The sequence below is a fragment of the Aquirhabdus parva genome, from assembly GCF_003351745.1.
GTDB classification, from domain to species: Bacteria; Pseudomonadota; Gammaproteobacteria; order Pseudomonadales; family Moraxellaceae; genus Aquirhabdus; species Aquirhabdus parva.
Genome location: NZ_CP031222.1, coordinates 3,572,889 through 3,688,231 on the forward strand (window position 1 = coordinate 3,572,889; position 115,343 = coordinate 3,688,231).

Annotated in this window: 97 protein-coding genes, 4 pseudogenes and 1 riboswitch (2 of these 102 cut by a window edge); of the genes and pseudogenes, 46 read left to right on the forward strand and 55 right to left on the reverse strand. The window is 45.4% G+C overall.

Translation table 11 applies throughout. The features are described from left to right. Positions 1–201: the 3' end of a poly-beta-1,6-N-acetyl-D-glucosamine biosynthesis protein PgaD gene (gene pgaD / locus HYN46_RS16145; protein ID WP_162818270.1), read on the forward strand. The gene continues 222 nt to the left of window position 1, outside the view; the window shows 201 of its 423 coding nt (coding positions 223–423); the start codon falls outside the window, past its left edge; it ends in the stop codon at positions 199–201. 248 nt (positions 202–449) lie between these two features. After that, positions 450–1,079 carry a CC0125/CC1285 family lipoprotein gene (locus HYN46_RS16150; protein WP_114900340.1) on the forward strand — a complete coding sequence of 210 codons (630 nt, stop codon included), beginning with the start codon at positions 450–452 and terminating at the stop codon, positions 1,077–1,079. Between the two features lie 394 nt (positions 1,080–1,473). Here HYN46_RS16150 and HYN46_RS16160 read toward each other — a convergent pair whose 3' ends face one another. From HYN46_RS16160 to HYN46_RS16185, 6 genes are all read right to left on the reverse strand, one after another. Continuing rightward, complete coding sequence (locus HYN46_RS16160; protein WP_114900342.1) at positions 1,474–3,144, reverse strand: long-chain-fatty-acid--CoA ligase; 1,671 nt, start codon at positions 3,142–3,144, stop codon at positions 1,474–1,476. 300 nt (positions 3,145–3,444) lie between these two features. Beyond that, on the reverse strand, positions 3,445–5,661 hold the full coding sequence (gene parC, locus HYN46_RS16165; RefSeq protein ID WP_114900343.1) for a DNA topoisomerase IV subunit A: 2,217 nt from the start codon (positions 5,659–5,661) through the stop codon (positions 3,445–3,447). A gap of 259 nt (positions 5,662–5,920) precedes the next feature. Next, positions 5,921–6,796 (reverse strand): metal-dependent hydrolase, encoded by an 876-nt coding sequence (locus HYN46_RS16170; RefSeq protein WP_114900344.1) that lies wholly within the window; start codon positions 6,794–6,796, stop codon positions 5,921–5,923. Positions 6,797–7,020: 224 nt separating this feature from the next. Further along, a complete protein-coding gene (locus HYN46_RS16175) occupies positions 7,021–7,569 on the reverse strand; it encodes an ankyrin repeat domain-containing protein (RefSeq protein ID WP_114900820.1) in 549 nt (182 codons plus the stop codon). 135 nt (positions 7,570–7,704) lie between these two features. Next, positions 7,705–9,582, reverse strand: a complete 1,878-nt coding sequence (gene parE, locus HYN46_RS16180) for a DNA topoisomerase IV subunit B (protein ID WP_114900345.1) — start codon at positions 9,580–9,582, stop codon at positions 7,705–7,707. A 132-nt stretch (positions 9,583–9,714) separates the two neighbouring features. Next, on the reverse strand, positions 9,715–10,296 hold the full coding sequence (locus tag HYN46_RS16185; protein ID WP_228254839.1) for a YqiA/YcfP family alpha/beta fold hydrolase: 582 nt from the start codon (positions 10,294–10,296) through the stop codon (positions 9,715–9,717). A gap of 368 nt (positions 10,297–10,664) precedes the next feature. On the opposite strand from HYN46_RS16185, the gene HYN46_RS16190 reads away from it, so the two are divergent. Then, positions 10,665–11,972, forward strand: coding sequence for an alpha/beta fold hydrolase (locus HYN46_RS16190; RefSeq protein WP_114900346.1), 1,308 nt, complete (start codon positions 10,665–10,667; stop codon positions 11,970–11,972). An 83-nt stretch (positions 11,973–12,055) separates the two neighbouring features. Here the strand turns inward: HYN46_RS16190 and HYN46_RS16195 are convergent, their stop codons facing one another. From HYN46_RS16195 to HYN46_RS16240, 10 genes and pseudogenes are all read right to left on the reverse strand, one after another. After that, positions 12,056–12,478, reverse strand: a complete 423-nt coding sequence (locus HYN46_RS16195) for a F0F1 ATP synthase subunit epsilon (RefSeq protein ID WP_114900347.1) — start codon at positions 12,476–12,478, stop codon at positions 12,056–12,058. Between the two features lie 39 nt (positions 12,479–12,517). Beyond that, positions 12,518–13,921: a F0F1 ATP synthase subunit beta gene (atpD, locus tag HYN46_RS16200; RefSeq protein WP_114900348.1), complete on the reverse strand. Its 1,404-nt coding sequence runs from the start codon at positions 13,919–13,921 to the stop codon at positions 12,518–12,520. Between the two features lie 136 nt (positions 13,922–14,057). Further along, entirely contained in the window at positions 14,058–14,930 is an 873-nt protein-coding gene (gene atpG / locus HYN46_RS16205; protein WP_114900349.1) for a F0F1 ATP synthase subunit gamma, read from the reverse strand. A gap of 88 nt (positions 14,931–15,018) precedes the next feature. Beyond that, on the reverse strand, positions 15,019–16,563 hold the full coding sequence (atpA, locus tag HYN46_RS16210; protein WP_114900350.1) for a F0F1 ATP synthase subunit alpha: 1,545 nt from the start codon (positions 16,561–16,563) through the stop codon (positions 15,019–15,021). A gap of 82 nt (positions 16,564–16,645) precedes the next feature. Continuing rightward, on the reverse strand, positions 16,646–17,197 hold the full coding sequence (locus HYN46_RS16215) for a F0F1 ATP synthase subunit delta (RefSeq protein ID WP_114900351.1): 552 nt from the start codon (positions 17,195–17,197) through the stop codon (positions 16,646–16,648). A 12-nt stretch (positions 17,198–17,209) separates the two neighbouring features. After that, positions 17,210–17,680: a F0F1 ATP synthase subunit B gene (locus tag HYN46_RS16220; protein WP_114900352.1), complete on the reverse strand. Its 471-nt coding sequence runs from the start codon at positions 17,678–17,680 to the stop codon at positions 17,210–17,212. 94 nt (positions 17,681–17,774) lie between these two features. After that, positions 17,775–18,017 (reverse strand): annotated as a pseudogene (atpE, locus tag HYN46_RS16225) (F0F1 ATP synthase subunit C); the annotation flags it as partial. A 118-nt stretch (positions 18,018–18,135) separates the two neighbouring features. Next, the gene (gene atpB, locus HYN46_RS16230) at positions 18,136–19,011 is read right to left on the reverse strand and encodes a F0F1 ATP synthase subunit A (RefSeq protein WP_114900354.1); all 876 of its coding nucleotides are present in this window, start codon (positions 19,009–19,011) and stop codon (positions 18,136–18,138) included. 295 nt (positions 19,012–19,306) lie between these two features. Next, positions 19,307–19,696: an ATP synthase subunit I gene (locus HYN46_RS16235; protein ID WP_114900355.1), complete on the reverse strand. Its 390-nt coding sequence runs from the start codon at positions 19,694–19,696 to the stop codon at positions 19,307–19,309. A 174-nt stretch (positions 19,697–19,870) separates the two neighbouring features. Next, positions 19,871–20,716 (reverse strand): metal ABC transporter solute-binding protein, Zn/Mn family, encoded by an 846-nt coding sequence (locus HYN46_RS16240; RefSeq protein ID WP_114900356.1) that lies wholly within the window; start codon positions 20,714–20,716, stop codon positions 19,871–19,873. A gap of 180 nt (positions 20,717–20,896) precedes the next feature. On the opposite strand from HYN46_RS16240, the pseudogene HYN46_RS16245 reads away from it, so the two are divergent. The 3 genes and pseudogenes from HYN46_RS16245 to HYN46_RS16255 all read left to right on the forward strand — a co-directional run. Next, positions 20,897–21,373, forward strand: a pseudogene (locus tag HYN46_RS16245) (transcriptional repressor); the annotation flags it as partial. 125 nt (positions 21,374–21,498) lie between these two features. Then, positions 21,499–22,368: a metal ABC transporter ATP-binding protein gene (locus tag HYN46_RS16250; protein WP_407640762.1), complete on the forward strand. Its 870-nt coding sequence runs from the start codon at positions 21,499–21,501 to the stop codon at positions 22,366–22,368. Then, the gene (locus tag HYN46_RS16255; protein ID WP_114900358.1) at positions 22,368–23,168 is read left to right on the forward strand and encodes a metal ABC transporter permease; all 801 of its coding nucleotides are present in this window, start codon (positions 22,368–22,370) and stop codon (positions 23,166–23,168) included. Before HYN46_RS16250 ends, HYN46_RS16255 begins: the two co-directional genes overlap by 1 nt. Before the next feature lie 38 nt (positions 23,169–23,206). On the opposite strand, the gene HYN46_RS16260 is transcribed toward HYN46_RS16255, so the two are convergent. After that, on the reverse strand, positions 23,207–23,674 hold the full coding sequence (locus HYN46_RS16260; RefSeq protein WP_114900359.1) for a thioredoxin family protein: 468 nt from the start codon (positions 23,672–23,674) through the stop codon (positions 23,207–23,209). 317 nt (positions 23,675–23,991) lie between these two features. On the opposite strand from HYN46_RS16260, the gene argS reads away from it, so the two are divergent. Continuing rightward, positions 23,992–25,782, forward strand: a complete 1,791-nt coding sequence (gene argS / locus HYN46_RS16265; RefSeq protein ID WP_114900360.1) for an arginine--tRNA ligase — start codon at positions 23,992–23,994, stop codon at positions 25,780–25,782. Between the two features lie 93 nt (positions 25,783–25,875). Further along, complete coding sequence (locus HYN46_RS16270) at positions 25,876–26,496, forward strand: SPOR domain-containing protein (protein ID WP_114900361.1); 621 nt, start codon at positions 25,876–25,878, stop codon at positions 26,494–26,496. Between the two features lie 58 nt (positions 26,497–26,554). On the opposite strand, the pseudogene HYN46_RS16275 reads toward HYN46_RS16270, so the two are convergent. From HYN46_RS16275 to thiC, 5 genes and pseudogenes are all read right to left on the reverse strand, one after another. Then, positions 26,555–27,615 (reverse strand): annotated as a pseudogene (locus HYN46_RS16275) (NAD-dependent epimerase/dehydratase family protein). Between the two features lie 88 nt (positions 27,616–27,703). Then, the gene (locus HYN46_RS16280) at positions 27,704–28,279 is read right to left on the reverse strand and encodes a DUF2239 family protein (protein WP_114900362.1); all 576 of its coding nucleotides are present in this window, start codon (positions 28,277–28,279) and stop codon (positions 27,704–27,706) included. Between the two features lie 86 nt (positions 28,280–28,365). Next, positions 28,366–29,202, reverse strand: coding sequence for an SDR family NAD(P)-dependent oxidoreductase (locus HYN46_RS16285; RefSeq protein ID WP_114900363.1), 837 nt, complete (start codon positions 29,200–29,202; stop codon positions 28,366–28,368). A gap of 295 nt (positions 29,203–29,497) precedes the next feature. After that, complete coding sequence (eco, locus tag HYN46_RS16290; RefSeq protein WP_114900364.1) at positions 29,498–30,016, reverse strand: serine protease inhibitor ecotin; 519 nt, start codon at positions 30,014–30,016, stop codon at positions 29,498–29,500. Between the two features lie 116 nt (positions 30,017–30,132). Then, the gene (thiC, locus tag HYN46_RS16295) at positions 30,133–32,013 is read right to left on the reverse strand and encodes a phosphomethylpyrimidine synthase ThiC (RefSeq protein ID WP_114900365.1); all 1,881 of its coding nucleotides are present in this window, start codon (positions 32,011–32,013) and stop codon (positions 30,133–30,135) included. A gap of 112 nt (positions 32,014–32,125) precedes the next feature. Here thiC and mutY point away from each other — a divergent pair, with 112 nt between their 5' ends. The 7 genes from mutY to rfbC all read left to right on the forward strand — a co-directional run bounded on the left by mutY (position 32,126) and on the right by rfbC (position 39,312). Continuing rightward, complete coding sequence (gene mutY / locus HYN46_RS16300) at positions 32,126–33,196, forward strand: A/G-specific adenine glycosylase (protein WP_114900366.1); 1,071 nt, start codon at positions 32,126–32,128, stop codon at positions 33,194–33,196. 195 nt (positions 33,197–33,391) lie between these two features. Further along, entirely contained in the window at positions 33,392–34,780 is a 1,389-nt protein-coding gene (locus tag HYN46_RS16305; protein WP_114900367.1) for a phosphohexomutase domain-containing protein, read from the forward strand. 61 nt (positions 34,781–34,841) lie between these two features. Further along, the gene (locus tag HYN46_RS16310; RefSeq protein ID WP_114900368.1) at positions 34,842–35,795 is read left to right on the forward strand and encodes a glycosyltransferase family 2 protein; all 954 of its coding nucleotides are present in this window, start codon (positions 34,842–34,844) and stop codon (positions 35,793–35,795) included. 36 nt (positions 35,796–35,831) lie between these two features. Next, a complete protein-coding gene (rfbB, locus tag HYN46_RS16315) occupies positions 35,832–36,893 on the forward strand; it encodes a dTDP-glucose 4,6-dehydratase (protein WP_114900369.1) in 1,062 nt (353 codons plus the stop codon). A gap of 11 nt (positions 36,894–36,904) precedes the next feature. Beyond that, complete coding sequence (rfbD, locus tag HYN46_RS16320) at positions 36,905–37,801, forward strand: dTDP-4-dehydrorhamnose reductase (RefSeq protein ID WP_228254952.1); 897 nt, start codon at positions 36,905–36,907, stop codon at positions 37,799–37,801. Between the two features lie 84 nt (positions 37,802–37,885). Beyond that, on the forward strand, positions 37,886–38,767 hold the full coding sequence (rfbA, locus tag HYN46_RS16325) for a glucose-1-phosphate thymidylyltransferase RfbA (protein ID WP_114900370.1): 882 nt from the start codon (positions 37,886–37,888) through the stop codon (positions 38,765–38,767). After that, entirely contained in the window at positions 38,767–39,312 is a 546-nt protein-coding gene (gene rfbC, locus HYN46_RS16330; protein WP_114900371.1) for a dTDP-4-dehydrorhamnose 3,5-epimerase, read from the forward strand. The genes rfbA and rfbC overlap by 1 nt, the downstream gene beginning before the upstream one ends. Before the next feature lie 90 nt (positions 39,313–39,402). On the opposite strand, the gene HYN46_RS16335 is transcribed toward rfbC, so the two are convergent. Both HYN46_RS16335 and HYN46_RS16340 read right to left on the reverse strand, forming a co-directional pair. Continuing rightward, on the reverse strand, positions 39,403–40,347 hold the full coding sequence (locus HYN46_RS16335; protein WP_114900372.1) for a glycosyltransferase family 2 protein: 945 nt from the start codon (positions 40,345–40,347) through the stop codon (positions 39,403–39,405). Between the two features lie 22 nt (positions 40,348–40,369). Then, positions 40,370–41,695: a lipopolysaccharide biosynthesis protein gene (locus HYN46_RS16340; RefSeq protein WP_114900373.1), complete on the reverse strand. Its 1,326-nt coding sequence runs from the start codon at positions 41,693–41,695 to the stop codon at positions 40,370–40,372. A gap of 507 nt (positions 41,696–42,202) precedes the next feature. Here HYN46_RS16340 and pgi point away from each other — a divergent pair. The 15 genes from pgi to HYN46_RS16415 all read left to right on the forward strand — a co-directional run bounded on the left by pgi (position 42,203) and on the right by HYN46_RS16415 (position 60,523). After that, complete coding sequence (gene pgi / locus HYN46_RS16345; RefSeq protein WP_114900374.1) at positions 42,203–43,822, forward strand: glucose-6-phosphate isomerase; 1,620 nt, start codon at positions 42,203–42,205, stop codon at positions 43,820–43,822. 380 nt (positions 43,823–44,202) lie between these two features. Next, the gene (locus HYN46_RS16350; protein ID WP_114900375.1) at positions 44,203–45,267 is read left to right on the forward strand and encodes an EpsG family protein; all 1,065 of its coding nucleotides are present in this window, start codon (positions 44,203–44,205) and stop codon (positions 45,265–45,267) included. A 277-nt stretch (positions 45,268–45,544) separates the two neighbouring features. Continuing rightward, the gene (gene galE, locus HYN46_RS16355; RefSeq protein WP_114900376.1) at positions 45,545–46,561 is read left to right on the forward strand and encodes a UDP-glucose 4-epimerase GalE; all 1,017 of its coding nucleotides are present in this window, start codon (positions 45,545–45,547) and stop codon (positions 46,559–46,561) included. Between the two features lie 3 nt (positions 46,562–46,564). After that, on the forward strand, positions 46,565–47,692 hold the full coding sequence (locus HYN46_RS16360; protein ID WP_114900377.1) for a glycosyltransferase family 4 protein: 1,128 nt from the start codon (positions 46,565–46,567) through the stop codon (positions 47,690–47,692). Between the two features lie 106 nt (positions 47,693–47,798). Continuing rightward, positions 47,799–48,677, forward strand: coding sequence for a UTP--glucose-1-phosphate uridylyltransferase (locus HYN46_RS16365; RefSeq protein WP_210009259.1), 879 nt, complete (start codon positions 47,799–47,801; stop codon positions 48,675–48,677). Positions 48,678–48,877: 200 nt separating this feature from the next. After that, positions 48,878–49,576: a sugar transferase gene (locus HYN46_RS16370; RefSeq protein WP_114900379.1), complete on the forward strand. Its 699-nt coding sequence runs from the start codon at positions 48,878–48,880 to the stop codon at positions 49,574–49,576. Positions 49,577–49,672: 96 nt separating this feature from the next. Continuing rightward, on the forward strand, positions 49,673–50,545 hold the full coding sequence (locus HYN46_RS16375) for a GumC domain-containing protein (RefSeq protein WP_162818271.1): 873 nt from the start codon (positions 49,673–49,675) through the stop codon (positions 50,543–50,545). A 982-nt stretch (positions 50,546–51,527) separates the two neighbouring features. Next, positions 51,528–52,985: a UbiA family prenyltransferase gene (locus HYN46_RS16380; RefSeq protein WP_114900381.1), complete on the forward strand. Its 1,458-nt coding sequence runs from the start codon at positions 51,528–51,530 to the stop codon at positions 52,983–52,985. Then, positions 52,978–54,309, forward strand: coding sequence for an FAD-binding oxidoreductase (locus tag HYN46_RS16385; protein WP_114900382.1), 1,332 nt, complete (start codon positions 52,978–52,980; stop codon positions 54,307–54,309). Before HYN46_RS16380 ends, HYN46_RS16385 begins: the two co-directional genes overlap by 8 nt. After that, the gene (locus tag HYN46_RS16390; RefSeq protein ID WP_114900383.1) at positions 54,306–55,064 is read left to right on the forward strand and encodes an SDR family oxidoreductase; all 759 of its coding nucleotides are present in this window, start codon (positions 54,306–54,308) and stop codon (positions 55,062–55,064) included. Before HYN46_RS16385 ends, HYN46_RS16390 begins: the two co-directional genes overlap by 4 nt. A gap of 62 nt (positions 55,065–55,126) precedes the next feature. Then, a complete protein-coding gene (locus HYN46_RS16395) occupies positions 55,127–56,638 on the forward strand; it encodes a hypothetical protein (RefSeq protein WP_114900384.1) in 1,512 nt (503 codons plus the stop codon). A 7-nt stretch (positions 56,639–56,645) separates the two neighbouring features. Continuing rightward, on the forward strand, positions 56,646–57,581 hold the full coding sequence (locus tag HYN46_RS16400) for an NAD-dependent epimerase/dehydratase family protein (RefSeq protein WP_114900385.1): 936 nt from the start codon (positions 56,646–56,648) through the stop codon (positions 57,579–57,581). A 1-nt stretch (position 57,582) separates the two neighbouring features. After that, positions 57,583–58,884, forward strand: coding sequence for an NAD(P)/FAD-dependent oxidoreductase (locus HYN46_RS16405; protein ID WP_114900386.1), 1,302 nt, complete (start codon positions 57,583–57,585; stop codon positions 58,882–58,884). Then, the gene (locus HYN46_RS16410; protein ID WP_114900387.1) at positions 58,881–59,291 is read left to right on the forward strand and encodes a GtrA family protein; all 411 of its coding nucleotides are present in this window, start codon (positions 58,881–58,883) and stop codon (positions 59,289–59,291) included. Before HYN46_RS16405 ends, HYN46_RS16410 begins: the two co-directional genes overlap by 4 nt. A gap of 317 nt (positions 59,292–59,608) precedes the next feature. After that, complete coding sequence (locus HYN46_RS16415) at positions 59,609–60,523, forward strand: metal-dependent hydrolase (protein ID WP_114900388.1); 915 nt, start codon at positions 59,609–59,611, stop codon at positions 60,521–60,523. Between the two features lie 64 nt (positions 60,524–60,587). Here HYN46_RS16415 and HYN46_RS16420 read toward each other — a convergent pair whose 3' ends face one another. Continuing rightward, on the reverse strand, positions 60,588–61,133 hold the full coding sequence (locus HYN46_RS16420; RefSeq protein ID WP_162818272.1) for a hypothetical protein: 546 nt from the start codon (positions 61,131–61,133) through the stop codon (positions 60,588–60,590). 206 nt (positions 61,134–61,339) lie between these two features. Between HYN46_RS16420 and HYN46_RS16425 the strand changes: the two genes are divergently transcribed. Beyond that, positions 61,340–61,690, forward strand: a complete 351-nt coding sequence (locus tag HYN46_RS16425; protein ID WP_114900390.1) for a lysozyme inhibitor LprI family protein — start codon at positions 61,340–61,342, stop codon at positions 61,688–61,690. A gap of 432 nt (positions 61,691–62,122) precedes the next feature. On the opposite strand, the gene fadA is transcribed toward HYN46_RS16425, so the two are convergent. Both fadA and fadB read right to left on the reverse strand, forming a co-directional pair. After that, entirely contained in the window at positions 62,123–63,295 is a 1,173-nt protein-coding gene (gene fadA / locus HYN46_RS16430; protein ID WP_114900391.1) for an acetyl-CoA C-acyltransferase FadA, read from the reverse strand. A 12-nt stretch (positions 63,296–63,307) separates the two neighbouring features. Beyond that, positions 63,308–65,458 (reverse strand): fatty acid oxidation complex subunit alpha FadB, encoded by a 2,151-nt coding sequence (fadB, locus tag HYN46_RS16435; protein ID WP_114900392.1) that lies wholly within the window; start codon positions 65,456–65,458, stop codon positions 63,308–63,310. 569 nt (positions 65,459–66,027) lie between these two features. Between fadB and HYN46_RS16440 the strand changes: the two genes are divergently transcribed. Both HYN46_RS16440 and lpxO read left to right on the forward strand, forming a co-directional pair. Continuing rightward, complete coding sequence (locus HYN46_RS16440; RefSeq protein WP_114900393.1) at positions 66,028–66,819, forward strand: SDR family NAD(P)-dependent oxidoreductase; 792 nt, start codon at positions 66,028–66,030, stop codon at positions 66,817–66,819. Positions 66,820–66,986: 167 nt separating this feature from the next. Next, positions 66,987–67,901 carry a lipid A hydroxylase LpxO gene (lpxO, locus tag HYN46_RS16445; protein ID WP_114900394.1) on the forward strand — a complete coding sequence of 305 codons (915 nt, stop codon included), beginning with the start codon at positions 66,987–66,989 and terminating at the stop codon, positions 67,899–67,901. A 61-nt stretch (positions 67,902–67,962) separates the two neighbouring features. On the opposite strand, the gene HYN46_RS16450 is transcribed toward lpxO, so the two are convergent. From HYN46_RS16450 to HYN46_RS16460, 3 genes are all read right to left on the reverse strand, one after another. Beyond that, positions 67,963–69,441 (reverse strand): peptide MFS transporter, encoded by a 1,479-nt coding sequence (locus HYN46_RS16450; RefSeq protein WP_407640808.1) that lies wholly within the window; start codon positions 69,439–69,441, stop codon positions 67,963–67,965. Positions 69,442–69,543: 102 nt separating this feature from the next. Beyond that, positions 69,544–71,502 carry an Lnb N-terminal periplasmic domain-containing protein gene (locus HYN46_RS16455; RefSeq protein ID WP_162818273.1) on the reverse strand — a complete coding sequence of 653 codons (1,959 nt, stop codon included), beginning with the start codon at positions 71,500–71,502 and terminating at the stop codon, positions 69,544–69,546. Between the two features lie 172 nt (positions 71,503–71,674). After that, positions 71,675–72,157 (reverse strand): DUF3015 family protein, encoded by a 483-nt coding sequence (locus HYN46_RS16460; protein ID WP_114900824.1) that lies wholly within the window; start codon positions 72,155–72,157, stop codon positions 71,675–71,677. 154 nt (positions 72,158–72,311) lie between these two features. Here HYN46_RS16460 and HYN46_RS16465 point away from each other — a divergent pair, with 154 nt between their 5' ends. Then, positions 72,312–73,271, forward strand: coding sequence for an alpha/beta fold hydrolase (locus HYN46_RS16465; protein WP_114900397.1), 960 nt, complete (start codon positions 72,312–72,314; stop codon positions 73,269–73,271). A gap of 98 nt (positions 73,272–73,369) precedes the next feature. On the opposite strand, the gene HYN46_RS16470 is transcribed toward HYN46_RS16465, so the two are convergent. Next, on the reverse strand, positions 73,370–74,302 hold the full coding sequence (locus tag HYN46_RS16470; protein ID WP_114900825.1) for a Dyp-type peroxidase: 933 nt from the start codon (positions 74,300–74,302) through the stop codon (positions 73,370–73,372). Positions 74,303–74,585: 283 nt separating this feature from the next. Here HYN46_RS16470 and uvrC point away from each other — a divergent pair, with 283 nt between their 5' ends. Together uvrC and HYN46_RS16480 are read left to right on the forward strand one after the other, a co-directional pair. Further along, positions 74,586–76,388 (forward strand): excinuclease ABC subunit UvrC, encoded by a 1,803-nt coding sequence (gene uvrC, locus HYN46_RS16475; RefSeq protein ID WP_114900826.1) that lies wholly within the window; start codon positions 74,586–74,588, stop codon positions 76,386–76,388. A 138-nt stretch (positions 76,389–76,526) separates the two neighbouring features. Beyond that, on the forward strand, positions 76,527–77,324 hold the full coding sequence (locus HYN46_RS16480; protein ID WP_162818274.1) for a thioesterase family protein: 798 nt from the start codon (positions 76,527–76,529) through the stop codon (positions 77,322–77,324). Positions 77,325–77,380: 56 nt separating this feature from the next. Here the strand turns inward: HYN46_RS16480 and HYN46_RS16485 are convergent, their stop codons facing one another. Beyond that, a complete protein-coding gene (locus tag HYN46_RS16485) occupies positions 77,381–78,607 on the reverse strand; it encodes a class I SAM-dependent methyltransferase (RefSeq protein WP_114900399.1) in 1,227 nt (408 codons plus the stop codon). A 250-nt stretch (positions 78,608–78,857) separates the two neighbouring features. Here HYN46_RS16485 and sodC point away from each other — a divergent pair, with 250 nt between their 5' ends. Beyond that, positions 78,858–79,364: a superoxide dismutase family protein gene (sodC, locus tag HYN46_RS16490; RefSeq protein WP_114900400.1), complete on the forward strand. Its 507-nt coding sequence runs from the start codon at positions 78,858–78,860 to the stop codon at positions 79,362–79,364. Between the two features lie 59 nt (positions 79,365–79,423). Here sodC and tyrS read toward each other — a convergent pair whose 3' ends face one another. Next, positions 79,424–80,632 carry a tyrosine--tRNA ligase gene (gene tyrS / locus HYN46_RS16495; RefSeq protein ID WP_114900401.1) on the reverse strand — a complete coding sequence of 403 codons (1,209 nt, stop codon included), beginning with the start codon at positions 80,630–80,632 and terminating at the stop codon, positions 79,424–79,426. Positions 80,633–80,772: 140 nt separating this feature from the next. Between tyrS and HYN46_RS16500 the strand changes: the two genes are divergently transcribed. Continuing rightward, positions 80,773–81,921, forward strand: a complete 1,149-nt coding sequence (locus tag HYN46_RS16500) for an anhydro-N-acetylmuramic acid kinase (protein WP_228254840.1) — start codon at positions 80,773–80,775, stop codon at positions 81,919–81,921. Between the two features lie 25 nt (positions 81,922–81,946). Here the strand turns inward: HYN46_RS16500 and HYN46_RS16505 are convergent, their stop codons facing one another. The 7 genes from HYN46_RS16505 to HYN46_RS16535 form a co-directional block, all read right to left on the reverse strand. After that, the gene (locus HYN46_RS16505) at positions 81,947–82,381 is read right to left on the reverse strand and encodes a roadblock/LC7 domain-containing protein (RefSeq protein WP_114900403.1); all 435 of its coding nucleotides are present in this window, start codon (positions 82,379–82,381) and stop codon (positions 81,947–81,949) included. 46 nt (positions 82,382–82,427) lie between these two features. After that, complete coding sequence (locus HYN46_RS16510; protein ID WP_114900404.1) at positions 82,428–82,961, reverse strand: GTP-binding protein; 534 nt, start codon at positions 82,959–82,961, stop codon at positions 82,428–82,430. Between the two features lie 35 nt (positions 82,962–82,996). Continuing rightward, positions 82,997–83,959, reverse strand: coding sequence for a hypothetical protein (locus HYN46_RS16515; protein ID WP_114900405.1), 963 nt, complete (start codon positions 83,957–83,959; stop codon positions 82,997–82,999). Positions 83,960–84,083: 124 nt separating this feature from the next. Further along, entirely contained in the window at positions 84,084–84,440 is a 357-nt protein-coding gene (locus HYN46_RS16520) for a roadblock/LC7 domain-containing protein (RefSeq protein ID WP_114900406.1), read from the reverse strand. Positions 84,441–84,772: 332 nt separating this feature from the next. Continuing rightward, positions 84,773–85,108 (reverse strand): iron-sulfur cluster insertion protein ErpA, encoded by a 336-nt coding sequence (erpA, locus tag HYN46_RS16525; protein ID WP_114900407.1) that lies wholly within the window; start codon positions 85,106–85,108, stop codon positions 84,773–84,775. 274 nt (positions 85,109–85,382) lie between these two features. Next, a complete protein-coding gene (locus tag HYN46_RS16530) occupies positions 85,383–86,369 on the reverse strand; it encodes a putative solute-binding protein (protein ID WP_210009660.1) in 987 nt (328 codons plus the stop codon). Positions 86,370–86,629: 260 nt separating this feature from the next. After that, on the reverse strand, positions 86,630–87,622 hold the full coding sequence (locus HYN46_RS16535; protein WP_114900408.1) for a putative solute-binding protein: 993 nt from the start codon (positions 87,620–87,622) through the stop codon (positions 86,630–86,632). A gap of 341 nt (positions 87,623–87,963) precedes the next feature. Here HYN46_RS16535 and HYN46_RS16540 point away from each other — a divergent pair, with 341 nt between their 5' ends. Next, positions 87,964–89,934, forward strand: coding sequence for an ATP-binding cassette domain-containing protein (locus tag HYN46_RS16540; protein ID WP_114900409.1), 1,971 nt, complete (start codon positions 87,964–87,966; stop codon positions 89,932–89,934). A gap of 76 nt (positions 89,935–90,010) precedes the next feature. On the opposite strand, the gene HYN46_RS16545 is transcribed toward HYN46_RS16540, so the two are convergent. From HYN46_RS16545 to dnaA, 6 genes are all read right to left on the reverse strand, one after another. Next, on the reverse strand, positions 90,011–92,677 hold the full coding sequence (locus HYN46_RS16545) for a TonB-dependent receptor (protein ID WP_114900410.1): 2,667 nt from the start codon (positions 92,675–92,677) through the stop codon (positions 90,011–90,013). Between the two features lie 311 nt (positions 92,678–92,988). Next, complete coding sequence (locus HYN46_RS16550; RefSeq protein ID WP_114900411.1) at positions 92,989–93,810, reverse strand: MBL fold metallo-hydrolase; 822 nt, start codon at positions 93,808–93,810, stop codon at positions 92,989–92,991. Between the two features lie 132 nt (positions 93,811–93,942). Beyond that, a complete protein-coding gene (gene gyrB / locus HYN46_RS16555) occupies positions 93,943–96,444 on the reverse strand; it encodes a DNA topoisomerase (ATP-hydrolyzing) subunit B (protein WP_114900412.1) in 2,502 nt (833 codons plus the stop codon). 181 nt (positions 96,445–96,625) lie between these two features. Then, positions 96,626–97,699, reverse strand: coding sequence for a DNA replication/repair protein RecF (gene recF / locus HYN46_RS16560; RefSeq protein WP_114900413.1), 1,074 nt, complete (start codon positions 97,697–97,699; stop codon positions 96,626–96,628). A 72-nt stretch (positions 97,700–97,771) separates the two neighbouring features. Beyond that, the gene (gene dnaN, locus HYN46_RS16565; protein WP_114900414.1) at positions 97,772–98,941 is read right to left on the reverse strand and encodes a DNA polymerase III subunit beta; all 1,170 of its coding nucleotides are present in this window, start codon (positions 98,939–98,941) and stop codon (positions 97,772–97,774) included. A 148-nt stretch (positions 98,942–99,089) separates the two neighbouring features. Then, entirely contained in the window at positions 99,090–100,472 is a 1,383-nt protein-coding gene (gene dnaA / locus HYN46_RS16570) for a chromosomal replication initiator protein DnaA (RefSeq protein WP_114900415.1), read from the reverse strand. A 742-nt stretch (positions 100,473–101,214) separates the two neighbouring features. On the opposite strand from dnaA, the gene rpmH reads away from it, so the two are divergent. The 6 genes and pseudogenes from rpmH (at position 101,215) to HYN46_RS16600 (ending at position 106,122) form a co-directional block, all read left to right on the forward strand. Continuing rightward, positions 101,215–101,349 carry a 50S ribosomal protein L34 gene (rpmH, locus tag HYN46_RS16575; RefSeq protein ID WP_114900416.1) on the forward strand — a complete coding sequence of 45 codons (135 nt, stop codon included), beginning with the start codon at positions 101,215–101,217 and terminating at the stop codon, positions 101,347–101,349. Positions 101,350–101,565: 216 nt separating this feature from the next. Further along, positions 101,566–101,922 (forward strand): annotated as a pseudogene (gene rnpA / locus HYN46_RS16580) (ribonuclease P protein component); the annotation flags it as partial. Positions 101,923–102,074: 152 nt separating this feature from the next. Beyond that, positions 102,075–102,563 carry a membrane protein insertion efficiency factor YidD gene (gene yidD, locus HYN46_RS16585; RefSeq protein WP_114900417.1) on the forward strand — a complete coding sequence of 163 codons (489 nt, stop codon included), beginning with the start codon at positions 102,075–102,077 and terminating at the stop codon, positions 102,561–102,563. A gap of 35 nt (positions 102,564–102,598) precedes the next feature. After that, positions 102,599–104,314: a membrane protein insertase YidC gene (gene yidC, locus HYN46_RS16590; RefSeq protein ID WP_114900418.1), complete on the forward strand. Its 1,716-nt coding sequence runs from the start codon at positions 102,599–102,601 to the stop codon at positions 104,312–104,314. A gap of 138 nt (positions 104,315–104,452) precedes the next feature. After that, positions 104,453–105,829 carry a tRNA uridine-5-carboxymethylaminomethyl(34) synthesis GTPase MnmE gene (gene mnmE / locus HYN46_RS16595; protein WP_114900419.1) on the forward strand — a complete coding sequence of 459 codons (1,377 nt, stop codon included), beginning with the start codon at positions 104,453–104,455 and terminating at the stop codon, positions 105,827–105,829. 2 nt (positions 105,830–105,831) lie between these two features. After that, the gene (locus tag HYN46_RS16600) at positions 105,832–106,122 is read left to right on the forward strand and encodes a DUF6881 domain-containing protein (protein WP_114900420.1); all 291 of its coding nucleotides are present in this window, start codon (positions 105,832–105,834) and stop codon (positions 106,120–106,122) included. 136 nt (positions 106,123–106,258) lie between these two features. Here HYN46_RS16600 and HYN46_RS16605 read toward each other — a convergent pair whose 3' ends face one another. Continuing rightward, the gene (locus HYN46_RS16605) at positions 106,259–108,403 is read right to left on the reverse strand and encodes an LVIVD repeat-containing protein (protein ID WP_114900421.1); all 2,145 of its coding nucleotides are present in this window, start codon (positions 108,401–108,403) and stop codon (positions 106,259–106,261) included. Positions 108,404–108,663: 260 nt separating this feature from the next. Then, a riboswitch (glycine riboswitch) is annotated at positions 108,664–108,762 on the forward strand. After that, positions 108,763–108,915: a hypothetical protein gene (locus HYN46_RS17390; protein ID WP_162818275.1), complete on the reverse strand. Its 153-nt coding sequence runs from the start codon at positions 108,913–108,915 to the stop codon at positions 108,763–108,765. Between HYN46_RS17390 and HYN46_RS16610 the strand changes: the two genes are divergently transcribed. Then, on the forward strand, positions 108,914–110,167 hold the full coding sequence (locus tag HYN46_RS16610; protein WP_114900829.1) for a D-amino acid dehydrogenase: 1,254 nt from the start codon (positions 108,914–108,916) through the stop codon (positions 110,165–110,167). The two genes, HYN46_RS17390 and HYN46_RS16610, sit on opposite strands and share 2 nt — an antisense overlap. A 54-nt stretch (positions 110,168–110,221) precedes the next feature. Here HYN46_RS16610 and HYN46_RS16615 read toward each other — a convergent pair whose 3' ends face one another. The 7 genes from HYN46_RS16615 to HYN46_RS16645 all read right to left on the reverse strand — a co-directional run. Then, a complete protein-coding gene (locus HYN46_RS16615) occupies positions 110,222–110,497 on the reverse strand; it encodes a DUF971 domain-containing protein (protein ID WP_114900422.1) in 276 nt (91 codons plus the stop codon). Continuing rightward, positions 110,494–111,501 (reverse strand): HEAT repeat domain-containing protein, encoded by a 1,008-nt coding sequence (locus HYN46_RS16620; RefSeq protein WP_114900423.1) that lies wholly within the window; start codon positions 111,499–111,501, stop codon positions 110,494–110,496. The genes HYN46_RS16615 and HYN46_RS16620 overlap by 4 nt, the downstream gene beginning before the upstream one ends. Before the next feature lie 55 nt (positions 111,502–111,556). Continuing rightward, the gene (locus tag HYN46_RS16625) at positions 111,557–112,408 is read right to left on the reverse strand and encodes an ABC transporter ATP-binding protein (protein WP_114900424.1); all 852 of its coding nucleotides are present in this window, start codon (positions 112,406–112,408) and stop codon (positions 111,557–111,559) included. Between the two features lie 20 nt (positions 112,409–112,428). After that, positions 112,429–113,259, reverse strand: coding sequence for an ABC transporter permease (locus HYN46_RS16630; RefSeq protein ID WP_114900425.1), 831 nt, complete (start codon positions 113,257–113,259; stop codon positions 112,429–112,431). 126 nt (positions 113,260–113,385) lie between these two features. Beyond that, entirely contained in the window at positions 113,386–114,777 is a 1,392-nt protein-coding gene (locus HYN46_RS16635) for an ABC transporter substrate-binding protein (RefSeq protein WP_114900426.1), read from the reverse strand. A 57-nt stretch (positions 114,778–114,834) separates the two neighbouring features. Beyond that, positions 114,835–115,080, reverse strand: coding sequence for a 4Fe-4S dicluster domain-containing protein (locus tag HYN46_RS16640; protein ID WP_114900427.1), 246 nt, complete (start codon positions 115,078–115,080; stop codon positions 114,835–114,837). A 43-nt stretch (positions 115,081–115,123) separates the two neighbouring features. Continuing rightward, on the reverse strand, positions 115,124–115,343 hold the end of the coding sequence (locus tag HYN46_RS16645; RefSeq protein ID WP_228254954.1) for a fumarate reductase/succinate dehydrogenase flavoprotein subunit. 1,514 nt of this gene lie beyond the right edge of the window; 220 of the gene's 1,734 nt are visible here — the last part of the coding sequence; its start codon lies off the right edge, out of view; its stop codon occupies positions 115,124–115,126.

Below are 115,343 nucleotides of genomic sequence, written 5' to 3' on the forward strand. Positions count from 1 at the left end.
TGTGGCGCATTGGCACTCTTGCTGTGGACACTTTTGCCAGCACGTCGCATCACGCCATCACCACAAAAAGATCTTGCTGATTATGCTGCGCATTTCCAGTTGCCAGAACAAGAGATCACAGCGGGTCGTGCGGCCAATATTTGTACGGTTCACCATGACGCGTATGGACGTGTGATCGGTATCCAACCGCAACAAGCTTAAAATCAATATTCGTCCACAGCATCATCATAGGATGGTGCTTTAAGACAATCTAATCCATCATAAAAATCTCCGCGTCACCCCCTCCCTGTTCTGATGATAGATCATCATATTTTCTCCATAATCTGCCCATTGATTTCACTAAAAAGTCATCGCTGATCACAGATTTACGACATTATTTCAACGCATTCGCGCATAGACTCAAGGCATATCCTATCGTTCCACCGCACCTCATGCTTAGGTGAGCCGTCATGTCTAAATTTCTATCGCTATCGACCCTACAGTTGAAACGTGCTGCTGTGCTTTCATTCATGCTCATCGGCTCAGCAGCCCTACTTTCATCATGCGCCACGACGCCAAGCAGCTTTGCTGAACTAGGCAAATACGACCAATTTAAGCTCAACACCAATATCTTCCGTGTAACCTATCAAGCGCGCAATGAAAGTACGGCCGCACGGGCAGAAGAAATTGCGCTGCTAAAAGCCGCACAAGTGACGGTGCAGAATGGCTACCGCTATTTCGAGATTACCGATAAGCTGCTCCCGAGTGACCAACCCAATGTGATTGTCGCAGCAAATCCAATGTTTAATTACTATGGATCGTTTGGCTACTATGGTGGCTATGGACGTTACCCATTCCGCCATAGTATTGGGTATATCGGCTACGACTACCCACTCTACCCGCAAGCCTATTACGGCGTGCCACAGAAGGTTATCGTCAGCTATACCATTCACTGCAGCAACACGGCTAAACCCGATGAGAACGGCCAGTATGATGCCACAATCATCCTGACCTCATTGGGCCCCCGCTATGGGTTAAATCCTGATGGTAGTCCCATACTGCCGCCACCTCCATCTGCCTCTCTAAAAACAGCCTCATAAGACATAATAAAGCATATCTTCCTAGGAGAAATGGTAGTGCTACATCGATTTTGGTTTACGTTGGATCGATCTCTATCACCATCAGTTCTTAATCTGGGCTGTGGCATATCTGCTTACAGCTTGGACGATGCAAAGCACATACTAGCTGAGCAAGTTTTTAATATTTTTGGTGTTAGAGATATTCTTGATGTTATAGAGGATGTTGATGTCTCAACGCTCGAAGAGAATCATGTGAGGTCAAATATGGGGATACCAACCATTAGAGGTGTCTGGTTCCCATTGCTTTAGTTTAATGGTGCTCTGAACGGTTAATTCAAAGTACTAAAACAGCAGACATAAAAAACAGCCTTTAATCAGGCTGTTTTTATTTGGACTTGTTTACTACTGGGGAGAATTACTTACGCAGTTCTTTACGCAGGATTTTACCCACATTACTCTTCGGCAGTTCCGCCAAGAATTCAATGTACTTCGGACGCTTATAACCGGTCAGATTTTCATTGATATAAATCTTGAGTTCCGCTTCGGTCAAGCTTGGGTCTTTCTTGACGACAAACAACTTCGGTACTTCACCGCTCTTGTCATCAGGCACGCCTATCGCAGCTGCTTCCAGCACTTTCGGATGGTTGGTGATGACTTCTTCGATTTCTGCTGGGTATACGTTAAAGCCGGATACCAGAATCATGTCTTTTTTACGATCAACGATTTTGGTATAGCCGCGCTCATCCATAATCCCGATATCACCCGTACGGAAGTAGCCATCAGCAGTCATGACTTTTGCGGTTTCGTCAGGACGCTGCCAATAGCCTTTCATGACCTGTGGACCACGGATTGAAATCTCACCGCGCTCACCCAAAGCCACTTCTTTGCCATCATCATCCAAAATCGCCACTTCAGTAGACGGTAGTGGAATACCAATGGTGCCTGAGTATGCCGTGATATTCACCGGATTTGCGGTGGCAATCGGTGAAGTCTCTGACAAACCATAGCCCTCAAGAATCGGGGTTTTGGTGATCTTCTGCCACAGTGCTGCAGTAGCTGGCAATACGGCCATGCCGCCGCCCATGCTGAGCTTAAGCTTGGAGAAATCCAGTTTTTGGAAGTCTTCGTTGTGTGCCAGAGCATTAAACAAGGTATTTACAGCTGGGAAGAAGCTTGGTTTGTATTTATCAATTTCCTTGATCAGTCCAGGAATATCGCGTGGATTTGGGATCAGAATGATCAATTGACCGCGCTGTAAACCATACAGAGCACAGACCATCAAGGCGAAAATATGATACAGCGGCAGAGCACACAAAATACTTTCTTCCGCGCCCTTTGCACTCTCGCCCAATACACTACTGAAGAAAGCATTGGTTTGCAGCAGATTAGAAACCAGATTCGAATGCGTCAGTTCCGCACCTTTAGACACACCCGTTGTACCGCCGGTGTACTGCAAAATTGCCGTATCGGACAAACCGACAACAGGGCGCTGGTATTTGCGGGCGCTGACTTTATTTAATGCATGATTAAAATTGACACTGCCTGGCAGAACCCAGCTTGGCACTTGCTTGCGTACGCGGCGTACGACCAAATCCACCACAAAGCCTTTAACCAAGCCCAACAGCTCACCAGCACTGGTGACGATCGTATGTTTGACTGGGGTATTGGCAATCACTTCTTGCAGGACATGTGCAAAATTCTCAAGCACAACGATCACTTCCGCGCCTGAATCTTTTAATTGGTGTTCAAGTTCACGTGCCGTGTAGAGCGGATTAACGTTAACAAGCACATAGCCTGCACGCAAGATACCGATCAGTGCGATCGGGTATTGCAGGACGTTCGGCAGCATGACCGCAACTTTAGCGCCTTTTTTAAGACCTAATGATTGTAAATAGGCTGCGAATTGACGGCTTTTTTGATCCAGTTCTTTATAAGTCAGTCGTTTATCCATACAGACGAACGCATCGCGATCGCCAAACTGCTGGAAAGTACGTTCAAATACATCAACTAAAGAGGTATTGCTGGCTGGTAATACGATCTCATGTGGCGTCCCTGCTGGATACGCATCAAACCAAGGCTTATTCATACCACTTCTTCTCCGTTTTGATTCCTTCCCCCACCGAAGGAAAGGTTAAATATGATGCAAAGATAAGGGCTTGTCGCTTGCCTCAAGCTTATCACTGCTTTTTGTACATAATCTGTGCATTTGCTGTTGTTCTGATCAGTCATACATGACCCATCAATGCGTTTAAAAGACTACTTTTTGGCTGGCGTAACATTATCACGACTGACCCTAAAGCGGAAACTATTCTCTAATGCCTAAAACGTGCACCCAATCACAATTTAAGCATTATCCACGCCTTCTCATTGTGAATGACTGCACAGTTCAACCAATCTGCATACTTTCCGCCTTCTGATAACCACGCGGCAGTAAATGGCCGCGCTGACCGCGCTTACCAGAATAATGGCTAATGTCCGCCTCTTTTAATGTGAGCGGACGCGAACCCGACATCAGTACCAGTGAACATCCTGCAACCAAACCGACCATGGCACGCACCACCTCATGACTTTCTAGCGCAATCAGTTTATTGCCCTTACCACGATTCATCACCGGTAAATCAGCCAGTGGATAGATCAGCAGACGTCCGCTGGATGACAACACGGCAATCCGATCCGCATCTTTCGGCAAGTACAACACCGGCATCAGCTCACTGCCCTCAACCAAGCTCACCAGTGTTTTCCCGGCTTTCACCGTACTGTCTAGCGCAGACAAGGTACTAACAAATCCATAGCCGTTATTCCCTGCTAGCAGGATCGGCTGAGCATCGTCCCCCATCAGCACTTCCACAAAACGTGTGCCGGCAGGCGGCGCCAGTTTGGTGGTAACCGGTTCGCCTTGCCCACGTGCAGAAGGCAAATTAGCGGCGGCAAGCGCATAACTCCGTCCAGTATTATCCAGCAGATAGACCCGCTGATTACTCTTGCCTGTGCAGTGGCTCAGGTAAGCATCGCCAGCCTTATAACTTAAAGTTTGCACATCAATGTCGGTACCTTTCGCCGCACGAATCCAACCCGAATGCGATAGCACGACCGTAATCGCCTCCGCAGGGGTCAGATCAGACTCTTTAAGCTCTGTCGCTTCAGCACGTTGTACAATCGGTGAACGACGATCATCGCCATGCTTTTTGGCATCTTCCTGTAGCTCTTCAATAATCAACGCTTTAAGCGACTCTGGATTATTCAATTGCTCACGAATCTTGGCCGCTTGCAGCTCCAGCTCTTCCTGCTCACGGCGAATCTCCATTTCTTCAAGTTTTGCCAAGTGGCGCAATTTCAGGTCTAGGATCGCATCGGCCTGAATTTCGGTCAGAGCAAAATGCGCCATCAACTCCGCGCGTGGGTGATCTTCCTCGCGGATGATACGAATCACGGTATCGATATCTAAGTACGCAATCAACAAACCCGCCAAAATATGCAGGCGCTTCTCAATTTTCTCTAAAGCATAGCTCAGACGACGGCGCACCGTGTCTTGGCGATAAGTCAGCCACTCAAGCAAAATGGTACGAATCGACTTGACTTGCGGACGACCATCCAACCCAATCATATTCAGATTGACGCTATAGCTGCTTTCCAGCTTGGTCGTAGCAAACAAATGGCTCATCAAGGCATCGGCATCAACCCGATTCGAGCGCATCACGATCACAATACGCGTCGGGTTCTCATGGTCCGACTCATCTCGTAGATCCGTGACCAGTGGCAGCTTCTTAGCCTGCATCTGCTCGGCGATTTGGGTAATAACTTTGGCACCAGAGACTTGGTACGGCAGATCGGTAATCACGATCTCGCCTTTTTCGACATGATAGACCGCACGGGCGCGATAGCTGCCGCGTCCAGTCATTTGAATCTTGAGCAGATCTTCAGGACTGCTGATGATCTCTGCACGGGTGGGTAGATCGGGGGCTGGGATATAGCTGGCCAGCTTCTCATCCGACAGATTCGGATTTTTCAGCAAGGCGATGGTGCCTTTGACCACTTCACGCAGATTGTGCGGTGGAATATCCGTCGCCATACCCACGGCAATCCCCATCGTGCCATTGAGTAGAATGTTAGGCAGGCGCGCAGGGAGCGTCACGGGTTCTTGCAGAGAACCATCAAAATTATCTTGCCACTCTGTCGTGCCTTGACCGAGCTCATTAAGCAAGAGCTCGCTGTACGCAGAGAGTTTGGCTTCGGTATAACGCATCGCCGCGAAAGACTTGGGATCATCCGGCGAACCCCAGTTCCCTTGTCCTTCGACCAAGGGATAACGATAGCTAAACGGCTGCGCCATCAATACCATCGCTTCATAACAAGCACTGTCACCATGGGGGTGGTATTTACCCAGCACGTCACCGACGGTACGGGCTGATTTCTTTGGCTTGCCCGAGTTCTTGAGGCCAAGCTCGCTCATCGCATAGACAATACGGCGCTGTACCGGTTTTAAACCATCCGCAACATGCGGCAATGCACGATCCATGATCACATACATTGCATAGTTAAGATAAGCCTGTTCCGTGAACTCTGCGACGGAACGACTTTCTGTGGCGGGATTAAGACTGCTCATGCGCTACCTAAATGAATGATGATCTATCATATTGACGACAGGTGACCCTGCTGCATATGCGCAGCGACCATGGACTGGGCATGGTTCAAGGTCAAAAATTGCATTTGATATTACACCAAAAAAAAGCGCTTCGTCATAGATAACCTTGCAGACGTCTGCGAATGCATCAAAAAACACATAAAAAAACGACTTGGCATTGATCCAAATCGTTTTTTAACAAGGTATTCAGAACGTTAAAAAACACCATGCCCACATCACATTAATGAACTTCAAAATTCAGCAATTTCTTATATTTCGCCAATAACGCTGTCGTATCATGCTGTTCTGGATGAAAATTGGGCCGAAAATAATCAAAGAGATCCGGTACGATTCGCGACATGAGTCCTTTACGACCACCGTACATCATTTTCATCGCAGGCACCCAATCGCTGGGGCGCATCTTGCCGCGCTGTGCCATCAAACGCGCCATAAAGGTGGTATGGACCAAGAACAGCAAGACCATCGCCAGCGCCATCGTAGACGCGCGCGTTGCATAGGCGCGTACGCCTTTGCCATATAGTTTTTCATAGACGTTATAAGCCACCGATTTATGCTCGGTTTCTTCTACCGCATGCCACAGCCACATCTTATACATCACAGGACTATGCATAAGCTCATGGAGGTCTTCCCGGCGCATCAGCTCAGAGGCGATGGTGGCAGTGAAGTGCTCAAGCGCACAGGTGATCCCCAACTGCAACTTGTTACTCAGATGAAAACGATCTGCCAGCCCTAGCACCGAATCGGTCCAGCGCTCTAAGGTATCGACATCATGACCATAGGCTTTACCTGCGGCATTGAACTGGTGATGCTCTTTGGAATGCATCGCTTCTTGTCCGATAAAAGCACTGATCTCTTTTTGCATCGCCAAATCATCTTTCAATACGCCTTCATAGCGTACCGAACGTACTGCATCAACAAAGAACTGCTCGCCAGCAGGGAATAAGGCTGACATCGCCGTTAAGAAAAACGTCACGCCCGCATCATCCGCAGCCCAAAACTCGGGCACGTCTGTGAACTCAAAATCCATACGTCTGACCGGAAAGCTGGCCTTATATGCCGATGATGAATGACCACTGGTTTTGACTTGTGCGTTCATGATGTCTTCCTCAAAGTGTATGGAAGCCTCATAGATCAACAGCCCCACGATTAAACGCCTGTGTGGTCACTGGATCGACTTCTCACTTGAGTATAAAAAGCCCATGCTTTAAATCACATGGCGAATAGTGACAATGAATATTTTCTAAAAGTAAGTTTTGGGCACTCAAAAAAATGCCGGAAAACAAGTTTCCGGCATGGATTGATCGAGTACGCGAGAAAAGCTTAGTGAGCAAGAAACTCTGCGGTGGTTTGCGCGCCATGCTTGCGCAGCAGTTCCAGCGTCTCTTTTTCTTCAGGCAGTGCCTGCTCCCAGTCAATCAGGTCAAAATCAACATCAAAGAACAGGTCACAGATTGAGGACAGAATTGTCATGCCTTCGTCATCACGCTTATTCGGGTCTACTTTATGATCTAATAAGGTTTGTACGATTGGCACACAAGCCGCGCTTGCCGCATCCCACAGCGGGCCAAAGAACTCTTCCGCATCCCAGAGGTGGAGATTGGCTTTGGCATCGATTAATGCGTTTAAAATCGCTTGATACGGCGCAAGCAGCTTTGCTTTCTCTGCTTCATCTAAGGGTTCACCAGATTCGTAGCCATCCATGACCGTTTCCCACCAGTCAAACAAGCGATCACAAATCTGAGTTGCCGGAGGGCCGTATTCTTCATCGATAAAATTGGGGTCTACTCCACCCGCCAAGAGCGCTTTGACTTGCTCAACATCAAGTGCTTGGATGGCTGCCGTTAATGCAACTTGGGATTCAGTCATAATCTTTCTCAGTGTAGGGAATGGGGAAAACCTCGCCATGCTCGATCATGCCGCATGACGATGACGATTCATCGATTTAAAGCGCTTTCTTACTCAATATTAAAGACCATGCATTGCCGTGCCCATGCGACCATGGTCTTAAAGTAAAACATCAGCCAAATTACCCTTCTCTTCCAGCCAGATCTTACGATCACCAGAACGCTTCTTGGCCAAGAGCTTATCCAGTAGGCCATTGGTCAGATGGGTATCATCCATATCCAGTTGCACCAAGCGACGCGTATCTGGATCCATGGTTGTCTCACGCAGTTGCAATGGATTCATCTCACCCAATCCTTTAAATCGGGTAATCTGAGGAGCTTTGCCTTTGATCTTGGACAAGATGGCTTGCAGCTCTTCATCATCCAGTGCGTAGTGCACATCCTTACCCGCGTCAATCCGATAGAGCGGCGGCATCGCAACAAACAAATGTCCATTTTCGATCAAAGCCGGGAAATGCTTCACAAACAAGGCGCAAAGTAAGGTCGCAATATGCAATCCATCCGAGTCCGCATCGGCAAGGATACACACCTTACCGTAACGCAGCTCAGAGAGATCATCACTGCCAGGATCGACCCCTATCGCAATCGCGATATCATGCACCTCTTGCGAACCCAACACTTCATCCGCAGAGACTTCCCAGGTATTTAAAATCTTACCGCGCAGCGGCATGATGGCTTGGAAAATCCGATTGCGTGCTTGTTTGGCACTACCACCCGCAGAGTCCCCTTCCACCAAAAATAGTTCAGTATCTTCACGAGTCGCGCCTGAGCAGTCAGCAAGTTTGCCCGGTAATGCGGGCCCTGAAACAATCTTCTTACGCTCAACCTTCTTCGCTGCTTTTAAACGACGTCCCGCACGCTCAATCGCCATTTCCGCTAAGCGGGTGCCCACTTCTGGATTTTTGTTCAGCCACAGTGAGAAAGCATCTTTGGCAATGTTCTGCACAATCGGTGCCGCTTCACGGCTCGACAAACGCTCTTTGGTCTGCCCGGAAAACTGAGGTTCTTGAAACTTCAGTGACAGGATGAAATTTACCCCATCCCAGACGTCATCGGCTGATAGCTTCATATTCCGTGGCAACAAGTTGCGCATTTCACAGAATTCACGCAGCGCATCGGTGGTGCCCGTGCGCAGTCCATTGACATGCGTCCCGCCTTGCGCGGTCGGGATTAAATTGACATAGCTCTCTTGTACACTATCGCCACTTTCTTCCGACCAACATAGCACAAACTCACACGCCGCACGCTCTGCCTTGCCACTTGCCGCAAATGGCTCCACAGGCACGGTCTCACGACCTTGCAGTTCATCCTTCAGATAATCCACTAGCCCGTTTTCAAACTGCCAAGTGAGTTTCTCACCACTTTCTTCATCGGTAAAAATGACTTTCAGACCTGCGGACAAGACCGCCTTGGCTTTAAGATTATGCTTAAGTGCCCGCACCGAAAACTTGGCACTATCAAAATACTTGCCATCCGGCCAGAAGTGGACGGTAGTACCGCTCTGGCGTTTTGGAAAACCTTCAGTAGTAATCAAATCCGTGACGCGCTCGCCATGCTCAAAACTCATTCGATACTGACTGCCACCCCGTAGCACGCTGACATTAACGCGGGTCGACAGCGCATTCACAACCGAAATCCCCACCCCATGCAAGCCACCCGAAAACTGGTAGTTATCCGTAGAAAACTTACCGCCAGCATGGAGCTTGGTCATGATGATCTCTATACCACTTTGACCATACTCCGGATGGATATCGACTGGCATACCCCGTCCATTGTCTTGCACGGATAAGGAGCCATCTTTATACAGGATCACTTCAACCTGATTCGCATGACCCGCAAGTGCCTCATCGACTGCGTTATCGATCACCTCTTGCGCCAAATGATTCGGGCGAGTGGTATCGGTGTACATCCCGGGACGGCGACGAACAGGATCTAAACCTGAAAGAACTTCAAGCGATTCGGCAGTATATTGAGTCACTAAACACTTATTCCTAATGTAATCATGTCGATCAAATGATGACTAGAGATGTAGCAATACACCCCTCACTGACATGAATCGTACTGTAAATGCGACTTTAAAACAAACGCAACAAACTACTCCAGTGAGTAGTTAAGCAAATAAAAAATCAATCATCAGCGGGATCTTGTCCGCCATATCATGCATAAAATGGTCACCACCGGCTTCAATGATCATCGGTGACTGTGCGCCATCTTGGCTATAGTAGGCCTCTGCCACGCGGTAATCGAGCACTTCATCGCCTTGTTTAAGCAACACCAAGATGCGTTCTGGATGGATTGGCACAGGCTGATATAAAGCGGCCAGATCAGCCAGATCACTTTCTGTAATTGTCCAGCCGCCGTCTGTTGTAAACCCTTGATGGCCATGGGTAAAATAACGCTGGAAGCGCTCAAAGGGACGTGTTGCAGGATTTACTAATACCGCTTTTAAGCCGTACTTGGCCACACAAACTGTTGAAAAAAAGCCCCCCAGAGAACTGCCTACCAATCCCGTATCAGGATCACGCGCAATAATCTCACTTAGAATCTGCATCACCTGCAATGGCGGCACATTCAGATCTGGACGAAAAACTTGAATTTCAGGACGATGGATTGCGCACCAATCTGTCAGCATTTGACCTTTGATCGAGTTCGCATCGCTGTTTAGACCATGGATATAAATCAGTTGCATCATTCACCTCTCATTGCGTATCAGTATGCCCGATCCAGATCTGAATGATCGATAAAAATCTGCGGCATAATATGAAAACTCCTTGTATCTTAACGAATCAACACTCAGGAATCCTGCTAAAACAGATGTTTTTTCACTATCATTAGTTTAAAAATAACAATACATGACAAATAGTTAAACAATACCAACTGGTCCATATACATAAAATTGGTTACATTTTGCAATATGTGGTTTAGTATTGCTACTATTCAAAGTGCGTCCATGTATACATATCCTTGGCAAGCCACCTGAGCTGCCAAGGATGCGTGATTACCTTAACCCATAGAGTCAAGCCGTATCTATAAAAATACGAACCAGTCATAGAGAGTCTTATGCCTAGCCCAACACCTCTGCATGAACCATTTTGCAGTCTACGCAAAGCGCCCATTACACAGGGAGATTTAATCGAAGGACTGGCACAACTGACAACAACTGGCGTGTCACGGACAACTGAGTTTGTACAAGCGATTTATCGTGAAACTTTACTACGCTCTTTGGGTCTATACGACGAAACCAACCAAACCCCACTGCAAAAAAGCATTTCTAATCAGATTCTCTGGCTGATCCGCTATGGGGTTAAGCATGCTGGGCGTTATTCTGCACACGGTCTGCGTACATTTGGTCGTTTAAGTCCCGTACAAGCTGAAAAGCCTCTCAATGTCCCCTTACATATGTTGGTCAGCGCTTTAAATGGCATTATGGGCGATCATCTGGTCTATGACCGTAATCCGCTGGCACTCCCCATGCTCACCTATGACCGTCACGGCAAAGTGTTTAATGGCGAACTCCGCGGCCGCGTTGTGATCTTTGTGCATGGCTTATGTATGGATATCCACAGCTGGTACCCGAGCAAATATCAGAGCATGGGTGAACAAGTCTATCGTCAACAAGACTGCACCGTTCTCTATCTCAGCTATAACACGGGTCGCCGTATCTCTTTAAATGGCCGCTCTTTCTCAAATTTGCTGAATGATCTATATATCCGTAATCCGGATATCAGCCATATCGATATCATCGGGCATAGCATGGGTGGTCTGGTGTCACGCAGTGCGCTGTTTTACGGCAAGCAAATGGGTCTCAACTGGATTTTACTGGTCGATCACCTAATCTGCTTAGGATCGCCGCATCAAGGGGCCCTACTTGAGCGTTTGAGCTACATGGTGCAGGACAAAGTCGGTAAGATCCCATTCGCTGGGGCGCTTGCGCGTCTAGGCGATTTACGCAGTGCGGGCATCATTGACCTGCGCTGGGGCAGTATCCGTGATGATGACTGGGAACACTTAAAATCCGGTCGGCGCGGCGACTTCGCGGATAATCGTAGACCTGCCCCTCTGCCCTCAAATATCAAAGCCTATTTCATGGCGGGCACCATCGAACACGAAAATGCACCCTCTAAAACCCGCGAAGCACTCGGTGATTATCTGGTCAGCGTCAAGAGCGCTCTCGGTGAACACTCAAACCCTGAGTATCAATTGAATGTCCCGCAAGAACGTAAAGCCGTGTTTTATGGTGTGGATCATATGCAATTGCAATATAGCCAACGCGCGATCGACCAAGTGCTGATCTGGCTTGCACCGCCTGAACGTACCCCTAAACCAGTCGTCATCCCACAAAAAGATGCGATTCCGATCTCGGCTTAATGATTATTCTTACTAATAATTAAAAAACTGGAAAACGATCATAAAAAAAGCAGCCCTGAGGCTGCTTTTTTATTCACGATTTCTTAAACTTGAGCACGATACTTATAACGTTGGAGCGTCTGCAATTGTGCAGCCGTTTCTGCCAATACGCTTAATGCTGCTGCTGCATCAAAATCACCTTTTTGATTTGCAAGCAAGCTTTCTGCGTGTTGACGCGCTTCCAAAATTTTCGCTTCGTCCAAATTCGCGGCATGAATCGCGGTGTCCGCCAAAACAGTCACAACGTGTGGCTGCACTTCTAACACACCACCAGAGACATAGATCTGCTCTTCGTGGCCATCAGAATGCTGCACACGCAGTGCGCTAGGCTTGAGCAAAGTCACCAAAGGCGCATGGCCCGGCAAAATACCCATTTGTCCGGCGATACCGTCAGCGATCAACATATTAATGTCACCGCTGAAGATTGAACCGCCAACACTAACGACATCACAATGCAAGGTTGCCATGAGGCGTTCTCCTGCTTAAATTACGCGTTTAAATGACCGTTATTTGGCTGCGAGCTTTTCAGCTTTAGCAACAGCTTCTTCGATGCCACCGACCATGTAGAACGCTTGTTCTGGCATATGGTCGTAGTCACCAGCAATAATGCCTTTAAAGCCTGCAATCGTATCTTTAGAAGATACCAACTTACCAGGTGAACCGGTGAATACTTCAGCAACGTGGAACGGCTGTGACAAGAAGCGTTGGATTTTACGCGCACGGAAAACAACCAGCTTGTCTTCTTCAGCCAATTCGTCCATACCCAGAATCGCGATGATGTCTTTGAGTTCTTTATAACGTTGCAGAATGGTTTGTACGCCACGTGCAACAGTATAGTGCTCTTCACCAACAATCGCTGGATCCAGCTGACGTGATGTAGAGTCCAAAGGATCAACCGCAGGGTAAATACCCAATGACGCGATATCACGTGACAGAACAACAGTCGCATCCAAGTGGGCGAAAGTGGTTGCTGGTGATGGATCGGTCAAGTCGTCGGCTGGTACATAAACCGCTTGAATAGACGTAATCGAACCCGCTTGTGTCGAAGTAATACGTTCTTGTAGAACACCCATTTCTTCAGCCAGAGTTGGTTGGTAACCCACCGCAGAAGGCATACGACCAAGCAACGCAGATACTTCAGTACCCGCCAAGGTGTAACGATAGATGTTATCAACGAACAACAAAACGTCACGGCCTTTGCCGTTTTCGTCTTTTTCGTCACGGAAGTATTCAGCCATGGTCAAACCAGTCAACGCGACGCGTAAACGGTTGCCCGGTGGCTCATTCATCTGACCATAAACCATGGCAACTTTATCAAGAACGCCAGAGTCTTTCATTTCGTGATAGAAGTCGTTCCCTTCGCGAGTACGCTCACCCACTCCCGCGAACACAGACAAACCACTGTGTGCTTTCGCGATGTTGTTGATGAGTTCCATCATGTTAACGGTTTTACCTACACCCGCACCACCGAACAGACCAACCTTACCACCCTTTGCAAACGGGCAAAGCAAGTCGATAACTTTGATACCGGTTTCAAGGATTTCGGTTGAACCCGCTTGTTCAGCGTAGCTCGGTGCTGGACGATGGATTGCCCAGTGATCTTTAGTCACAACTGGACCGGCTTCGTCGATTGGGCGACCCAATACGTCCATGATACGACCCAGAGTCGCATCACCCACTGGCACAGTGATTGGGCCATTGGTGTTAGTAACAGGCAAACCGCGTTTTAGACCTTCGGTTGAACCCATCGCAATCGTACGAACGATACCGTCGCCTAATTGCTGTTGTACTTCTAATGTCGTTTCGGTGTTATCCACCGTCAGAGCATCATAGATCTTTGGAACGCTAGTGCGATCGAATGAAACGTCGATAACTGCGCCAATGATCTGAACGATATGACCGCTACTCATGGCTGTCTCCTCAATTCAAAATAAAATCTAGTATCAAACCTGATGTTGATCAGATATTCAGATCATGATCGACATCAGTTTCGGTTAATGCTGCTAACTGCTGTGACACAGTTAATTCAAATTCAAACGTTTTGCGTTAAACCGCAGCAGCACCACCAACGATTTCGGAAATTTCCCGAGTAATCGCAGCTTGACGCAGCTTGTTGTAAACCAGTTGCAGGCTCTTAATCAAATCACCAGCATTATCAGTCGCTGCTTTCATCGCAACCATACGAGCGGCTTGCTCGGAGGCGACGTTTTCAACAACACCTTGATATACCATCGATTCGATATAACGAAGCAACAATCCATTCAATACTTTTTCTGGATCAGGCTCGTAGATGTAATCCCATGCGTGGTCGCGATGTAGACGCCAATCATTGACTTCAGCTTCTGCCAAAGGCACCAGCTGGGCAATCGTTGGTTTCTGAACCATTGCATTCACAAAGTGATTGGAGACCAAATAAATTCGGTCGAGCTCACCATTGTCAAACGCACTCATCATGGCATGCACTGCACCAGTCAGTTGTTCCATCGACGGCGCATCACCCAATTGGGTCGTTGCCGAAATGACTTTTCCGCCAAAGCTCTTGAAGAAAGCTACCGCTTTCGATCCAATCACTGCAAACTGAACTTCAACAGATTGCTCTTGTTGTGCTTTCACATGCTGAATGACGCGTTTGAACAAGTTGATGTTCAAACCACCTGCGAGTCCACGATCAGACGACACCACAATATAACCAACACGCTTAACAGGGCGTTCGACCATATAGCGATGCTTAAACTCAGGATGTGCTTGCACTAAGTGCGCAATCACGCGGCGCATGCTTTCGGCATACGGACGTCCTGCAACCATGCGTTCTTGAGCGCGACGCATCTTACTGGCAGCAACCAATTGCATCGCACGCGTAATTTTCTGCGTACTTTTGATGCTGACCACTTTGGCGCGAATTTCTTTTAGACTTGCCATACGCTTACCATGCTTTTGTAAAAATCAGTATGTGAAGCCAGATCAGCCTTAACACCGTGATGAAGATCACAGGCTAAGGCTCAACTGATTAATAGGCCTGAGTCGCTTTAAAGGCTTTGATACCTTTATGCAATTCAGCTTCGATGTCTTTATCGTAGTTTGCTGTTTCATCAATATTGGTCATTAAAGCACCATGTTGTGAACGCATAAATGCCAGCAAACCTGACTCGAAATCACCAATTTTATTCACTGGTACGTCAGTCAGATAATTTTCATTCGATGCAAAAATTGACACAGCTTGATCAGCCAATGAGAACGGTGCGTATTGCTTTTGCTTCATCAGCTCGGTAACGCGCTGACCATGCTCAAGTTGCTTACGGGTTGTCTCATCAAGGTCAGATGCAAACTGAGCAAATGCTGCCAATTCACGATACTGCGCCAAAGCTGTACGGATACCGCCTGACAATTTTTTGATAATCTTGGTCTGAGCTGCACCACCCACACGCGATACCGAAATACCCGCGTTAACCGCAGGACGGATGCCTGAGTTAAACAGTGATGATTCCAAGAAGATCTGACCATCGGTGATCGAAATCACGTTGGTTGGAACGAATGCAGAGACGTCACCCGCTTGGGTTTCAATGATTGGCAATGCAGTCAATGAACCAGTCTTGCCGGTTACCGCACCGTTGGTGAACTTCTCAACATAATCAGCAGAAACGCGCGCAGCACGCTCAAGCAGACGGGAATGGAGATAGAACACGTCACCTGGGTACGCTTCACGACCTGGTGGACGACGTAACAAGAGGGAGATTTGACGATAAGCAACCGCTTGTTTTGACAAGTCATCATAGATGATCAATGCATCTTCACCACGATCACGGAAGTATTCACCCATGGTACAGCCAGAGTATGGCGCGAGGAACAATAGTGATGCTGGATCAGAAGCACTAGCCGCCACAACAGTGGTGTACGCCAATGCGCCAGTTTCTTCGAGTTTGCGTACAACGTTAGCAATGGTCGATTGTTTCTGACCGATCGCAACATAGATACATTTAATGCCAGAATGCTTTTGAGCAATGATCGCGTCAATTGCCAAAGCAGTTTTACCAGTTTGACGGTCACCAATGATCAACTCACGTTGACCGCGACCCACTGGAATCATGGTATCAACCGCTTTATAACCAGTTTGTACTGGCTCATCAACGGATTGACGCCAGATCACGCCTGGAGCAACTTTTTCGACTTTATCAGTCAGTTTTGCATTGATCGGACCTTTGCCGTCGATCGGGTTACCCAGCGCGTCTACAACGCGGCCAAGCAGCTCAGGACCTACTGGAACTTCAAGAATACGACCTGTACAACGGGCTTTTTGACCTTCTTGTAAGTTCAAGAAGTCACCCAGAACGACCGCGCCGACTGAATCCTGTTCTAGATTCAGTGCCATGCCATAGAGGCCGCCGTCAAATTCGATCATCTCACCATACATTGCATCAGCCAGACCGTGAATCCGCACGATACCGTCAGATACCATGACGATAGTACCTTCGTTGCGGGCTTCGGCGCTGGTGTCCAGATCGCTGATACGCTGTTTAATGAGCGCACTGATCTCAGATGGATTCAGTTGTTGCATTGCGCTTTCCTCAATTTGTTTTTGAAAAATCAAAAAATACTTTTAAAAAAATAGCTTTCGTACTGCTGGCGACGATGTTAAATCATCCAGCCAGCAGGCTTGTGCGTAGTTTTTCCAATTTGCCAAGGACAGAATCGTCGATGACTTGATCACCCGCGCGGATTACAACACCGGCGATCAATTCAGGTTTGACTTCAACCTGACTATTAATCTTTGTACCAAAACGAGTTGCCAAGCGATCGCTTAATGCTTGTTGTTGCTCAGCGGTCAGCGGAAACGCTGACTCAATGATCACATCAGTCTCATTCAGGCCATGAGCCTTCTGCAATTCAAACTCTGCAGAAACTTCAGGCAACAGCGATAGACGATCATGTTCAGCGAGTTGGGTGAGAAAATTACGCACACCCTCGGTGATCTGACCTTCTAAAACTGTTGTCAAGGCTTGAACGCGTTGCTGATAGCCCAAAGTTGGGCGTTTCAAATAGTCAGCAAATGTCTGATCCTGAACAACCGCACTTGCGCTCGCAAGCGCCTTTGACCATGCCTCGATGCCATTTGCTGCATCGCGCTGTTCTTGCGCGAAAGCAAAGGCCGCTTTGGCATAAGGGCGCGCTAGCGTTGATAGTTCAGCCATGATTCGCCTCGATTACAGTTCAGCAGCTAGCTGAGTAAGCATAGCGGCATGGGCATTTTGATCCACTTGGGCTTTCAGGATTTTTTCAGCACCTGAAACGGCCAAAGCAGCAACTTGACTACGCAACGCTTCACGCGCTTGGTTAATCTCTTGATCAATCGACTCACGGGCTTGTTGACGAATACGCTCACCTTCAGCAATCGCTTGCGTACGAGCATCTTCGATCAATTGAGCAGCGCGACGGTTTGCTTGATCAATCAACTGTGCTGTTTGCGCTTTAGACGCATTCAGTTCTTCCTGTACTTGGTTCTGGGCAGTTGCCAGTTCGGCTTTCGCAGCTTCAGCCGCATTCAGACCGTCAGCGATTTTGCCTTGACGTTCTTGAATAGCGTTGATCAGCGGTGGCCAGACAAATTTCAAGCAGAATGCAACAAACAGTGCAAACGCTATAATTTGTCCCAACAGGGTTAAATTAATATCCATGGTATTTCCCTCAAATCATATTACGGGGGGAAAATTAGTGAGCAGCAGGAGCAACAACAGCAACTGGGGCAGCAGCGGCAGCTTCTTTAGCTTGACCAACGAATGGGTTACTGAAAATGATGAACAAGCCCAGACCAACAGCAATCATTGGTACAGCGTCAACAAGACCCATGACCACGAAGAATTTGGTTTGCAATTGTGGGCCGAGTTCTGGTTGGCGTGCAATCGCTTCGATGAAACGACCACCGAGGATACCAATACCAATCGCTGCACCAAGTGCACCAAAAGCCAGAAGAAGCGCGCCAGCAATAGCTGATAAACCGATTAAACTTTCCATTTAGAGTGACCTCAAGGTTGGTTAAAACAAAAAAACAAAATTGTTGTAAAGCAAAAAACATAAAATCAAAACAATAACAAAACAGGTACCGCAAGCGATGCACAGCAAGGAAGCACGCTTAGTGCTTCTCGCTCGCCATCGACAAGTAAACAATCGTCAGCATCATGAAGATAAACGCTTGCAAACTGATAATCAGAATATGGAAGATCGCCCAAGGCACAGACAACGACCACTGCAACCACCAAGGCAACAAGCAGATCAGAATAAAGATCAACTCACCGGCGTACATATTACCGAACAGTCGCAGTGCCAAAGAGATTGGGCGTGCGATAAAAACAACGATTTCCAAGAAGAAATTGATTGGAATCAAGATCAATTGAAGTAACTTGTTTTTTGCAGAGAACGGTTGCAATGTCAGTTCACCGATAAAGCCGCCTACACCTTTTTCTTTAATGCTAAAGAAAATGATCAGGACAAACACGGACAAGGACATCCCCATGGTGATGTTCGGATCGGTGGTTGGCACAACTTTAAAGAAAACTGAGTGCGCATCAGCACCAAAGAAGTTCACACCAACCCACTGTGCTGCTCTTGGAATAAAATCAACAGGGATCAAATCCATGAAGTTCATGAGGAAAATCCACACAAAAATCGTTAAGGCAAGCGGGGCAATCAATTTTGATTTGCCATGGTAAGTATCACGTACACTGGTATCCACAAACTCAACGATCATTTCAATCGCAGCTTGCAGTCCACCTGGTACACCCGCTGTTACGCGGCGAGCAACCAACCAAAACAATGCACAAAAAACGATCCCTAAACCAATGGACCAACCCAACGAATCCAGATTGACGGAATTAAATCCCATCGCTTTGGCTTCCGCTGCGTCATGCGCAATGGTCCAACTGCCTGTTTCTGGATTTTTTCCATAGGTCAGGTGAGTCAGGTGGTGGGAAATATACTCGGAGGAGGTGAGTGTCTGCTGTTCAGCCATTGGGCACACCTAATAAGACTAAGTTAATATGAAAACTAAAAAGAGACATTAAACACCTGATTGTCAATCGGACAGATCAGCACATTCAAAGCTCAAAATTCCAAACCACAAAATTCTATAAATTTTTCGTTCAGCGCGTATTTCTCAATACGTTGAACCTCTTCTCTTTCCTAAAATCGCGTACTTTTTATAAAGACATTTATTTCGAAAAAAGACCACACCACCCAAAAACTTCAACGTCGCGCTACAACATTCTATCCAACCAACAAGACATTTCGATGAAATGTCACACCGCTCAGGTCTTAGACCGCTCACCATAGACCATGGGATATAACCAAGCCATGGCCTGTACTGCCGCAAAACCCAATAACAGCGAACCGCCTGACAAGGGATTTACTGTCCGAAAGACGATAAAAAAACCCATGATCACAATGACAAACTTACCAATCAATCCTTGGTAAAAACTTGCCAGCATCAATTGACCGTTACCACCCAGTCGGAACGCTTTCCACGTCGCATAACCGCTACCTAGCCAGCTAATAAACGCGCCAATAGCTGCACTTTTTGCAGCCAATGAATTAAAAAGCATATAACCAACGATGGCAGCGAGCGGAATTATACAAGCCTGAACAATAACCAAACCCGTAGGAAATTCACGTTGAATCAAAGGACTGGGCTTACTCATCTCGTAACCACACTCACACTGAACTCAACTAATCGCTTAACGATGACGGCGCAGTGGTCGAAAAATCGCCACTTTGCAGCGCGCTCATTATAGTTATGTGACGACTTTGTTGCAAGCGTACGCAAGAAAATGATTGATTTTTTATTTAAACGCGCGGTCATTTTGAGTCACTCTTTAGGGTGTACATTTTTTGAATTGCTGCGCGATTGCCTGCCAGCCATCGACAAAATTCGTTGCACCCGCCATGACCTCGTCAATCGGATACGACTGTACAGGACTGAGCTTTTGAATCAATGAAGCCGCAGGAGTACGTTCTGCAAACAAACACACCGCTGTGCTTGAAGGCCGATGTTGGCTAAGCCATATGAGTTGACCGCCACTCGGCGGTAACTCGGCATCCGCGGTCAGTGCGCCAGCAAATTTTAAATTTAAGGCATGCTCTAGATACTGATAGGCATCGTGATATGCCCAATAGTGACGCGGAGGATTGGCTTGCTCAACATGGACAACGGCAAGCAAATGTTCACTGAACTTTTGCGCGTTTTGCAAATAGAGCCGTGATTTCGCCGGGAACTGCTTCGCACGTACGGTCGCAATCGCATAGGCAATGCCAATGGCATTGGCAGGATCCAACCAAATATGCGGATCAAACGAATCTTTAATTGGCTGACCCTGAACATCCCGCAAGGGCAAGCGGTGAAAAGCTTTGAGATCATAGAGCGCAACTGCATTGCGCTGATGTTCAAGAATATCTTTAAGAGATGCCTCATAGTCACGCCCAAACCAGACCACAAAATCGGACTGTTTCAGCAAGAGACGATCAGAGGGGCGCAGATTCACATCATGACCACTGGAAGCTGGCGGCAGTAAAGCAACTGGCTGTTCAATGCCCTGCGTCACCGCTTGAGCAATCAGGTATAAAGGATGCGTTGTCGCAACTAAAGTCCCCGCCTGCGCATACGGTAAGCCAACCAGCAGAGTCGCCACAATACCCAAAAACAGGCGATGAAAAAGTTGCATGGCGACGGGGTTCTCAATACTTAAATAGTGCAATTATGTTACACTATTACATTATGTTTGCGTAAGTGGCAATCCAACTTATTGTCCCGCGAGGCGATCACTATGACTAAACCTTTTATCGAATCCACAGCGCACGATGCTGCAAGCTGCGGTTACTCACATCACAACCATGATCATACTATAAAAAATCACAATCATAATAACAGCCTACATGATACTCATACGCACTCGATCACCACTCGTATCGCAGACGCAGAGCAAGAATGTCAAATTCGTGGCGTGCGCTGGACACCACTACGCAGTGAGGTGTTAAAGTTGATTTTAGAGGCCGGCAAACCCATCGGTGCTTATGATCTACTCGCACAAATGGCTCATCAAGGCCGTCCACCCGCACCGCCGACGGTTTATCGCACCCTTGACTTCCTATTGGAACAAGGCTTTATTCATCGTCTGACTTCCATCAACTCGTTTGTGCCGTGCTGCCATCCGCGGCAAGGCCATGAAGCCGCATTCCTCATTTGCCAGAACTGTCATCGCGTAGATGAAGCGGAATCCAGTGACTTACAAAGCATCCTTAAAAGCCTTGCCAATCAAGGCGGCTTCGTGCCTAAGCAAGCAACGATTGAAATCGCGGGCTTATGTATTGCCTGCCAAACCGATCAAACTGAACCACTTGTAACAACATCCGAAGTAAACAGCGGTGATCATATTGGCGCACCAGAGGCGATAGAACCGATAAACAAAGCATCCAAAAAATCCAAAACAATACCTAAGGCGCACTTATGAGCAGCGCCCTTCTGGATAAACAAGCAATGCCATCAAGCAGTCCACCGTTGGTGGTGATTCACAATGCATCTGTGAAATTCGACCAGAAGTCTGCCTTAAATCAAGTCTCACTGACCTTGCTGCCTCGGGAAATTGTCAGTCTGATTGGCCCCAACGGTGCTGGAAAATCCACCTTGGTCAAAGTCGTTTTGGGGCTGCAAAAGCTATCCAGTGGCTCGCGAGACGTCCAAAAGAATCTCAAGATCGGCTACGTGCCCCAACGCTTTCACTTGTCCAAGAGCCTGCCGCTTCGTGTACGGGATCTCTTCGCCCTCACCAAGATTATCCCAAGCCTGTTTCATCAGATTCTGGAGGAGACTGGTGCGACCCCCTTACTGGATCGCGATGTACAAGATTTATCTGGTGGCGAACGGCAGCGGGTTCTATTAGCGCGGGCTTTACTCACGCAGCCAGACTTACTGGTGTTGGACGAACCCATGCAGGGCTTAGACATCCACTCCGAAGCAGAGTTATATGCTTATGTCCGAACCCTGCCGGAGCGCTATGGTTGCGCCATTCTCATGGTGTCTCATGATTTACAATGGGTGATGCAAGGCACGCAACGGGTAATCTGCCTCAATCACCATATCTGTTGTAGTGGTACACCGGCAAATGTCCTAAAAGATCCGGCCTATCAAGCAATTTTTGGTACCGAGCGTGTTCCCTATGAGCATCATCATGACCATTGCCGCCATGAAGACCTACATCACGAACGCCATGATCATATCCCCGTCCAGCCGCATCTACACCCGGAAGTCTCTGCTGACCTGATTGAAATCGACTTAAGACAAGCGCCAAAAAAAACTCAGCATGAGAGTCAACACTAATGGATTATATCAATCTACTCGCTCCGGCCTGGAGTATGGGTGCACTGTTGGTTTTGCTGACCGCGCCATTGGGCTGTCTCATGCTATGGCGGAGAATGGCGTTCTTTGCAGATACCCTTGCTCATGGCACCTTGTTGGGTGTTGCCATTGCAGGATTACTGGCGCTACCCTTTTGGGTCGGCGTTCTGTCCGTCTCCGGACTTTTAGTGCTGATTCTGTGGGGTTTTCAAGATCGCAGACTGCCTATGGATGCTCTGCTCGCACTCTGCTCATCCGCACTCCTCTGTAGTGGGCTGCTGTTGGTCAATCAACTGCCTGCGCTGCGCCCTGAACTGATTGGTTATTTGTTTGGTGATCTACTCGCGCTCAACTGGACAGACCTGCCAGCATTATTAGTGGCGATTTTGCTCGGTGTCGGTATCTTGGCATGGAACTGGCGCGCTCAGCTTCGGCTTGCCATTGATCCCGATATGGCCGCCAGCGAAGGCATTCACCCGAGCCGTCAGCGATTAATCTTTATGCTGGTACTGGCCCTGTTTACCGTCTTGGCGTTAAAAGCGGTAGGAACACTATTGATGGGTGCATTACTAATTATCCCTGCATTGACCGCGCGACTATGGGCACGCTCACCACGACAAATGGTGTTATGGGCTTTTATTTTTGCCCAAATCGGTATCGCAGGGGGACTATGGGGCAGCGTCTGGCTGAATGTCGCAACAGGTGCGACCATCGTACTGACCATGACCCTGTTATTTATGTTGACCTTTGTCTGGCAACGCATGACCCAACTTCGGAGTTAAACCGTTCGGATGGCCTGACTCCAATCTATCCTCATTCCTTATTTTTTCAGCGTCGTCACTTGATTGGCAGCCTGTTTAAAAAACTCATAGATGCCGTCATCACTCATTTTTCGCGCATTGGCCAGTTCACCGGCTTTGGTAGTGTACAAGACTTGATTATCCGGAGACAGGATCACGGCTGCGGGAATGCCTTTCTTAATCGGACTGCCATAACGATCCGACAAATCCACGTTATGATCAAAGTTACCCACATCAATCTTCACCAATTGAAAGGACTTGGCGATGAGCTTGGCATTTTTGCCCGTTTTTAACGCTTTATCCAGTGCACGGCAGTCTGGGCACCAATCGGCACCAAAAACCAGCAGGACGGGCTTTTTGCTTTTCTGTGCGGTCGTTAGCGCTTGCTGTACATCCGCTTTTGCATTGGCATTGACGTCATAAGCCTGCGCTGTAGTCGATAATAAAACAACTGCCAACAGCCCTGCCCACCATAAACTTCTCTGCATAACCATTACTCCACCACCGCGCAAGATGCCTGCACAGCAGGATTCACTTAAAAAATTAATAAAAATTCTATAAAAATAAAGGATATCGTATGTTAGATATTGATCTAACGACGTCCATACCCATCAACTGACTACTGAGAGATAGGCAAATAGTATGCCGAATGCTCCAATTTCCACATCTAAAGAATGTTGCAAATTTGCAATGTCTAGACTGTATAAATTCTGAGCACTGTGGAAAAAATCATCATCTAGCCATTTGTTGTCAGCCGCAGCTCTGCTATATTGTTTGTTTTTGCCGTTATTGTTAAGCCGAAACCATGAATTCCGCCATCCAGTCCGCTATTGCTGTTGCTATTTCTTCCCTTCAAACCCAAGGTCTGTTGCCATCTGACTGGCAGGACAAAAGCGGTCTTTCTCGCACCAAAGACCGAAGCCACGGAGATTTTGCATCCAATATCGCCATGCTTGCCGCAAAGCCAGCAGGTATGAAGCCGCGGGATCTGGCGGAAAAAATAGTCGCAGCCCTGCCGAGCAGTGATGTGATCGCCAAAGTTGAGATCGCAGGTCCCGGTTTTATCAACTTCTTTTTGAATGATGATCAGCGCTTTGCGATTCTGGATCAGATCAAAAATGAAGGTGATGTGTTTGGTGAGAACAAAAGCAATGCCGGCAAGAAAGTCCAAGTTGAATTTGTTTCTGCCAATCCGACCAGCTCCCTGCATGTAGGTCATGGCCGCGGCGCCGCTTATGGCATGACCGTCGCTCGTTTGCTTGAAGCCACTGGTGTTGATGTGCAACGTGAATATTATGTCAATGATGCGGGCCGTCAGATGGATATTCTGGCCACCAGCACCTATTTGCGTTATCTAGAGCGATGTGGACAACAGCTCACCTTCCCGAAAAATGCCTATAAAGGTGAATACGTTTTCGATATCGCCCAGCATATTCTTGATCGAGACGGTAAAATTTTTGAACGTCCTGTCAGCGATGTTTTTCAAGATGTTCCAGAAGATGTAGTCTATGGTCCCGATGATGCCGAAGGCAATCCAACCGTGTTGTCTGGAGACAAAGAAAAGCATATCGATGGCTTGATTGCCAATGCACAGCGTTTATTGGGTGACGCAGGCTATGCCGTTTTCCATAGCCAAGCCTTGAATGAAATTTTAGACGACATCAAAGATGACCTTGGTGAGTTTGGCGTCCGTTTTGATCAATGGTTTAGCGAAGAAACCTTAAAAGATAAGATCACCGAAGCACTGGAGACCTTACAAAACAAAGGCTTCCTTTATGAGAAAGACGGTAATATCTGGTTCCGCTCTACAGACTTTGGCGATGAAAAAGACCGTGTCGTACAGCGCAAAAACGGCTTAACCACCTATTTTGCGGCGGATATTGCTTATCACTTGAATAAGTTTCAGCGTGGTTTCGATCAAATCATTGATATCTGGGGTGCAGATCACCACGGCTATATTTCCCGGGTGAAAGCGGCGATCAGTGCACTGGGCTTTGATCCTGAAAAGCTGACCGTACTGCTCGTTCAATTTGTCAGCCTATGGCGCAGTGGCCAGCCAGTACAGATGTCTTCGCGCTCTGGTTCCTTCGTGACCTTGCGTGAGCTTCGCTCCGAAGTCGGCAATGATGCCGCGCGCTTTTATTACGTCATGCGTAAGAGTGCACAACATATCGACTTTGACTTGGACCTCGCGGTTTCACAGAGTAAAGATAATGCCGTGTATTACATCCAATATGCACATGCGCGCGTGCACCGGATGCTTGAAAAGGTCACCAGTCTCGGTCAAAGCTTTGATCCTGCGGCAGGGCGTGCAGCAGCAGGGCGTCTGATTGAAACAGTTGAAGCTGAACTCTTGGCTAAACTGGCTGCTTATCCTGATGTGCTGAATAATGCCGCACAGCAGTATGAGCCACATCAACTCGGCAATTACTTAAAAGAGTTGGCATCCCTGTTTCATGGCTGGTATAACGAACATAAAGTGATTAGTGATGATCATGAACTGATGCAGGCGCGCCTACTGCTGAGTGTGTCAGTGCGTCAGGTGATTCATAACGGTTTACTGCTGCTCGGTGTATCCGCGCCAGAGTCCATGTAAGACGGGACACCGACTATGCAAAAACAGCACAATAATCCTGTGCGGTTTGTTTAAAACCCATTACATTCAACCATTCAAAAGAAGGAAACTCTCGTGTTTGGCTCAAAACCCCGAGGAGCGACGCAACGTCCAGCCGCGACAGCGGCGACGAGCAAAGGTCCACTGGTCCCCGCTTGGTTATGGACTATATTTGGGATTCTATTTGGACTGTCTTGTTTAGCGCTGCTTTACTTGTGGCAGCCATGGCAACCTGCTAATCGTGGCGCAGCCCCAGTAACAGCGGCTTCTGCACCTGCTGCAACCACAGACTCTGGCAAGCCTGCTGATTTCCAGTTTTATGATCTGTTGCCCAAGCAGCAAGTGACACCGATTCCGACGCAAACCGTGCCGGATGTGGTTCCTGATGATCCGACGCCAGTCGTGGTGGGCAGTGGCAATGATGCTGCACCGACAAGTACGAGCGCAAAACCAGGGCAAGCACACTACATTCTGCAAGTGAATAGCTTCCAGACTGCTGATGAAGCTGATAAACAGCGTGCAGCAGTGCTCCTTGCGGGTCTTCCTGCGGATGTACGTCATACCACAAGCAATGATGGCTCTGAATGGTATCGCGTGGTCTCAGGCCCATTTGATAGTAAGAATGAAGCCCTCAAAGCCCAGCGCCAATTGCAAGACAGCGGCATTGATGCCCTAGTGGTTGAACAATCTGAATAAAGTGGGTGAACCATAAAAAAGACGAGCCATGGCTCGTCTTTTTTTATGTGCAGATGACTTAGCGCTTTTTCACCAAACCATCATCAATCAACTGCTGAAAGTGTTCGCACACTGCGGTTCGAACATCTCGATATTCAATATGCAGGTCCCGGCGGCTACGGCTGTTATCAAAACCAATTTTATAATTCATATTACGCGCTACGAAATCCCGGGTAAACCCATACAGCGGTGCAATGGCCCAAAATCCGATCTTCGGTGCAGGCAACAAAGGGAAAGGATATTTAGACCCAAATTGCTTACGCAGAGCAGCACCCATTTGTAACAAACTCAATGTCTCCCCGCACAAAATATAACGCCCATTCGCTTCAGGCGTAAATCCCGCACGGATATGCGCATCCGCCACATCTCGGACATCGACCAAACCATTCCACATCTTCGGTGCGCCTAAACGCATCGTGCCGTCACCAAATTGCTGCAACGTACTGATGCTGGTCGAGATACTGTTAGTCGTCAGTGCAGGACCGACTACCAGTGCTGGGTTCACACAGACCAAATCCCATCGATTCGCCTCACTTTGCTCAGCTTGTAACTTCCACGCTTCACGTTCAGCAATGGTTTTAGAGTAGAGATAAGGCTGATGATCCACACTACTGGTGGTATTCCAATGACTTTCATTAAAATGCCATTCGGAACGTTCAAGGCATCTTGTGCATCGCCATAGGTCGCGGCAACACTTGAGGTCAACACGACACGTTTTACGCTCGGTGTATGTTCAACGGTACGCAGTACATTGCGCGTGCCTTCCAGCGCAGGGCGAACCAGCGCCTCATAGGCATCGACAAATCCCGTAATGATAAAAGGGGATGCGGTATGGATGACCAATTCACAGCCCGTCATGGGATCGACAAATTCACATTGATTCAACAGATCTGCTTTAAAAAGTTTTAGCGTTCCCGGGCTATTGGCCGCAATTTTTTGCAGATGTCCGACACTACTGGCCTTGCTCGGATCACGTACTGTGGCATGAACAGTATGCCCCGCTTCCAGCAAGCCTTTAACGATCCAGCCGGCCACATAGCCGCTGGCGCCCGTCACCAATATCGGCGCTTTAGGATCAATGATTGTCATTTTGTTTTCCTTTATTTTTATCTGCATCGCTAAACGTTTAACCCCCATGGATCAGGATTTCACCTCAATTATCGAGGTGCTATCCTGCAAAAACATTGACCGCCAATTGATTCAAGTACGTCTGGATATCCACTGGCCAAGCCTGCACGATTTGCTTAAATTGCACTTGATTGCCGGCATACAATGCCCGTAGTGCCTCTTCAAATCCCACTTCATTACCCGCCATCGCGGTCATCACTCGATACGTTGCTTCTTGCGCGCGTTTGATCCGATCCTTGCCTTCATTGGCACGCCGTGCATCTTCAACTAACTTACGCAGCGCTACCGAAGCGCCACCCGATTGTTGATTCAGCCACTCCCAATGTCTGGGCAGCAGCGTGATCTCACGCGCTACTACACCCAGCTTAGGACGCCCAGCCTTACGCGGCGGCTCCGCTTCAGATACTTGAGCGACTGCACTGGGTTCAAGAGGCTTTGGAACATCAAACCAGTTCACATCAGTCTGTATGCCAGTGTCATCTGCAAAAGCAAGGATTTGCGCCTGCGGATCAGTAGTCATCACGTGCTGTACTTGGCTGGCAATCTGCACGAGTTCACCCGTGGCAATTCGGCGCTGATGGTTAAAAACGGTATAACTGGACTGTTCAACTGACATCTTATCTTTTCCATCAAAGCAATGATGGGACCATATTACCCGGATAGAATATAATTTTCAATATTACCCGGGTAATATGTGTGGTTTTATAAATAAGCTTTCACCATTTCTAAAGACTGCTGATAAAGCTGATCTGCCAGCGCAGCATCTTTAGCACGGCTCGATTGCCAATTCGGCATATGTGCGCTAACGTATTCTCCGTTACGCCCAGCCCACTCGACACCCACAGCCATCTGCGCAATCAGCTCCGCAGGACGCCGCGTTGGGATCAAAAAGTGACGCATCACCGCATATTGATACTTAGGCAGATCACGGTAGATTTCAGAATCGACCCCACCTGGATGCAAGGCATTACTGGTTACGCTAGTCCCTACCAATTGACGTGCTAAGGCATGACTAAACAGTAGATTCGCCAGTTTCGATTGACCATAAGCCGCAACAGCACGATAAGAACCCGAAGTCATACGAAAGCTTTCCGGTTTGATATTCCCAAGCCAGTGCATGATCGAAGACAGATGCACAATCCGCCCCGCTTTGGCACGTTTCAGTGCAGGCAGTAAAAGTTGAGTGAGCAAGAATGGCCCGACATAGTTCACGCCAAATTGCTGCTCATAGCCATCTTCAGTAAAACGCAGTGCATCACCAAAAATCCCAGCATTATTAATCAACACATCCAACGAGTCGTAGCGCTTATTGATCAGCTCCGCTGCGGCTTTTACCGAATCAAGGCTATTGAGATCAAGCGGAATAACATCGACCGTGCCCTTGCCCCCTAATTTCTGCAATTCAGCCTGCGCCTCAGCCGCTTTATCGGGATTACGACAGGCCAGAATCACATCTGCCCCACCCTGCACCAGCACTTTGGCCGTGGCAAAGCCGATTCCGGTATTTGCACCGGTGATAAGTACGCGTGTATTAGACATATCGTGTTGCTCCAATAGGAGAGATCGGAAAAAGAATTGCGCCAGTTATACATGCTGACAACAAATATTGTCAAATTAAATCATAAATATCGATGAATCAAAAATTTCAATCAGAGCTTTGGATTAAATATTTAAATATATTCACATTATTTAAGAGTATTTTTGCTTTTCTGATGATCATCAGGGATGACATTACACTTTTCCGTTTCCTTATATGGAAAGCCTGACCAAGCTAGCCATCACATACACGTTGACGAGCAATGCCTATGTCCAAGACATTGCCCATCCTTACACTTTAGTTGACAGGTGCAGCAACGATCTCCTGCGCTTTCCATAAGCGATATTTCAGCTCATAGCCATTGGGCACAAAGACCACAACCGGCAAACGACTGTTATAGCGCACAAGCTTGGTGGCACCCGTGACAAATTTCTCTGTCTCGGCCTGATGAGGACAAGCCATCATGGTCGAACTCATCTGACCTTGGGTCGTAAACTCATAATAGGTATAACCCCATCCACTTAGATCTTTTTCAGCAATATTGCCATTTAGACGATGGATATTACAGTCAACTTTTGCCGTTTTCCCTGCGATCAATTCGACCTGATAGTTGTCATCGTTACCCGTTGCAGGGACGTGAATAACATAGCGCTGAAAGCCGGCTTGGGCTTTAGGAAAGGGAGCTAAGTTTTTCAAGCTCTCAGGATTAATAGATGGTGCATTAACAGTCACGGCATCCTGAGGCTGAGCGGATGTGGCATGCACGGCACAAGCAGTCGATAGGATGGACAACAGGACTACAGGTAGAGATTTCATCAAAGTATCCTAATGTTATAAATGACTATGGTTAAAATTTATTTTTAATAATAAAAAAATCGCATAACAATCTGTCATGCGATTCTAAAGTAACAAACAAGCTCAATAACAAATACTTAAACTTCTTTATACAACTGGCTACCTTGTTCATGGTAGACATCTGACATTTCTTTCATGCCGACCTCTACAGCCTCTTGCTCACTCAGTCCTTGCTTCGCCGCATAGTCACGCACGTTCTGAGTGATTTTCATCGAACAGAACTTCGGACCACACATCGAGCAGAAGTGAGCGGATTTATGCGCATCTTTCGGCAAGGTCTCATCGTGATACTCACGCGCCGTGTCTGGATCAAGTGCCAGATTGAACTGATCATCCCAGCGGAATTCAAAGCGGGCTTTAGATAAGGCGTTATCACGCACTTGTGCACCCGGATGACCTTTGGCCAAATCCGCTGCATGTGCTGCGATCTTGTAGGTGATGATGCCGTCTTTCACGTCTTTCTTGTTCGGTAGACCCAAATGTTCCTTTGGGGTCACGTAACACAGCATCGCCGTGCCGTACCAACCAATCATTGCCGCGCCAATCGCACTGGTGATGTGGTCATAACCCGGTGCGATATCTGTGGTCAGCGGCCCCAAGGTATAGAATGGCGCTTCACCGCAGACTTCCAGTTGCAGATCCATATTTTCCTTAATCATATGCATCGGCACATGGCCCGGTCCTTCGATCATGACTTGGACATCATGCTTCCACGCAATCTGGGTCAGCTCACCCAAAGTGCGTAGTTCGCCGAATTGCGCTTCATCATTGGCATCTTGAATACAGCCTGGACGCAAACCATCGCCGAGACTGAAAGACACATCATAGGCCTTCATGATTTCGCAGATGTCTTCGAAATGGGTATAAAGGAAGTTCTCCTGATGATGCGCCAAACACCACTGCGCCATGATCGACCCACCACGGGACACGATCCCGGTTAAACGCTGTGCGGTCAGAGGAACATAACGCAGTAATACACCCGCATGGATGGTAAAATAATCCACACCTTGCTCGGCTTGCTCAATCAGGGTGTCACGAAAAATTTCCCAGGTCAGATCTTCGGCAACGCCATCAACTTTTTCAAGCGCCTGATAGATCGGTACGGTACCAATCGGCACTGGCGAATTACGGATAATCCATTCGCGGGTCTCATGAATGTGTTTGCCAGTAGACAAATCCATGATCGTGTCAGCACCCCAACGGGTCGACCACGTCATTTTAGCCACTTCCTCATCAATCGATGAACCCAATGCACTGTTACCAATGTTGGCGTTAATCTTGACCAAGAAATTGCGCCCAATGATCATCGGCTCAAGTTCAGGATGATTGATATTGGCAGGAATAATCGCACGGCCCGCCGCAACTTCGCTGCGTACAAATTCAGGGGTAATCTCGCGTGGGAGATTAGCGCCGAAGTTATGCCCCGCGTGCTGACGCGTATCGGTGCCTTCATATTGACGCTGATTCTCACGAATCGCGATGAACTCCATCTCAGGTGTGATGATGCCTTGCTTGGCATAGTGCATCTGACTAACATTTTTACCCGCTTTAGCCCGGCGTGGATTTTGAATATGGGCAAAGCGCAGCTCCGCCGTAGCGATATCACGGGCACGCTGACGACCAAACTCAGAAGATAAACCTTCCAATTTTTCAGTATCTTGACGGGCTTCGATCCATTGGCTACGTAGATCAGGTAAACCTTTGGTCAAATCAATCGCAACATTCGGATCGCTATACACACCTGAGGTATCATAGACCAGCACAGGTGGATTTTTCTCACCGCCGAGACCAGTCGGCGTATCTGTCAGACTAATTTCACGCATGGGCACTTGGATGTCTGGCGTTGAACCTTGGATGTAAACCTTGCGCGAAGCAGGTAAAATACGTGTTAAATCCTGAGCTTCGATATCGTGAGCAGAAGGGATAGACTTCGATGGAGGGTTCGTTAGGCTATTCATGACAGCAATCCAGATCACACAAAATAATTAGAGTGAACTATAGCCTTTAAGCGGCTCAAGGGCTATGGTTGCATGACATTACTGACACTTTTAACACGATGATTAACGTTTGATGATTGTAAAAACAGCAACAGCGCAAAAGATCCAAGGTGAACAGACGGCTCAGCATTTTTCTCAGCAATTACTGACCTGGTTTGATCAGCACGGTCGCCATGACCTCCCGTGGCAGGTCGTGGATGATCCCTACAAAGTCTGGGTTTCCGAAATTATGCTGCAGCAGACTCAAGTCAAAACCGTACTGACCTACTTTGAGCGCTTTATGCAGCGCTTTCCCACAGTGGCGGATTTAGGCCAAGCCGACTGGAATGACGTTGCGCCTTACTGGGCGGGGCTGGGCTACTATGCCCGCGCCAGAAACCTGCACAAAGCAGCCGGAATCGTGGCGGCGCAGGGCACGTTTCCCCAAACGCTTGAACAATGGATAGAATTACCAGGAATTGGTCCCTCAACCGCAGGTGCGTTGATGTCTTTAGGCCTGCGCAAGTACGGCGTGATTATGGACGGCAACGTCAAACGCGTACTCAGCCGCTATTTGGCGCTTGAGGGCGACAGCACAAGCTCAGCATTCCTCAAAAATATCTGGCAAATCGCTGCCGATTTTACCCCACAAGATCGCACCCATGACTACAATCAGGCGATCATGGATTTAGGGGCAACCATCTGCACGCCCAAAAAACCACTCTGTCTGTACTGCCCGATGCAAAGTGATTGCACGGCATTTCAGCACAATCGTGTACTCACCCTGCCGGAGAAACCAGCACGCAAAACGATGCCCACTCGCCACGCCAATGTGCTGCTACTCGAAGACCATCACCAACTACTCTGGCAACAACGACCGCCTGAAGGGCTTTGGGGCGGTCTATGGTGCCTACCCATCATTGATGACGTGGACAGCAGCCTAGCGGATCAACTGGTGACTTTAAATTTAAAAAACAGCGAAAAAGGCAAACAAATCCGCCATACCTTTACGCACTTTCATTGGGAATTGCAGGCGATTCATGTCGTTGTACATAAGGCTCAAAAAGAACACCTTGAACAGATTTTCACACCAACGCGCTGGATGAGCCGCACTGAAGCTTTTGCAGCGGGCGTGCCGGAAGCCATGCGCAAACTATTAAGTTAACTCGTTCACATTTTTATTTTCTTAAAATAGATATGGCGCATCAAAAATTTGCGCCATATATCCCCAACAACATGCCATTAATGGCATAAGCAGATGATCTTTGATATCTGCTATGGCATACTCCACACAACCAATTTACGACGAAAATAACTGTCGTTTTTCATTATCCTACTCGAAATTTATAACTGAGCACGAATTATGAAGCTGACTTGTTTTAAAGCCTACGATATTCGAGGCAAACTGGGCACTGAACTAAATGAATCTATTGCCTATAATATCGGTCGCGCTTATGGACAACTATTACAGCCAAAAAAAATTGTGGTCGGCGCAGATATCCGCCCTACCAGTCACACACTGAAGATGGCGATTGCGCAAGGCCTTATGGACAGCGGCGTCGATGTCATTGATATTGGGATGACCGGAACTGAAGAAGTCTACTTCGCTTCATTTCATCTAGATGTCGATGGCGGCATCGAAGTCACTGCCAGCCATAATCCCATGGATTATAACGGCATGAAACTGGTCAAGAAAAATGCCCAGCCGATTAGTGGTGATACTGGCCTGCTCGACATTAAGGCATTGGCTGAAACCGAAGCGTTCACACCGATTACTCACAAAGGGACACTCACTGAAGTGTCTATTTTAGAAGACTACGTCACCCACCTACTCACCTATCTCGATATTCCCAACATTAAACCGCTTAAAATTGTAGTCAACGCGGGTAACGGAGCGGCAGGTCATGTGATTGACGCTTTAGAAAGCCGTTTTGCTATCCTCAACATCCCAATTTCGTTCATTAAAATTCACCATGAAGCCGATGGCAGCTTCCCCAATGGCATTCCTAACCCGATCCTGCTGGAAAATCGTGCGGCCACGATTGAGGCCGTGAAAACCCATCATGCCGACTTTGGTGTCGCTTGGGATGGTGACTTCGATCGTTGTTTCTTGTTTGATGAGCACGGCGTGTTTATTGAGGGATATTATATCGTAGGTTTATTGGCTCAGGCCTTCCTACTCAAAAATCCTGGTGAGAAAATTATCCATGATCCTCGTCTGACTTGGAATACTATCGATATCGCTCAGCAGTCCGGAGGCGAAGCCATCCAGTGCAAAACGGGTCATGCCTTTATTAAAGAGCGGATGCGCAAAGAAAATGCCATCTACGGTGGAGAAATGAGTGCACATCACTATTTCCGTGATTTCGCTTATTGTGACAGCGGCATGATTCCATGGCTTTTAGCCGTTAACCTCGTCAGCAATACTGGTAAAGGTCTGTCCACACTGGTAAAAGAGCGGATGGCGGCTTATCCATGTAGCGGTGAAATCAACTTCCGCGTTGATAATAGTGCGGCGATCATTGACAAAATCCTACAGCACTACAGCACGGGCAATCCTGAATTGGATAAAACTGATGGCTTAAGCTTGTCTTTTGCAGATTGGCGCTTTAACCTGCGCACCTCAAATACCGAGCCGTTATTGCGACTCAATGTTGAAGCACGTGGTCCTGATGCACAGGCCATCATGACAGCACGCACTGCAGAGCTACAAGCGCTCATTGGTGCAGAGCCGCAAAATAGCTATTAACGCTATACTAAAGCTTTGCCCATGCATATGAAATCACTCAGTTTTTAGAGATATATGAATAATGTTCGATTCAGATTATGAAACTTCAAGCATCGCTATTTTGATGTGTACTTACAATGGGGAAAAATATCTTGAGGAACAGCTTCAGTCTTTTGAAAAACAATCTTTTAAAAACTGGACTCTTTATATTTCTGACGATGGTTCAAAAGATGCTACCTTTGACATTTTAAACAGTTACAAGACTAAGTGGCAGGGACTGTATGGAAGAGAAAAACTGATTATTTCCCATGGTCCTCGTCAAGGCTTTGCACAAAATTTCCTGTCCATTACATCGGACTCTACTATTCAAGCAAACTATTATGCTTATTCTGATCAAGATGATATTTGGTTAGAGGATAAATTGGCTCGAGCAGTCAATAATTTGGCCAAATTGGATAACAATATACCCTTACTTTATTCTAGCCGCACAAAACTCATTAATGAAAATCATGAAGACTTAGGACTTTCTCCTTTGTATACAAAACCACCATCATTCAAAAATGCACTTGTGCAAAATATTGCTGGAGGTAATACAATGGTCTTCAATGAAAATCTTCGATCAATAATCGTGGCCGGGCATAGTAACTCAACAATACATTTTCACGATTGGTGGCTTTACCTTGTTGCAACTGCGAGTGGTGGCGAAGTTATTTATGACCAGCAGCCGTCATTACTATATCGACAACACTCAAACAATCTCATAGGCTCAAAAAGTGGCATCCGTGAAAATTTCAATCGACTAAAGCGTATATTTTTTGGCAAATTTAAGAGTAATACTGATCAGAATATTGCTGCATTATCAGATATTAAAATATATTTAACCCCTAGTAACTTTCAAATTCTTGAGAATTATAAAGAGGCTCGTAAGGCTCTGCTCTTCAAAAAAATTTACTTATTAATCAGACTCGGAATTTATCGACAAACACATATCGGTCAATTAAGTTTAATGATTGCAGCAATTTTTAATCGTATTTAAGAAATCAATAGCTATTAAATATAGTGGACGTTCATTATGGCAATTTTGGTAACAGGCGCAGCAGGCTTTATTGGCAGTAACTTTGTTTTGGATTGGATTGCTCATCACGATGAGCTCGTAATCAGCTTGGACAAATTAACCTATGCAGGGAATCTTGCAAATTTAGCCTCGGTGGCATCCAACCCACAGCATCTTTTTGTGCAAGCAGATATCGCAGATACGGACATCATTAGCGAATTACTCTCCAAGCATGACGTCAGAGCCGTCCTCAATTTTGCAGCAGAAAGCCATGTTGATCGCTCCATTACTGGTCCTGAAGAATTTATCCAAACCAATATTGTCGGCACCTTCAAACTGCTTGAAACTGTGCGTACGTATTGGTCTGCGCTTGATGAAAAGCCTAAAGCAGAATTCCGCTTCCTGCATGTCTCCACGGATGAAGTCTACGGATCCTTAAGTAAAACTGATCCAGCATTCAGCGAGACCAACCGCTATGAACCCAATAGCCCGTACTCTGCAAGTAAGGCGGCATCAGATCACTTGGTTCGCGCATATCACCATACCTACGGTCTACCTGTACTAACGACTAACTGTTCAAACAATTATGGTCCATATCACTTCCCTGAAAAACTGATTCCATTGTGCATCTTAAACGCACTCAGCGGTAAAAACCTACCGATATACGGAGACGGACAACAAATTCGTGACTGGCTATACGTCACCGACCACTGCAGCGCAATCCGTCGTGTTTTAGAAGCCGGCACCTTGGGTGAAACATACAACGTAGGCGGCTGGAATGAAAAAGCCAACCTAGATGTCGTCAATACCTTATGCAGCATCCTAGATGAATTAAAGCCTCGCGCAGATGGCCAACCTTATAAAACCCAAATCGTCTTTGTCAAAGACCGTGCGGGACATGATCGTCGCTATGCCATAGATGCCACCAAACTTGAGCGTGAACTCGGCTGGAAACCGGCGGAGACCTTTGAAACAGGTATTCGTAAAACGGTTGAATGGTATCTCGCCAATCAAGCATGGGTGAGCAATGTCACCAGTGGTGCATATCGTGACTGGGTTAGTCAGCAATACCAAGCATGAGTGCCACTATCTTGAAAATCCTTTTACTGGGTAAAAATGGGCAGGTCGGCTGGGAGCTTCAACGCGCCTTAAGCCCACTTGGAGAGCTACGTGCTTATGATCGTTCAGTTGCTAATTTGGATGATCCAGAATCGTTGCGTGAGCTCATTCGTGAATATGCACCGCATGTCATCGTCAATGCCGCCGCCTATACCGCGGTTGATAAAGCGGAAAGTGATGTGGACAGCGCGAAGCGGATTAATGCCCTTTCAGTTGCAGTCCTTGCTGAAGAAAGCAAACGCTTAGACGGTTTACTCATTCACTACTCGACAGACTATGTCTTTGATGGTCACAAAGAAAGTCCTTATGTTGAAACTGATACAACCGCACCATTAAGTGTTTATGGTCAAACGAAGCGCGATGGTGAAATTGCCATCGCAACCTCGGGTTGCAAGCACCTCATTTTTAGAACCAGTTGGGTCTTTGCTAGTCGCGGTGGCAATTTTGCCAAGACCATGCTTCGGCTCGCGGCGGAACGTGAAAGTCTGAATGTGGTGGCTGATCAATTTGGCGCTCCCACCAGTGCTGAACTCATTGCGGATGTCACAGCACTGGCGATTTATCGTCTGCACCATGATGCGGCATTGGCGGAGAAAGCCTCCGGCATCTACCATTTGGTCGCCTCTGGTGAGACCAGTTGGCATGGCTATGCACAATTCGTTATAGCAGAAGCTATTAAATTGGGACGCTCACTGAAAACAACACCAACAGAGGTGCATCCGATCCCCGCATCGGCCTATCCCGTACCGGCTGCACGCCCACACAACTCACGGCTACAAACTCAAAAACTACAAAACTTATTGGGCATCAAACTACCCAACTGGCAATATCATGTACAACGTTTGATCCATGAACTTGTTCAATCATAATTTGTGATTGGGATGGATTATTTTATGATGTGTAACAACCGATAACTCAATATTGAGATCTCAACAAATTCGAGTAAAACGACTATGAAACGTAAAGGTATTATTTTAGCGGGTGGTTCAGGTACACGCCTTCATCCTGCAACCTTGGCAATCTCTAAACAACTTTTGCCAGTCTACGATAAGCCAATGGTGTACTACCCACTGTCCACCTTAATGCTCGCAGGTATTCGTGAGATCCTGATTATCTCTACCCCTCAAGATATTCCTCGCTATCAACAACTTTTGGGTGACGGAAGTCAATGGGGTATTTCTTTAAGCTATATCGTTCAACCCAGCCCTGATGGTTTGGCGCAAGCCTTTATCTTGGGTGAAGAATTTATCGGTGAAGACCAGTGTGCATTGGTACTCGGTGACAATATCTTCTTTGGTCATGACTTTAAACTACTTCTGGCAAATGCAAGTGCCAAAGAATCAGGTGCGACCGTCTTTGCTTACCACGTTCATGATCCAGAGCGTTATGGCGTTGCTGAATTTGATAAAGCCGGTAAAGTACTGTCTTTAGAAGAAAAACCAAAGCAGCCTAAATCAAACTATGCGATCACTGGTCTTTATTTCTATGATAAAGATGTGGTTAAGCTTGCCAAACAAATCAAACCCTCGCCACGTGGTGAGCTTGAGATCACCGATCTCAATCAATTGTATTTAGATCAAGGTAACCTTTCGGTTGAGCTCATGGGACGTGGACATGCTTGGCTCGATACCGGGACGCATGACTCATTACTTGAAGCCAGTCAGTTCATTGCAACCGTTGAAAAACGCCAAGGCTTAAAGATCGCATGCCCAGAAGAGATTGCATTCCACAGCAACTGGATTAACCGCGAACAATTGGCTGAGCTAGCCAAACCGCTTGCCAAAAATGGTTATGGTCAATATCTACTCAACTTATTGAAAGAGCATATATTCTGATGCAAGCCCTTCACTTAGCGATTCCAGAAGTTGTCTTATTTACGCCGAAATTCTTCGGTGATGACCGTGGATTTTTCTTTGAAAGCTTCATTCAAACGGCTTTCGAAGAGGCCACAGGGCTCAAGCGTAGCTTTATCCAAGATAACCATTCTAAATCCCAACGTGGCGTCCTCAGAGGTCTGCACTATCAACTGAATCCGATGGCACAAGGAAAACTGGTGCGGGTTATTCAAGGTGAAGTGTTTGATGTTGCAGTTGACATTCGTAAGAACTCTCCGACCTTTGGCAAATGGGTTGGTGAAATTTTATCTGCCGAAAATCGTAAGCAGCTATGGATTCCTGAAGGATTTGCACATGGTTTTTTGACCTTGTCAGAGACAGCTGAATTTGTATATAAAACTACGAATATATACTCTCCCTCCTCAGAACGTGCGATTATGTGGAATGATCCAGATTTGGCAATTGACTGGCCAATAGAAAACCAACCATTATTGTCTGGTAAAGATGAAAAAGCTGCGTTGCTTAAAAATGCTGAAGTCTTTTAGAATGCATTGTTATATAGAAATAGAGACCTGACCGATACTTGAGACTAGACATCGGTCATATGGCGGCGCCCTATGGGATTAGGTAAAGCATTAGCGCCAAACCAAAATCCGCTTCAAACGTATAATGCCTCTTAGAAAAACAGGGGGAATCCGTGCAATCCATTCGACCCAAGAATAAGGAATACTGGTTACTCGCTTTATCATTGCCATATGCTCACGTACAAACATCAATGAGAATAATCCATGCGCACGACAGAATAAAAAATAACGAACTGTAAAAATTCCGCGATAACGGGAGTGTGAACGAATCATGATCTCACGTTCAGCATCACTATAGATGTCATCAAAACTATCAATCAACCGTACCCAATCCGAACCAAATGTCGTCAGAATACTTGTGTCCGACTTAGCCCAGTAGCTTGCTTGCTTACTGCTATTGACGTGGATATATCGAGCACCGATCCAAACCAACGATGGATTGGGCATTCGCAGCAAATTCATAATCAATGCCAATTGTGGGAAATTTTTAAAGCTGCATCGGGTACGGTGCTCACGCAAAAATTCTCTCAGCCTTAAGCCATAGATCGCAACACCTGTCATAGTCATATGCCATACCTGCTGATATAGGAAGGCCTTTACATCCTCCTGTCCTTGAATAGACCTATTCTGTTCAAACCATGAATCATAATTTAGAAAAATGGCATCCGGCTGTGTAGCCCATGCTTGCACAACATTTTCAAACAGCTCAGATTCAGGATAAAGGGCATCAGCTAAAAGCCAAACATAATCAGCTTCTGGCCATAACAAGGTCTCCATTAAGTTCTGATCATGACCCAATCCTGGTGTGTTCTGACGATAGTGCAGGTCAGGGTAGCTAAGTTCAGCGAGTGCACGTGCAGTTTCTTCATTTGGACTATCATCTGATACATAGATCGCTATCCCGTATTGCCCCAAAGCAGGCAGCATTCGCGCCAAATTCTCAACTAGAATAGATGCTCGGTTATAGGTTGGAATGGCTATTGCTAGTTTTGTCACATCAAAATACCTTTACAAGCTTTTATAATCGTTGGCTCATGAAATAACGAAGGGTCAGAGTCGAAAAAGGCAAGGCCACCAATACCATCAACACCAGATACAAACCTAACATGCCTACGATGCCAAGCAAATGTACACCAAAAAACACAATGAAAAGCGTCAATACCGCCATGACTAACGAATAATACAAATAAGGCTCTTCCTTAAATGTACGCGCAAAAGCTGCCTGACAGGAAATAATGTGGTTAGCCGTGATTGCGACCATCAAAATGCACAGAGCATCCATGCTCAAAAATTTATCCGCAATAGTTGGGTAAATAGACACCAGCCCTTTATAAAAGCCAAAAACAATTAGGGCCATCATAATCAAAAATAGCGTTGTAATTACTGTAGTGCGTTTAAATAGATGTACTGCCGCATTTACCTGCTGTGTGGCGATAAGATTCGCAACTGCTGGTATCCGAGTGGCATACCAACTCGCGGCTAATGTCCCAAGGGCACTGACCATTGCCATACTGAGACCCATTTTTCCGGCCATTTTAGCGCCCAACTGATAAAAGACTATCGGGTTAAACAGTTGATAGATCAAATATCCACTCATCCAACTGAGAGCGATACGCCACTGCATAGGAAAAATTTCTCGTGACCAAGAAATTTGATGATCTAGCCGATCAATTACGGTATATATAGCCGTCCTCAACACTTGTCGAAAATGCATAATCAGCCAAATTAACGATACCAAGAACGTTCCAAATGTAATCGCCGGTGCAGCCCACAATCCTAGGCCAGTAATCATTGCAGACCAACCCAGAAATGCACCTGTCAATGCCTGAAGCAAACGCATCCGAGCCACACTGGCAACTTTACCGGCCCCTTCCAACAAAGATAGAAAGGGGCTGAGATAAAGATTTAATGCCGTAATAACGACTAATACTATCCAAACCATGCGCCAGTGTGCAGGCTGTGCATCCTGATGATGGTTAAAAAAAACAAGACCTACAGGAATCAATACTATGGTAAATAAGAATGCTATCACTGCATACCATTTCACAGACAGCTTAATCAGTGAATAATAACGATTACGATGATGAATAGTACCTTCTATATAATTTAATTTACTCCAGTTTAGATGAGCAAATTCATGGCCTGCATACTGTATCAGAATCGAGCCAAACCCCATCTCAAAGAAAACCTGCAATGCGATAATACTGTAAAACGTAAGATAGAACCCTCGTTCAATATCGCTTAAGTAACGAGTAATCAGAAGTAACGTACCAAAGCCAACACCTAGACTGGCGATTCTTGCCAAAACCGCATATATAGCCGCTTGATCAAAAACTTTTCTCACAGAACCTCTGATTCATCGTAGCTATAAATACGCAAGTCTAACATACCCGCCCTATGCTTGGAGAGCACCATGAATGCTTTCACTTGAAGCTATTAAAAAGTTTGTCGAGTGAAGAAACTTATACGCCCTTTTTTCAGATTTCGTCCATTTTTGCTTAAGCTTATTTTATGAACCCATTGAGCCATGGTGGAGTGACAATCCATACTTACACGACCTAAAAGCCACACAAAACAAGCAGTATATCTAAGACTGCCTATATCAATAGCTTCACTACGCTCATGGCCTAATACATATTCATCATACTTAAATATCAAAAATATAAATTTTTTTTAATTTATGGATAAGCAGATGATCTATGCCATTTGGGCTATTATTTGCTGATTATGAACATTTGCATTACAATAGCAGATTATTTTGATTAAAATTGGTTAGTTAATTTCATGTACTTTTTTGGTATTTTTACAATTTTAAAATCAAGTGATAAACCGAACGGTAAGGACACACAACTTGTTTCATAAAGACATATTCCCTCCACAAAACTCGCCTATCCTAGAATCAAGTCAGATAGAAAGCGGTGTCAAGCGTATTGAAAAACAAAGTAAAGAATCTATGCAAAGCAATAATTTAGATCGACATATATTTTATGCGAATACGCTATTCGACTTTAGCAATCAACTAATTAGCGATAGTGATTTTGATCAACTAATCCTTAAAGCAAGAAAAACAGGGCTAGTAGATGCTATCGCACAGCTTAAAAATGGTGGCATCCTAAATCAAACTGAGCATCGTAAAGTTCTTCATACTGCTTTACGTGCAAAACCAGATAATCGTTTTCCAGAAGAAATGCAGCAGCATATCGACGAAGCATCGCAAGTCCGGGTAAAAATGCGCCGATTCGTTGATGAGCTTCATGCAGGCCACATTAAAGGCGCGACAGGAAAAACAATCAAATATATTGTCAACATTGGGGTCGGTGGATCAAATCTAGGCTCGCGCTTAGTTACGCAAGCACTAGCACGTTTTAGACATCCATCAATTGCTGTGTCCTATGTAGCAAATATTGATGCAGATGATCTGTATCAAGTTTTACAACGTGTCAATCCAGAAGAAACAATGTTTTTGGTCACTAGTAAGACATTTACCACATTTGAGACCATGCAAAATGCGATTGCGGCACGTGGCTGGCTTGAAAAACAGCTTAATCTCGATAGCACGATTATTTTACAGCATCATTTTGTAGGGATTACGGCCGAAGTCAATCGAGCTGTAGCCTTCGGTATTGATCCAGAGCGTACTTTTGAGTTCTGGGACTGGGTAGGAGGTCGTTTTTCATTGTGGTCGGCGGTTGGCTTGCCTATTGCTATTGCCGTTGGTATGGATCTTTTTGAAGAACTACTGGCTGGTGCAAGAGCCATGGATGAGCATTTCTTTTCGGCTCCCCTAGAGTCTAATATACCTGTGTTGATGGGTTTAATTGGTGCTTGGAATATCGAAGAAAATCATGCAGCTGGCTTATCCATCGCCCCATACTGTCACGGATTAAGATCGCTCCCAGCTTACCTACAACAACTTGAAATGGAGTCCAATGGCAAAGGCATTGATATCTATGGTCAGCCAACAAAGACCCGCACAGCCCAAGTCGTCTTTGGCAGTGTCGGAAGTAATGGCCAGCACGCCTACTTTCAAATGCTTCACCAAGGTACAAGACAAATTCCAACCGATTTTATTGCCGTTGCTGAGGATCTAAATATTTTTGAAGGGCATCAGGATCAACTTCTTGCTAATTGTTTTGCACAAAGTGCGGCGCTTGCTACTGGTAGAATTTACCCTGATGAACCTCATAAAACATGTGCCGGCGGTCAAAGATCAACGGTCATTGTATTACCCCAATTAAATGCTTTTTCTGTAGGGCTTTTACTTGCGGCATATGAGCATAAGATTTTTGTTCAAGCCCATATATGGGAAATTAATGCATTTGACCAATGGGGTGTCGAATTAGGAAAATCTATTGCCCACGACATCCTCCCTGTTCTTCAAGGACACAGTTCAAATTGCGAAGTCGATAACGAAACCCAAAGACTAATCAAACACATTCAATTTATTCGCGAGAATTTAAAGAATCGCTGACTAACTATTTTTGGTACTCACCGAATGATTGAATTAAGATGAGCGCTGAAAGAGATATCTGAAAACAATTTATCATTTGGGGCGTATGGATGCCGGCATTAAATATAAACAGCCCTTTAGTAATTTCTGCGAATCTTTTTTTTAATTCGCCGACCTTAGAGATGAGTCTCATTGCATCCTACATAATGATTGAGCTTTCCGAAGTATTAATTCTCGCTCTTATATTACCATTTGCTTTAACAAACGCCTTATTTGATCGGCTAACATCACTATTGAATCCTGAATCAAACGGCGAAGCTACCCTATATTATCGGTGCTTAAAATTTTCAAAAAAAAATTTCGACCCTAATATTAATTTAAAATCAGCATTTTAGAAAATTATGGAAGCATTCTGGATAATTTGGCTAACCATAGTCGTAATCGCTTGGTACCCTAAAACACCTAGGCAAACTTTACTTTTGGCTTTGCCACTTGCCATATTTGCAGGGTTGCGAGCAAGTGATGTAGATAGAGACTATAAAAATTATATTGAATACTTTAACTCAGTTAATGAAATCAAAGATATTTTCAATTCAAAGATTAATGTTGAAATATGGTTTAAAATTTTAACATATATAACAAAATTTTTAGATTTTCAATTTTCAATGCAAATGCTATTTATTGCATTAATATCGATCTCAATCAAATTATTTTATTATAAAAAATTATCGCCTCTTTTCCCAATTGCTATAGTGGCATATATTAGTCATTTTTATTTATTGCAAGATATGACACAAGTGCGTGCCGGACTTGCATCAAGTATATTTTTGATAGCATTATGGAACTTTAATCGTAGCAAACCAAAATATTTTATTTTCACTCTTATTGCCAGCTTAATTCATTCTTCTTTTATCATCACATTTTTCTTGGGATTCATGGTTAACAATTCAAAAAAGAAATTAACTATTCTTTCAATTCTTCCTGCATTTTGTATTATATTTTCTTTATTCAACTTTCAACTTGCGGAGACTTTACTTCACAACATTTCATTTATTGATCCTAGATTATCAAACTATCTCAATATTTTACAAGACAAAAAATTGAATGAAATAAATATTTTCAACACTCAAACATTATCAAGAATAATTATAGCTTATGCTTTATTTTACTTCACTTTAAAAAATAAAATAAAAACTATATTTATTCCATTCATTCAATTTTACATGATTGCAATAGGGCTTTATTATTTACTTTGCCAGAGCTCAGCATTGGCAACCCGATTAAGTGAAATACTATTCACGGTGGAGCCAATTCTAATCAGTTTACTTGTATATACTGCACTTCGTGTATATAAAAATGTTTACTCTTACGCAATAACACTTACACTATTCTTTTTTTATTCTGCTTTACTGTATATGAAAACGTTAGAAATCATGAATGACTACTCCGCAGTATGGTTTTTTTAACTTTCCAGCAGCCCAATGAGGCGAATCTATTAAAAAACAGACTCCCCCCAAATAAAAGGAAAATGAAGTGTATAAAATTAATTAAAGTGTAAGAATTCTAAGTTTATTTTTGGATTTTTTGCACTTTACACACAATTTCCTAGATACCTCTTTAACTGATATATAGCTTGCTTATATAATGAAAAACGATAGCACCAACATCAAGGTGATTATTCATGCAACTTGAGACACATCCCATTATATTCGTTCATATTTTTTAAATTGACTTTGAGTCCTTATGGTTATCCTTATCACTGGTGGCGCAGGCTACATTGGTTCACATGCTGTAGTTGAATTTTTACTCGCCGGGCATGACGTAGTCGTATTAGACAACCTTTGCAATAGCTCACAAATATCTATAGAGCGCATCAAAAAAATTACAGGAATAATGCCTAAATTTTTAGTCGGAGATATACGCGATCACCAACTTCTTGATCAAATTTTTTCTCGATATGCAATAGATGCCGTGGTGCATTTTGCTGGTCTAAAAGCAGTTGGTGAAAGCGTGAAAGATCCTTTAAATTATTTTGAAAACAATGTTAATGGCAGTATCACTTTACTTCAGGCGATGAAAAAAGCCAACGTCTTCAATCTAGTATTTAGCTCATCTGCTACGGTATATGGCGAGCCTAAAAATATGCCTATCTCAGAAGAGTGTCCAACAGGCGTGCCAACGAATCCTTATGGGCGCTCAAAACTTATGGTTGAGCAGATTTTAAAAGATACAGCAGCCTCAGACCCCCGATGGTCTGTTGCTTTACTACGTTATTTTAATCCGATAGGCGCACATTCAAGCGGCTTTATTGGCGAAGATCCTAATGGTCCTCCCAACAACCTGTTGCCATACATTAGTCAAGTAGCCATAGGCAAATTACAAGAGTTATCGGTCTATGGCGACGACTATCCAACTAAAGATGGCACGGGCATACGTGATTACATCCATGTTGTGGATCTTGCTAAAGGCCATGTAGCGGCATTGAAGTATATTACAAGCAGATCCGATATACATGTATGGAACCTAGGCACCGGCGTCGGATATTCAGTATTAGAAATGATTAAGGCCTTTGAACACAATTCTGGTATTAAAATTCCGTACCGGATCGTTCAGCGTCGACTCGGTGATATAGCCGAATGCTGGTCAAACCCCAGCAAAGCATTAAATGATTTAAATTGGAAAGCAGAATTAGGTCTTTCGGAAATGATCAAAGACACATGGAATTGGCAGAGCAATAACCCTAACGGTTATCAGGATTAATAAATGAAAATTGCGTTAATTGGAACGACATCTGCCAGCGTCATTGGCTTTCGTGCAGATTTAATCAAGACATTGATTGCCGATGGCCATGAGGTCTACGCCTTTGCAATGGATTACAATTTAAACAGTAGAAAAACTGTAGAAGGTTTGGGGGCAATAGCTATAGATTATGATCTTAGCCGCACCGGGATGAATCCTTTAAATGACATTATCAATATGTTCAAACTTTCTAAAATTTTGAAAAAAATTGCTCCCGATCTAGTTTTCTCATATTTCGTTAAGCCCGTTATTTTTGGTACTCTAGCTGCGGCTCTAGCAGGCGTTAAACGTCGAATCGGTATGCTTGAGGGTCTAGGATATGTTTTTACTGACCACCCCAATGGCATCACTAATAAAATTAGAATATTACGTAAAGTACAAATCTTACTTTATAAAAGTGCATTTCCCTTTTTAGAAAGAATTATTTTTCTAAATCCTGACGACCCTATCGACTTATTAGATAAAAACAATCTGAAAGCTAAAAATGTAAGTGTGCTCGGTGGTATAGGACTAGATTTATCAACATACCCATACTCACCTCCCGATAAGTCACCGATATCTTTCATTTTTGTTGGGCGCCTGTTAGCAGAAAAAGGAGTTTATGAATATATTGAAGCAGCTAAAATAGTCAAGTCGAAATATTCAAATACTAATTTCATTATGCTGGGAGGCTTAGATGAAGGAAATCCAGGAGGCTTATCAAGTATCGAGCTTCAAAGCCTCATTAATGAAGGTGTGGTCATTCACCCTGGACATGTAAGCAACGTACAAGAATGGCTACGGAATTCAAGCGTTTTTGTATTACCGTCCTATTATAGAGAGGGGGTTCCTAGAAGTACGCAAGAAGCGATGGCGATCGGACGACCAATCATCACAACGGATATGCCAGGTTGTCGTGAAACTGTAATTGATGGAAAAAACGGTTTTTTAGTCCCACCGTGGTCACCACAGATATTAGCGGAAAAAATGCTCTATTTTATCGATAACCCCGACCAAATAGAGACGATGGGAATTGAGAGTTATAAATTAGCACAAGAAAAATTTGATGCACAAATTGTAAATCAACGCTTACTAAACTACTTGAATCTCTAGTAAAATGAGCAGCAATTTTTTAGTTCATCCTATTACAAAATAGCGTAAATTATTTGAGCTCTCGGTAATTTAAAGTGATTTTTCAATACATTTATTGAGGTTTACATTGTCTGTAGAAATTGTTGTTTTACCTGTTGCTGGGCTCGGTAGCCGTTTTTTACCTGCAACCAAGGTGACGCCTAAAGAAATGCTGCCTATTGTAGATGTTCCTCTAGTTCAATTGGCTGTTGAAGAAGCAGTTCGAGCAGGTGTTCGCGAAATAGTATTAGTGACAAGTCCGCTAAAACCGACTATTGAAGCTCACTTCAGAGAGGCAACAGCATTAGAGTCAGTATTAGTCCACAAAGGTAATAAGCTTGGATTAGATGCTGTCAGAAATACTTTACCTGAAGGCGTCGTTATTCATGTTGTATTTCAATTAGAGGCTTTAGGATTAGGACATGCAGTCCTTTGCGCGAAAGACATAGTCGGCAATAGACCATTTGCGGTAATGCTTCCGGATGACTTAATCGATAGTTCGGGTCTTGGCTGTCTTGCCGATATGGTTGAGATTTATAAAGAACGAGGTTCTTACTCCTTAGCTGTTGAAAATGTAGCAATTGAGCATACCAACAAATACGGCATAGCAACTCTAGATGGAAATCGAATTATTGGTTTAGTCGAAAAACCTGATCCATCAGTTGCGCCGAGCACATTGGCCATAGTTGGGCGATATATTTTGCCACCTGAAATATTTCCAGTTTTAGAGACCATTAATGCTGGTGCAGGCGGTGAAATACAGTTGACCGATGGAATTTCTGCATTACTTAATACATATATCTTTGAAATACAAAAGCTTAATGGAACTCGATACGATTGTGGTAGTAAGCTTGGTCACTTACAGGCGAATATAGTGTACGCATTTAAGGATAAAGCTCTAGCTGAACAGCTCTATCATTGGCTAAATGAAGAATTTTTACTATCGTATAGCGCCGCCCCAATTTAGCAATTTTCTTTAAGCATAAGTTTATTCTCTTTCAAACCGTTAAACAAAATAACGGTTTTTGTACATTTTTTTCATTTATAAGTGTTACGATAAAAAGGCATGTAACATAAATTGTTGTTTTTTCGATTTCCAAAAATTGTTAGGACAACTATAATGAGAACTTGCTCAAAAAAAGACATCTCGATTCAGAGTAATCCCTTATGTACCATGCTTTAAAGCGTATATTTGACATTGTTTTAAGTATTTTACTTGTCTGTATACTTTCACCAGTTGCACTAATTGTTGCAGTTCTCATTAAAATCGAAAGCTCAGGGCCTGTTTTTTTTAATCAAGCCAGAACGGGGCGCTTTGAACAGCCTTTTTATATCCTAAAATTTAGAACTATGTATCATGAATCTACAGGGTTAAATATTACTGCCTCAAGTGATAGTCGTATTACTCGGGTTGGAAGAATTTTACGCAAGACTAAATTGGATGAGATTCCTCAATTATTGAATGTGCTGAAAGGTGAAATGAGTATTGTTGGTCCTCGACCCGAGGTTCTAAGTCATTTGCCTTATTATGACCAAGAAGCAAAAAAAATTATATTCGCTTATCGTCCAGGAATTACCGATCTGGCATCACTACTTTACATTCATGAAGAGCGATTGCTTGCTGAATCAAATGATCCTTTAAAAACATATTTTGAAGTTATACTTCCTGAAAAAAATAGATTACGAGTACGACATTTAGTGCAAGAGTCTTTTTTATTTGATATTAAAGTTTTTATTTGGACTGGTTTGAAAATTTTATTAAGAAATCATATGCCTGTAATTGACTGCCCAGAAGATGTTAAGAGAACACCTCCACTAAAAGTGATGATTCATGAACATTCCGAAACTAATAAAGATGCAGCATAGTCAATTCGATATAAAATATTAAATATATATTCTGTTATTAAATCAAATTCTGACTTTCCATTTAATACGTTTATGAAGTCACTCGAGATAATCCCCATGCCTAACTCAAATGAAGCTAATAGCATCGAAGACACTTTAGATTTATCCATATTATGGCAAGTGATAAAAATATCATGGCGTCGGATGTTTATAACAATCTTTGTGGCAATGATTATTTCATTATTACTCGCTTTTATTTTACCTAAAAAATGGGAAGCAACGGGTACGTTACAAGTTGGCCGCATGCCCTCTCTATCAGGGGACTCTAGACTTATTGAAGAACCACCTCAAACGGTGGAACGCATTAAACTCCGGGAATTTAAAGAGAATGTGCTGGCTCGTATGCACTTACCCACCGAAGAACATATAGATAATCGCTCAGATCTCGTATACAAATCGCTTAAAGGAGCGACAATCACAGGTGCGGATTTTGTCGATTTAGTTGTACGCGGCTATAGCATGAACGATGCAGCAAATACATTAAATGCTGCGACCGCAGAACTTAAAGCGCAGCACTTATTGATTGTTCAACCAATCAAGAATCGTTTAACAAAAGAACTTGCTGAAATCAACGACAAACTAAATCAGGCAACTCTAGAAGAAAAAAATATTAATAATCAAATGTCTGCTGCCGGAATTTATAAACCGAACGCTCCATTTTCTCCTAGTATAGTTGCTTCTAATTTATTGGTAGCCAAAGAGTCCGAGATTCGAGCACTCAAAGCACAGCAAATTCAATATAATGCTTTATTAGCAAGCTTTGATGAACAATCGACAAAAATCATTAATAGAATATACGTTTCGAAAATGGCTATTTTTCCTAACAAAATTATATTCTTAGGTCTTGGTTTTATTATCGGTTCGCTGATTGCTTTTGGACTAGCACTTCATCGCTACTCAAAAATATCATCCCTTCCTGAGCCACGATAAAAGCCAGAGAAAATTGGCTTTAGATTGGCTTTAGATTGGCTTTAGATTGGCTTTAGATTGGCTTTAGATTGGCTTTAGATTGGCTTTAGATTGGCTTTAGATTGGCTTTAGATTGGCTTTAGATTGGCTTTAGATTGGCTTTAGATTGGCTTTAGATTGGCTTTAGATTGGCTTTAGATTGGCTTTAGATTGGCTTTAGATTGGCTTTAGATTGGCTTTAGATTGGCTTTAGATTGGCTTTAGATTGGCTTTAGATTGGCTTTAGATTGGCTTTAGATTGGCTTTAGATTGGCTTTAGAATAGTATCTTCCCCTAAAGTTTTAGCAACTACATTTTAGTTGCTATCTTTATTTCGATGCAGTATCAACGACTTCGACAAATGCAACTTTCTGGAATTGATGTAACGTTTAAAAAATATTTTCAATAGATTTAAGTTTTTAATAAAATCAACGATTAAGTTTCATACAAAAAATATCGTATAATTTGAGTGCTGGCACGATTCTATTCATGATCAGGATTACGACTAGCTGTTCTGGGCTATTCACCTCAAATGATGCTATTTCTATTAAGATTCACAATAAAATGCGATGATGTAAATACTTTCACAATGAAATGAATTGAGATTTTTATCTGCTACAGCTTTTACGTATTATTGCTGTAGTCGGAGTGGTGCTATCCTCATTATATTGTTGTTTTAACCCTACATTCATCTAGCTAATTTACAGGCATTGGTTATTTTTCCCACCATGACAGTGTTGGTGGTCATCGACGCTTAGTTTTGCGCGTAACACATCATGGGGGAAACAACGCTATTATTTTTGATCATACGTATCGCATCAACTTTATTCGTACAAATTATCTTTTTAGAGAGAAATGTGTAATGAGGTACGTTTTATGTCTTTTATTTTCAGCACACCAATATTTACTTTCAACCCTACCTTATCAATCACGATCTTTAACATTAAATAGGATATGTTAAGCAATGCAGAATCCAGATAACAAAACGGTGCTTGTCGTTGACTTGGATGGCACTCTAATTCGTTCTGACTTGCTTATCGAAAGTATTTTCTTATTTTTGCGCCTTTATCCACTTCAATTTTTCTCGCTGATACTTTGGCTATTCAAAGGGAAAGTTTTCTTAAAAAGACGCCTTGCTGATTTGGTGTGCCCATCACCGAATTTATTGCCTTACAATAAAATATTACTCGACTGGCTCAGTGAGAGTCGAAACAAAGGCAGCACTCTTGTTTTGGCTACAGCATCAGATATACGTCTCGCCAGATCCATTGCTAAACATTTGGCTATTTTTGATGATGTCCTCGGAACAGAAAGTATCAATTTATCCTCTTCAAATAAGCGTCATGCGCTAGTCGAAAAATACGGTCAAAGAGGTTTCGAGTATGTCGGGAATTCAAAAGCCGATATAGCGGTCTGGGAATCCGCCTCCGTAATCCATATTGCTAATCCACAGTGCGGGGTATACAAGGCTGCGAACAAAACTCATGAAATGCATGGCAATACCATGGGTCAAATTTTTGATGATAGGCCAAAGTATTTCCGAAGTGCCCGAAAAGCGATTCGGATCCATCAATGGTCCAAAAATGTACTTATTTTTTTGCCCCTCCTCGCTTCACACCGTTTCTTTGAGATACCTTTAATTCAAATTGGAATCACGGCATTTTTGTGCTTTGGACTTTGCGCATCAAGTGTTTATTTACTCAATGACTTACTCGATATCGAAGATGATCGACTGCATGTCAGCAAACGCAATCGACCTTTAGCATCTGGTGCATTTCCAATGATTCATGCGATCTTCTTGATCCCACTCTTGTTGGGAATCTCATTTTCGCTCGCGCTATGGCTACTTCCCCTTAAATTTACCTTCTATTTACTTGGCTATTATTTACTGACGATGGCCTATTCATTTTGGCTTAAACGCATCGTCATGATTGATGTCGTTTCGCTGGCCATGCTTTATAGTATTCGAGTTGTTGCAGGAGGTGCCGCTATGGCTCTTGGGACAACATTCTGGGTACTTACGTTTTGTTTATTCATCTTCCTTAGCCTTGCTTTTGTCAAACGTTATACCGAACTGTTTCATGCGCGTAGTAAAGGTCTACTCGATAAAACATCTGGCCGAGGCTATTATCCCACTGACTTTGAAATGCTTGCCTCATTAGGCAGCGCGTCTGGTTATATTTCTGTTCTTGTTTTGGCACTATATATCAATGAACCAACCACGGGATTACTCTACCACTCACAAAAAATGTTATGGGTCTCCTGCCCATTACTTCTGTTTTGGATTAGTCGAGTATGGTTACTAGCCCATCGGGGACAAATGAACGACGACCCAATCGTCTTTGCCTTACGTGATAAAGTAAGCCGAGTTATGGTTGTTACCTTCTTACTAGTCTTCTATCTGGCAGCAATTTATGGTTGAATTACTTTCGTGGGGGCGTTACCCACGCCAGCCACAGCATCCACATGCTGTTTTTTGGGCCGATGAAATTTCACATGTTTTGGGAAAAATTGTTGAAACAAATAAAACGAGCCTGATCTATGGTATGGGACGAAGCTATGGTGACTCTTGCTTAGCTGTATCCAATCAAGTTGTGACGACTCAGGGCATGGATCGTATTTTAGCCGCGGATTGGGAAACGGGTGTTATCTTTGCACAGGCGGGTCTGTCTTTTGCAGAACTCATTCAAATTACCTTGCCACGGGGATGGTTTTTACCAGTTACTCCCGGTACAAAGTACGTTAGTCTCGGTGGCGCGGTGGCAAATGATGTTCATGGAAAAAATCATCATGTGATGGGTACTTTTGGTCGGCATATCCTTCGTTTATTTCTTTACCGCAGTGATGAGGGGATAGTTGAATGCTCTCGTCATATCAGATCAGACTTGTTTGTAGCAACCATCGGCGGCTTAGGACTCAGTGGTGTCATTGTTGCGGTCGAGTTTCAACTTCGCCCCATAGAAACCAGCCGCATCAATCAAACCAGTATTCGTTTTGGTGGGCTAACGGAATTTTTTCAACTCACGGCATCACATGACCATACTCATGAATATACAGTTGCATGGATTGATTGTTTAGCAACAGGTCAAAATGCAGGTCGTGGCCACTATATCATGGGGAATCACGCAAAAGCGGATATAGCCCATACTCATACCCAGCTCACACTGGCGCCACACAAAAGAATGAAAATCCCTTTCGATCCACCCTTTTCATTGATCAACACACTGAGTCTACGCGCCTTCAATACCTTGTACTACCATAAACAACAGCAAAAACAAATTAGTCGCTGTGTCAGCTATGATCCTTTTTTTTATCCTTTAGACAGTCTCAAACACTGGAATCGCATATATGGACATGCTGGTTTTCAGCAATATCAGTGCGTCATTCCCCAGCGTGATGGACAAACAGCAATTGCTGACATTATGCAAGAAATTGCAAAAAGTGGCTCTGGTTCTTTTCTTGCAGTATTAAAGCAATGCGGAGATATCATCTCTCCCGGTCTTTTATCATTCCCAATGCACGGCGTATCTCTAGCATTAGATTTTCCGCAACATGATCAAAAAAATACTCAACTCTTCAATCGTCTAGATAGGCTTGTACATGAAGTTGGCGGGCGTTTATACCCTGCAAAAGACGCTCACATGAGTGCCGAGCATTTCCAACAAGCATACCCGCAATGGCAACAAATTGAAGCCATGCGTGACCCAAGACTTTTCTCTAAATTCTGGCAGAGAGTTACTCAATGAACGCAACTTTATCCCCTCAAAATATCTTAATCATTGGCGCAACTTCCGGAATTGCTGAAGCAGTAGCTCGTCGCTATGCTTCAATCGGGGCGAACCTATTTCTTGTCGCACGAAATTCAAAAAAACTGGCCATTATTTCCTCAGACCTAATCGCACGGGGAGCAACCAATGTACAGCTTTTTGTACTAAATGCCCATGAATATGATCTTCTCCCTCAAATGGTTGAGCAAGCGTGGGCAGCTTTCGGGATTATCAATGTCGCATTAATTGCATATGGTACCTTACCTGATCAAACTCGAGCTGAAACAGATTTAGATTATGCAATCACAGAATTCCGTACTAACGCAGAGAGTGTGATCGCGTGCCTTACAATACTAGCAAATCGATTTGAAACTCAAGGATATGGAGTCATCTCGGTGATCGGTTCAGTTGCAAGTGATCGAGGTCGTGGAAGTAATTACGTATATGGCTCAGCAAAATCAGCAATAGAATCATTTACTTCAGGATTACGCTCACGTTTATATAAAAAAGGAGTGCATGTTCTGCTGATCAAACCAGGCTTTGTTGCAACCGCCATGACTGCGAACTTAAATCTCCCCGAAAAACTCACAGCCTCACCCGAATCAGTAGCCATCAATATCCAAAATGCAATTAGCCATCGCAAGAATGTCGTCTACACGCCCAGCTTCTGGGCATTCATTATGCTCATTATTAAGCTGATACCGAACATCATATTCAAGCGATTAAGCTTATAAGACATAAACTCTTCCTTTCTGACTTTAAAACTTTAGACTCAATATCCTTATGTGCGGACACCATGATTTCTCAAAAAACAGGACCCGTTAAGACTTTCTCTTTTGATCAGTTTACACGACTATTCAGCATCATTGCTTTTATATCACTTTTGTTCGGCATCAAACTTTGGCTAATTTATACTTATGGCAACCCTACACCTTTTTGGGATCAGTGGGATGGGGAAGCAGCAAATCTCTATGCTCCTTTTCTGGAAAGAACCCTCCATCTCAAGGATTTATTTGCTGCACATAACGAACATCGTATTTTCACAACTCGGTTACTTGCCCTCACTGAATTAAAGATTAATGGCATTTGGAATCCAATACTACAAATGGTGATTAATGCTGTACTTCATATCACTACACTAGTCTTGATCATCTCGTTAATGCTTAAAGCAATTGGGCAAAAATTTTTACTTCCCACTCTAGCTTTTAGTCTCATTTTATTTTCTTTGCCTTATGCATATGAAAATACCTTGGCTGGATTTCAGGCACAATTTTATTTTTCGTTACTTTTCAGCATGACGACATTGTGGTTGATAGTTAAAAAACCGCCTCTTTCCATTGCATGGTGGATTGGATTGTTCTCTGGTGGCTTAGCATTTTTTTCTTTGGCTTCAGGGATATTTTCCATCGCAGCAGCAACGGCTATGGGAATTGTTTTTTTTATACTAAAGTTGCGCCGTGATCCAGCACAATTTTTAGCTGTTTCAATACTTATATGTGTTCTTATTCTTGGCATTCTATACACGCCAAGCATCCCTTATCACATATCACTGAAAGCACATTCGCCTCAGCAGTTTTTTTATGCCTTTTTCACAATTCTCAGTTGGCCTTTAAATAATATTGGTATCAATACGCTATTTCTAAACTTACCCGCGATTATTTTTATTTGTTTTATACTCTGGCAGCGACCAAAAGCGTCTGACCCAAAATGGTTTTTATTAGGTGCAATAATCTGGGCATGTATCCAGTCGGCAAGCATTGCATATGGACGAAATGCAAATCCTTTAGCACCAAGATACCTTGATTTATACGCGATTCTAACTCTAATTAACTTCATCTGTTTACTGTCAATCTTCGACTATTTCAAACTAAATCGCTATCGATTGACCATATTGAGTTGTGCAATCTGGATTATCTTAACATTAATAGCGGTAGCATCCGCCACACAGGAATCATACGGTCAGATTCAGCTTCAATACATGAGAGGACAAGAACAGCAGGTCAATACACGAGATTATGTGACCACGGGTAATATGACTTATTTAGAAAATAAGTCACTATTCAGCATCCCTTACCCTGATGCACATCGTTTAGCATTAATTCTAAACAAGCCCAGTATTCGTTCCATTTTACCCCAGAGCATTGCTCCATCTGAAACTACAAAAAGTGGCCGCTTAGATTCATTTATCTCTCAATTATTAGCACATTATTGGTTATTTCTATGGTTCGGCTTAACATCGTTAGTCTTAACTTTTTTTTTCATTCTGATAGACCATTTTAAAACGGCGCCCCCTTTACCAACTGAGTAAGATTTCGATGCAAGAAAAAGTAATCCTTCCTGGCGGCGCAGGACTTGTCGGCCAGAATTTAGTGGCACGATTAAAAGCCAAAGGTTATCGCAATATCGTGGTACTGGATAAACACGAAGCCAATCTTGCAGTGCTCAAACAAGTACATCCCGATATCACCGTAGAATATGCAGATCTTGCAGAACTGGGGTCATGGCGGCAGCATTTTGTCGGTGCAGATGTTGTAGTCATGCTACAGGCCCAGATTGGCGGAAACGATAACGAAGACTTTATTCGTAACAACGTCAGCGCTACAGAACATATTTTAAATGAAATTAAATCCAATCAGATTCCGAACCTGATTCATATCAGCTCATCGGTTGTCGAATCCGTTGCTGAGGACTACTACACCGAAAGTAAGAAAGCACAGGAAAAAATGGTGATCGAGAGCGGTATTCCATGTCCAATTCTGCGCCCAACATTGATGTTTGGCTGGTTTGACCGTAAGCATTTAGGCTGGTTATCCCGCTTTATGAGCAAAGTTCCTGTTTTCCCGATTCCCGGTCATGGCCGCTATATGCGTCAGCCTCTGTATGTCGGTGATTTTTGTAATGTCATTATCAGCTGTATAGAAAAACGTGCCACCACCGGTACGTATAATATCTCAGGGCATGAATATATTGATTATATTGATATCATTCGTCAGATCAAAAAAGCAACGCACGCCAAAGCAAAGATCATCAAAATTCCTTATAGCCTGTTCTATAGCTTGCTTGCGGTTTGGGCCATATTCGATAAAAACCCTCCCTTTACCACTCAACAGCTTGCTGCATTGACGGCTAAAGACGAGTTTGAAGTCATTGATTGGCCGGGTATCTTTGGCGTTAAATACACGCCGTTTGCCGCCGCCATTGAAGAGACCTTCAATGACCCAGTGTATAGCAAAGTCGTTTTGGAGTTTTAAGATGAGCCAACGTGTCGCAGTACTCGGTGCGGGTCCCATGGGCCTCGCTGTGGCTTATCAACTCGCGCTTGAAGGACATCAACCTGTTGTCTTCGAAGCCGATGATCGTGTGGGTGGCATGACCGCCGCATTTGACTTTAATGGCCTCTCTATTGAACGCTATTACCATTTTCATTGTATTTCTGATCATGCCTTCTTGCAGATGCTGGATGAACTGGGCTTGTCCAGCAAAATGCATTGGGTCGAAACCAAAATGGGCTACTGGTATCAGAACCAGTTGCAAGCGTGGGGAAATCCGCTCGCACTGTTGCAGTTCAAAGGTCTTAGTTTAACTGCAAAATTACGCTATGGACTTCACGCCTTTCTATCTACCAAGCGCGATGACTGGCAACCTTTAGACAATGTTGAGGCCTCCGCTTGGATTAAAGGCTGGGTCGGCGATGAAGCTTACGAAGTACTTTGGCGTCGCCTCTTTGATTATAAGTTCTATGATTATGTCGGTAATCTCTCTGCGGCATGGATCTGGAGTCGCATCCGTCGGATTGGACGTTCACGCTATAGCCTATTTCGTGAAAAACTAGGCTATCTAGACGGTGGATCGGAGACACTACTGCAAGGCATGAAAGCTGCGATAGAAGCCAAAGGCGGAGACATCCGCTTAAAAACACCCGTTTCGAAAGTCGTCATTGAAAATGGTCAAGTTAAGGGTGTTGAATATTTAGCGCAATTTGAAGCCTTTGATAAGGTCATCAGTACCATTCCGTTACCTTATGTTGTACGGATCATGCCCGATTTGCCGCAAAATCTTTTAACCGCATTCAACGCGAAGAAAAACATAGCTGTCGTTTGCGTTATCGCCAAACTAAAAAAAGCCGTGACTGAAAATTTCTGGCTCAATACCAATGATCCTGAGATGGATATTCCAGGTCTGGTTGAATACAGTAATCTGCGTCCACTTGATCAACATGTCGTCTATGTGCCTTTTTATATGCCAGGTGAACATGAAAAGTTTGGTGAACCCGATTCTGTGTTTTTGGATAAAGTACGTAAGTATCTGAAGAAAATCAATCCAGAGCTTGTTGATAGCGACTTTATCGACATTCGCGCCAGCCGCTATCGCTACGCACAGCCCATTTGTGAACCAGAGTACTTGAAAAAACTTCCTCCTGTCGAACTGCCAGTGCAAGGTCTTTGGGTCGCCGATACTTCTTACTATTATCCAGAGGACCGGGGGATTTCTGAAAGTATTGGTTTTGGTCGTAATATGGCGAAAATGGCCACTACTGATGATGTTACATCATGAAAAAAACCTTAGCTTTCTTTCTCCAGCCGCGTTTTTTGAAGTTTTTGCTGGCTGGCGGTATAGCCGCCGCCGCAAACTACGGATCACGGTTTATTTTTAATATCTGGGTCAGCTTCGAACAAGCGATTATTTTAGCCTATCTGGTCGGTATGACCGTCGCATTTTTCTTGATGCGACGACATGTGTTTTATCGTCAGTCGCATCATTTAGCGCCACAGATCTTTAAATTTATACTCGTAAATATTCTCGCCGTGTCGCAGACGTTACTGATTAGCGTGACACTCGTGCGTTGGGTCTTTCCTGCGATCAGTATGACCTATTCACCAGAAGCCCTAGCGCATCTTATTGGTGTTCTTGTTCCGGTGGTGACCAGCTATTTTGGTCACCGTTTTTTTACGTTCAAATAAATCATATGGATTAGTCATCATTGCATTTTCGCCTCCCATATTAATAGACACTTGACTGATCAAACATCCAAACAACTAAAATTCGCACCATTGCTAATTTTGCATTCTAAACCACATTCGCAACTGGCAAATTGTTACAAGCATCCTCATATTCCATGGCATCAAATGCTATTGACGGTTATTTTTTTACCATTTAGTATGCTCAATCGCGCCAAAAGCCTACAGACTAGTAAGCTATTGCTTACAAGCAATCGAACTAATACCTTACAATCGATCACCCAATACGATTTAGACATTAAATTCGTGGATTTATTCGTATGAACATTGCGATTCAACACCCGCTCAAAGCACGCAAAGTACAATTTAACTTTGAACAATCTCCTGCGCACTGGATTTATGGCGACGTTTACTCATCGCACATGATCAATGGGGTTAACATGCTGCTGCCGTTGGGCGAGCTCTGGTTTTGTCGTGTCTATAACAAAGCGCTGCCCTTCGTCACTGATGTGAAGCTTCGCGAAGAAGTTCAGGGGTTCATCCGTCAGGAGGCGGTGCATTCCCGTGCGCACAGCGGCGCTCTCGATTTCTTGCGCGATCATGGCTATCAATTAGATGACTATCTGGCGCGCGTCAATGTTTTATTTGGTCAAGTATTGGGAGAGCAGCCTTTTGGCCTAAAATTCTTGCAAAATGAACGTACCGAGAAGTTCTGGCTTGTGGCCCGGGTTGGCGTAATTGCTGCGATTGAACATTTCACAGGCATTCTGGGTCAATGGTCGCTAGACAGCAAAGGCTGGGATGATGCTGACCCTGTGATTGCCGATTTATTCCGCTGGCATTTGGCTGAAGAAGTGGAACATCGTACAGTCGCTTTTGATCTGTTTGAGCATTTATGCAAAACAGAATTAGGCTTCTATGTAGGACGCCAAGCCTTGATGGCGATTATTTTCCCACTGTTTGTTTATTTCCTCGTTGATGGCTGCCGTTATCTGGCTGGGCAAGATCCTGATCCAAGAGCACAAGCTATCGCACGAAAATCCATGCTTAAGATGCTCTGGCAACTCGAAAAAGTGGGTAAGAAAACCGATCATCTTCCAACGTTTAGTCTGCTGGTGAAAGCGACTCTGCGCTGGGTTCCAAAAAGTTTCCATCCGATTACGGAAGGTGATACCCAGCAAGCTTTAGACTATATCGCTCGTTCACAAGGTATTCTTGCTGCGCGAAAAAATTAAATCATCTAAGCATTACCATAAAAAAAAGCATCGTTAAACGATGCTTTTTTTATGGTCGCCAATCTTAATTTTTGTTGATATCCAATGTCCGAGATTGTAATGACCATGCCCCACTTTCCATGCGTTTCAGACTAAATCGCCACGATTTAGCCTGTTGTGTATGTTCTAGTCTAAACAACGCGGCAAACTCAAGAACATCCGGCTGCGGCATTTTCCATTGATCGATACGAACGACATTGGCACATACATTTTTCTGCGTATTGATCGGAAAATTCGATGTTTTCGTACCTTCATCACTGGTGATGAATTGATTGGCAGCAATCACAGATTCAGTATTCTCACGCGAACACGATGCAGACTCTAAAATGCTTTGCAAAGAGGACTGGGTATCGATAATGGTCTGTTTTATTGTATTGCTAGAATTACCGGCACCTTTAGCGATTTCATTGATAATCATGGCGCGTTGTTCCTCGCTCGGGCTTATACCTGCATCTCCAGGCTTCTGACCTGCGGTGGCTACATTCACAATGGCACTGAGCACATCGATGGTATTGCCTAAGGCTTCCGTATCTACCGCAGCATGTCCCGCAGGGATGTATAGCATCATCATGAATGCATATACAAAATAAGATCTACTGCGGGTCATCATCATCAGTCATGGTCAGCCTAAAAAGTCGCTTGAGTATAGTAAAACGAGCGCATACATACTATTGAATTAACAAAATGCTGATCATTCTTTGCCGAAATAAATCAGTATCGCCAACTGAGTCTCGATACACTCAAAGCATCTATTTCCTTCACTGCTGAGGTAAACCCATGTTGACGCCAACTCGTCTGTTATTCATCAGCCTATGCGCAATCTGTGGTAGCTCCGCAACCTATGCTGATAGCATCAATTGCAGCAGAGCCCGTTTGCCCGATGAGCACGCCATCTGCCGCAGTGTCGAATTACAGAAGCAAGATGTCAAAATGACGACGCTTTTTGAAGTATCTGGGCATCTCATGGCAATGGGCAGTCGCGGTGCCATGCAAGACAGACAAGTCGAATGGCTCAAAGACCGCCATCAATGTAAAACCAATCTGAGTTGTTTACGCAGTGCCTATGCACAGCGTATTGATGAGCTCAATCAAGGTCTTGAGGGGATTTATAGCCGAGGGCCATTTTAAATAGACCCTCGTAATTATTTATTATGCGTTGAAGATTGCTGATTTGATTGAGATGACGAACTGGTTAATACACTGTCCTCAATACTACTTTTATGGACACTAAAATCACTAGGGCGAATGCTATCGTGTTGAAGATACCGAAATAATCTCCAAAATATTGTCGCGATAGCTACGCCTGCAATATGCCAATATTCTGGGTTCTCATAAATGAATATCCCTATTCCGACTAATACTGGAAACGAGACCACAAGCAATAATTTCTTAACAGCCATCACCAAAGCCTTCTTGCGAATTACTTTAAATATTCTGATTCTTATATCACTTTTGATGATAGAACTCACAAGATTATATTAACTAACTTGAGTTTTCGTGATCGACTCATAAAAAATCCCCGCTACTTAGCGAGGATTTTTTCATCCATAACGCGTTTAATTAAACACGTTCGATGATGGTTGCAATACCTTGGCCCAAGCCGATACACATGGTCGCAAGACCGATTTGAGTATCTTGTTGTTCCATGACGTTCAGCAATGTCGTGGTGATACGTGCACCTGAACAGCCCAGTGGGTGACCCAGTGCAATTGCACCACCGTTCAAGTTAACTTTGTCTTGCTTGTCGAGCAAATCAAGCGCTTTCAATACCGACAGGCCTTGTGCAGCAAACGCTTCGTTCAGCTCAACGGTTTGGATGTCGCTGATGGACAAGCCCGCACGTTTCAGGGCTTTTTGAGTGGCTGGTACAGGACCGTAACCCATGATCGCCGCATCACAACCTGCAACTGCCATAGAGCGGATCACTGCACGAGGCTTCAGACCCAATGATTGCGCTTTTGCAGCACTCATGAGCAACATTGCAGAAGCACCATCAGACAGTGCTGAAGAGGTCGCTGCAGTGACTGAACCGCGTGGATCGAACGCAGGGCGCAAGCCTTTGAATGCTTCAAGGTTTGCATCTGGACGAATCACTTCGTCGATTTCACACAAGACACGGAAACCGTTTTCGTCATGACCTTCCACACCCACGATTTCGTTTTTGAAACGACCCGCTTGTGTTGCCGCCCATGCACGGCGATGTGACTCAACACCGAACTCATCTTGCATTTCACGGGTAATCCCGTTCATACGACCGAGCATTTCCGCGGTTAAACCCATCATGTTCGATGCTTTTGCATAGTGCTTAGAGGCTTCTGGATTCAGATCAATACCATGCATCATACCGACGTGACCCATGTGCTCTACACCACCGACGATGAAAATATCGCCTTGGTTCGTTGCAATTTGAGCTGCCGCAGTATGGATGGATTGCATGGATGAACCACATAGACGGTTAACGGTTTGACCCGCTACAACCTTTGGTAAATCAGCCAGCAAAACGATATTTCGCGCAATGTTCATGCCTTGTTCTAGGGTTTGATTGACACAGCCCCAGATCAGGTCTTCAACTTCACTTGGATCAAAGCCTGGATTACGGATCAATAATGCACGTACTAATTCAGCAGACAAGCTGTCCGCACGAACGTTACGGAACATCCCGTTACGGCTACGACCCATTGCAGAGCGCACACCATCAACAATTACCACATCACGTGGATTTAAAGTTGCCATTGTCTTCGCTCCTTAACCGTAGAATGATTTATTAGCTGCTGCCATGTCGCGCAGCAATTGTGGGGCTTCATAGGCTTTGCCTAAGTGAGCATATTTGTCACAGAGTGCAACGTAGGCTGCAACACCGGTTTGATCGATATAACGTGCTGCACCACCGCGGAATGGAGGGAAACCGATACCCATGATCAGCGCCATATCGGCTTCTGCTGGGGTTTCAACGATTTTGTCTTCCAAGCAACGAACAATTTCGTTACACAGCGCAACCATCATGCGATCGATGATCTCTTGTGCATCAAATTCACGTTTCTCGCCAGTCACAACGGATGCCAGCAACTCGTAAGTCGTTGGATCCACTTTCTTGGCTTTTTTGCCTTTCTTGTCAGCAACGTAAACATAGAAGCCTTTGTCATTTTTTTGACCCAGACGTTTGTTTTCGTACATGACTTGGATTGAGCCTTTATAGTCAGGCTTCATGCGATCTGGGAAGCCAGCAGCCATCACGTCTGCACCATGAACGCCGGTGTCGATACCGACCACGTCGATCAGGTAAGCAGGACCCATTGGCCAGCCGAATTTTTCCATGACTTTGTCGATTTGTTGGAAATCAGCACCGTCTTTCACGAGCAGATCAAACGCACCGAAGTAAGGGAACAATACACGGTTAACCAAGAAACCTGGGCAGTCATTCACAACGACAGGGACTTTGCCCATTTTTTGTGCCAAGGCAACAGTGGTCGCAATCGCTTGATCAGATGATTTCTCACCGCGGATGACTTCAACCAACGGCATCATGTGTACTGGGTTGAAGAAGTGCATACCCACGAAGTTTTCAGGACGTTTAAGGTTTTTTGCCAAAGACGTGATTGAAATCGTTGATGTGTTTGAAGCCAGAATCGTGTTGTCATGCACCAGTGTTTCGACTTCAGACAGAACTGCGGCTTTCACTTTTTCAAGTTCAACAACCGCTTCGATCACGATATCAACTTCTTTGAAGTCACCGTAGTTCAGCGTTGGACGGATACGTGACAGGGTCTCACCCATTTTCACAGGCGTCAAACGACCTTTTTCCACTTGATTTGCAAGCAGTTTGGTTGCTTCGCCCATACCCAGCGCCAGCGCTTCATCACGAATATCTTTCATGACGATCGGTGTACCTTTGCTTGCAGCTTGGTAAGCGATACCGCCACCCATGATGCCCGCACCCAGTACAGCCGCTTGTTTGATTGGGTGAGAGAGTTTTTCCCACTTCTTCGCCATCTTTTTAACCACTTGATCCGCAGAGAACACGCCGATCAAAGCAGTTGCTTGTGGCGTAACCGCAGCTTTTGCGAAGCCTTTAGATTCGATCTTCACCGCTTCATCACGATTCAGATTGACGTTTTGTTCAAGGTTTTCAATCGCAAGTTTGGGTGCTGGATAGTTTGTACCCGCTTTTGCCAAGATCACGCCTTTTGCACTGCTGAACGCCATCATTTGTTCGATTGGGCTCAGTTTTACAGGGACTAATTTCTCTTGACGACGCGCTTTCCAGTTCAATTTGCCAGCCAATGCTTGCTTGACCAGATCAATTGCAGCTTCATTCAATTTTTCAGGTGCAACAACCGCATCAATAGCACCTTCTTTCAATGCCACGTCTGGACGCTTCTCTGCACCAGTCGCAATCCACTCCAGCGCGTTGTCAATACCGATCACGCGTGGCAAGCGTACAGTGCCACCGAATCCTGGGAACAGACCCAGTTTGACTTCTGGCAAACCGACTTTAGCCGCGGTTGAAGCAACACGATATTCACAGCCCAAGCACACTTCAAACCCACCGCCGAAAGCGATGCCATTGATTGCCGCAACTTTAGGAATATCCAGATCTTCAAAGCCATTGAATACGTTATTCAATACACCCAGCCACTCTTCGATACCAGCTTCGCCTTGGGCAAAGTTGTCGCCAAACTCAGTGATATCGGCACCAACGATAAACGTTGATTTACCAGAGGTCACGATCAGGCCTTTTACACTTGCATCGGCCTTGACCGCTGCGGTGGCTTCTTTAAGTTCTTGCACAGTGGCACGGTTCAATTTATTGACCGACTCACCTTGTAAGTCGAATTTGAATTCTGCGATTCCGTCGCTTAAAGTCTGGACGGAAATGGCATTACCAGAGTAAATCATGCCTAAAGCTCCTGATGTAGGAAGTGGAACAGCAAAAAATTGACTACAAAAAAGGGGTTAACTCTGCGCTGACAAATCGCTCCCGTGCTGTTTTCATGGGCAAGATCAGGGCAGGCAGAAAAAAACTGTGTAGAGTGTACGCCAAGACGGTGGCCGAGTGATGCTTTTGCGTGTATATATGCTGTGACGCAAAGGTCACAAATTATTTTGCTAATGAAAAATGATAAATAAACGCTCAATACGGATAACTTTGTATCCTTAAAAATGGATCGTTAAACAAAAAAATGAAATTTCACGGCTATAGCAATGAAAACCTTAATATTGATCACTTAAACTTTTTAGAGCTCGCTGAGATCAACTTAAGTGGCAAGTCCTCTTGAGCTGCGTCGTATTGCAACTTTTTTGAATCATTGTGCGGATCATATGGACAACATGGGCAAAGCCTATAACCATGAGCACTGATCTGATCAGCAAGCTGATTTTCAAGACTCACCGCATCTCGTCGTGTTTAATGCACTCAATGAACCATAATATTTAACAACGCAACCCCATAAAGGATAATTTTAGACATGGTTACGACGGCTCAACACACCGCACTCATAACGGGTGCATCCAGCGGTCTTGGCGCAGAATACGCACGTTTACTGGCTGCGGAGGGTCATCAACTTGTGTTGGTCGCGCGCCGTTTGGATCGTCTAGAAGCGTTAATCAGTGAATTACAGCAGAAATACCCACAGCGCATGGAAGCCATCAGTTGTGATTTGGCTGATGCGGGTGCAACAGCCTACCTGATGGATGAAATCGCGACCCGTGAACTGTCGATTGATATCCTCATTAATAATGCGGGCTACTCTCCGAAAGAGAGCTTTAGTCAACAGACACCGCAAGTGGTTCAAGCGCAATTGCACGTGATGATCAATGCCGTCACTGAACTCTGCCATGCCGTACTACCCAATATGACCGAAAAACAGTGGGGACGCATCATTAATGTCTCCTCCCTTGCTGCCTTTGCCCCGCCCGGTCGCGGCACCATGTATTCGGCCATCAAGCAATATGTGCTCGCCTTCTCACAGTCTCTGGATATGGATGTGCGCCGTGACGGGATCCGCGTCACCGCCCTTTGCCCCGGCTTTACCCACACCGAATTCCATGAGGTGATGGATGTTGCGGATAAGGCCAGTAAAATCCCTGCCGCGTTCTGGAGTGATGCACCGTTTGTCGTCAGTGCTGGCTGGCGCGCGGTCAATGCTGGACAAGCCGTCTGCACGCCAGGCATGCTCAATAACGTCATCGCGGTTGTGAGTAAACGACTCCCTGAACGGGTTCGTTATCACATGGGACGCGTCAACCCTCTGGAATAAGGTGTTTTTTTAACCGAACCATAAATTAACAATTAACGTAAATAATTGTTTTAACAGCCTATTCATAGAATGCACTTGGTTAAATGTTGCTCGTGGTCGATTAGTTGTCGCACGAGCCTGCAAGCCTTGATAAAATAACGACTAATTTTTCCCAAAAAAGTATTTATATGAAGTGGATCATTCTGGCGATATTCCTCTTCTCGGCGATCTATATCCAGCGCCGAGGTAAAGTGAAACATGCCTTTTTCCGTCAATTCTTTGACCATTCCACCCTCATGGCACCCGTCAATGTGATCATGTACTGGTTTTCCAAAGTCCCCACCACACCCTACCTATCCAGTGAATACTTCAAAGACTTGAAAGTGCTGGAAGAGAATTGGGAAGTGATTCGCGGTGAAGCGATACAGTTGGCTGAAAAAGGCGGGATTAAAGCCTCAAGCTCATACAACGATGTTGGCTTTAACTCCTTCTTTAAAACTGGTTGGAAGCGTTTTTATCTGAAATGGTATGAGAATGGTCATCCTTCAGCGATGGATCTATGCCCCAAGACCACCGAGCTGGTGCGTGGACTTGACTCCGTTAAAGCGGCGATGTTCACCGAGCTACCGCCCGGAAGTCGTCTGGTACGTCACCGAGATCCCTATGCGGGCTCACTGCGCTACCACTTAGGACTCGTTACCCCCAATGATGACCGCTGCTTTATTGATGTAGACGGAGAGCGATATAGCTGGCGCGATGGTCAGGGCGTGATGTTCGATGAGACCTACATTCACTATGCGGAAAATGGTACCGATGAAAATCGCATCATCCTGTTGTGTGATATTGAGCGTCCAATGACCGCTCGTTGGGCACAGGCCTTTAACCATTGGTTCGCGCGCAATGTCATGACCGCAGCCAGCTCACCCAATGATGAAGCTGATCGTACCGGCGGCATCAATAAAGCTTTCCACTATATCTATCAAGTACGCATGGTCGCCAAGAACCTGAAGAAAAAGAATCGCCAAATCTATTACATCCTAAAGTGGCTCATACTGGGTGGCTTGTTGTATTGGATTTTCCTTGCGGGTTTCTTCTCACACTGATTCTTGTCGATATAAAAAAGCCCCGATTAGTTCGGGGCTTTTTTATAAGGCGCATGATGAATTAAACGATTTTCTCATTCACCCAACGCTTCATCAATGGCACAAGAATGGCCAGTAGCACCGCAACGATCAGCAGAGCTATCGCTGTGTGACCAAATAAATCAGGCATTTGTGCGACATTCTTAGGGTCAACATGACCGCCCACTAATCCAGCGATCAGATTGCCCAACGCCGCTGCGGTAAACCACAGCCCCATCATTTGCCCTTGCAAATGCTTTGGTGCAATCAAGGTCATTGCAGCAAGACCAACGGGGCTGACGAAGAGTTCTGCAATAGAAAACAGTAAATACGCACCCAGTAGCCACAGCGGTGAAACTTGATGCTGTCCACCGAGTACCAAATTGGCAGCCAAATACATCACACCAAATGCAGTAGCACACATCAGAAAACCGATGATAAATTTGCCGATACTGGATGACAGCCCATGCACAGGCCAGCGCTGCCAGAGCAATCCCACGATCGGTGCAAAGATCACAATCGTCACCGGATTGATTGATTGGAACCATACCGTCGGAATCAGAAATCCACCGACCTGACGATCGGTAAAGTCCTGTGCAAATAAGTTCAATGCAGTCGGTTGCTGCTCGTTAGCAGACCAGAATACTGCGGCAGCAACAAACAGGATTAAACAGAGCACGATGCGTTTCTTTTCATTTCCACTTAAACCGCCAAAGATAAACAACCAACTGATATACAGCACCACGATTGTTGCGAGGACATAGGTCATTGAACTGGCAATCACTAATGGTGGGAAGGTTGCTATCAAGATAATAATCGCGAGGATTGATGCCGCTAGACCCAACACAATCACAGTCATTTTTTGGCGTGAGATCGGTGGCAGGTCATTGGTCAGACGATCAAAAGTTGCTTTGGCATAAACTCGGTAGATGATCAATGAGATCAACATCCCAAGCCCACCCGCACCAAATCCCCAAGACCATCCGTACTCTTGTGCCAAGAGTCCCGTGATAAGCGGTGCAACCATGCTGCCTAAATTAATGCCCATATAGAAGATCGAATAGCCGGCATCACGGCGTTGATCGGTATCTTCATAAAGTCGACCAACCATGACCGAGGCACAGGTTTTGAATAAGCCTGAACCCATGACAATCAGGCCTAAACCTACAAAAAAAGCCGTACTCCCAAACAGATGTGCGAGCGCAATACTTAAGTGACCACAGGCAATCAGAATACTGCCCCACCACATTGATCGCGCTTGACCAAAGACATTATCAGCCAGCCACCCTCCGGGTAAAGTTGCCAGATAAACACTACCCGTGAATATGCCAACGATCGCTGCGGCGGTCGGACGATCAAAGCCATAGCCCCCTTGCATCACGGTTGCGGTGAGAAACAGGACCAGTAGCGGTCGTATGCCATAGTATGAAAAACGTTCCCACAGTTCTGCCATGAACAGCGGCGCTAGTGCCCGCGGGTGTCCAAAAAAAGTACGCTCTGTCGACATAAGTTTGAATTCAATAATTAAAATTTGTGGGACTATACAATGCAATAAACATGCACAATATAAGGAATCCAGACAAACTAAGTGGTCAAGACTATTTAGTTTGCCTGCCAAACATTTTTAAAAATAGCGCAGCCAAGACAAGCTGAACTCATGGCTCTGCTGGCTGGACTGACGATTTTGTTGCCAACTGACGCGCAAGGCCTGCCGTTGATCGTTCGACCCAAGATGCAAGGGAATTTGCGCGCCAACTTTCGACTGGTTCTCCCAAGCATGCTGATCCTGCCAAAACAACTGTGTACTCTGGATCTGTAGACTAAAAGCAGGCATATTCCACAAGCAACCCAAACTGGGACCCACACCAACACGCCAGCCATGATCTAAAAATTTTCCCGCTTCTAGTGCTGCACTGGCTAATCCATAACACAATGCAGAACCCAGTTGCCATGCCTGTCCCTCACCACCCTGCACATAACTCACGGCATGAGTTTTATCTCGACTAAAAGCGTTTTGATCTTGCGAGACTTGGCGAATACCCAATGCTAAATTCCATGACAGCGGATCAAAGAAGTCCGTTTTTGGGCTTAGTGAATCGATCGAAAGAAGTGTTAATTGCTGTATCGATAGCTGATCCTGCTGCACACGTAGACGCGTCTGTAAAAAATTGATGCCCGCACCATTCCGATAGCCACCTGCCGGATCTAAAAGATCATGATAAGCTGGTCGCCACTCCAGATCAGCAAAACCATGCCCCTGTGCCTCCCCACCACCCAACAGGATCCGACTCGTCAAATGACCTTGGGCAGGATCAATAAGCCGCGCAGGAACAGCAACGCGAGTATCAGGCACATCGTATTGACTGCGACGGATCAGGAGCGCACGCAGCTTGGGCTGAGCAACATCTTTATCGATATGGTGACCCACAAACTGATGATAGACATAATCGCTGGCCATTTCGCTGGCTTGGGCTTGCTGTTTTATAGAGAGTCCCTCTAACTGGGCGTTGGGCTTTTCAACCAAAGTCTTTGCAGCCTTGATCACGGGCGGCTTCGCATGATCAGCTTGGGCGTTTAAGCGACTGGCGAAGGCAGGACGATAGGCCACTTTTTCAAGCAAACCCGCTTTGATCAGACTCGCACGCAGTGTATCGGTCGGAATCGCATAGACGGGGAATTGATCCTGTAAGGATAGCGACGGTCTGGCCACATCCATTAAGCCCAATAACTGATAAGAACAATTGGAATGCAAAAAATAATAAGGAAAAGAGACAAAACGCAGTTCCCATACCCGTTTGGTGATGCGCTGGGTTTCTGATGGCGTCAGATTAAGGCTGTATTCCCACAAATCACGACTTTCAAAATCATTGTATTCTTTGACTTTTTCATAATACGGCATGATGTCATAGGAGCCAGGATAACGTCCCGTAAGCCCTTTAATCGCAAAACTGGCACTACTGGCATTATCCGTTTGTGCCGAATAGTTAATCGCATACGCCAGCAATCGGGTTTGCTCATTGGCATCGGGATCAAGCCGCAATAGCGTATGACCAAACATCGATGACGGATTATTCATATAGTCCGAGCTAAAGACCAGCGTCGCATGTTGCGGCTGAATCCCCTGCAACCACTGGGTCAATGCTGGGCACGGGGTGATGGGTAAATCGCTATCTTTAAGTCCAAGTTGCTCAACCAGCCAATCGCGGCGTACGGGGAATAAACATGCAGTTGCATCATCCGGCTTACTGGTGCTGGCATTGAAAAGACCCTTTAACGTGGCATCCAGTTCTGCTTTAGGATCATGGCTCCCGTTAGACGCTAGAAAGAAACTCGACTTGGTTACCGCACTTTCAAATCCTGCCCCTTTTTTCTGATAAACCATCAGACGATGCCAATAGGGGGAATCTGCTAAATGTAGGCGATCAGCGCGGGCAAGTGCATCGGACAAAATTTCTGTGTTTGAAGCCTGAGCACTTAAGGGGCTCATTTGACTCGATAGTGATGTGTGAGCGGGATCCATCTCGGCAAAGGCTGGCAACATCATCGACAGGGTTAATAATCCCATCCATCGATTAAATGACATTTTCAAGCCAAGGGGCAAAGTCTTTATGCGTATCATACGTGATTTAAGCTCGTACATCCATGTACACCAACAACCCAATAAGCAATTGAAAATAAATATTAATTTTATAAAATTAATGACAAAAGAGCCCCGTATGTCACGGAGCCCTTTTTGCTTACAGCAGGGTGTTCAATTAAGCGATTTTATACGCGGATAGTGTCGCATCTTGCGCCATTACAGTCTGTAATGCGGCAAGCACTTGACCAGTCGTTTGATTGTTTGCTGCGTAGATGGTTGCAAAGTTGGTTTTGGTGGCGTTGAAGAATACGGTTTTGTCTTGCTCTTTGATGCCGATCAGATTGGCCAGCACATTCAGGCTTTCACCCTGACCCACAGACATATCACGCGCTAGGCTTTCTTGGTTATTCCCCATGAACTCACCCAGACGTGCTGAAGCAGTGACGACACCGTTTTGACGGCAGCCTAGCGTACCGAAAGTAATACCGAAGGTTTGGTTACCGAATGTGCCATTGGTGGTTGCACCAAGCACTTTAGGACCTATGCCCTTTTGACCCGCCCAGACTTGAGTCCCTAGTCCGCAACCGATATCATTGTCTGCCATCGCTGCGGATGAACATGCGACCAATACCGCCGCTACTATTAGTTTTTTCATAATCTTCAACCTTGAGATTTATATTATATTGGTATAAAACAGGTGCCGCAGATATAGACTAAACTGAATAACGTTTTATTGCTAATGATTTTATGACAGAAATTTGCGATAGAATTCATGCGACTCAAACCCACTGTTTTCGAGGCATAGCCCTACCATGGTATTAAATCCTACTCCATATACAGACGCCCCATCAGGCACCAGTCAACTGGTGATCAGCGTCAATGATGTCAGGCTACATGTTGCAACTTGGGGTGACCCGAAGAATACGCCGATCGTACTGGTTCATGGCTATCCTGACTCCCATGTGGTTTGGTTACCCTTGATTGAGCAACTGGCGCCTAAGTTCTATGTGATTGCTTATGATGTCCGCGGTGCTGGCAAGTCGGATGTACCGAAGAAAATTTCTGATTACCGTTTAGAACTGCTGAGTCAAGATCTTGCAGCGGTCGTAGATAGCATTATTCCAGATCGTCGCTTCCATCTGGTGGGTCATGATTGGGGCTCGATCCAAAGCTGGCAATCCGTCACTACAGATTTACTCAAAGGCCGCATCGCTTCCTACACCACGCTGTCTGGTCCCTCTCTGGATCATGCTGCACACTGGATGCGTCGCCGCTTACTCAAGCCATCCATTGATCCCAAGCATAATGCCTTCAGACAGCTTGCCAGCTCATGGTATATCGGCATGTTCCAACTACCGATTCTGCCAGAGTTGGTGTGGAAAAATGGTCTGGGTAAACTCTGGACCAAGTATCTGGAAAAACGTGAAGGCGTGGTTGAGGCTCATCCTAACCCCACTCAAACCGATGATGGGGTGTATGGTGTACGACTTTATCGTGCGAACTTCATCAACAAATTGACATCGCCTCAAGAAATGTTTGCCCATTGCCCTGTTCAGCTCATCGTGCTGAAAAGAGATAATTACGTCAATTCATTCTTGTTTGAAGACCTGACACATTGGGTGAAAGACCTCTATCGCCGCGATTTAGATGCTGGGCATTGGAGTGCGCTGCTTAATGAGCCACAAACTGTTGCTGCTTGGATCACGGAATGGATTGAAGCGGTAGATACCAAGAAGCTGACTAAACTCAAAGCACTTAAAGTCGCTGCTTAATGGATACCACCCTATTGAGTTACTTCTAACGTTTAAAAGTAACTCAAAAAAAAGCCGTATACGGTTATCCTATACGGCTTTTTTAGTTAAGCGAAAAATTACGCGTCGATCAAATCATCCAACAGATTTTGGGATGGCACAAAGAAGTAGGCACCGCTGACCGGTGTCACGAAATTCAGCATCCGATCCCCAATACCATCTTCAATGCCGTACATCCGCGACAGCATCCGATCAATCACGGTGAGATCTTTGGTATAGGCCTGAAAGAATAAGCCTTGGTCGCCACTCGCATCACCGTATGGCATGCTATGTCGCACGATCTCCAGCTCTTCCCCTTGTGCATCTTCGATGACCACTCGACCAATATGTGAATTGGTGCGTTTGATACCTTCGGGTTGCTCAATGCTTTCAAGCTTGGAACGACCAAATACATGCTCTTGTGCATCGACTTTCAGGCGGTTCCACGTGGCAAGGTCATGCACGAAGCGCTGACTGAAGGCAAAGCTCCCGCCAGCATATTTGCCGTGATCCTCTCCCAGCAAAGTGGCTTCTGCCCGGTCGTCATAACCTTGCGGATTCTCGGTGCCGTCTATAAATCCAGTGAGATCACGATGATCCAGATAACTAAACGCACTGCGCTCATCCAAGACCTGAACCTGATTGCTAATCCCCTGCATAAACACTTGTGCCAAGATAAAGCACAGATCCGCGCGATCACTATGGATATGGAACAGTAGATCACCGCCTGTAGCAGGCATGGTGAACTTATCGGAAGTGCCTTTGCCAATCAGCGGTTGTAAGGCATGGAATCCGCTCGGCATGCCTAAGCCCAACCGCTGCCACAGCTCCACCCCAAAACCAATTGACGTGGATAAACGTGAATGAGGATATTGAGTCAAAAGCCGATTGCGCGTCTCTTCAAATTTGGTGAGCTGTGCTTTTAACGGATCAAGCCCCAACTGCTCAATATTCAAAATTAAGAAGCGGGCATAGCCAGGAATCGGAGGCAAAATACCCGACTGCGGAGACAACTTTCCAGACATAGGGACTCTCAATTATTTATTTCTAAATGATTATATGTATCCAAGGATACAACTCAATGACAACGAGGTTAATTCAAAACGCCACATGATGCGGCTAAATCTATGAGAAGTGAATAGCTCAAATGAGACACCCCCTTTGCACTTGAGTTTAGCGCAAATAAACCCATGGATAACAACATCCACTTGAAACTATGCTTGAGACGCTCGACTCAAGTATGATGAGATGATTGTCTTTACCCAAAATAAAATTGCACGATTCGATATCAGATCTATGAATGAACTTTACGCCGACCATATCCGAGCCATCTTAGCCACCCTGCCCAACCTGCCCGGTGTTTATAAAATGCTGGGAGTTGAAGGCGAGCTGCTCTATGTTGGTAAAGCGAAAAACCTTAAAAACCGGGTCACGACCTATTTTGCCAAAACCGTAGAACACCCGAAAACGCGGGCTTTGGTCGCACGCATCCGTAATATTGAAACCCTGATCACACGTAGTGAAACCGAAGCATTGCTGCTTGAACAAAACCTGATTAAAGAAAATAAACCGCCGTATAACATCATGTTGCGGGATGATAAGTCGTATCTGTATATTTTTATTTCCGCAGACCAGCCCTATCCACGACTTGCTGCGGGGCGCGGCAAACGTAATCATCAGGAAGGCAAATTCTTTGGCCCCTATCCCAGTGCTGCTGCTGCACGGGAAGTCTTGGTGGTCATGCAAAAGATGTTTATGGTGCGCTCCTGTGAGAACGCGTTCTTTGCACAGCGCAAACGGCCCTGTCTGGAATATCAGATTAAACGCTGTCGTGCACCATGTGTCGGTCTGGTCTCTCCTGAAGACTATGCCGTGGATGTCGCCAATACCATCGACTTTATGAAAGGCAATATGAGCGACCTAAATCAAAAGCTCATCAGCCAGATGGAGCATGCGGCTGAAGAGCTCGACTTCGAGCAAGCGGCGCTTTACCGTGATCAGCTCGGTGTCCTGCGCGAGGTCCAAGCCCATCAATCGGTCTATACCGTGAAAGGAGAAGCCGATATCTTGGCAATTGCTCAGCAAGCCGGTGTGGTCTGTGTGCAAGTCATGAATGTACGTGGTGGACGCGTCTTGGGTGGAAAAAGCTTTTTCCCAGACCTCGATATGAACGACAACATCGGGGAGTTACTATCCGAGTTTCTCGCGTCGTTCTACTTCCAGTTCGCCGATGAGCTGCCAAGTGAGCTGATCGTCAACGTGGAACTGCCAGATAAAGCCGCGCTTGAGGAAGCCCTACAACTCGAATTCAAACAAAAAGTCACCATCAAATCCCGTGTACGAGAGAATCGCGCAGAGTGGCTTGAGATCGCAAACATGAATGCTGATGGTGCCCTAAAAGCCAAACTCGCCAATCATATTCAGCTCAAAGAACGCTTCCGCGTATTGCAGGATGCACTCGGACAACCGATTGATCGTATTGAATGTTTCGACATCAGCCATACCATGGGAGAATCCCCGATCGCCTCTTGCGTGGTATTTGATCAGGGCGGTGCCCGTAAGCGTGACTATCGCCAATATGCGATCACTGATATTACTGGCGGGGATGATTATGCGGCAATGGCGCAAGTGCTTGAACGCCGCTATAAGAAGCAACCCATCCCCGACCTGATGTTGATTGATGGCGGTAAAGGTCAACTCAATGTTGCTAAAGCGGTGATGGAGAAGTTGGATCTACACCCTCTCATGATCGGGGTGTCTAAAGGGGAAGGACGCAAACCCGGACTTGAGACCCTACACCGTGTTGACGGCACTTTCTTTCAGTTAGAACCCGATGATAAAGCACTCCATCTCATCCAACAGATTCGTGATGAGGCGCATCGCTTTGCCATCACCAAGCATCGTGCCAAACGCGATAAGAAACGGGGGGGCTCGGTACTCGAGGTCATTCCCGGTCTGGGGCCCAAACGCCGCCGTGATTTGTTGACTCACTTCGGTGGTATCCAAGGCGTGCTACGGGCATCGGAAAATGAACTGGCGGGTGTGGCTGGATTTGGAGCGAGCTTAGCTCGCGTGGTCTATAAGGTCTTGCATGAATAGATCTTTTGCAGAAAGTAACCCAGCATCAAGTCAAAACTCACAAAATATATGACTAGTCGGTCTCATAAATGCACCGACACATGATCCTATTTCATGTAGGCTCAAAGCATCGCTTTTTATGAATAAAAGAGAATGCTCATGTCGATCCATCAACTGTTAACCCAAGCCCAAACTCAGAACCAGATGATCATCCCACCTGGCTGGGGGCAAGGTCGAGCTACTTATGGTGGTTTGGTCGCAGGCTTACTCTGTAGTCGTCTGATCGCAACGCTCGGTGCTGATGGACAAAACCGTGTGCTCCGCTCCGCCACAGTCTCCTTCATTGGTGCTGTTGCAGTCGGAGAAATTGAGTTTAAAACTGAAATTTTTCGCAGTGGCAAATCGGTGACTCAGGCCGAAGCCCGCTTGATTCAAAACGGTGAGGTGCTGGCTGTACTGCTGGCCAGTTTTGGCAGTGCACGTGACTCAGAGATCAATGTCCTCCCCACACATTCGGCACCAGCATGTAAACAACCAGATGAGATTCGGGCCTTACCTTATATCGCGGGCATGATGCCCGAGTTCTTTCAACAGACAGACATCCGCTGGACTCATGGTGCTCAGCCCTTCTCAGGTGCAGCGCACCCTGACTTCGGGGGTTGGATGCGCTGGAGAGATCAGTTCTCAGAGATGACGGTATCGCATCTCTTTGCCTTAATTGATGCATGGCCACCATCCGTACTACCGATGTTTAAAATGGTGGCGCCAGCCAGTAGCTTATGCTGGACCTTGGAGTTTTTGGATATTCCCTCAGACAAAACGTCTGAAAGCTGGTGGCTATACCAAGTCAAAACTGACTCGGCAAAGGCAGGCTATACGCATAGTGAAGCGCATATCTGGGATGAGCAAGGGAATTTAGTCGCGATCAGTCGACAAACCGCGACCATCTTTGCTTAACCTGTGAAACAGAAGTGATGCGACTTGAGCGATGTTCCACGTGGAACGTCGCTGTTTTATAAGAGACCATCAGCCATCAGTAAGCTTTCCAAACACTGCTCACGAATGCCATAAAAGGCTTTGATCGATTCAATCTGACTTAAAATTTCAGCTTTCTTAGCCGTATTCTTGGCTAAACTCTCACGCTTAATCGCCAAAATCATTTTGTTTTTGCTGGTGTGCTCGAGTGCCACAAACTCAAAAACTTTGGTTTCATAGCCACAGGCTTCCAACAGCAAGGCACGGAGACCATCCGTCAACATCTCCGCTTCCTGCCCCAGATGTACACCATGTTGCAGCATCGGACGCAACACTTGCGGACTTTTAATCTGAGGCCGGACTTGCTTATGGCAACACGGCGCGCACATGATGATGGATGCACCCAAGCGCACACCCGTATGCAAGGCATAATCGGTCGCGACATCGCAGGCATGCAGCGCGATCATGACATCTACGGCTTCCGGATGATAACTACGGACATCACCTTGATAAAAATCTAAGCCTTGGATACTCAATTGATTAACGACATTGCCGCACAGCTTAACCAGTTCATCCCGGAGTTCAACACCCGTAACCTGAGCGGTATAGCCCAAAGTTTCACGGAGGAAATCATGTATCGCAAAAGTAAGATAGCCCTTCCCTGCCCCAAAATCCACGACATGCACCGGACGATTCGTCGGCAGCTTTAAGGACTCAAATGCATGTTGGAAAACTTCAATAAACTTATTGATCTGCTTCCACTTGCGCGACATGGCGGGAATCAATTTCTGCTGCGCATCCGTCACACCTAGCCCCGTTAGAAACGGGCGCTTGATATCAATAAAACGATTCTTCTCACGATCATGGGCTTGTGAAACTACCGCTGTGTTCGCAGCCGCGGTCGTTTGTATCGTCGCCTCATTTTTCTTATTAAACAGTAACTGTGTCTCGAGCCCTTGCAGTCTTAAATAAGCACTCTTAAAACTATCGACTTGGCTCTGATCCAAGTAGGTTTGAATCTGTGCCAGTCCGTCTTCAATGCGGAAGTTCTTGGTCACATCTCGTGTCTGATAGTGATAGGTAAAGGAAAGCTGCGGCTGCCCTTTTACCTCAAGCACACGGACAGAAATTTTATTCAGCCCAGCCTCACTGCCACGATATTTAGCCAGGCTCAATTTGATGAATGAAAAGCCATCAGCGCTTGGGATAAGACTATCAGTGAGGCAATCAGAGAATTGCTCTACAGCATTTTCAGGGAGTGACATACGATTCTTTATACAACGATAGAAGAGAAAGCTGGGGCGAATTATAGCAATTTATTGATCAGCACAGGTCAGATAAAGAGCAGTCATATTCAGAGGCAGGGCAGCAGACTTACCAATTAAAACGAGAGCGATACGTTCATTAATCACCCAGCGCGGTATAAAGGACTATCGCAGGGATTTGTAGAAAAATGCGTTGTAAATAGATGAATCCATTGCTTCATTGAGCGTTGTATTACAAGGGATTTAAATCATGAAAACTTTGTCATTGGGTCTTGCAACGATTTGTCTGGGTCTCGCCACACTCGCAAGTGCGGATACGACCGTGCCTTTATTTTTCACAGCCGATCAAGGTGTCGGCGCTGCTGTCGGCACCGTGGTCTTGAGTGAAAGCAAATATGGTGTGGTACTCACGCCTGATCTCAAGGGTTTACCGCCAGGCATTCATGGCTTCCACCTGCACCAGAACCCATCCTGTGATAACAAAGGCATGGCAGCCGGTGGACACTTTGATCCGCAAAAAACGGAAAAACATCTGGGCGCGTATAGCGACTCGGGTCACCTCGGGGATCTCCCTGCACTAACCGTGAATGCCGATGGCACAGCAAAGCTGCCTGTACTTGCACCCAGAATTAAGCATATTTCTGACTTGACTGGGCATGCGCTGATGATTCATTTGGGCGGGGATAATTACGCGGACCAGCCAGAGAAGCTTGGCGGCGGTGGCCCCCGTTTGGTCTGCGGCGTGATTGGTCAATAATATATTAGACTTAGCCTCAAGGTGATCAGGGTCACCTTGAGGCTAGACCGTTTTACAGCTTAGTTCACGATAACGCGAGCGATTGCTTTCTTGCCCGCTTGAATGACCACATTTGCGCCAGCAGCCAAACTAAAGGATGCATCAACCACCACGCCATCCACTTTCACCGACCCCCGAGCCAATGCATCTTTGGCTTGTGCAGCATTCTTGGTGAGTTGGGCACGGCTCAAGACAGTGGTAATAAACAATGCGTCTTGCCCTTCCAGTGCTAGCGTCACTTCTGGCAGGTCTTCTGGAATCTCGCCATCGACAATGCGATTGCCTGCACTCTTGTGCGCATTTGCTGCGGCATCGGTATCATGGAAGCGCTCAACCAACTCCAGTGCAATACGCTTTTTGAGCTCCTGAGGATTCAGACCATTTTCCATCTCAAGCAACCAGCCATTGATCTCGTCCATCGGGCGAAAGCTGAGTAGCTCAAAATAACGCGGAATTAGACTATCGGGCATGGACAGAATCTTCTGATACATACTGCCCGCCGAATCATGGACACCGATATAGTTATTCAGAGATTTCGACATTTTCTGGACACCATCCAGCCCTTCCAGAATCGGCAAGGTGATACAGATCTGAGCTTCCTGACCATATCGCGCTTGCAAAGTACGACCCATCAATAAATTAAACTTCTGGTCAGTACCACCCAATTCTACATCTGCATTCAGTGCAACTGAGTCATAACCCTGTACCAATGGATAGAGAAACTCATGGATAGCAATCGACTGTTGCGCTTTGAAGCGCTTGCTAAAGTCATCACGCTCCATCATCCGGGTCACGGTATATTGTGATGCCAGCGCAATCAGGTCCGCTGCACTTTTTTGCTCGAACCAAGTCGAGTTGAACACAATTTTAGTCTTCTCTGGATCGAGAATCTTAAATACTTGTTCTTGATAGCTCTTGGCATTCTCAAGCACCTGCTCACGCGTTAGCGGCGGGCGTGTCGCACTCTTGCCCGTTGGATCACCGATCATACCGGTAAAATCACCAATCAGAAATAAAACTTCATGGCCCAATTCTTGGAAGGTACGCAATTTGTTGATCAATACCGTATGACCCAAATGCAGATCAGGTGCCGTAGGATCAAAGCCCGCTTTCACACGCAGGGGGCGATTCTCTTTTAATTTTTTAAGTAATTCATCACGTTGGATAATTTCACTCGTACCGCGCTCAATCAGCGCCAGTTGTTGTTCCGCAGGAAGAAAATTCGTCATAACCTTACAAATATAGCTGCCGTAATATTGCGTAATATATTAGCCGTTTTTAATATCGAGGAGTTAGCGATAATTACGTGTAATAGGTTAACCTTAGCAACATCAATCATCCGTACAATGAGCAAGATTAGGTCAAAATTATGGCGCAGGAAATGTATATCGGTGTGATGTCTGGTACGAGTCTCGATGGAATCGACTTTGTCGCCGTATCATTTGACCCCTTAGCGCTACATGCCTCACAGACAGTCCCCTTCCCTGAAGAGTTGCGGGAAGACTTACTCGCACTGACCTTCCCTGATGACAATGAAATCGAGCGTATGGGTGTTGCAGACGTTGCGTTGGGTCGGCTGGTGGGTGAATCGATCAACCAACTGATTCACGATCATCAATTGAATAAAGCGGATATCCGCGCGATTGGTAGTCACGGTCAAACCATTCGTCACCGCCCAGAATCAGGTTTTAGTCTACAGATCGGCGATCCTAACTTAATTGCCGAGATCACTGGCCTTCCAGTCATTGCTGATTTCCGTCGTCGTGATATGGCTGCCGGAGGGCAAGGTGCGCCGCTGGTTCCTGCTTTCCATCAAGCGATGTTTCAGCATCCAACGATCAATCGCATCATCTTAAATCTAGGTGGGATTGCCAATATCAGCGTACTCCCGGCAGGACAGCCCGATGCAGTGTATGGCTTCGATACAGGACCAGCCAATGTCCTGATGGATGCATGGTGCTTTCAACATACAGGGCAAATCTATGACCATGATGGCTTATGGGCGGCAGCGGGAACCGTACATAAACCCCTCTTAACCCAACTCCTCAGTCATGAATACTTCTCTCGGCCTCATCCTAAAAGTACTGGGCGTGAGGATTTTAATCTGGAGTGGTTACAACAGCAGATTTCCGATGTGATGGCGATTGATTTCCATGAAGACAGCTATGGCAGTTTTGAGTATCACGATCTGAACAACGCCCCTCCCCAGGATATCCAAGCGACGCTGCTCAAACTGACTGCACGCTCCGTGGCTGACGCCATAGAACAAACCAATTTAGGGGGTGGTGAAGTCTGGCTATGCGGAGGCGGTGCTTATAACCATACGCTTTGGCAAACCTTGGCGGAATGGTTACCTGAGTGGACGCTGAAGAGTACCAAAGAACTTGGGCTTGCACCGACTTGGGTAGAAGCGACCGCTTTTGCGTGGCTGGCACGTCAGCGTATAGAAGGATTACCGGGGAATTTGCCTGCAGTCACTGGAGCTACAGGCTATCGTGTCTTAGGTGGCCGCTGGTAAAACAAGCAGCCAGAAAGCGGGGTTATTAACCCGCTAATAGCTTCTGCTCGCTGTCCACCAAGCGTTGGATACAATGGCGCATGCCATGCAAAGCCTGCCCAAGTAGTACCTGTTCTGTCGTCAATACGACGAGTACCAACGGAACCTGTTTACACGGCACACTGGCAATAATGGCCTTACCGTTTTGCGCATCCAAAATCAGGGACTGGCAATTGACCAATTTGATCTCGGCGGTGAAGGATTGAATCATCGATAATATCGAACTACTCACCGCAGAGATTTTGCCACCATCAAGATTTGCCTGATTGGTGGTCAGTGCCATCTCAAACCCATCACTGGTGGCCAGTAAAACACTATTAATACCCGATACTGATGAAGATAGCTCGGCGATACAACGTTCTGCAATTTTAACAAATAGGGTTGAGGGTTGACGGTGTTGCCCCTCTTTCACCATGATCATTTAAGATTCCTTGCTTAACAATGATTTAACAATTTACGATGGTGTTTTACACTTCGACCTGTACTTCAAGAGAGGCAATGATGGTCTCCACGAGAAGCAATACGTCATCTTTTTGCCGAGCATCAACGCTAAAAATGGGATAACGTTTTTTATTATCGATGAGCCAGCGACGATAAATATCAAACGAATGATTTGAGCTGACATCCACATGCGTTACGCCAATCACAATAATGCGTTCAGATTTTCCGACAAAAGATTCTAAGTAAAGATCTAGATCAGCCAAAGGATTTTCTGCACTGTGATCAATGAGAATCACGATGCCTAAAGCACCTTGTGCGATGGTTGGCCACATGAACTGAAAGCGACTCTGTCCAGGCGTGCCGTAAAGACCGATTTTTACAGCGTCATCAATCGTGATTTCTCCATAATCAATCCCGACCGTGGTATGCAGCTTACTATGCGCCTCTTCATCCGTATTCAGTGCTTCGGTGGCAAAGACAGGAATTTCTGACAAACTACTGATTGCCTGAGACTTCCCAGACCCCATTCCCCCGCAAAACACTATCTTATAGCGTTGCATAGATTCACCCCTACAATTTTCAACGATTGGCCTTGTTAAAGACCCAAGCGGTTTCTCAAACCCGATAACAAACGCCGGATCACGGTTTGCTCTGCAGCAACAACGGCTCTTTCGACTTGATGTGCTTGAGGAGTTACTTCAGGCATACGATCAACGCGCTCAGCAAACCCTGAAGTCACAAGCGCAGAGACAAAATGCTGTACCCGCGACAGGGGAATCTTGGTATCCAGAGCCAGTTGATGTGCGCTTGATGTCCCTTGTGCTAAAGAAGCGGATAAGATCAACATGTCTTTGCGATCACTTTTACGGAAGGGTTGCGGCCATATTTTGATTTCTATGAGCTGTTCAAGAGGCACTAAGGTCGCACAAGAGGATGCAGACCAGATGACCTCCCAAAGCCATTGCATCAGGTCGACAGAGCGATGCTGTCTTGGAATTTGCGAGACGACTTCAGACTTTAAAGAACCTGTCATATCAATAGATGTACTCCGCTCAGGAACCAGCCACATCAAACCACTGATCGTATCCACCACGCCTATCGCGCCTCGCGTATCAGACAGGTGATATAAACCCTGAGCTTTGGATACGAATCCTTTGAGCAAATTGGTACTTTCAATCACAGCAGGGTTTTGATCCACACTTTGTGGCGCGGCTTGTGAAATCGCCGCTCTTTTTTTATCAATGACAAATTCTTGCACCCAGTTCTTAAGACGTGAGTTTTCAAATAAGGGTAAAGAAATGATGTTCTGTTCGATCTCTTCGTTCTTGGGAGAGTGATTGACCAACAAAACGGGAAGTGCATTTTTGCGAATCAAGCTTTGAATGCTTGATGAACTGATAAAGCAAGAATTTATAACCAGGAAGTCTAAATTTTCTTGATTGGCGGGAACCCAACTTACATCACCGCCGTCTGCCAAAACATCGTGAATATGTTGGCGTATAGAGACTACATCGGAGCAACCCAATCCTACAATTGACGCCCTGAATGACCGTTCCATGTCGATACTCTTTTCAATTGAGTTTTATCATCATTAATAAAGAAAAACGTCAAGCAAAGATAACATCCTATTCTCTTTGCTTGACTTCAAATGCCAATACGTTAAAACACTGACTACATTAAACTTAAGAGAAATCGAGTTCTTTTTCGAATGACTTTAAGGTATGACGTGCCATCGCAAGGTTAGATTTCGCACGATCCAAAACCAAATAGATGAAAATATCCGCATTACGTTCCAACGGACGGATCAAGTGATATTGCTTACCCAGGGTAATCAAAATATCTTCGATTCGATCATTGAGCTTCAATGCTTCAGCCACTTTACGCTTTGCACGAACAACTTCGGTATTCCCCGCAGCTGCCAAATCCAGATCCAGGCCGCCACCAAGTGTCGATAAACTTAAGCCACTGGTTGAATCAACTAATACTGCCGCAACAAACCCGTCAATTGATGACAATCCATCTAATAAAACTTTTGCCATTTTCCTAGCTCCTTGGAATAAATATCCATTTTTTTGATAAGCGAAAGCGTTCTGCATGAGAGGAAGCAGAAAATATAGGCAAGGCTTGGCGAGTTTAAATACTAAATATATTCAAGAAATGAATAAAATTTTATTAATAATGCATGCCAAACTAGGCGATATATTTAGCAAAACTTCCTGTTTTGCTTTAGTTCCTTCGAGATCAAGCTTATGTCAGTTTATTCAATGCTGTCAACTACATCTCAAAATTTATTATTCTAAATTGTCTAACAAAAACACAGATATTTGAGATGTAGCAGATAATGTTTTTAAATGATCAAACTCGCTCATTTTTATAATGAGAAAGAGGAACCACAGCCACAAGTTGTCGTTGCATTTGGGTTTTTAACGATAAAGCGCGAACCTTCTAAACCTTCCAAATAATCGACTTCAGAACCAACTAAATATTGATAACTGAGTGAATCAATGACCATGGCCACATCACCATTTTCAACGCGAGCATCATCATCGTTTGCCGCTTCTGCAAACGTGAATCCGTAAGAGAATCCCGAACAGCCGCCGCCCGTGACATAAACCCGCAGTAGCAGATCATCACTTCCCTCACCTTCACGTAACTGGCGAACTTTCGTCGCTGCACGGTCGGTCAAAATCATGGCAGGTGCATTCATCGTTATCTCCTTCATTACAGATATAAGCCGCGCTATCGCCCAGTTGGTCGAATAAACGCTTTTTACAGACGCATATCATAGCACGTACGGGGCACTGGATTAATATGCTGATGTAACCTCGTTTTTCAAGGGGGTGTTTCTGATCAACATGAAATAACGTCCATACCGCAAAGCCAATAAAAAACCCATGAACGTATCCATTCATGGGTTTTTCCCGTTCAATACAATGAGGACTTAAGGTTGCATAAAGCCCCTACTGTACAGAAACAATGACTTACTCGTCGTTCAATGCACACTCAAAGTTAGTTGGTGCTGTTTTACAACGTACTTTTTTCAGCAATTTCATCATATCTGGATTATAGGTACCATCTTTGGTCAAATCCAAACGTGATTCGCGCATGAGTTTGCTATAGCCAATTTTATCGGCATCTGGAACATCCATCCAATATTTGGCATCAATCTCTTTTTCAGCATTATCGATGTACTTGTAGGCCGTACCAATCTGTGAAAACACATATTCGCGGATTTTTTGATTGGCTTCTTCATTGGTGAATTTACTCTTACGTACGACCATGGTCGCTGTCACTTGAATCAGTGGGAAACGGATCACAGCACCTTTGACCGCGCCTGAAGAATCAGTCATCCCTTTCCACAGTTCTAAGGGCTTAAAGATCACGGATGGACCCGCGATGATATCAACCTGATGGTTATTGAACTTACCAGAAATCGTCGTCAAATCGACGCTCACAGGCTGTGCGCCCACGCGTTGTACCAATTTGGCTTGAGACTTATCGTAATCCAGTACCGCGATTTTTTTACCTGCGGCTTTGGCCAAAGTATTAATCTTACGGTCATTCACCATGATATAGGCAGCGCCTAGAGGGATCATGCCCACAACTTCATAATCCCCTTGTGACATCTTGGGTGCGAGCTGTTTGCTGGAGAGGACTTGTAGAGCGATGTTTAAGTCCTGTTTGCTTGGGACTGCACCAATCGCATCTAAACTACCGGTAAATTTATTGAATTCACGAGCACGCAGGTTGCTCATGATTGCGCCATCACATTGACCGGCTTTAAAGTCTTCGGCAATAATAGCTTCGTTGGTATAGGCTTTTAGATCAATTGGGTTGGTCAAACCAAAACGCGGCATCTGTAAAACATAGTCTTTGGCATATCCAAAGGCATCGCCACGCGCACCGAGCGGATCATAGACACACAATGTTAATTTATCACCCGCAGCATGCACAGCTTGTAAGCTCATTGCAGTAAACAGGGCAGCGATTGCTATTTTTTTCACGTTTTTATTTCTCCATAAACGATTAACAACGAGGGGTCTAGTCCGTCCCCAGCCCATCTTGAGCTGCATACAGTCCTTTACCTATTATTCCATATCATGGCGCCGTCGATATTGACGTCATTTTAATGTTATTTCGGTCACATAAGTCAATTTATTACATTTCCTGCATAAAAAAAGCCAGCAATGCAGCTGGCTTTTTAAAACATTGATTAACAACCCGTGAATTACTCGTCAGTCAACGCACATTCAAAGCTGGTTGGATCTTGTTGGCAACGTACTTTCTTCAGGATCGACATCATTTTTTTGTTGTAGATCCCTTGTTTGGTCAAATCAATACGCGCTTCGCGCATCAACTTCACGTAGCCCACTTTGTCATTGGCCGCAATATCCATCCAATATTTAGCATCAATGGATTTTTCGGTTTTGTTGATCAAAGCCATTTCTTTATCGATCTGACTTGCAACCCACGTACGGCTCTTTTGACCGTAGCCAGCTGGGAATTTGTCAGGACGGATCACGATATCGCCAGTCACTTGAACAACTGGGAAACGGATGACCGCACCTTTATTGCCTAAGCCTTTGTATAGTTCAAGTGGTTTGAACGCCAATGCAGGCAAACCAATGATATCGATCTGGCCGTTGTTGAATTTACCACCAATGGTCAGCAAGTCCACAGAAACAGGCTGTGCACCGACTTTCTGAACCACGATGGCTTGTGCTTTATCATAGTCCAATACACCAAAACGCTTACCAGCAGCTTTAGACAGGGTATTGATGCTGCGATCGTTAACCATGATGTATGCAGAACCCAGAGTCGTTACACCGGCAATTTCATAGCCTTGGCTGACCATGTCAGGTGCAAGTTTAGGGTTTGCCATCAAGCTGATGATGAGTTTTGCTGCTGCATTGCTTGGCAAGCCGCCAATCGCATCAATAGAACCAGTGAAGCTGTTGAATTGACGAGCACGGATACCGGTTAATGCAACGGCATCACATTGGCCCGCTTTGAAGTCTTCAGAAGCTACACGCTCATCGGTGTAGGCCTTCAGTGTAATATCTGCACCCCATCCTTTTGCAGCCAGTGCATAGTCCTTCATCATGGAGTAACTGTCCCCTTGCGCCCCCAGAAGGTCAAAAACACACATGGTTTGAGCTTGCGCAGAAGTTGCGAGTGCTACCGCTGATGCGGCTAATGCCATTTTCATTTTGATGTTCATATAATTTTCCCTTTAGTCTGCGGAGTGATTCCGCTATTTATGCGTCGCGCTGCCTATTCTGCCCAACTATTATTTTTTTTCAAGCGCTATTGCCATCAATTTACATTGACCTGTTTGACATTTTTGTTAATAAATACAGCGAATTTGGATTTTATAATGATAATTCAACGCCCTAACGGATCAGAACTGTACTGACTCTCAACACTTCTTTTCAGCTCACTTACCAATCTCTAACCGTTACTAAACTCAAGCCTGATTACTGGTTATTCTATCCACAAAAAACTACAATAGCGCATCCTATTCCCCTCCTTAATTTTGCCCGTTTACTTTAGGCTTTCTCAATGATTCAGCTCCAAGATTTTGCACTCCGCCGTGGCGGTCGACTATTGTTTGAAAAGGCGACCTTTCAAATTCACCCTGGCTGGAAAGTCGGTTTAACCGGTGTCAATGGCGCAGGGAAGTCGACCTTGTTTGCAGCCTTTATGGGTGACATGGCGGCCGATGTCGGCAGTCTCACTCGGCCAGCAACCTGGACCGTTGCCCATATGGCTCAGGAAGTCGAAAGTCAGGAAACCGCAGCGATAGACTTTGTTCTGTCTGGTGATGAAGAGTGGTGGACGATCAATCAACAGCTTGAGCATGAATCGGACACCATGCCTCTTGAGAAGCTCACCTCACTGCATGAGCGCTTCGGTGAAATCGATGGCTATACCGCGACCGCGCGCGCAGCTCAAATGATGGCGGGTCTTGGCTTTACCACAGTGAAACAATCTGCCCCCGTCTCCAGCTTCTCAGGCGGCTGGCGCATGCGCTTGAATCTTGCGCGTACGCTCATGAGCCGCTCGGACCTACTACTACTGGATGAGCCAACCAACCATTTGGATTTGGACGCTATCTTGTGGCTTGAAGAGTGGCTCAAGAACTACTCTGGTACCCTTGTGCTGATTTCGCATGATCGTGATTTTCTAGATGCCATTACCGACCACATCATTCATATTGAGGCGGGTTTAGTCACGCTGTACACCGGCAACTACTCTACCTTTGAACAGACTCGCGCTGAACGTTTAGCACAGCAGCAACAGTCGTTTGAAAAGCAAGAAGCAACCCGTGCTCATTTGCAAAAATACATCGATCGTTTTAGTGCGCAGGCGACTCGCGCGAAACAAGCTCAAAGCCGTGTAAAGCAGCTTGAACGCATGCAAAAGCTTGCTCCTGCCCATGTCGATACGCCGTTTACCTTTAGCTTCCGTGAACCGAGCAAGATGAGCTCCCCGCTCCTGCAATTAGATGAAGTGGATGCAGGCTACGGCACAACCATCATCGTGAATAATATACGCCTGCAACTCACGCCTGATAGCCGTATAGGTTTGCTGGGAATGAACGGCGCGGGTAAGTCCACCTTGATTAAAACTCTCGCCGGCGTGATTGAACCTTTATCTGGGGAACGTACTTCCAGTGAGCATTTGAACTTGGGCTATTTTGCCCAGCACCAGATGGATGCACTCGATGCCGATGCCAGTCCTATGCTGCAACTGGGGCGACTTGCAGGTAAGAAAATATCCGATGCTGAGTTGCGGGCCTATCTTGGTAGTTTTGGCTTTAGCGGCGAACGCATGGATACCACTTGTGGCAGTTTCTCTGGGGGTGAACGTGCACGCCTCGCACTGGCATTGATCGTCTGGCAACGGCCTAACGTACTGGTATTAGATGAGCCGACCAACCACTTGGACCTCGATATGCGTCATGCATTGACGTTGGCTTTGCAAGACTTCAAAGGGGCGGTTGTTCTGGTCTCTCACGAACGTCAGTTGATTGCCAGTGTCTGTGATGACTTACTGCTGGTTCATGGCGGGACGTGTCGAACTTTTGATGGCGATCTTGCTGACTATGCCCAGTGGCTCAAGCAAACCCGTCAGCAAGAGATGGCGGCTAAACCCACCAAAGCTGCTGCGGATAAAGCGGCTGCAAAGAAAGTTGTGGATGTTGCCCCTAAAGTCGTTGAGGCGCCGTCTAAAATAGAAAATGCCAAACCCATCGATAAAGAGCAAGCGCGTAAAGAAGCTGCCGCAAAGCGCGAACAAACCCGCCCTTTGCGTAGCAAAATAGAAAAGACTGAAAAACAGATTCAAGAGTTGCACAATAAACTCAAACAACTGGAAGTGACGATGGCTGATACGGGTCTCTATGAAGCGTCTCGCAAAGCCGAACTTCTGAAACTGATGGAGCAACAACAGCAACATACAGCCTCGATTGCAAGCTTGGACGAAAGCCTGCTTGAGATGATGATGGAGCTGGATGAATTAGAGGCTTAGTCATTCTTTCAAATAAAAACGACACGCTAGCGTGTCGTTTTTTTATGCATGTTCCACGTGGAACATGAAAAGACGTTTAGAACTTATAGCGCATGTTGGCATAGTAATAACGCCCTACATGGTCATTCAGCGGTGTAATAAAATCATCCAGATAGGTCGTACTGCCATATACAGGTGATTTATCAAATAAGTTATTCACGCCAAAATTCAATGTCAAATGATCAGTCGCTTTAAAGTTATAGTTCATATCCCAAACTGTATAGGAAGGGATACGTGCATCGGTAATCTCTGGGTCTTGGTTATATGTAGGATCGGTAATATTCTTGGTCCCAGCTGAAGTCCGCGCAGTAAAGGCTAGCTCACTGGCCGAATACTCATAGCCTATGCGGAAAGTGTTCTTCCATTTTGGATGATAGATGCTATCTAATCGACTCACAGGTTGTTCACCTGGTGTAGTACTTTGTTTGAAGGTTAAGGTATAACTGTTCACCTCACGGAGGTTCAACTTACCGTATTGCCCCAGAGATAAAACATATTTGAGATCAAGATCTAGACCTTGCGTATCAGTCTTTCCGACATTGACGTATGGTGTAGTAATACTTTTAATTCGGCCTTTATTTAAACCAGGGTATCTTGCTTCAAGTCCAGGGTTACGTGGATCACGACCAATTAAAGCTGCAAACTCTGGGCTACTATCTTCATGATCCAAAATAAACTGTGGATCTTCTGCTTGAATAGTGTTGCGCTGATTAATCATATACCAATCTAAAGATGCCGATAAATCTTTAATCGGCTGAACAACAAATCCAAACGAATAATTGTTGGCTTTTTCTGCTTTAAGATCTGGATTACCTTGGGTGTACTGACGAATGCTATAAGCACAATTAGGCCCGATATAACCCAATGGACCGCAGCGCGCAAAATCTGCAACAACATTGTAGCCTGCAGCTGTTGATGCGATCTCAGGCAATGTCGGTGCTTTAAACGATGTTGTTGCGGATGCGCGGACTAGAACCTCTTTCATTGGGCGCCATGCAAAGGCAAGCTTAGGATTAAAGGCATTACCAAAATCGCTATAATAATCGTCACGCAACGCAAACTGAGCTTCGAGTTGCTTTAATACCGGAATATTCAATTCGCCATAGATTGAATACAGTGAACGACCCGCTTTACTTGCTGTCGCCCCAGAACCAGCAATATTACCAGCCTCTTCTTTAGCATCAGGAGAATCATTGATCGTCTCATGGCTAGCTTGAAGCCCCCAGGCAAAACCTACGGGTGCAGAATTCAATGTAAACAGCTCTGGTGTAGACATTTTCCAATCAATTGAAGATAGGCGAGATACAGCAATGCGCTGTGTTGTCGTCAGCATCGGATCGACGACGCTCGTAGGATTTGCATATACAAACGGATCATACCCTCCATTCCCCAATAAACCGTCCTGGAGGCTTTGCGCAGATACATCCTTAAGTACCGCATTACTAGTTTCACTGGAGAGCTTATTTTGATTAAAACTAAATCCTAGCTCACTATCCCATTTCCCAATAGTGCCACGCCAGCCTGTCACTAAACGTAAGGTGTTGCTTGTCGTCACATCTGTCAAATGCGATGCTTCATAAATATTGCGGGAAACACGTAAAATATCTCCTGGCGTAAAACCAGCTAAAGTGCCATCTTCACTTGGGCCTGGTAAACCAGCCAAACCGGGATTCGTTGAACCTTCGGTACTCCCTAAAAAAGTACTATCAAATGTAGGAAAGCCACGTTGGGTAATCGTTTTATTGTGATTGAATCCCAGCTCCGTAAATAATTCATCCGTAGCATTTATTTGAATTGTATAGATACCAGATAATCCAATCCGCTGATTACTCGGTGATAACTGCACCTTTTGATTGGTTAAACATGCAGGATTACCCGTTGAATCAATATCAACAATACCACGACAACCTGGGATAGGAAATCCTTCGCCTGTATCATAGTCTTTTAAACTGCCTAAATAATCACTCGTACTACGAGCATCTGAGCCTCCAAAACGCCTAAAATCTCGATCTGCCGTAGCTTTGTGCTTTTGGCTTAAAAGCGGACTACTATTAAACGCATCTAAGGTTACCAGCAAATTTTTACCATCTTTATCTAAATCACCCCAACCTGCTGTCACACTAGCATCGGCTGTACGACCATCACCTTTTTCATTGGCACCCAAATTTGTGGTTGCTTCAATTCCTTGATAATTTCTTCTCGTTTTAAAATTGATGACCCCAGCAACCGCATCTGAGCCGTAGATAGCTGAAGCGCCATCGCGTAATATTTCTATAGAGTCAATTGCTGCTAGCGGGAGATTATTTAGATCGACAAAAGAATTTTCTGCACCATCGGCAAAGCCATAATTTGCAAGCCGACGTCCATTTAAAAGAATTAAGGTGTATTTAGGATCAAGACCTCTGAGACCTACTGAAGCAGCACCGGGGGCAAACGATGCTTTATCATTACCATCAAGTTGTACTGAAACGGATGGAATTTTCCCCAATAACTCGACTACTGTACTTGCTCCAGTCTTCTCTATATCGGACCGTTTAATAATCTCTACTGCGGTAGGTCCTTCTTTATTAATCCTTGAAATATTCGAACCTGTCACGACCACACGTTCAATTTTATCACCATCAGCTGTCTCATCTGCTGCATAAGCAACAATTGGCATCGTAATGACTGTTGCTATAGAAGCGGCTAAGAATGTTTTTTTCATACTTTATTCCTTACTCATGCATATCGGTATATGCTGTTTTGAAGAGACGGGATAGGTCGCTTCTTTAGTGGTTTAGATCAGTCACTTCATGGATGATGGACTTAGGGTTGCCATCAAATGAATTGACCATTTGGTCTACATGAATGAGCAAAATGTATGCCAAAACTTATACAAAAATTTACATGTTAAACACGTGCCTTCATTAATAACCCACATTCTGTTTGAGGCCCCTCCACGATCACAACACTCTATAAATTAACCAAAAAAAACGACCCTACAAAGGGTCGCTTGTTTATCACGTGAAACATTGATTAATACTGCTGAAATTCAACCGGATCATGTGCACAGAACAATTGAATCTCATGTCCGTGAGATCGCTGTAGTCTCTGTAATTGCTTTAAATTTTCAACTCTGGCACGACGATCTGTTTGCAATAACTCTTCAAAGAATCGCAACCCCAATGGCATCTCTGAAGGCTTTGTAAGTTCTTTATGAGAAAAATAGGCATCTCCACAATGTAGGAGCCATCCATCCTCCCCTTTCACAGCGATACCACAATGCCCCCGGGTATGCCCAATCAATGGTACCAAAAAGATCTGATCTTCTAGGCCTTGAATAGACTGTACATGATTCAATCCAAACCACGATTGGCCTACACCTGAATCATATTTTACCCACCGTGGACTATGTGCCCATTGTGATGGTAGATAGCGTGCTTTACTGCGAAGATCCGGATGCATAGCTGCATCAAACTCAGGCTGAAAGACATGGACTTTTGCGAGTGGGAAATCTGGCAAACCGCCAGCATGATCAAGATCGAGATGAGTGACAATGATATGCCGAACATCTTCCACTTTAAAACCCAGCGCTGTCACTTGAAAAGCGGCAGTTTCACTCAATGCCAATTGTGGGCGAGATACCGCAAGAAAGGGCCGACCAAGGCGCTGCGGCGTTTGGACATCCAGTTGCCCAAAACCCGTATCGACCAGTACCAAACCATCACGCGGTGTCTCGATCAACAGCACATGACAGATCAGTTTGGCAGGACTTAGCCAACCACCTTCGCCGTTGACAAGTTTTGCGCAGACTGGACACATGGTGCCACAATTCAAATGATGGATCTTTAGGCTCATGAGCAGACCGTTCTATGAAGATGAAAGAGCCCAATCATAGCCTGAAAGCCAAATTCTGACATGACTTGATCGATCAAAAAAAAACGACATCTAAAAGATGTCGTTTTTTACAGTAGTTAATCTCGTGGCTATTTAAGCATCTAGATTAGTCACGGAGAGTGCATTCTCTTCAATGAAGACACGGCGGGGTTCTACATCATCACCCATCAGACAAGAGAACATGTGATCTGCCTCAATTGCATCCGTGATAGAGACGCGTAACATGCGACGATTTTCTGGATCCATGGTGGTTTCCCACAATTGCTCAGGATTCATCTCACCCAATCCTTTATAGCGCTGCACAGTCACACCACGGCGAGAATCATTCATCAGGTGATCCCAGAGTTCACTGAACGAGCTAATCTGGAACTGTTTATCACCGCGTTTTAAGATCGCACCTTCTTCCAAAATTCCACGCCACAAATTGCTAAGGCTCATCAAACGTGCATATTCGCCTGATTGGAAGAATGTGAGATCCAGCAAATAATGCTGTGGAAGCTGATGGACATAGATCGTGATACGCGGCCAATGGCGCTGGCTATCCCCTTCACCAAAAGTCTCTACACTGAGTTCTGGTTTCAACGAGGGTTGCTTCACCGCAATCGCTTCAATCAAACCTTGTGCCCAAGTCTCTACAAACTGACGATCCTTAGCATGTTCCACGTGGAACGTATCTAAATTGATTAGGCATTGCAGCAATGAGACTGGATAGCGTTGAGAGAGGCGAAGCAGAATTTTCTGAGTTGACTGATAATCACGAATCAACGTTTCAAGCTGCGCACCGGCAACGGCAGGCGCATCTGCATTGACATGCAGCGCGACATCATCCAAAGCGCTGGAGAGCAGATATTCTTCAAGCGCATCATTGTCTTTCAAATACTGCTCTTGCTTACCACGTTTAATTTTATATAACGGCGGCTGAGCAATATAGATATAGCCTCGTTCAAACAGCTCAGGCATTTGTCTAAAGAAGAAGGTCAACAGCAGCGTACGGATGTGTGAACCGTCCACGTCCGCATCGGTCATGATGATGATTTTATGGTAACGCAGCTTCTCAGGGTTATATTCTTCTTGCCCAATTCCGCAGCCAAGTGCAGTAATGAGTGTCCCCACTTCTTGGCTTGAAATCATGCGGTCGAAGCGTGCACGTTCAACGTTGAGGATCTTACCTTTAAGTGGCAGGATCGCTTGCATCTTGCGGTTACGGCCTTGCTTTGCACTACCGCCCGCAGAGTCCCCTTCCACGATATACAATTCAGATAATGCTGGATCTTTCTCTTGGCAATCGGCCAATTTACCAGGCAAGCCTGCGATATCAAGAGCACTCTTACGGCGCGTCATTTCACGCGCTTTGCGTGCTGCATCACGCGCGCGTGCTGCATCGATAATCTTACCGACAATTGCTTTCGCTGCTTGTGGTCGCTCCAGCAGATAGGTTGAGAATTCACGATTCATCGCCGATTCAACCGCAGGACGAACTTCACTTGAAACCAGTTTTTCTTTGGTTTGGCTAGAGAACTTTGGATCTGGCACTTTGACTGAAACAATCGCAGTGAGACCTTCACGGGCATCATCACCGGTAATATCTACTTTTTCTTTCTTGAGAATACTCTCGCCTTCCATATAACTATTCATCGCACGCGTTAGCGCAGCGCGGAATCCAGCAAGATGGGTACCACCGTCTTTTTGTGGAATGTTATTGGTAAAGCAATATACAGTGTCTTGCTTATAGCTATCGGTCCACTGCAATGCGACTTCAACACCAATGCCATGATCGCTTTCCACGGTGAAGTGAAAAATATCAATCAACGGATGCTTGCCGATATTGATGAACTGCACAAACTCAGCAAGACCGCCTTCGGAATTAAAGACTTGTTCTACTGCAGTACGTTCATCACGCAGAATGATTTTTACACCAGAGTTCAGGAACGACAATTCACGCAGACGACGGAGCAGAATATCGTAATTGAAGATAGTCTGTGTAAAGGTCGCAGGGCTTGGCCAGAAGCGAATTTTTGAACCTTGTTCAGTGGTGGTACCAACTTGCTTGAGACGATAGTCTGGAACACTGTCGGTATACTCTTGCAGGTATTTGATTCCTGCTTTACAGATTGTCAATTCAAGTTTACTAGATAATGCGTTGACAACCGAAACACCAACACCGTGTAGACCACCAGAGACTTTATAGCTGTTGTCATCAAACTTACCACCAGCATGGAGGATGGTCATGATTACTTCAGCAGCTGAGACCCCTTCTTCAGCATGGATATCGACTGGGATTCCACGGCCATTATCAGAAACACTGGCAGATTCATCGGCATGAATGGTTACGACGATTTCATCACAATAACCAGCCAAGGCTTCATCAATCGCATTGTCGACGACTTCAAAAACCATGTGATGGAGGCCAGTGCCATCATCGGTATCACCAATATACATACCAGGACGTTTACGTACAGCATCCAAGCCGCGCAAAACTTTAATATTAGACGAGTCATAGGTCGGTGCAACAACTTGCTCAGCGACTTCAGCTACACTCGGATCATCACCTTGATTGTTATTTGCTACATCATTTTGTTCTGAATCGTGGCTCATAAACATTATCCTAATCAATCAAAACAGGAAGCCGATCATCTCATCGGCTTTTACATCGCTATTAATCAAATCTCATTGGGTCAATCATAAGCATGATAGTCATCAAATGCCGTTACTAGCTCACTCCCTTCAAAGATCATAAATTCTCAATATATTGAATTAACATAAATTTTTATTATGCTTATTCAATAGAAGAAACCAACTGACCATCAATCAGATGGAACAGCGACTTATGAAAAACAACGTTTTGAAGCGCAACTAAAACGGCTGACAAATCCACTGTCGTCATAAAAATTTGACTATTTAAAGCGACAAGTAACGTGATTAAACGCACTTGTGCAGACATATCAAGCTCAGCAGTGATATCGTCTAATAATACCACAGAAGCACACCCCTTGGCATGTAGCATCTTGATCTGGGATAGCTTCAGAGCGAGGATAAGGAGCTTTTTTTGCCCTCGAGATAGGGTCTGCTCTGCTGCGCCAAAATGTGTCCGGAATCGCAAATCTGCGCGATGTATGCCTATCAGGCTGTGTCCACGCTCTTTATCCCGTTCCCGAGACTCGATCAGTGACTCTAGTAGTCCTTTTTCAGGATCAAAGGCGGGAATATATTCAAAATGGATACCTTGATCAGGTAACAACTCTTCAACAATTTCACCAAATATTGTTGACCATGTATTGGCGATTTCTAAGCGAATACGATGGATCTGCTCTCCTGTAACCGCCATTTCCTGTTCCCACACCAGCAACTCTGCGGGACGTGCAGAACTTTTGAGCAGGGCATTACGCTGCTTTAAGGCTCGCTGATAGCGAAGCCACAAATTATGAAAATTATGTTCCACGTGGAACATTAACCAATCCAAAAGTTGTCGCCGTGGTTTACTGCCACTTTCCAACAAATCCATGCTTTCGGGGTTAATCAGTTGTACAGGCAAAATTCGAGCAATATCGCTCTGACCGATGGACTCGCCATTCAAACGCAGTGTCGCTAAATTATCGGATGATTTATTCAAGCCTATACGGTGGTCAACAGATTCTGCATAGACCAAAGCGTCGCGACTTTGATAACGGATATAATGTTTGGGATTGGCAGTACGAAAAGAACGCCCAGTGGCGAGAAGATGGATTGCTTCAATCACTGAAGATTTCCCGCTCCCATTTGCGCCATGAATAATATTCAACGGCGCAAGTGAGGCTAGTTCCATACGGGTTATATTTCTTAAACTTTCGATCCTTACACGATTCAGATGCATAAGGCTTAGACTCTGCAATTACAATAAGCCAAAACGGCTGTGATCAAACGAAACGATTTAAAGCAAAATGCCTTAAACACGCATCGGCATCACAACATAAACAGCGCCGCCTGCAGCAGGATCTTGGACCAGAGCCGATGCATTGGCATCACTTAAGGTCATTTGTAGCGTATCACCATCAATAACATTAAGAATATCAAGTAGGTATTGCGCATTGAATGACATTTCAAGCGGTGTGCCTTGGTAGTTGATGACCAGATCTTCAACCGCTTCATCTTGCTCTGCGTTATTAGCGCGCATTTGCATGTTGTGATCATTAAGCTGTAAGAACACTCCACGCAATTTTTCATTACTGAGAATTGCTACACGTTGCAAAGTATGTTTGAACTCGTCCAAAGCCACTTGCATCACTTTATCGCCATTTTTTGGAATAACACGGCGATAGTCAGGGAATTTGCCGTCGATTAATTTAGTAGTAAAACGAATTTCGATATCTTCGCTGGTTGGACTGTCGCTGACTTTACCCGGTTGGGTTAAGGTCACACTGAGAAATTCACGACCAATCAGGATAGACAATTGACTTTCATCTGCGCCCAGCAGGCGTTGCAACTCAAGCACACCTTTGCGTGGCACGATCGCTTGTACGGCGGTACTGCCCTCAAGGACTGCTGTTGATTCAAGCATCGCTAAACGATGACCATCGGTCGTAACTGTACGCAGCTGACCTTCTGATGCTTCAAACAGCATGCCAGTCAGATAAAAGCGCACGTCTTGTACAGCCATGGCAAAAGCAGTTTTATCCAGTAAACGCTTGAGTGCGCGTTGATCAATCTGTAAACGGGTACCAGAGGTCAAGGAGTCACTGACTCCACCACTTAACAATGGAAAGTCTTCTGCAGGCAATGTACCCAGCATAAAACGGCTGCTACCGGATTTCAGTTGACAACGACGATCATCCGCAGAGGTCAAATCAATCAATGCAGCATTAGGCAGTGACTTACAGATATCCATGAGTTTACGGGCAGATAAGGTGGTGGCACCGGCTTCAATACAAGCGCCAGGTGGCAACTCAAGAAGCGCTACCAACTCAACCTCCAGATCAGAAGCGGTCAACGTCAAATGGGTTGGCGTCACTTCAAGCTTGAGATTGGATAAAATAGGTAAAGTATGACGGCGTTCAACAGCGCTAGAAACTTGGGATAAAGCGCGTAAAAACAAATCCTTAGTGATTTTAAGTTTCATAATTTAGTCATGCTCTAAGATCTATAATAAAGTGGTCAGTGCTATAACGAGTTATAACATTTTTGTAGGCCAGCAGGTACGTATCTGACAACAAAAGTCATCAAAATATCATCTGTCTGTGTGCAGAAATCGTAAAAGAACTAAAACTTTAGCCCTGTAACATCCGCAATAAATTTTTGTAGTCAGCAGCGAAAGCTGGATCTGTCTTACAGAGCTCTACGACTTTATCGCAGGCATGCATGACCGTCGTGTGGTCTCGGCCACCAAAAGCAGAACCAATTTCAGGGAAGCTATCGCCAGTGAGTTCTCGTGATAATCCCATCGCGATTTGACGCGGACGCACATAAACTCGTGTACGTTTAGAACCGATTAACTCACGCATCGGTATTCGGAAATATTCAACAACCACTTTTTGAATATTCTCGACACTAATCTGACGCGCACGAATAGAAATCTGATCTTTTAAGGCTTCTTTAATAATCTCAATACTAATATCAACGCCTTTAAATCTCGCGGTTGCAATGACCTTATTTAATGCGCCCTCAAGTTCCCGCACGTTTGCCTGCACCTGCTGCGCAATAAATAATGCACAATTACGTGGTAATTCATAATCACTGGATTTTGCTTTACGCAGTAGAATATCAACGCGGTTTTCTAATTCAGGTGGTTCTACCGCAATGGATAATCCCCAAGAGAATCGAGATACTAAACGTGCATCCATTTCAGTGATTTCTTTAGGATAACGATCCGAGGTTAAGATAATCTGCTTGGATTCCGTTAATAACTCATTAAAGGTATTAAAAAACTCTTCTAAACTCGCCGCTTTACCTGCAAGAAACTGAATATCATCAACCAAGAGTAAATCTAAAGTACGACAATCTTTTTTAAACTTATCAATGCGTTGTTGCTGTAAAGCAGTCACAAAACCCGAGACAAACTGCTCTGAAGTCATATACATGACACGCGCATTAGGCGATTTATCCAAAACAGCATGACCAACTGCTTGCATTAAATGGGTTTTACCCAAACCTGTTGCACCATATAGGAACAGAGGATTATGTTTAGAATCACCCAATTGATTAACAACGGTTTTACAGGTCTCAAAAGCCATTTTATTGGTCGGACCTTCAACAAACTCTTGAAAAACATATCCTTTGTTTAACGTGCGACGAACTTGTTCGGGCTGAATATTAAATGAGGATTGATTATTAATATCTGCAATATTTAAATTAGCGACGCTATGTGCAGAAATATCCTGATCTTTAATATCATCATCCAAAGATATTTTCTTATGTGTCGTTGGGCTAAATTTAACTTGAACGTCTGTAATAACGCCTTTGCTATATTCAAAAGCCAGTGCGCGAATACGCTCGATGTAGTTATCGGTAATATGCTTTGAAAAATAAGCATTGGGTGCATAAAGCGATAAGACATGACCATGCTCTTCTGCAATTAATGGACGAATCCATAATGTAAACAAATTGTCTGCCATCTCGTGGCGCAGTGCCTCAAGACAATCCGTCCAAGCCATGTATTTCCCCAAAACTAATCAATAAGAATGCGTAATGCCTTAAAGAAACATCAATCCAGAGACTAATATTTCCAATCATGTGTAAATTTCAGCGATATCAACAAAAAAGCTCAATTTGAGCATCACTCATCACAGTTACGATGGATGAGCCCATCTAAGATTAAAGATTCACTGAACTGGAATCTGTATTTTCAATACCGAACCAAAGTTTGCTGCAAATCGGCAGCGTTCGATCAAAAAAACATTCTAGCCAATCACAAACCACCTGTCATTGCTTTTCCAACACCATTTTTCTCTTTAAAAAAAATTATCGTGAGAAAATTTTAATTTTCTGCAAATAATCACGATAATTATTGTGGATAAGTTCTGTGGAAAACTTTGTGGAAAAAGCTGTGGGTAGTTTTAACTTCTGAGTTATCCACAAACAATGCACCTTTCATACACAGGTTAATCAACATGGTATTTTTTTGATTTATCGTGATTTTTTTCGGTTACGCACAGAAAAAGGCGGGTCTAATAATAATACCTCCAAATCCTAAAAACAAAAAATCAACTGCTAAATTCGAAAGAAAGTTGTGGATAACTTTTTGCGTTGTTTGTGATTAAATCTAAAAAGATCTAACTGATCAACACTTTATGCTGTGAATAAAGGTTTTGTACATTGATATGAAAAGGATTGACAGTATAAGGATTGATCTATAGAATTCCTTTCCTGTTTTTTACTTTATTTGGGTTTTTTGCCATGAAACGTACTTTCCAACCCAGCTCACTGAAGCGTAAGCGTGTTCACGGTTTCCGTGCTCGTATGGCCACAAAAAATGGTCGTTTAGTACTTGCTCGCCGTCGCGCAAAAGGTCGTGCACGTTTAACCGTGTGATGATGACTGTGTTTGATGTTTGATAAACGTTGTGATTGATTCAAATATTGATTTGGATCATCGTAAGTCGTAAGTTAAGTAATCAAAGATTGGTAATTAGCAATAATAAGTTATTCTTGGTTCATGTGATCTAAAGCATGAACGTTTGAATATATGTAGCCTTGTTAGTGTCCATTATAAAACATGCAAGGTCAAAACCATATGGGAATTGATCGCATGTTGACATTTGGTTTTTCTGCAAAACTTCGTTTATTGCAAGCAGCTGATTTCAAAACTGTTTTTGATAGTGCACTGTATAAAGTGCACCAGCCTGCTTTCATGCTCCTCGCTGTTGATCATCAAGAACATCCCCGTCTCGGTTTAGTCATTGCGAAACGAAAAATTCGTCGTGCGCATGAGCGTAACCGTGTCAAACGTTTAGCACGAGAAAGTTTTCGACTGCATCAAGCTGAATTGCCTGCCCTTGATATTGTCCTGATGGCAAAATCTGACGCACAAACCTTGCCGAATGATGTAATTCAGCAACAATTAAGTCTTGCTTGGCGTCAATTGACCAAACGTTATCAAAAACATCAGATGACTCTAAAGACTGGCGACACTGGTCGAACCGATCATGAGCCTAAGCAGTCAAAATCCACAGCACCTATTGAAAAAAATGAAGCGACTACGCTTGATTTAGGCAAAGCTGACCTCAGCAATACCGTAACGATTGCTCGGAATTCCGAATGAAGACTGTTTTTCGGTGGCTTATTCAACTGTATCGCTTGCTTTTAAGCCCATTACTCGGGCCGCGTTGTCGTTTTTTCCCATCCTGTTCAGAGTATGCCTTAGAGGCGCTAGAACAGCATCCGCTGCCTCATGCTTCATGGCTGATCGCAAAGCGTTTGGGACGCTGCCAACCTTGGGGAGGCTCTGGATATGATCCCGTTCCACCCGCAAAGTCAGCATCTGATGATAACGATCGCTCTCATTCTATGCAGAAGCTGCATGTGCTCTTGCATCATTCAAAGCACTGTCTATGTCAGCAAAACAGTGAAACTTTAAGGCATAATCTGGATGCGTTGACGCAAATAGAGCCAAAGAATGATGCGTCGCCGCAGCTGAATGATGAAAATCGTCACAGAATTCACAAATTTACACCGTATACTAGCCAGCCGCGTGGAACCTTCGCCTCAGTTTTACTGATGAAGCGTTTTGCTGACTCGGCTTTTTAAATTCAACGTTTTAAATCAATGTTTTGGGGAATGTCATGCAGAAGTGGGCAAAATACCTAATCCTACTCGGGATGTTTATCACGGCGTACATGCTGATTTTGGCATGGCAGAAGGATTATGGGCATATTGCGGCAGATCAGAATGTAGCGACGCCTGTTGCGCAGACCGCGCAACCTGCTTCGGCAGATATTCCTAATGCAAACGCAAGTAGTGTTGCTGCGACACCAGTTAATAATGCTGACGTGCCGCCAGTCGCTACACCGAAAAAAGAAGCGGCTGCTCCTGTCATTGCACCTGCTCCTCAGGGTCTCATCACTCTGCAAACCGATATGTATCGCATCACAGTCGATCCTAAAGGCGGTGATGTCGTCCGTTCTGAGTTGCTTAATCACCTGAATGCCGTGGATAGTCAGAAGGCTTTTGTCTTGCTTGAAGACGGTCCAGGTCGTGTGTATACCGCGCAATCAGGTTTGATAGGTGTTGATGGTCCTGATGCGGCGGCAACAGGTCGTCCGCTATACACCTCTGCACAAACCAGCTATGTATTGGCAACTGGTCAGACCTCACTTGATGTCCCGCTGACTTTTGAAGCGCCGAATGGTGTACAGATCATCAAGAGTTTCCATCTGACTGCGGGTCAATACCCAATCAAGGTCAGCTATCAGATCATCAACCGTGGTAAGAAGCCTTGGCAGGGACAGATGTTCGGCCAAGTGAAACGGGATAACTCTGCCGATCCAAGTAAAGCCAATCAAGGCATGATGGGTATGTCTACCTATATGGGTGGCGCATGGGGAACTCCGGATTCGCACTACAACAAACTCAAGTTCACCAAATATCAGGAAGATCCGCTCAATCAAACCGTCAAAGGTGGTTGGGTTGCGGTACTTCAGCATTACTTTGTGACCGCTTGGATTCCTGATGCGAATACAACGGCTGTGTTAAGTACGCGCGTCAGTGGCAACAACAATTTCATTGGCTTTACCGATCCAGTGGTTACGGTTGCGCCAGGCATGCAGCAGACAATTTCAGCGACGCTGTATACCGGTCCTAAAGTGCAAGATAACTTGAAACCGCTGGCGGTTGGACTTGATCAAACCGTTGATTACGGTTGGTTATGGCCGATTGCGCAAGTACTGTTTTTGGGTCTGAAATACATCCATGGCTTCATCGGTAACTGGGGTTGGTCGATCATTCTCCTCACCTTGTTGGTGAAGATCGTACTCTTCCCGCTTTCAGCGAAAAGCTATCGTTCAATGGCAAAAATGAAAGTTATTGCCCCTGAGATGCAACGTTTGAAAGAAGTGCATGGCGAAGATCGCATGAAGTTCTCGCAGGAAATGATGGCGTTGTACAAAAAAGAAGGCGTAAATCCGCTGTCTGGATGTTTGCCGATTCTGTTGCAAATGCCAATTTTCATGTCGCTGTACTTTGTGTTTATGGAAAGCGTGGAACTGCGTAATGCGCCGTGGATTGGCTGGATTACCGACTTGTCTTCTATGGATCACTGGTTTGTATTGCCGCTGATCATGGGTGTGACAATGTTTGTTCAACAAGCCTTGAACCCACAACCCGCTGATCCGATGCAAGCAAAAATGCTGCGCTTGATGCCGATTGTATTTACCGTCTTCATGCTGTGGTTCCCATCGGGTCTGGTTCTGTACTGGATCGTGAACAACTTGTTGACCATCGTGCAGCAAAAGTATGTCAATCATCAGATTGAAAAATCATACCACCCGAAAGTTGGTTAATTGCTTTAAGCATTCACGCTGTCTTGCAGCGTGAATGCTCATGCTAGAATGGACCGCTCTTATTGCGTTAGCTTGTGCTAACCCATTGAGCGGTTTTTTATTGCCTTAGTTTCTTAAAATTTTAAGTAGGACCTGATGATGTCGAATCCGTTTCAAACCCCAACCATAGCAGCAATTGCGACACCTTTAGGTCGGGGTGGGATTGGGGTGATTCGCTTATCGGGTGCCAAAGCGGTTCAGATTACTGAGGCGCTTACCGGTAAGCCAATTGCTAAAGCGCGGCAAGCGGCGTTTTCTAGGTTTTTGGACGAAGACCAAAGTACGATTGATGAAGGCTTGGTGCTCTATTTCCCAGCCCCCAATTCCTTTACTGGTGAAGAAGTGGTCGAGCTACAAGGTCACGGGGGAATAGTGGTGCAAAATGCCCTCCTTGCCCGTTTACTCGCACTAGGGGCTACTGCTGCGGGTCCAGGAGAGTTCTCTGCTCGCGCCTTCGCCAATGGCAAAATGGACTTGGTGCAAGCCGAAGCGATTGCTGATTTGATTGATGCAGTGAGTACCCAAGCAGCTCGTTCTGCGGTGCGCTCACTACAAGGGGATTTTTCAGCGCGGATCCAGAGGGTACTCGAAGAATTGATTCATCTGCGCCTCCATGTTGAAGCGGCAATCGATTTTCCCGAAGAGGAGATTGATTTTCTTGCCGATGGGCGCATTTTGGCGTTGCTTGATCAAGTAATTGCTGCGATTAAGCAGGTCTTCTCATCAGCGCGTCAGGGGCAGCTACTCCGCGAAGGCTTACAAGTGGTGATCGCAGGTAAGCCGAACGCGGGTAAATCAAGCCTCTTAAATGCTTTAGCGGGTGTAGACCGCGCGATTGTCACTCATATCGCAGGGACGACACGGGATGTCTTACATGAAAAAATTACGTTAAATGGTCTACCGATTACCCTGACCGATACTGCGGGATTGCGTGAGACGGACGATGTCGTCGAGATTGAAGGGATACGCCGCGCCTATACCCAGATTGAACAAGCGGATCTGTTGCTCTTGGTCTATGACTTAAGTGTGGATGAAGATCCTTTGGCACTTGCGAAACAGTTCTTTCAGGATGGTCTGGATCAACATCTGGATGCAAAACGGCTGATCTTTATCGGCAATAAAGCCGATCTAGCCCAGCAAACCGTCGGTATTTCTCAGCAATCGGGTTTTAGACAGGTCACATTATCCGCTAAGCAGAAGATTGGTATCGATGATCTGGTGCAATTGATCAGTGATCAAGCGGGTTACCATCCTGAAGAAAATACTTTTATTGCGCGGACGCGACATTTGGATGCGTTAACGCGGTGTTTGTTGAGTCTGGATGATGCAAGGATTCAGTTGGTGGACTATCGGGCGGGTGAGCTGATGGCGGAGTCGCTGCGACTGGCACAGAATGCCTTAAGTGAGATTACGGGTGAATTTACGGCGGATGATTTGCTTGGGAAGATCTTTGGGAGTTTTTGTATAGGGAAGTAGAAATGCAATACATGAAAGTCAATTGGATACATGACTTCATCGATGATCCCATATGGATCTATGGAGAACTCAACGATGAAATGGAAGAAGTAAGAAAAATTGAAATTTTTAGAAATGGTCATTTGGGATATGCAGCTTGCAATGGTGTGAGCCATATCGCTTTTTCTTCTGAAGAAAATTGGCCAACTAAAGAAGAAATCGAATCTGATCCCCAATTTCAAGTCTTTATTATCTCACAGCAAGAATTTGAGGAGACTTGGGCAAAAGCAATGCATCAATCCGCTCAAAATTAAGATGGAGGTATTCAATAATGCTCTCAGAATCAGATATATCAATATTGTTTGCTAGAGAATTTCCAAATATACCTGTTAAAATTGAGAAATAAGGGAAGTGCTATCGGCTCCCGCATCAATCGTTTACCACGAACATTCAGTTGGATTGTATGACGACGATACCGTTGGCTCCCGTAGCATAGATTGTATGACCATCAGAACTTGCTGCGATGCCGAGGTGGATCAGTGTATTACTGTTTGCTAAAGCCGTATTGGTGAAATGGCCACTGATGGACGGCGTGGCAGGATTGCTTAGATTAACGGCATAGACTGTAGAGCCACTCAGTACAAAGGCTTCTTTCAGCGTAGCGTTATAGGTGATGGCTGCTACGTTCGCTTCAGAGGAAGACAGAGGTGTAATGGGAACTGATCCCAATACAGTTGGGGATTGTGGGTTCGTATAATCCATGACATTGATGCTGGATTTCGTCACAGTCACCGCTTTCTTATTGGCGATATACACGCTTGCATTGACGTTTGTGGAGGGAGACGTGGATACGAAGGTAGAAGTGCCAAAGGCTCCGGATGTCATATCAAAAATATCCCCATACCCTTGATTGGCTGCAAGAAGTTGGGAGTCGTCAGGCGATAACGATAGATATGTAATTTGACTTGGTATTGCCGGGGAAGTTGCTGTCAGCACAGGAGCACTTGGGTTAGACGTATTGTACCTGCGCAAAGTCTGTGTGGAGATATCAGAAACATATGCAACGGGTGACGAGGCTGATACGGTTAGGCCAAGAGGTTCTTCGACCCGCGTAGCTGAAATTAAGGTTGGTAACAAGGGGGTTGTCGTATTTAGAATTAATAGCATACCGCCATTATTGCGTGCGGTTGCATATGCTATAGATCCATTGTTGGCAAAAACGATATTGGCAAACTCAGCAGCATTCCCCAGAGGCGTTGGATATATAATCCTTTGTATGGATTGAGGGTTGGTTGGCGTACTGACATTCACCGTATACAGTCCTCCATTTTCAACACGGGGTGCGCAAGATGTGGTGACTTCACAAGAATCCATAGTAGCGATATACAGGCTATTATTGTCGCTGGACAACGCAACATCATTGGGAATTCCAACACCGCCGATCATTGCACCCAACGTCAAGACCTTTTGTTGAGTCAATACACTGAACTGGGCGATGTTCTTTGATCCGATTTGCAAATAGCTGCTCAGTGTATTGCCCGCAGTAGGGCTTGAGAGCAGAGAAATGCTTAATGAATCGTTTGTGTTCACCTTCACGGTAGGCGTCGTGATTGCGGTACCATTTTTATACAATGTGCCTGCGGTAACAGCAACAGTCGCACCATTTTGGCTGGAAGGGACAATATAAGGACCCATGGTCGTTACTGTGGCAGGTTGTGCCGCAGTAATGGCAAACCGGTACTGACCAATCACACCATCACCATTCTGATCGATCCACTGATTGAGGTCTGTCGCCGAAATGGCGAAACCCAGACTGGCAAATTGTGTGGTCAGGTTGTTAGCAACCAGTTGAGTATTGAGTGTTTTAGCAGCATTGGCCAGTTTCGCCTGCGTTGCAGTGGAGATGCTGCCGTTCTTGGCAATTTCACTCTGAAACTGGGCGATCAGCGCGCTGAGCTGGCCTGCATTATTGCCTGTCACAAAAAGAGCTGAAATAGCCGCCAGCATTTTATCAGCCGTCGATGACTTGCTTAAATCAAGATTTTCAAAGTCACCATAACTGCTGTCATAGGGAATATTCAAAGCGGCGAGCACTTCAGTTTCGGCTTGATGTTTTGCGGCAGTAAAGGTCTGACCCTGATTGACCAGCGTCTGGATGCGCTGAAAAGTCAGTGAGGTCAAGATATTCACGTTCAACACCGTGTCTACACTCAGATCGCTCAAACCGTTGAGGGTAACCGGCCCTGTTGAGATGGCATTAGTAACTTCGTCAAAATAATATCCCGTTGCGTTCAGACTTACGAGATTATGGTGGAATGTATTATTTGGCGTAAAAGTTCCTAAATTGGATGTGACTTGATAGGAGTATTGTTGCCCTGTCGGGGTCATATTCAATTTCAGTTCTTGTGCGGTAACAATGGAGCCTTGCTGAAAAGGGCCTTTTTGCGCAACCCCGCTACTTGCACTATACGAGCCGCTGTCTGATGGATCCGGCACCGAAGAGGAATGATCGGATGAGCCACCACAGGCCGCAAGAAGGAGAGGCAGAGTAACTATAAACAGTAGTCGCGCGCGAAGCTCTGGGGACTTTATCATTCTCGCCTCTGTTTTAATGTAGTGATCTGTCTGATCACTACTTATAACTGCTACCTATCATTCCAGCACCACCGCAGGCCTAATTTAGGCTTTTTTTTGAGCGTTTGCAAGAGTCTATAATATTGTCAACATCCCCTTATAAATGTATCGGCTTATTTTCAATAAACCTGAGTTTACCGCCTACACAACCCTATGCTACGATAGCAGGGTAAAATTAAGACACGTATTGCTGAATTGACAGTATCGCTTAAGGCATACCGTAAGACGCTGCAGGAGAGACTGGAGTCACTTGTGCATCATCCAGCGCCGAAGGAGCAACCACCCCGGAAACTCTCAGGCAAAAGGACTGTAGCGTCAATCTAAAATCTGGAGAGAGGTGCGTCAAAGCACCCACCGAAGGGGAAGGCATTAACCCAAGTGTTGATGTCGAAGCTCTCAGGTACCGTGACAGATGGGGTGATCCCGCCGATTTTTTCGGCTCGTACATCATTACCCATAGGTACAAACCTCATGACACATATCATTGTGATCGGCGCTGGCATTACGGGCGTCACCACGGCATATTCCTTATCCCAATTGGGTTATCAAGTCACTGTTTTAGATCGTCATCTCTATCCTGCGATGGAAACTTCCTTTGCCAATGGTGGACAGTTGTCAGCCAGTAATGCCGAAGTGTGGAATAGCGAAGCGACGATCTTGAAAGGCTTGAAGTGGATGTTTAAAAGCGATGCCCCACTGCTTTTGAATCCAGCTCCTTCCATCCATAAATACTCATGGATGTTTGAGTTTGTGGCCAATATCCGTAATTATCGTGAAAACACCATTGATACCACGAAACTGGCAATAGAAGCGCGTAAACATCTCTACGCGATGGCAGAAAAAGAAAATATCGATTTTGATCTTGAGCGTCGTGGCATCCTGCATTTTTACCATGATGCAGCGTCATTTGCGGCTGCGGGTAAGACCAATGACTTGCTGGTGGAAGGCGGGCTTGAGCGTTTTGCGGTAACCCCTGAAGAAATCAAAACCATTGAGCCAACACTACAAGGCGAATATTACGGTGGTTACTTCACGCCGTCTGATGCAACAGGTGATATCCATAAATTTACCCGCGGCTTAGCCAAAGCATCTGAAAAATACGGTGTACGTTTTATTCAAGGCGTGGACGTACAAAGCATCAAGACCTCTGAATCAGGCGTCAAAATCCAGTACAAAACCATTGATACTGCCGATTTGTCTAAATCGCATGATGCCAGCACTGCTGAAATCAGTGGTGATGCATTGGTAGTCTGTGCGGGTGTGGGAAGCTATCACATCGCTAACTTGCTGGGTGACCGCGTCAATATCTATCCAGTTAAAGGCTACTCCATCACCGTGTTTTTGGATGATGCCGAGAGTGTGGCCAATGCGCCGTGGGTTAGCTTACTCGATGAAAGCGCCAAAATTGTCACCAGCCGTTTAGGTGAAGGTCGCTTCCGTATCGCGGGTACAGCAGAGTTCAATGGTTATAACCGTGATATCCGTGCGGATCGTATTGAACCGTTGATTTCATGGACACGTCGTAACTTTAACGTGAATACTTCACGAGTAGTACCTTGGGCGGGTCTGCGTCCGATGATGCCGGATATGATGCCGCGTGTCGGTAAAGGCCGCGCGCCCCGCGTGTTTTATAACACCGGTCACGGTCATTTGGGTTGGACATTGTCTGCGGCAACTGCGGCGATCATCAGTCAGAATATTTTTGACACCTACCCCGTCAAATAATCGTAAAAAAAAGCCGTCTTATGTAGACGGCTTTTTATTGGGTATCGATAAGTTTTAAATCATCCCTTGCAAATAAGGCCACGGATAAATTCCGCGGTCATGCCCATCATCAAATACAATCTGTAGGCCATACCCATGCGCATGAATGGCGGTGATATAGCGCAAAGGCTCAATATCAATGGTTTCCCCCTGCAAACCTCGCGCTCTGCAGAAAGCACACAAGCAAGCTGCACGTAGCGCTCCATGATTAAAATCCTGCTGTAGGCCATTATCCCAAGTCAGAGTGAGAGTCCGCTGATCGGGATCATTGGTGATGGATGGTGGGATCATGATTGGGTCGATGCCTGAAGATTCAGTTGAGAGAGTGCGATGCGCACGGCTTTACGCACTTCTGGATCGCCATCACTGAGGGCAATTTCAAGACCAGATTTGGCCTGCTCATTGCCAATTTCACCCAGTGCCAGCGCTGCTTCTTTGCGTAAATTGCTGATACTGTGCTCAAGCGTGGTGAGCAGTGGGATAGTCGCTGCGGGTGCTTTGAGTTTGCCGAGGCTACGGGCGGCATGGATGCGGACTTGCCAGTACTCGTCGCTTAAAGCGCTGATCAGCGCGTTTGTTGCGCCTTGTAGCCGCAGCTTGCCGAGTGTATGTGCCGCTTCCTCGCGCACTTGCCAGATGTCATCTCTCAATGCGTGGAGCAGTGCCGGCAGTACGCTACTGTCTTGCGCATAGCCCAGCGCACCCGTGGCAATACGTCGGACTTCGGCATGTTCATCCTGATTGGCGATTTCAGCAAGGCGGGGCAAGGCATCAGTATGCTTGAGCCAGCCTAAGACACCGACAGCTTCACGTCGCACTGCAGGGCTGGGATGAGAGAGATTGTTCTGTGCGGTCGCAAAACTTTCAGGCAAACGCAGCTCACGCAAGGCCCGCAGTGCAGCGATACGAACATAGGTCTCTGTATGGTCTGCCCACGGTAAGATGATACGTCCAGAAATATGGAGTTTGAATTCGCTTAAGCTCTGAGCGGCCAATTCACGGACGGTTTCACTGTCATCGGTCAATGCATGGCATAGGGCTGAAACGACAGGGTCGGTTTCCCATGCCGCAAGTAACCGCGCCGCTTCTTGGCGTACCTCAGAAGCAGGATCGTGGCGAAGGGCATGCAAATACCAAGGTATGGTTTGTTCATCATCCAGTTCTGCAAGATCAAGCAGAGCAATACGCCGGATACCTGCATCCTCATCCGATAGACGCTGACGAATCTCTGCCAGTTCTTCATCGATCCAATCATTTTGCGTTTGATCGTGTAGTCGATCTAGTGGCTCGCTCATATCTATGTTGTCCAAAAAGCTATACTAAAAAAAGTTCAAAACAATTTAAAAATCTTCAAACCGCAAAGCGGATGTTGCGGCTATTTTTTGAGTTGAGTGGTGTAAGTCGTTCTAGTTCAACGGGCGCACCATCGCCATGCTGATGACGCAGCAAGTGCAGGCAGTGGCGTTTTAGCTGCATAAACTCAGGCGTTGTGACCAAATCGGTACGCCGTGGACGCTCAAAATTCAGCACTAACTCCTCGATAATGCGTCCGGGTCGTGGGCTCATGACCAAAATCCGATCTGCAAGGAAGAGTGCTTCATCAATATCGTGGGTAATGAACAGTACCGTGGTGCGGATTCGTGTCCAGACATCCAGTAATAACTCTTGCATCATTAGCCGTGTTTGGGCATCCAAGGCGCCAAAGGGCTCATCCATCAGCAATACCTTGGGGTGGTTGATCAGCACGCGTGCGATCTCAACGCGCTGTTGCATGCCGCCCGAGAGCGCTGCGGGATAGCTGTTTTCAAATCCCGCTAGACCGACTAAAGACAGCAATTTACGCGCTTCATCAAGGCGTTTTTCACGCGGAATCCCTTTCATTTTCAAACCAAAGGCAACGTTCTCGAGCACTTTTTTCCAGGGGAATAAGGTGTGGTGTTGAAAGACAAGTCCACGATCGGGATGCGGGGTGGTGATCGCTTTACCATCGACATGCAAACGTCCTTGGCTGGGCTGGAGATGACCTGCCAGTGCGCCAAGCAAGGTTGATTTTCCGCAACCGGATGGGCCGATGATGCAGACAAATTCGCCGGGTTTGATGGTAAAAGACACATCTTGTAAGGCTTCAAAACGTTGATCACCCTGCCCAAGATGGATGTGAAGCTGTTGGATATCGATTTGCCCTTGAAGCGCGTCACTCATGGTGGACTCCTAGATGGTTCTTATGCATTTTTTTGAGGAATAACATGCCATGGCATGAGTTTGTGACCGACCTTCTTGATCAAGACACTACTGCCCATGCCAAGCACACCGATAAGCAACATGCCGACCACGATGTCAGGATAGTTTTGTAAGGTGTACGACTCCCACGTGTAGTAGCCAATGCCGAACTGTCCCGAGATCATCTCTGCGGTGACCAGACAAAACCAGCAGGTGCCCATGCCGATTGACAGACCAGTGATAATGCTGGGTGCCGCAGCGGGGAAAATCACCTCGCGGAAGATAGCCATACGCTTCCCCCCGAGACTGCGTGCTGATGCAATCAGACGCGGATCGACGCCTTCTACCCCATGAATGGTGTTGAGCAGAATTGGAAAAAGTGCGCCAGTAAAGGTAATAAAGATCATCGAGAATTCGCCTGATGGAAACATCAGAATCGCCAGCGGAATCCATGCGACTGCGGGAATTGGGCGAATGATCTCAAGTGGCGGCAGTAAGGTATTTGCCGCAAATCGAGATCGACCGATGAGTAGACCCAGTCCCACACCCAGAATGCTGGCCACCAGAAATCCTGCGAAGACCCGATACAGGCTTGCAGTGACATGTGACCACAATTTTGGGGATTGCGTCAGGTTCCATGCCGCACTGACCACATCTGCAGGAGATGGCACATTGGCAAAGGTGATGATGCCTAAGTTCAGGTGATGCTTTACGGCAAAGTACCAGAACAGCAGACAGGCCAAGACAGAAGCGGTGCGGAGCAGCAAACCGCCGATTTGGATTTTCTTAAGGCTAAAGTGCGTAACGCTGCGCGTACTGATCGCAACACTCATGGCGATGATCCTGATGATGACCTTGGTGATGATTCGGTTTTTGGTCTTGAAGAGAGATAACTCTGCTTTCCCAACGGCTCTCTCATCTGACGAGTCGCTGAGAAAAGAGGGTGTCTAGATCAAGGCTTACTTTGCTTGAGCAGCATTAAAGTCCACGACGCTACCGCCATTTGTTTTTACCCAGTCTTCAGCTTGTCCTTTTAAGAGGAAGGCATTCAATTGACCTTTTGTATCACGGGCATACCACGCTTGATCGGCCAATAACTTGATGCCGCTGTTGCGATCCTGGACATAGACCACACGCACTTTTTTGCCTGTCGCCGTCAGTTTCTTCAAGTCCACAAATGCAGACTCTGGGGTAGCGTAGCTACGCAATAGCGGTTCACCTTGCACCCAAATCTGAGTCACACGTTTGAAGTCTGTAATGGCTTTGCCCGTGGTTGCATCTTTGGCTTTTAGTGGCAACTTGCTATAGTTTTTGAGCGCGGCGTCATAATCCAGATTTGATGCTTTGAAGGCATCGCGGAGATAGTGGTCATCAATGAAGCTGTTCACATCCAGATCTACATCGGTTTTTTTAAGCAGCTTCAGCGTTTCGATGGAAGTTTTTAGTGCTTGACGGTATTCCGGCTTCCACGTGAAATCGCGTGTCTGCAGGCCCAGCGGACCGTGGAACAGGTAGACCACCTCAGGTTCAATACCGGTGGTTTTTGCAATCAGCTCGCTGTATTTTTCAGGCTCCGCACTGATCAGGCGATTGGCTTCAATAGCGGCGCGTAAGTAAGCGACGACAATTTCAGGATACTTCTGGGCGAATTCGCCAGTCACTAGACTGCCGTGAAAGGTGGGTGCGTTGGATTGTGAACCATCATAAATTTTGCGGGCAAAGCCACGGTAAGGAAATAGATCCGCAAATGGCACAAAGTCGGCATGGGCATCGATTTTGCCGCTTTGTAGTGCTGAACCTGCTATTTCAGGCGCTTGGGTGATGACTTGTACATCACGCTCAGCATCCCAGCCTTGCGCTTTGATGGCACGTAGCAATAAGCCATGAGCGGTTGAAGCAAAAGGTACGGAAATGGTTTTTCCTTTTAAGTCCTTGAAGGATTGCACGCTTGAGTCTTTAGGCACGACAATGCCGTTGCCACTGCCAATGGTGCTACCGGATAACACGCTAAGAAAAATACTCTTTTTCCCTGCTTTTTCAAATGCCGCACCATTGAGTGAGCCGGGAAAATCCGCCATAGCGCCAAAATCCAGACGACCTGCGACCATTTCATTGGTCAGTGGTGCGCCTGAAGTGAAGTTCTTCCACTCGATGTCGTATTGCACGTTTTTGTATTTGCCATCATGTGGCAAATACTTTTCGAGTAAATGCAGTTCACGAATGAGTAGGCCGCCCGTTGCGCAGTTGATAGTCGTGTCTTGGGTGCCGATGGCGACACGAATGGTTTCCGCTTGAGCACTTGAGATGCCCATTACCAATAAGACGCCTAATGCCAGTTGATACAGTTTCATGATTTCCCCCAGTTTTAATTGGTATTGGTTAAATGTATAAAACGCTTTTAAAAACAGTTATTTCAATAAATATGGAATGTTGACGCGCACGGCATCCGTCGGGCAGTCGGTCTCACACGGCATGCAGTACCAGCATTCATCGAATTGCATAAAGGCTTTTTGCTTCACGGGATCAATGACCAGCAAATCCATGGGACAGACATCGACACAGACGGTGCAGCCTTTGTGGGCGATACATTTATCTTCATCGATAAGCACGGGTGCGCTGGATCGTTGACGAATATCGTGTGGTATAAAGTTCATTTCATTTCCCTTTTAAATTAAGGTCGTCTTTGAAGTACTGTGCTTAAGCACTCTCCAATTCGTCAGCAGCAACACGCATTTTTTGATAAGCCTGCTTTTCATCGCTATCAATCTTGATCAGATAGGGCTCAACCGGTTTCTTGAAGCTGACCATTTGCCCCTGCTCGTTTTTCTTGAGGTGCGCATGGCAAAACCAGTCGGCATCATTGCGTGTCGGATAATCAGCACGGTAGTGATACAAGCCCCAGCGGCTTTCGGTACGG

Bases quoted from the DNA above. Each gene is read 5' to 3' on its own strand.
- HYN46_RS16150 (WP_114900340.1), top strand. From the start codon at position 450: ATGTCTAAATTTCTATCGCTATCGACCCTACAGTTGAAACGTGCTGCT.
- HYN46_RS16160 (WP_114900342.1), bottom strand. From the start codon at position 3,144: ATGAATAAGCCTTGGTTTGATGCGTATCCAGCAGGGACGCCACATGAG.
- parC (WP_114900343.1), bottom strand. From the start codon at position 5,661: ATGAGCAGTCTTAATCCCGCCACAGAAAGTCGTTCCGTCGCAGAGTTC.
- HYN46_RS16170 (WP_114900344.1), bottom strand. From the start codon at position 6,796: ATGAACGCACAAGTCAAAACCAGTGGTCATTCATCATCGGCATATAAG.
- HYN46_RS16185 (WP_228254839.1), bottom strand. From the start codon at position 10,296: ATGATGCAACTGATTTATATCCATGGTCTAAACAGCGATGCGAACTCG.
- HYN46_RS16190 (WP_114900346.1), top strand. From the start codon at position 10,665: ATGCCTAGCCCAACACCTCTGCATGAACCATTTTGCAGTCTACGCAAA.
- HYN46_RS16195 (WP_114900347.1), bottom strand. From the start codon at position 12,478: ATGGCAACCTTGCATTGTGATGTCGTTAGTGTTGGCGGTTCAATCTTC.
- atpD (WP_114900348.1), bottom strand. From the start codon at position 13,921: ATGAGTAGCGGTCATATCGTTCAGATCATTGGCGCAGTTATCGACGTT.
- atpG (WP_114900349.1), bottom strand. From the start codon at position 14,930: ATGGCAAGTCTAAAAGAAATTCGCGCCAAAGTGGTCAGCATCAAAAGT.
- atpA (WP_114900350.1), bottom strand. From the start codon at position 16,563: ATGCAACAACTGAATCCATCTGAGATCAGTGCGCTCATTAAACAGCGT.
- HYN46_RS16215 (WP_114900351.1), bottom strand. From the start codon at position 17,197: ATGGCTGAACTATCAACGCTAGCGCGCCCTTATGCCAAAGCGGCCTTT.
- HYN46_RS16220 (WP_114900352.1), bottom strand. From the start codon at position 17,680: ATGGATATTAATTTAACCCTGTTGGGACAAATTATAGCGTTTGCACTG.
- atpB (WP_114900354.1), bottom strand. From the start codon at position 19,011: ATGGCTGAACAGCAGACACTCACCTCCTCCGAGTATATTTCCCACCAC.
- HYN46_RS16235 (WP_114900355.1), bottom strand. From the start codon at position 19,696: ATGAGTAAGCCCAGTCCTTTGATTCAACGTGAATTTCCTACGGGTTTG.
- HYN46_RS16240 (WP_114900356.1), bottom strand. From the start codon at position 20,716: ATGCAACTTTTTCATCGCCTGTTTTTGGGTATTGTGGCGACTCTGCTG.
- HYN46_RS16250 (WP_407640762.1), top strand. From the start codon at position 21,499: ATGAGCAGCGCCCTTCTGGATAAACAAGCAATGCCATCAAGCAGTCCA.
- HYN46_RS16255 (WP_114900358.1), top strand. From the start codon at position 22,368: ATGGATTATATCAATCTACTCGCTCCGGCCTGGAGTATGGGTGCACTG.
- HYN46_RS16260 (WP_114900359.1), bottom strand. From the start codon at position 23,674: ATGCAGAGAAGTTTATGGTGGGCAGGGCTGTTGGCAGTTGTTTTATTA.
- argS (WP_114900360.1), top strand. From the start codon at position 23,992: ATGAATTCCGCCATCCAGTCCGCTATTGCTGTTGCTATTTCTTCCCTT.
- HYN46_RS16280 (WP_114900362.1), bottom strand. From the start codon at position 28,279: ATGTCAGTTGAACAGTCCAGTTATACCGTTTTTAACCATCAGCGCCGA.
- HYN46_RS16285 (WP_114900363.1), bottom strand. From the start codon at position 29,202: ATGTCTAATACACGCGTACTTATCACCGGTGCAAATACCGGAATCGGC.
- eco (WP_114900364.1), bottom strand. From the start codon at position 30,016: ATGAAATCTCTACCTGTAGTCCTGTTGTCCATCCTATCGACTGCTTGT.
- thiC (WP_114900365.1), bottom strand. From the start codon at position 32,013: ATGAATAGCCTAACGAACCCTCCATCGAAGTCTATCCCTTCTGCTCAC.
- mutY (WP_114900366.1), top strand. From the start codon at position 32,126: ATGATTGTAAAAACAGCAACAGCGCAAAAGATCCAAGGTGAACAGACG.
- HYN46_RS16310 (WP_114900368.1), top strand. From the start codon at position 34,842: ATGTTCGATTCAGATTATGAAACTTCAAGCATCGCTATTTTGATGTGT.
- rfbB (WP_114900369.1), top strand. From the start codon at position 35,832: ATGGCAATTTTGGTAACAGGCGCAGCAGGCTTTATTGGCAGTAACTTT.
- rfbA (WP_114900370.1), top strand. From the start codon at position 37,886: ATGAAACGTAAAGGTATTATTTTAGCGGGTGGTTCAGGTACACGCCTT.
- rfbC (WP_114900371.1), top strand. From the start codon at position 38,767: ATGCAAGCCCTTCACTTAGCGATTCCAGAAGTTGTCTTATTTACGCCG.
- HYN46_RS16350 (WP_114900375.1), top strand. From the start codon at position 44,203: ATGGAAGCATTCTGGATAATTTGGCTAACCATAGTCGTAATCGCTTGG.
- galE (WP_114900376.1), top strand. From the start codon at position 45,545: ATGGTTATCCTTATCACTGGTGGCGCAGGCTACATTGGTTCACATGCT.
- HYN46_RS16360 (WP_114900377.1), top strand. From the start codon at position 46,565: ATGAAAATTGCGTTAATTGGAACGACATCTGCCAGCGTCATTGGCTTT.
- HYN46_RS16370 (WP_114900379.1), top strand. From the start codon at position 48,878: ATGTACCATGCTTTAAAGCGTATATTTGACATTGTTTTAAGTATTTTA.
- HYN46_RS16375 (WP_162818271.1), top strand. From the start codon at position 49,673: ATGCCTAACTCAAATGAAGCTAATAGCATCGAAGACACTTTAGATTTA.
- HYN46_RS16380 (WP_114900381.1), top strand. From the start codon at position 51,528: ATGCAGAATCCAGATAACAAAACGGTGCTTGTCGTTGACTTGGATGGC.
- HYN46_RS16385 (WP_114900382.1), top strand. From the start codon at position 52,978: ATGGTTGAATTACTTTCGTGGGGGCGTTACCCACGCCAGCCACAGCAT.
- HYN46_RS16390 (WP_114900383.1), top strand. From the start codon at position 54,306: ATGAACGCAACTTTATCCCCTCAAAATATCTTAATCATTGGCGCAACT.
- HYN46_RS16395 (WP_114900384.1), top strand. From the start codon at position 55,127: ATGATTTCTCAAAAAACAGGACCCGTTAAGACTTTCTCTTTTGATCAG.
- HYN46_RS16400 (WP_114900385.1), top strand. From the start codon at position 56,646: ATGCAAGAAAAAGTAATCCTTCCTGGCGGCGCAGGACTTGTCGGCCAG.
- HYN46_RS16405 (WP_114900386.1), top strand. From the start codon at position 57,583: ATGAGCCAACGTGTCGCAGTACTCGGTGCGGGTCCCATGGGCCTCGCT.
- HYN46_RS16410 (WP_114900387.1), top strand. From the start codon at position 58,881: ATGAAAAAAACCTTAGCTTTCTTTCTCCAGCCGCGTTTTTTGAAGTTT.
- HYN46_RS16415 (WP_114900388.1), top strand. From the start codon at position 59,609: ATGAACATTGCGATTCAACACCCGCTCAAAGCACGCAAAGTACAATTT.
- HYN46_RS16420 (WP_162818272.1), bottom strand. From the start codon at position 61,133: ATGATGATGCTATACATCCCTGCGGGACATGCTGCGGTAGATACGGAA.
- HYN46_RS16425 (WP_114900390.1), top strand. From the start codon at position 61,340: ATGTTGACGCCAACTCGTCTGTTATTCATCAGCCTATGCGCAATCTGT.
- fadA (WP_114900391.1), bottom strand. From the start codon at position 63,295: ATGGCAACTTTAAATCCACGTGATGTGGTAATTGTTGATGGTGTGCGC.
- fadB (WP_114900392.1), bottom strand. From the start codon at position 65,458: ATGATTTACTCTGGTAATGCCATTTCCGTCCAGACTTTAAGCGACGGA.
- HYN46_RS16440 (WP_114900393.1), top strand. From the start codon at position 66,028: ATGGTTACGACGGCTCAACACACCGCACTCATAACGGGTGCATCCAGC.
- lpxO (WP_114900394.1), top strand. From the start codon at position 66,987: ATGAAGTGGATCATTCTGGCGATATTCCTCTTCTCGGCGATCTATATC.
- HYN46_RS16455 (WP_162818273.1), bottom strand. From the start codon at position 71,502: ATGTCATTTAATCGATGGATGGGATTATTAACCCTGTCGATGATGTTG.
- HYN46_RS16465 (WP_114900397.1), top strand. From the start codon at position 72,312: ATGGTATTAAATCCTACTCCATATACAGACGCCCCATCAGGCACCAGT.
- uvrC (WP_114900826.1), top strand. From the start codon at position 74,586: ATGAATGAACTTTACGCCGACCATATCCGAGCCATCTTAGCCACCCTG.
- HYN46_RS16480 (WP_162818274.1), top strand. From the start codon at position 76,527: ATGTCGATCCATCAACTGTTAACCCAAGCCCAAACTCAGAACCAGATG.
- HYN46_RS16485 (WP_114900399.1), bottom strand. From the start codon at position 78,607: ATGTCACTCCCTGAAAATGCTGTAGAGCAATTCTCTGATTGCCTCACT.
- sodC (WP_114900400.1), top strand. From the start codon at position 78,858: ATGAAAACTTTGTCATTGGGTCTTGCAACGATTTGTCTGGGTCTCGCC.
- tyrS (WP_114900401.1), bottom strand. From the start codon at position 80,632: ATGACGAATTTTCTTCCTGCGGAACAACAACTGGCGCTGATTGAGCGC.
- HYN46_RS16500 (WP_228254840.1), top strand. From the start codon at position 80,773: ATGGCGCAGGAAATGTATATCGGTGTGATGTCTGGTACGAGTCTCGAT.
- HYN46_RS16505 (WP_114900403.1), bottom strand. From the start codon at position 82,381: ATGATCATGGTGAAAGAGGGGCAACACCGTCAACCCTCAACCCTATTT.
- HYN46_RS16510 (WP_114900404.1), bottom strand. From the start codon at position 82,961: ATGCAACGCTATAAGATAGTGTTTTGCGGGGGAATGGGGTCTGGGAAG.
- HYN46_RS16515 (WP_114900405.1), bottom strand. From the start codon at position 83,959: ATGGAACGGTCATTCAGGGCGTCAATTGTAGGATTGGGTTGCTCCGAT.
- HYN46_RS16520 (WP_114900406.1), bottom strand. From the start codon at position 84,440: ATGGCAAAAGTTTTATTAGATGGATTGTCATCAATTGACGGGTTTGTT.
- erpA (WP_114900407.1), bottom strand. From the start codon at position 85,108: ATGAATGCACCTGCCATGATTTTGACCGACCGTGCAGCGACGAAAGTT.
- HYN46_RS16530 (WP_210009660.1), bottom strand. From the start codon at position 86,369: ATGAGCTTACAAGCTGTGCATGCTGCGGGTGATAAATTAACATTGTGT.
- HYN46_RS16535 (WP_114900408.1), bottom strand. From the start codon at position 87,622: ATGAACATCAAAATGAAAATGGCATTAGCCGCATCAGCGGTAGCACTC.
- HYN46_RS16540 (WP_114900409.1), top strand. From the start codon at position 87,964: ATGATTCAGCTCCAAGATTTTGCACTCCGCCGTGGCGGTCGACTATTG.
- HYN46_RS16545 (WP_114900410.1), bottom strand. From the start codon at position 92,677: ATGAAAAAAACATTCTTAGCCGCTTCTATAGCAACAGTCATTACGATG.
- HYN46_RS16550 (WP_114900411.1), bottom strand. From the start codon at position 93,810: ATGAGCCTAAAGATCCATCATTTGAATTGTGGCACCATGTGTCCAGTC.
- gyrB (WP_114900412.1), bottom strand. From the start codon at position 96,444: ATGAGCCACGATTCAGAACAAAATGATGTAGCAAATAACAATCAAGGT.
- recF (WP_114900413.1), bottom strand. From the start codon at position 97,699: ATGCATCTGAATCGTGTAAGGATCGAAAGTTTAAGAAATATAACCCGT.
- dnaN (WP_114900414.1), bottom strand. From the start codon at position 98,941: ATGAAACTTAAAATCACTAAGGATTTGTTTTTACGCGCTTTATCCCAA.
- dnaA (WP_114900415.1), bottom strand. From the start codon at position 100,472: ATGGCTTGGACGGATTGTCTTGAGGCACTGCGCCACGAGATGGCAGAC.
- rpmH (WP_114900416.1), top strand. From the start codon at position 101,215: ATGAAACGTACTTTCCAACCCAGCTCACTGAAGCGTAAGCGTGTTCAC.
- yidD (WP_114900417.1), top strand. From the start codon at position 102,075: ATGAAGACTGTTTTTCGGTGGCTTATTCAACTGTATCGCTTGCTTTTA.
- yidC (WP_114900418.1), top strand. From the start codon at position 102,599: ATGCAGAAGTGGGCAAAATACCTAATCCTACTCGGGATGTTTATCACG.
- mnmE (WP_114900419.1), top strand. From the start codon at position 104,453: ATGTCGAATCCGTTTCAAACCCCAACCATAGCAGCAATTGCGACACCT.
- HYN46_RS16600 (WP_114900420.1), top strand. From the start codon at position 105,832: ATGCAATACATGAAAGTCAATTGGATACATGACTTCATCGATGATCCC.
- HYN46_RS16605 (WP_114900421.1), bottom strand. From the start codon at position 108,403: ATGATAAAGTCCCCAGAGCTTCGCGCGCGACTACTGTTTATAGTTACT.
- HYN46_RS16610 (WP_114900829.1), top strand. From the start codon at position 108,914: ATGACACATATCATTGTGATCGGCGCTGGCATTACGGGCGTCACCACG.
- HYN46_RS17390 (WP_162818275.1), bottom strand. From the start codon at position 108,915: ATGAGGTTTGTACCTATGGGTAATGATGTACGAGCCGAAAAAATCGGC.
- HYN46_RS16615 (WP_114900422.1), bottom strand. From the start codon at position 110,497: ATGATCCCACCATCCATCACCAATGATCCCGATCAGCGGACTCTCACT.
- HYN46_RS16620 (WP_114900423.1), bottom strand. From the start codon at position 111,501: ATGAGCGAGCCACTAGATCGACTACACGATCAAACGCAAAATGATTGG.
- HYN46_RS16625 (WP_114900424.1), bottom strand. From the start codon at position 112,408: ATGAGTGACGCGCTTCAAGGGCAAATCGATATCCAACAGCTTCACATC.
- HYN46_RS16630 (WP_114900425.1), bottom strand. From the start codon at position 113,259: ATGAGTGTTGCGATCAGTACGCGCAGCGTTACGCACTTTAGCCTTAAG.
- HYN46_RS16635 (WP_114900426.1), bottom strand. From the start codon at position 114,777: ATGAAACTGTATCAACTGGCATTAGGCGTCTTATTGGTAATGGGCATC.
- HYN46_RS16640 (WP_114900427.1), bottom strand. From the start codon at position 115,080: ATGAACTTTATACCACACGATATTCGTCAACGATCCAGCGCACCCGTG.